This is a genomic window from Paraburkholderia sp. EB58 (genome assembly GCF_050436665.1).
Lineage (GTDB): Bacteria > Pseudomonadota > Gammaproteobacteria > Burkholderiales > Burkholderiaceae > Paraburkholderia.
In genome coordinates, this window is the sequence record NZ_JBNDMQ010000015.1 from 57,672 (window position 1) to 173,014 (window position 115,343).

Consider the following 115,343-nt stretch of genomic DNA (forward strand, 5'->3'; position numbering starts at 1 on the left):
AACGGCTGGATGTTGCTGACATTCTGGATGACTCTCCGAGCCTGCGCGCCGAGATTGACGAGCTCGGCACGGCGCAGGTGATATGGGCCGACGCTCTCGCTCATGCGGCAACCGGACCAAGACTAGCTTGGCTGCCATCGGAATGTCCATGGCCAATCGACGAGGTTCTTTCTGAGGGCTGGTTGCCAGCCAACACCTCGAAGCTTCGCCAAGTGGACCTGAGGTTCATGGCGTTCAACATGGACGCTACATATATGCGCGTTGGCGGAAAAAGTGGTTCCCGCATCCGCTACCACCGCATTAATGTTGGGCGACCCAACAAAGGCCTCAACGATAAAGCAGGGGCGATAATTTCGCGTATGGCACTGATGATTTGCATGCTCGCGCCCGATGTGGTGGACACGATTCTCACCATGCCATCTGGGCCGCTCGGCCGTTTGGTCAAAGCGAAAGTTGGTCGCGCACGAACACCGAAACACACTCGAGGATTGGTCAAACGTCGTCCAGCAAGTACTGTCTTTCGTATCCGGGACAATCAGCGCTGACGGACCAATCCGCTTCAATGCCGGATATCAACTCATCGTGAAACGTGCGATATCAACGAAGGAGGCGAAGTGACCCAAGTCTTTGCATGGGGCTATGTGGGGTGGATGACGCAGCGGGCCTCGGGCTATTCGCTGTCAGGGTACATCGACGGCCGGGAATTTGACGTTGTCACGGACCTGCCGCAAGAGGCTGAGAGGGCATTCGCTCGCGCAGCACGTTCGGCGTGGTTGCGCCGCAAAGTTCGGGTCCTTCAGGATCTACCCGCTCGGGGATCTCCGCCCATTAATTCGCTGGATACCTACCATGAAGTCTCTCTCAGAATGATCTTCATGGCTGTCGTGACCGCGTTATGGAGCCGTGTATTCCGGTGACCGAATAAACAGCATGTTGGTTGGAAGTGGTAGGTGTCTCTACGCTGTAGTCAATATGCGCGATTCACTACCGCATCTCGATACATGCGAGCTACGCCGGTCCCTAATCTTTCGACAGTGATTCCTCGCTGCCCCTGCGTAAGACGATATAGACCGTTGAGCGCTTCTTCGCCGCAGCGGTACCCGTCGCGCTCCGCGTATTCGACTTGCTTTTGTAGCCCCTTTTGAGAAAGTATCTTCGAAATCAAGAGGAATGCTGCATCCGCGTTCGTCGGACGCTCGGATTCGGGTAATGCCAGTAACATCTCAGCGTTGGCCTCGTCGAAAGCGTTCATGAATATGGTTTCCTCGAGTTCCTTCAAGACGGTGTTCGGGCGCTTTCCAGACTGGTCAAGAATCTGTCGCCAGCTAGGAAACCTGCGCGATACGCCATCGGCGACAGTCTCAATTTTGAGGTCCCGCCAGAACCTCGGGTGGCGTCGATAAGCGTATTCGATGGCGAGGAAAAGATTGCTTGCGTTCAAATGCGATTCGTCGAACTTGCAATCGACGACGTAACTGAAAATGCCGGCAGCTGCTTGTGCGTAGAGCTCAACGGCAGCTTCGTCGTTATTGATGTTAGATTCGCTCATGTATCGGGTTGCTCGTAAAGATTAGGATAGGGCTGTTGCAGCCTGTCGACGCGGGCGTATAGGCGCGCCGAGTGCGCATGAAGCGGTTCAAAGGAAGAGTTGGGGCCGGGTGTCTAAATTGCAGGGCTACCGTCACACCGCAGTGTTCGGTCTGCATTCCAATTAATGAAAACGTGCGCGATCGTCGATCGCGCACGTTGAGCTTACAGTTCGTCCCTTCGTCCCAGCATGTCATCGAAAGTGATGTCACCGTGATGCAGCACAAACATCGTTACATCCAACTCGCACGATGCATTTCCATCAGTGACCTCGAGCAACGCTACTGCCATATTGTCGAACGTACTGCACGGAAATCCCAACAGACCATGTTCAGGTTCAAGTTCCTCGAACGCAGGCTTGTCCGGACCAGTGATGATGTCGACGAGCAGATTGCGAGGCCGTTCGGATTCGCTCATATTCCGCCGTGCGAGAGTCGTTCCAGTTTTCACAGTCTCTGCCAAAGCATGCAGCCAATCGTCTAGCATCGAGCTACAGAACGCTTTTGCATGGTCTTCGGCGAACTCGGAAGTAAAGTGCAGATTACCGGGTTCCGAGAAGTGGACGACTTTTTCGTAATACTCCCAGAACTCCTTCTCCAGTGAGGCGCGGTTGTATCCTGCACAACCGAGTCGTCGACGGAGAGTATCGGCCGTTATCGAGTAAACGTACTCCGTGTCTACTAGCCCAGCGTCTAGCTTGTCGATGGGCTTGCCATGTATGAGCGGATTCCGCTGGTCTCTTCGCCGACACCTGATGATCCTTTCCTCTGGTCTGAAGCGCCACCGGTTGTAGCGGTTGACGGTACTGATAATCGGATACTCGCCGATAGTTGTATGTACGATGCATTCCATGTGATTTCCTTTATGCAATTATCGAAAGATCTTCGACTGGCTGACGCATGTCACTGATTTTTCACGGCCCGTAAGCTAGCGCGTGCGGTCGAAGCATTGAAGCGTTGCCCAGGCGCTTGACGGTTCTGGGTGCCATGCGAACTGAAGGCCTGAGCGGTGCTAAATGTCTTCCGGCTCGTAACAGCGCGTCTTTCGAAGCCTCATATCATTGAATGTCGTATCGCCCTCGTATTGAACAAAATCAGACACCTCTTGCTCGCACACAGCGTTGCCAAGTGTCACCTCCAACAACGCGACCGCCATGTTATCGAGCGAACTGCACGGGAAGCCGAAAAGGCAATGATGGGCCATCAGGTCCAACGTGGGCGGCTGGTCGGGACCAGTGATGATGTCCACTAAAATGTTCTTGGGCTCTTGTACCTCTCGAGCACCGCGGCGAATGCGACTCACACCAGACTTGACGGTCTCCGCAAGAGCTTCAAGCCAATCATCAAGCGTGGCAGCGCGGAATGCTTCGGCGCGAGCGCCGGCCGTTTCTGGGTTGTGATCGATGAACACGCTCCCGGAAGACTGGCAGGCGGCGTCGTAGTACCTCTGGTATTCTTGCTCCAACGTCGTACGGGTAAAGCTTGCACGCCCGAGCCGCCGGCGAAGGATGTCGGCAGTCGTGGAGTAAGCGAAATCTATCTCCGGCTGCTGGGCCTCTATTTCAGTCCTTGGCATGCCTTGGATGTGGGGATTGCGCTGGTCCTTTCTTCGTGACCGGATGATTCTGTCCTCCAGTGTGAAGTGCTGCCATACGCTGTAGGAGCGCCTCATTACGGTCAACGGATAGCCGCCGATAGTGATGGTTGAGCTGCAAGTCATGTAAGTGACCTCTTCGAATATTGAGTTTGTCTTTGTCTGAGAACGATCCGGCGGATCGACCCCACTGCCTACGGGTGCAGGACCCCTCCGTATAGAAAGACGGGGGCGGGATGAAGCGAGCGGAATTGGGACTTTTTATCGAAGCGTTTCGGAGACGCGCGAAATCTGGCTTATGCGATTGGCCTTTTTTAAGCAAAATAATTTCAATGCAAAAATGCCACGCATTGCGTGGCGTGCCTCAGTCGGTGCAGGTGCGACGCTAACGTGGCCACTTCCGGCCGCCACTCGACCGAAAATGAGGCCGAAACGTAAGTTCTTTGTGAGCGCAATGGCCCGGCAAAAAAGTTCTTTCGAGGCGTCCGTCGGCACGGAGCCAACGACAAAATTGCGCGGATGCTAACAAACTCGCCATGCCTCCGGACCTGATACGCGGGCATGCTGTTTTGCAGGCGTCGGAAGGCTATCTCCCGGGGTGCATGGGGCGGAGAGTTCGGCGCGGCGCCCTCGACAGAGTTCGCCCGCTGTCCGCGAAAGCCCCGCAGCACATTGGCCGGCCAGAGGTCGCCGGGTCGCCGACGGTTTCGAGCGTGCTATCTACCTTGTGGGCCCAGCGCGATCCTCACTGAGTTTTGCAAATACGCTCGGGTTGCATGCCTTAAAAAACGAAGGCCCAGAATTGTGATCAACTGACCCTTAATTTTCGGACAGATGCGGAACGGGGCGCGATCGACCACGGCGTGATGGTCGTATCTCGACTCCACCGAAATCCGACAGTTGAGGATCATTTCCCGGATGCCCGGCGATCGGGAAGGGTGACGGCTTCAGAACCGCGACGAGGAATAGGCAATGAATGCGTATTCCGGCTGAGCGTGACCAGTGATTCCGGATTATCGTGACCGGTGATTCCGGCATCGTGACCGGCATTTCCGGCTGATCGTGACCGGTCTTTCCGGCGATCGTGACCGGCCCGCTGACGAGTCATGCGCCGCCGATTTCGCGGTGTCTGCCTCGCGGTGATCGGCGTGGAGATGTTGCGTATTGTTCAACCCCGGTTGTGGATAACCTTTCCCGTTTTTACACGGAGAAGCAATGCCCACACCCCCAATGACGATACGCATGATCAAAGACGTGTTACGACTCAAGCACGAGTCCCAGTTCTCCCACGCCCGCATCGCGGCGGCGCTGCAAATTTCCAAAGGGGTTGTCTCCAAGTATGTGTCGCTCGCGGCAAACGCCGGGCTGACATGGGACGAGCTACGTGAACTGGACGAAGTGGCCATTGCAGCGCGTCTGCTGCCGGGCTCGCGCAGCAGCGCCTACGTGTCGCCGGACTATGCACGCATACACCAGGAACTGCGTCGCAAGGGCGTCACGCTGACTTTGCTGTGGCAGGAATATGTCGACGCCCACCCCGCCGGCAAGACCTACCGCCACACGCAGTTCTGCGAGCACTACCACACCTGGGCGAAGAGTCTGAAGCGCTCGATGCGCCAGGTCCACAAGGCCGGCGAGAAGCTGTTTGTCGACTATGCTGGCCCGACCATCGCGGTGGCCGATGGCACGCGCGCCCATGTGTTCGTCGCCGCATTGGGCGCATCGAGCTACACCTTCGCCTGCGCTACGCCGCGCGAGACGATGGTTGACTGGATCGGCTCAATGGTGCGCGCACTGAGTTTCATTGGCGGTGTCCCCGAACTGGTCATCCCAGATAATCCGCGGGCCCTGATTGCCAACGCCGACCGTTATGAGCCGCGCGCCAACGACACTGTGCTCGACTTCGCGCGTCACTACGGTACCTCGGTGCTCCCGGCCCGGGCGCGGCGGCCGCAGGACAAAGCCAAGGTCGAAGTTGCGGTCCAGGTCGTTGAACGCTGGATCATGGCGCGACTGCGCCATCAGCGTTTCGAGACGGTGCACGCGGTCGATCGCGCGATTGCCGCGCTGTTGCCCACACTGAATGACCGACCCTTCCAGAAGCTGCCGGGCAGCCGCACCAGCGCCTTCACTGCACTGGACGCCCCGGCGCTGCGTCCGTTGCCGGCGATTCCCTATGAGATCGCCCAGTTCCGCACCGTCAAGGTTCATGTTGACCACCACGTCGAGATCAACAAGCATCGCTATAGCGTGCCGCACGCGCTGGTCGGCCAGACGCTGGACGCCCGCATCACCGCGCACACCGTCGAGCTGCTGCATCGCGGCCAACGCGTTGCGGCCCATCTGCGCGCGAGTGCCGGCGGCTTCACTACCGTGGCCGAGCACATGCCCGCCGCTCACCGCGCTCACCTCGAGTGGTCGCCGCAGCGGCTCGTCCACTGGGGCCAGCAGATCGGCAGCGCCACCGGTGCCGTCGTGCGCCGCCTGCTCGAACAGTACAAGCATCCCGAGCACGGCTATCGATCCTGTTTAGGTTTGCTGAGTTTAGCAAAGCGTTATGGCAACGATCGTCTCGAAGCCGCCTGCGCACTCGCTCTGGAACTGGGCGCGTATCAGTATCGCCACGTCCGCAGCGTACTTGAAACCGACCGCGACCGGCTCGCCGCTGCGGCCCCCACCGAGTGGACCAGTCCGGATCACGCACATCTCCGCGGTCCTGGCTACTACCAGTGATGCCGCCGCTCACCGGGCTGCGCATAGTCTGACCAGCGACTGACCTTCTGGTCACCGTCAACGGTGTGCTACGCCGGGCTGCACCCACCCTTGACTCCGCCTTCCCGCCCGGCGCCAATGATCAGGAACTCAACCCCATGATGACCCATACCACGCTCGCCCAACTGCGCTCGCTCAAGCTCGATGGCTTCGCCGCGGCCCTCGAAGAACAGCTCGCCCAGCCCGCCGCCAGCGCGCTCGCCTTTGAGGAGCGCCTGGCCTTGCTGATCGACCGTGAGCTGCACTGGCGCAACGACCGCAAGCTTGCCCGCCTGTTGCAGCGTGCCCGCCTCAAGTATCCCCAGGCTGCCGTCGAAGACCTCGATACCCGACCGGGTCGTGGCATCGATCGCAAACAGATCACCAGCCTGGTGCTGTCCGACTGGATCGCTACCGGCCACACCGTGCTCGTGGGTGGCCCGACTGGTGTCGGCAAGACCTGGCTTGCCTGCGCACTGGCCCAATACGCCTGCCGCCGCGGTCATTCCGTCGCCTACCTGCGCGTGCCCCGGCTCGCCGAGGAACTGCGCATCCTGCATGGCAGCGGCGGCTTCGGCAAATGGCTCCTGCAGATGGCCAAAACCGATCTGATCGTGCTGGACGACTGGGCCGTCGCTCCGCTGGATGCCAGCACACGTAATGATTTGCTTGAGCTCATCGACGACCGCGGCAGCACTCGTGGCATCCTCATCACCGCCCAACTACCCGTCGAGCATTGGCACGCCTGGATCGGGGACCCCACCATCGCCGATGCCATTCTTGATCGGCTGATGCACCGCATTCACCGCATCACGCTGGCCGGCGAGTCATTAAGAAAGACTGCTCAAAAAGCAGGCATCACGTCCAAAGCCGGCGACGCCGTGTAGCCCATCAGGATAGAATTCGTTCCACGCAACACCTCCCGCCGACCGCCGGTCACGATCGCCGGAATTGCCGGTCACGATCAACCGGAAACCGCGGTCACGAAAAAACGGAATCGCCGGTCACGATGCCGGAAATGCCGGTCACGATCGCCGGAATACGCACAATGAACAAGCAGGACCTGGTGGATGCGGTCGCTGACCGCCATGCATTCCACCTTTAGCGGACAGGATAGTCCCGCCCCAAGGTCTCGGCGAGAAACGCCGCCACCTTTTGCATCCGGGGGACGCGCAGAAGGTATCGATGCACGCTGAGGTAGACATCTCGACGTACGTCGACCTGCCCTTCGAGAACCTGCACAAGTCCGAACCGTTGAGCTCTGGAGAACGCCGGCAGCATGACAAGACCGGCGCCGGAGGCTGCCGCGAACAACTGGGCCAGCATACTGCTTGAGTAAAACCCAATCGGTGGATCGACGATCACATCGTCGAGCCATCGGACAGCTTCTAGCTCTATCAGATCGCGGATATAACCGACGAAGCGGTGACGCTGCAAATCCGCTACCGACTCCGGCACACCATATTCGCGCAGATAGTCGGGGTGGGCGTAGAGGTGCAGCGGAAATTGGCCGATCCGCCTTATTTCGAGGTTGAGTCCACTCGGCTCGAAGAACCCCAGAAACAGGTCCGCTTCCCGATGAGAGATTTGAACGTCGTGCGGCGACGTGACGAGCTCTATCGCAATCGACGGATGCCGGCGCTTCAGTTCGACGAACTGCTCGCTGAGATACAGCGACGCGATCCCTTCCATGGTCGCAATCCGCACATGGCCGCTCAGGCCCGGGGGATCGGCGTTTAGCGTGTCGCCCAACGCCAGCACGTTAGCTTCGATCGCTTCGACGTACGCAAGTATGTCACGGCCTTGCGCGTTCAACCGGTAGCCCGCTCGGTCTCGCTCGAAAACGGGCGTCTTCAGCGCGTATTCCAGCGCTGAAATGCGTCGCCCGACGGTCGCGTGGTCGATTCCGAGGGTCCGGCCTGCTTTTGAAAGGTTTCCGGTACGGGCAACGGCAAGAAAAACGCGTAAATCACTCCAACTAAGTTGGCTCAAATTCATTTCGGGACTTCCGGAGAGTAGGGCACCTTGAGGGTGTGCATTTTTGCACAGGGCGTTGAATATTTTCGAATTCCACCGGAACGGCGGCGCTTTTACACTCGGCCCCACGCTTTACCCTGCGCCTACCGCGCGTCACGCTGCGCCCATACTCGACGGGAAGAAATCGATGAACGACGTTGGTATCGACTGGGATTCCATATTCAGAAGCGAGCCGTTCCGGCGACTGGCACGAAAGCGGCGCAGGACGGTTATCGCGCTTGGATTGCTGGCGGCAATCTACTACTTTTCCATCCCCGCGCTGATGTCGTGGATGCCTGAATTCTTCAAGTTCAGGCTGGCAGCCGGTATCAATGTGGGAACCCTGTTCGCGATTTCACAATATCCGTTCGGTGGCTTTATCGTGTACGCGTTTCTACGGCGCAGCGCTACGCTCGATTACGCAGCAGCGACGTTGTTGCGCTCTCAGCCGGCCATCGCGCGGCAGGAGAAAGCCGGTGCATTCTAAATTTAGATTTGGCGCCGCCAGCGCGGTCATTTTTGCCGCAACTTCCGCCAGCGCTGAGCCGGTTGCCAATGTTGCTATCACTCACCATGGGCTGACCTTTCTCGTTTTTAGCCTTGTCATCGGCTCGACGTTGCTGATCACGTGGTTCGCTTCCCGCCGCAACCAGACGGCTGGCGATTTTTATACGGCGGGCGGGGCAATCAGTCCCGTGAAGAACGGACTCGCGATTGCAGGCGACTATCTATCGGCGGCGGCGTTCCTCGGCGCATCCGGCTTGATCGCGCTGTACGGCTTCGACGGCGTCATCTATCTGATCGGGTTCTTCGCGTCCTTTATCCCTGTGCTGCTGTTCATCGCCGAGCCGTGTCGTAACCTCGGGCGCTACACGATTGGTGACGTGCTCGCGATGCGCAATGGCTTCCGTTCGACGAAAGCGGTGTCCGCGGTATCAAACGTTGTGGTGGTGCTGGCCTACATGATCCCGCAGATTGTCGGCGGAGCGGACATCGTTCGTGCGCTAGTCGGAATCGACTACACCGTTTCAGTGATTGGCGTCGGCGCCTTGATGCTCATCTATGTCGCTTGCGGCGGTATGCGCGCGACAACCTGGGTTCAGGTGATCAAGGCGGTTCTGTTGATTGGCGCGTCGTTCATTCTTGTCGTGCTTGCGTGGCTGCCGTTCGGGTTCCGGGTGCCGGCCTTCATGAACGCGGTGGTGCAGAGTCCTTTCGTGCAAGCGCATGTGGCAACCATGGCCCAGGGTGCGTCATTGCACGGCGACGAACTCGGGTGGCGGTTTCTTGAACCCGGGCTGTACCTGAAAAAGCCACTGGAACTGCTCTCGCTCGGCCTCGCGCTGGTACTCGGGACGGCTGCGATGCCGCACATCCTGATGCGTTTCTTCACGGTCAACGATGCGCGGGCTGCACGCCACTCGGTTATGTGGGCGATGCTGGGTATCGCCGCCTGTCACCTGTGCATCGTCGTCATAGGTTTTTCCGCCGCCTATTTTGTGGGCGCTCCGCTGATCTTGTCGGTAGAAAAGGGCGGCAATCTCGCGGCGCCCCTCCTGGCCCAGGCATTGACGGGCGGACCGCACAGCGTCGGTGGAGACCTTATGCTGGCCTTTATCGCAGCAGTGGCCTTCGCCACGATCGTTGCGGTGGTTGCCGGTCTCACGCTCGCAGCGGCTTCGTCGCTCGCTCACGACCTGTATGTTGGAGCGGTCCGAGGCGGTCAGGCCACCGAGCGTCAGCAGGTGTCCGCCGCGCGGACCGCGACGCTCTTTGTCGGTGTGGTTGCTATTTCGGTGAGTATCCTCGCTCGCGGCCAGAACGTGGCACAACTGGTGGGACTTGGTTACGCGGTGGCCGCTTCGGCCAACCTGCCGGCGCTGGTCCTGACGCTGTACTGGAAACGATGTACGACGCAAGGCGTGCTCGTTGGCATCATCGGCGGAACGCTGGCCGCGATCTTTCTTGTCCTCGTTTCGCCCAACATGACGTACCCGGCCATCGTCCGGCAGGCGGCCATTGATCGCATGGCGGCGATCGATACGCGCCTGTCCAGAACGCAGGATTTCTCCGAGCGCCAGACACTCATCGCCGAACGAGTGGTTGATTTTGCGACTGCGCGCGCTATCGCGCCCGAGGCAACCAGCATCGTAGGTCTTCGCGCTCCGCTGATCAGTCTGCGCAATCCGGGGATTATATCGATCCCCATTGGATTCCTGCTGGTTTTCCTTGTATCCCTGTTTACCCGCGACCCGACGGCTTCGTCGCGTTGGACTGAACTCGTCGTGCGCAGGGAGACCGGTTACGGCGCCACCGCGGCTATCGATCATTAAACGTACTGGAAAGCACAACCATGTCTTACCTTCCCATTGTCAAAGTGGCCGCAGCGCACGTAGCGCCGGTGTTTCTGAACAAGCGTGCCACGGTGGCCAAAGCGATCTCGTTGATCCGCGAAGCGAGTCGTCATGGCGCACAACTTGTCGCGTTTCCCGAATCTTTCATCCCTGCCTTTCCGGTGTGGGCATCGCTATGGGCACCGATCGACAACCATGACCTGTTCGAGAAGCTGGTGCAAGAAAGCATCTTTGCGGACGGCCCCGAGATCGCGGAAATCGCGGCTGAGGCGGCCCGCAGTGGTGTGTTTGTTTCGCTCGGTTTCAGCGAACGCTCGCATGCGAGCGTAGGGTGTCTGTGGAATTCGACCGTGCTGATTGACGACCGCGGCACCATCGTCAATCACCATCGAAAGCTCGTGCCCACGTTTTACGAAAAGCTCGTTTGGGCCGCTGGCGACGGCGCGGGACTGCGCGTCGTAGAGACGCCGATTGGTCGCATCGGCGGTCTTATCTGCGGTGAGAATACGAATCCGCTTGCGCGCTATTCGCTGATCGCGCAAGGTGAGCAGATCCACATTTCCAGCTGGCCGGCGCTTTGGCCGACTCGCCGGCCGTCCACGGGGGGCAACTTCGACAACGTGGCAGCCAACCGCCTGCGCGCCGGCGCCCATTCATTCGAGGCGAAGGCATTCGGCATCATTTCCGCCGGCTACATGGACGCCGGAATGCGTGATTATCTCGCCGCTCGTGATCCGGCTGCCGCAGCCGTCCTTGATGACTCGCCGCGGGCAGCGTCCATGTTCGTCGATCCTACCGGTGCGCCAATCGGCGACACGGTGAGAGACGAAGAAGGCATCGCTTATGCCGAGTTCGATCTCAACCGGTGTGTTGAGCCGAAGCAGTTCCATGATGTCGTCGGCTATTACAACAGGTACGACGTGTTTGCGTTGACCGTGAACCGCGAGCGTCAGGAGCCAGTGACCTTTCGCGATGCACGTTCGCACTCAACCATCACCGCGCAAGGAGAAATCACCGGGGCCGGTGCCCGGCAACATGAAGTGCGGCCTGGCGATCGAGAAGTGAACTGACCAGCCAGAAGTACCTTCTGTGCCTGCTGCGAATTTGCGTGCACTGACGTGCCCCATCGATGAGACCGGTATAAATGAAGCAATTGACGTTGAATCAGAAGCTGTGGAGCATTCTGGCTCTAATTTGGTTCGGCCTTGGTGCGCTTGTCGTCGCGAGTGCCTGGATGAGCCGATCCGATATGCTCGAGCAGCGCAAGAACATGCTATCGCAGCAGGTAGATACCGCACTGGGCGTGATTTCCTATTACCAGAACAAGGTTGCCGACAAGACTCTTTCGATTGCCGACGCGAAGCATCAGGCGCTCGAAACTGTGCGTGGGCTGCGCTACGGTGTGGACCGTAGCGGCTACTTCGGCATATACGACTCGAATGTCATAGCCCTCCTTAATCCGGCTAAACCAGAAATTGAATCCAAGTCGAAGGTGGACCTGGTTGATTCGAATGGCACGCATCTCGCGGTCGACATTGTCAAAAGCTCGTCACCGGGCGGCAACCACTTCAGCGAATATGTGTGGCCGAAGTTCTCTGGCGCCCCGCCAGTACGCAAGATAGCATTCAGTGGCTATCTCCCTGACTGGGATTGGCACGTGTTCACAGGCGTATATGTGGATGACATCGACCATGTGTTCTACGCGACGTTGCTGCGCGATTTGTCGCTGACTGCGATCGTTCTCAGTGCGCTTTCAGGCGGGATGCTATTGCTGATTCGCAGTATCCGCTCGAGTCTCGGCGGCGAGCCGGACTACGCGGCGCATTTGTGCGAGCGGATTGCCTCCGGTGAGCTCAGCGTGAAGGTCGACCTTCGGGGTGGTGACACGACCAGCCTGATGGCATCACTGAAGGCCATGCGCGACAGCCTCTTGCGGATCGTGTCCGAAGTGCGCGAAACCGCAGAGGGGGTGGCGACCGCAAGTTCTCAAATTGCGCAAGGCAACCTGGATCTGTCAGGCCGCACGGAAGAGCAGGCAGCATCTCTGGAAGAAACAGCCTCGAGCATGGAAGAGTTGACCGCAGCGGTCAGTCATAACGCGGACAACGCGAAACACGCGATGACGATGGCGAGCACGGCATCAACCATCGCGCGGCGCGGCGGCGAAGTGGTCGGCCGCGTCGTAGAAACGATGCACGGAATCTCCGACAGCTCGGCCAAGGTTGCTGAGATTATCCGCGTGATCGAGAGCATCGCGTTTCAGACCAACATCCTTGCTCTGAACGCAGCAGTTGAAGCTGCGCGGGCCGGTGAGCAAGGGCGTGGATTCGCGGTCGTGGCAAGCGAGGTGCGCACGCTTGCCCAGCGCAGTGCGACGGCGGCCAAAGAAATCAAAGCCTTAATCGACGAATCGGTGAACCGGGTGGAGGCCGGCTCGAGGTTGGTTGAGGAAGCCGGCAGTACAATTGACGAAGTCGTCCTGTCGGTGCAGCGCGTGACGGACATCATGAGCGAAATCTCGTCGGCTTCGGAAGAGCAGCGTACCGGTATCGAGCAGGTCGATACGGCCGTCAGCCAGATGGACCAGATGACCCAGCGGAACGCCGCACTCGTCGAACAGGCCTCTGCGGCGGCGCAGTCAATGGCCCAGCAAGCAAACGGTTTGCGCGAAGCGGTGGCCTTCTTTAAGCTTGATGCGCGGGAGCCCTTGGCGTCATGAGTGATTACGCAGCTTGGCGAGCCGCCTCGGCTAGCACCGAAGGTCCGCACGTCATATTCACCTGCGTTGACGACGCCTGAGAGGGCGCTTCTGACTAGCCCAAACCATAAGCCCGTTCGCGCGACCAAGGTCTTCACGGGCAGTCTCAGGCCGAAAAGCGGCAGACGACATCTCGTGCGCGACCGTCGACCGATAACGGTCGGCCATCGCCTTGGCGCGACATTCATGCGCAGCTGTGGTCTAACTATGATGAATGGAGCCGTTTTGAAGTGGAATCCGGTCCACAACCAGCCGTTGGGTCTGACGACCTGTCGAACAGCCTTCCAGTCCAATATTCATTCTGCTCAAGCCATATGAACACAAGGTGACCATCTTGATGACGCGTGGGCCAATCGGCCTTGATGCGGCGCCACTGAAGCGAGACAAACTCTATCAGCAAGCTGCTTGCCCCTCTAAGTTCTCCCTTGATCATCCTACGCGGCGAACCAGCCCATGCCGAATCCAAGGGGTTGCCAGCTACGTCCACTTCCGAGCGCGCTTCGCCGATCACAAGCCTTGGGGTGCATACGCCAAACCGATGAGATAGTAGCCGCCGCAGAAGCGGCGTCGGACAGGCACGCTGGAATCGTCGACAATCCTGCGTTGAGGCTTGAGCTTCGGTGCGTCACCGTATTCATTATTGAGCCTTCCTGTCAGAGGTAGTCGTGAGCAGCGTTCCAATTGAGGCCGTCGCACCGGGCGATGCCGACGTGTTTGTGGCACGTCAACCAGTCATGGATCGGGCTGGTCGAGTTGTCGCATATGAACTTCTTTTCAGGGACGGCCCTGCCGGGGGAGCACATATAACGGACGAACTGCGCAGTACGACGGCGGTGATAGAACGCGCGCTGGGCTCGATCGGTCTCGAACGGCTTTCCGGGAGCAAGGCCTGCTTCCTGAACTGCTCACATGATTTTCTGTTTTCGGACTACCCGTACGTGCTACCAGCGTCACGCTTCGTTCTGGAAATTCTGGAGTCGGCCGAACTGACATTGAGCCTCTCGCGACGGTGCAGCGAGTTGCGAGGAGCTGGCTTCCAGATAGCGCTGGACGACGTCAGGAGCATGACTGACGAGATCCGATCGTTTCTTCCTTCCGTCGACATCGTCAAGATCGACTGGCCGTTTGTGGAACCTTCGGAGTTACCGGAGCTGGTCAGCCAGTTCAAGCGTGCAGGAAAGGTCGTGCTCGCCGAGAAAATCGAGAGTGCGGAGGATTCGGAGCTTGCCCGGCAAATGGGTTGTGATCTGCTGCAGGGCTATTATTTCGCCAAACCGCAGATTCTTTCAGGCAAGCGCGCGATGCCACCAGTCAACGCGATTCTTCATGTTGTCGAGCTGGTCGGCAGCGACGCCCCGTTGGGTGGTATCGCGCGGGCGCTGAGAGAGACGCCACTGCTGGTTGCGCAACTGTTGCGACTTGCAAACAGCAGCGAGCAATCCAACGGCAAAGCGGAGCGCATTTCATCATTGATGCAAGCACTCTCGATAGCCGGTAGTCGCGGACTTTTGCATTGGTGCAGACTTCTGCTTTACGTTAACCGGGATGGACTTCCGGTTGAGGATGATCCGCTTGTGCTACTTGCGCAACGACGGGCACATTTTATGGAAGAGGCGATCGACGCCATGCCGGACGGATCGCGCGCGCTTGCGGCCGCAGCCTATCTGACGGGCATGCTGTCGCTACTGCATCTCGCGTATCACATGGAACTGTGCAGCTTTGTCGAGGAGCTACCCGTTTCGGATTTCATCCGGGTGGCCATCCTTGACGGCGGCGGCGTACTTGGCGAATTGTTGTCGGTTGCGGAATTACTTGAACGGGGGTACGTGGACGCGGCGACGGTTGGACTTCAGCGGCTGGCGGTTTCTCCCGCAGGGGTTCTGAAGGTCGTTGGCTGCTACTGACACGGTTTCCAGTATCACGGGCGGTGCAGCGGCCAACTGCGGGCCCATAAAAATCCTACGTTCGGGTTTGCCCGCTGAAGGTTCTGGCCCGAGGTGGCTGCTCACATCCACAAGCATCGCTACTATTCGCTAGCAGCCGAGCCTCTCGCACTTAAACGTCCTCCGCGACGGTACCGTTCAAGTGCTTACGCCCAGAGTAAAGGAACGCAGAGACTTCTGCCAGGCGCCTTGAGTCATCGTGCGTTCGAGACGACCTTGAGTGAAGGCATCCAGCACGAGCGCAGTCTGTTCCAGGCTAGCTTCGCAGCGGAAGGGTAGAACGACGGTATGCACGTCTTCCTGGCAAAAAGGGTTCCAGTGTTTCGGAACCGTTGAGGTTCGACAACGGGAACTCCGGACGGAAAGCGGATAGCTCGCTTTAGACGACGTTTGATCTCGTCCGGCCGGCTTTCGGGAAGCGGGCATGCGTTCTGTTGTCAGGGAACCGTGTTTCCCGACATGCGACGCGGCAATTCGCAAGCGGACCCCGCTGTCCTGAGTTGGGGGAGCATCGTATCAACTCAATTCACACCGAACCTATACTCGTGCGCTTGATCGCGATAAGGCGAAAGGCCTGCCTTACCTCGAACCCAAGGCGCTCATACAAGCCGATCGCAGCCTGATTGTTACTTCGAACATGCAAGAAAGGCGTGTCCCCGCGGGCTTCGATATCTCTGCGCAGGACATTCACGAGGCGACCAGCAAGACCCTGACCTCGATACTCGTCACGCACACAGACAGCGCTAATTTCGACGTATCCGTCGATGTGCATCCGCTCACCTGCCATCGCGATGAGCTGGCCCCGGTCCCGGATTCCGATGTAGTTACCCATCTGGTATGTGCGCCTTGCGAAAGGGCCAGGTTTGGCCTCTGTCGCAAGTTCGAGCATCTCTTCGGCATCGAGGTGGTTCAGGCGCAGCACCGCCGCATCATGCACGCTGTCGGACGCACGAATCGTGGCCACCATTTGATGGAGTACGGCAACCTGCTCCGCCTGCAATCCCCGAATCGGTTCTATGGGATTGAGTGCTATCAACCTTGCCTGCTCGCCGGGTTGCAGAAGCTGGTGAAACTCCTGCCAGGCAGCCGTAGTGTCCGACACAACCGCCGCGAACGGCGACATTTCTGGACAATACCGACGAGCAAGCGAACCGCCTTGTCGGAAGTTCCCGTGTCGGGTAGCCAATGCCGACCAGATGGGGGTGTCCAGGATGTGTTGGAAGGGGTGATCCATATCGATTCCTTGTGATTGCGCTACGTCTTTCGGGCTGTCGTTAAGTCGCGTTCATCAGCGTGCTGAGCGGGTGGTCAGACTCGATCAGCAGCGACTCAAACGTCTGCAGATTGCCAGGCAATTTACCCTGAGTTCGCTTACCAACGACGTGCCTTCGTTCGTCAAACGGGTGTTGTCGACGAGTAATGTACGTGGTGCGTCCCTGCTGTACCATTGCGATAAATGTCAACTTTGATAGCGTTTGCGCCATGAAGGTGAGTGTCCTCGCCCTCGATAACGTGTTCGATACCGGCCTTACTGCGGTTCTGAATGCCTTCAACACCGCGAACGAGTTGGCGGCGCTGCAGGATCCGGACGCGCGGCCTTTCGATCTTTGTGTGGTGGGGATGAAGCGCCAGGTGCGTACGGCGCTCGGAATGCGGATGTCGGTCCAGGCGACGAGCGCAGCTGACCGGTCAGATTGGGTCATTGTGCCAGGGCTGAGCACGAAGATGCCCGAACAGTTGCTGCTGGCCCTTGGGCGACGCGACGTCACCGATGCGATGGCCCGTTTAAATGCTTGGCATGCCGGCGGTTCGAGAATTGCCGCGTCCTGCATCGGCACGTTCGTGCTGGCGGAATCGGGGCTGCTGCGGGGCGGCGATGCCACAACGTCGTGGTGGCTTAGTCCACTGTTCCGCCAGCGTTATCCAGACGTGCGTCTCGACGAATCGAGAATGTTGGTGCCCTCAGGCGATTTCGTTACAGCGGGAGCGGCAATGGGGCATCTCGACCTCGCGCTGTGGTTGATACGGCAATCGAGCCCTGAGCTTTCGACTCTTGTCGCGCGTTATATGCTTATAGACAGACGGCCGTCGCAGGCGCCGTATATGATCCCGGAGCATCTGGCGCACGCTGATCCACTTGTCGAACGGTTTGAGCGCTGGGCGCGTACGCGGCTCGCGCAAGGCTTTTCGCTAGACGCGGCGGCCGACGCTCTGGCGACGAGCAAGCGAACCCTGCAACGTCGCATCGAGGCGGTGCTTGGCAAATCGCCCCTGTCATACTTCCAAGATTTGCGCGTCGAGCGTGCGGTTCACTTGATACAGACGAGCCACCTCGATATCGAGGCGATCGCTGCAGAGGTTGGGTACGCCGATGGCGTGACGCTGCGTACGTTGCTTCGCAGACGCCTCGGACGTGGCGTGCGGGAATTACGCGGCAATGCACGCTGATCGCAAGTACGGAGGGCACGGTCTCTACGTTGTACGAGCACGCCAGTTCAGTGGAAACCGTTGCAACCGCGCCCCATGACAACCTCTCAATTGTCCGGACGAACCTTTGAGTCACCGAGTTCGGCTACTCTTGATGGGTCTGCTTGCCATCCAGAAATCCACCCGCGAAGACGTTGCGAAGGTAGTCGACAAATGCGGAGACTGCGCGCGGAACCCGCGCCGAATAGGGGCGGATAATATGCAGCTTCGGGGCGAAAGCCCCGACGGATTTCCAGTCGGGTAATAGCCGCACAAGCTTGCCCTGCCGAAGTGACTCCTGCGCGCTGAAATCTGGTAGAAGTGCGATGCCGAGGCCGTCGATTGCCGCATCTCTTAGCGACTCGCTGTTGTTCGTGGCGAACGGCCCCGACACCGGAACGGTGAGCCGTGCGACGTTAGCCTGGTGCGATTTGATTCGCTCGAAGCTCCACGCTGGCAACTCCACGCCGCGCGGATAGTAAAGACAGCGATGCTTGGACAAGTCGTCGGGTGTTTGCGGCATGCCGAATCGCGATATGTACGACACGCTTGCCACAATCAGTGAATGTGTTTCACACAGAGTCCACTCGACGTGGGTATCTGGGATGATGGCGCTGTGCCGGATGCCCAAGTCGAAGCCCTCGCTCGAGAGCGAAACCAGTCTATCCGATACCTCGAGCTGCACCCGCACATCCGGATTGGCATTGAGGAACGCTGGTATTTGTGGCACCAACTGTTGGCGGGAAAAAGCAACCGGCGCCGTCACACGAACGAGTCCTCTGGGAGCACTCGCTGAATCCTGGACGCCACCAAAGCTCTCGACGATCTGTTGGAACGGCCCGCGGAGTTCATTCACCAGCTTTTGACCCACTTCGGTAAGCCGAACGCTTCTTGTCGTACGAACAACTAACGGGACGCCAGCAATGCGCTCAATCTCAGCTATCCGTTGACTGATCGATGCCTTGCTCACGTCGAGCCTGGCGGCAGCCTTTGTGAAGCTACCCTGGTCCGCCAGTACCGTTAGCACGTGAAGATGCGACCACAGCCCCTCGATTTTCTGTCGTTCCATGGCTCAATTGTTCACAGCGCTAAACAGTGAAATCGATTGTAGCGCTTTTTCTAATTGACGGTGGCGTCTACGCTGGAGTCATCGGTTGGCGCGATACACGAACAAGGCGCCCGGCCGTTCTCAGGCCCCTCATCAATCGGAGAAGTAAATGCCTTTCCTCAAATTTGACATCGTTGAAGGTCGCACTGACAAGCAAATCAAGGCAATGCTTGATGCAGCTCACCGCGCGGTGCTGAAATCGCTCGGCGTGCCGGAGCGCGACCGCTATCAGCTTGTCAATGAACACAAAGCCTCGCGCATGGTTGTCGAGGACACAGGTCTTGGTATAACGCGTACGAAGAACGTCGTGATTGTATCGGTTACCTCGCGGCCGCGTTCCCAGGAAGCGAAGCAGCTCTTCTACAAAGAACTTTGCCGCGAACTCCAGGCGAGTTGCGACATCGAACCGAGCGATGTGATGGTGTCATTCGTGATCAACTCGGACGTCGATTGGAGCTTCGGCAACGGCGTTGCACAATTCATGACCGGCGAACTATAGACTTTGGTTTTTTACACTGCAGTGAACTGACCAGGCGTTTGGCCCTTCTCAAACAACCATTCAATCGTCCTGTGGTCTGTCTTTTCGTGCGAACTTTAAGCAGGGCTAAGTGTGAAAGGATGCGTTATGAAGGTTGACAGAAATCTAAGTGATCTCCCGATTTCAATCGGGGCGCAAGAGCTTGAACCAGCTCGGATGGACCTTATCAGGCATTGCGATGCAAGGCGTCACAGAACGCTACAGGCCGATAAAGCTTTCCGAAGTAGCGAGTCATGAAGGGGCCGAACACAAATGTTAGACGAACAGAGAAAAGGAGCGTTTAAATGACATACTCGACCACCAATCCCTACACGGGAGAAACACTCAAGGTCTTTCCCAACGCCACCGATGCCGAGGTGGATCAGGCGCTGGCACAAGGCCATGCCGCTTACCAGCTATGGAAGGACGTGGCTGTCGCTGACCGCGTGGCGGTGCTGCAGAAGGCCGCAGATCTATTGCGCGAGAGGCACACGCAATACGCCAGCCTGCTGACCCTCGAGATGGGAAAACTGCTGACCGAGGCGGAGGCCGAGGTTGAGCTTTCCGCGTGCATCTTCGAATACTATGTCGAGAACGCCGAACGGCAATTGGCTGCGGAGAAGCTGCCGTCCAAGGACCCCGCGGTGAAAGATGCGATGCTGGTACACGAGCCGCTCGGCATCATCTTGGCTATCGAGCCATGGAACTTTCCCTATTACCAGATCGCGCGGATCATTGCCCCACAGTTGTCCGCCGGCAACGTTGTCGTACTCAAGCATGCATCGAACGTGCCGCAGTGTGCTGATGCGTTCGAGCGACTGATGCTCGAAGCCGGCCTGCTCGCGGGTGGTTTCAAGAACCTGTACGCTACCCGCGCGCAGATCAAGACCATCATCGACGACCCGCGCGTACACGGCGTGGCGCTCACCGGCTCGGAAGAGGCCGGGGCCATCGTCGCGGCTCAGGCCGGCGCGGCACTCAAGAAATCGACCATGGAGCTTGGTGGAGCTGACGCGTTTATCGTGCTGGAAGACGCCAACCTCGACAAGGCTGCCAAGTGGGCCGTGTTCGGTCGTCACTGGAACGCTGGCCAGGTGTGCTGCTCGTCCAAACGCATCATCGTGGTTGAGGCTGTCTATGAAGCTTTCATGGAGCGGTACGTCGCTGGCGTGACTGCACTGGAGGCCGGCGATCCGATGGATCGGTCCACGACGCTTGCGCCGCTGTCGTCGCAGGGCGCCGCTGACGACGTGCGCAAGCACGTCGAGGAGGCGGTCGCCCATGGAGCGACCGCCACCGTCATCGGTGCCGAGGTGTCGGATCGGGGCGCGTTGGTACGTCCGGTCATGCTCACCGGTCTGACCAAAGACAACCCGGCCTACTACTGGGAGTTTTTTGGTCCCGTGTCGCTGATCTTCAAGGCCAAAGACGAAGCCGAAGCGATTTCCATTGCCAATGACTCACCGTTCGGTCTTGGCGGCTCGGTGTTCACCCAAGATCTCGCCCATGGCGTTGACGTGGCCCGGAAGATCTCGAGCGGCATGGTCTACATCAATCACCCGACTGCCGTGAAAGCCGATTTGCCGTTCGGCGGCATCCGCCGCTCAGGCTACGGCCGCGAGTTGATCGGACTGGGTCTGAAGGAATTCGTCAACCAAAAGCTGATCGGCGTGACCGACATCGACGGCACTTTCTAAGTGCCCGCCGGAACGTGCGCGTCAATTTCGCCCGATTCGACCCGGTGCAGTTGCTCCAGGTCAGGGTGGTCAATGGCGGTCTAGCCAAGCCTTGCATCGTCGACTAAAAGCGAGATCAAGCAGCTAGTCATCTTATTCAACGTTTCGCGACATTCTCTCCTATTTATTACGTATTCAAATGTATTCGTAGATGAGATGAAATACGACGAGACTTAAAGGTTTTGCAAAAGTAGAAAACTGAGGGATCAGATTATCGATCTTGTGTCAAAGATGAATGAATATTGGAAGAAGTTCGTGGGTGAAGGTTCGTCCACAAAGGCGTACCCCGGTACAACATGCCGGGATCTCATAGTCCAAACGCTTAGGTGCCAAGACGGTCAGTCAAAACTCAAGCGTTTCATGTTTTTCAAAGGAAACTCATCATGCCGACTTACGTCTGTTCTATCCCTCCTAACACGCTGACAGACGAACAGAAGACGCAGATCGCCGTTGCAATCGGCAAGCGTCATAGTGAAGCGACTGGTGCTCACCCGTTTTTTGTCCAAGTCGAGATTGACGAGAACCCTGGGAAGACTCGCTATCTCGGTGGTTCCCCGGCCAATGCACACATCTGGATTCGCGGTGACATCCGCGCCGGGCGTTCCGACGAAGCTCGGCAGCAGCTTATGCTGAACGTCATGCGAGATGTCGCCAGCATCACCGGTCTTAAGGAACGGGAGATTTGGATCTATTTGTGTAATCTCGCACCCATCGATATGGTTGAATATGGCCATGTGCTGCCCCCGCCCGGTGGAGAAAAATCATGGTTCGAAAATCTGCCTAACGAACTGAAGACTTATCTCATGGGTCTAGGCGTACAACAACAGAATTTTCGTTTGTAAAGGAGCAGTCAACTTGCTGATAAAGAGGCAGCGACCTCGAAGATCCCGCCGCTCTGGAGCCGGTCCTGTTGCGTCAGGTTCGCTCGTTTCGCGTATCCCCCGAGTTGGCCGATGATCGCGCAGAAACTATCCACATTCAGCTTGTACAGCGCCCGGCCAAACAGGTGATACGCCTTGCCAGGCGTGAGCCATCACGCTAGGCGGGAGGGCGAGCGAGGCCTTCCTGTCGAGCTTCAGTCCGATGCAAAAGCACTTCGTACTGGAGCGACATCTAGTGGGCACGTCGCTTTACCGCAAACAACACCGTGAACGCTTTGCCGAATGGCATCGTTTCACTGACCTTACCCGAATCCGTGCGGTCTTTAGGAGAGGTGCGCCTTCAGGCCAAAAACTGCTCTGCAAATTCGGGGGAAGCAAGCTGGTCAAGCATCTCTCTGAACTCCTTGGCGTTGGTGCTGCCTACAAGGGAGTCGAACCGCTTTTGCGCCTGCTTCCAGAGCACTTCCGCCTCGTGTAGCTTTGCCTCTCCAGCTTCAGTCAGGGCGATGCGGCGCCTGCGGGCATCTTCATTGTCCTTCCGGTTCGCGACAAGGCCGTCCCGAATAAGTGGCTTCGGCGTGTGACGAAGCGCAGATAGATCCATGACGATACTCCGCGAATCTGTGCGGCGACGAGCGGATAAATCCATCATTCCACTTTGAATGTGTAGCGCCCCTGTGTGCGGTGGCCGTTGCGGCGACCGCACGGGAGACCGAATAGACGCTCGGTGTGCGCAGATTCAACGCGACCGACATGTGTTTCTTTTTCGTCGAGTCGACGACAGACTTTGCGCTCGTCACACTGTCACACCTGTGGTGTCAAACTCGCGGTTACCGGTCGAGTTCGAGACGATGTCGCAAAGAAGAAACGCACGTGCGCGGAGGGGCCCTTGTCTGCACTAGTCGCGCGGTTGATGGAAAGCCGCGCCTAGATGCCGAATTGACCGTAACGTTTCATTCAGAGCCCCACTAGCACGGCCAGCGCGACGAGTCGGCGTCAGGGCTCAACATGCAATCGAACTCGATACAGGCTATTGCAACTGGTCGATTCCAGTTGCGCTCTCGGTTAGTGAACGGTCGGCGGGTGCAGGATTACGGGTACACTTTTTGATCCCATGAAGACCGCAAGAAACTTGACTGGTTCGTTCGTGTCGTTGCGCCCACGATGCCAATGCGTTCGCGACTGTAGGAATGCCTGACCAGCGGAAAACTGCTGCCGCTGCCCGTCTTGAAACTCAACGGTCAAGGTTCCCTGCAGCACATAAAGATAGGCGGGAACCGGATGGGTCATCCACTGCGTCGTAGTCTGTGGTGGAATCGTAAGAATTTCCGTGGAAACTACCGGTTGTGCGGTACTTAGGTACTCCAGTCGCTCACCGGCGATCGTTGTATCCAGAGGCGCAAGCGTTTGCATGGTGACTTCCTGGCCGGGTGCCGCGGACGCACTCTGACTTAAAGCGAGACCACTGACGGACAAGAGCGCTGCAGATAACACAGACGCGACTCGCCATTGAAAACCACTTTTCGTCTTTTGCATGATGAAGCTCCTTAATGGTATATGCCACAAAATGTCGAGCAAGCCAACAGAGGTTTGGGCCGCTATGGTGTTGGAGCAACCCGAGGAACAGGGAACACGGGGTCAGTCTTTGCGTTCCACTTACTGGTAGTACCAACGCGGATGATGGCCTTGCCAGCGGTGCCCCGCGCCGAACACGTTTAGTCGATGGATACCCCTGTCACGACGGGTACGGTCGCTTTCGAATGCGCCGGCGTTTCCGCTGGGTCGATGAGAAGCCACGCGATGGCAGCGGCAATGAATCCGACAGCCGAGGCCGCCAACATCAGACTCACATATCCGTGAGCAAGAGTCTGGAGCGCAAGCTGCACCGTTGCCCCATGAGAGGTCAAGGCGACGCCAGCAGAGTCGACGTTTCCGTTAGCAATGAGACGCGTGATCTCAACGCGGGCCGATTCGTCAACGCCGGGAAGCACCTGGTTCAGACTGGAGGCGATCCGCTGAAAGAGAATCGCACCGAGCGCGGCGAACCCGACCACGACCCCGCTGAACCTCATCGCTCCCGAAATGCCAGAGGCCATGCCAGCTCGCTCGACCGGAATCACGGTCATGCCGACCTTGACGACCTGACCGTTCAAGATGCCGGCGCCGATAGACGCTACAAACATGGGAGTGGCGATCGCCAGGTAACTGAACCGCGGGATGCACATCGCCGTGAACAGAAGACCGACCGCCACAAGCAGCAGACCCAGTACCAGCATTCCACGCCCAGAGAGACGATGCTCGAGATGGGACGAAATGATTCGCGGCACCACAAAAAGCGGTACCACGAGCGGGAGCATCAATATCCCTGCGTGAAACGGCGAATATCCGAGCGCACTCTGGAAAAAGAAGGGCAGATAGGTCAGCATGGTCAGGAACGTGACCGCGAATGACACCGCCGCCGTGTTCGCACCCAGGTACGTCCGCTTGAAGAACATGCCAAGATCGACCATTGGTCGCGATTGCCTTGCTTCAACGACAAGAAATGCGATCAGGAACGCAGCCGAGCCTGACAATTGGATTCGTATTTCGGCACTGCTCCAGCCGATGCGATTGCCGAGAATCAACGCCCAGGTCAGGAGACCGAGAAAGCCGCTAAAAGTCAGAACACCGGCAACGTCCACCCGGTTCGCGTAAGGGTCGTTGGATTCCTCGACTGTCGTCATCGTTATGCCAATCATGACGAGGCCAATGGGAAGATTGACGTAAAAGGCCCATTGCCAGCCGAGCACCTGGGTAATGAGTCCGCCAGCGATTGGCCCGAGCATGATGGCGACGCCAATGACCGATCCCCAAAATGCGAACGCCTTTGCCCTTTCCCTGCCCTGAAAGCCGTGTGACAAGACAGCAAGCGCGGCGCTCAACTGCAGCGCAGCACCAACCCCCTGAACTGCTCGCGCGACATTGAGGACTGCGCTTGACGAGGCAGCGCCGCAAAAGAACGAAGCGATGGTGAATACCAACAGACCAATGATTAGGACCCGCTTACGGCCGAACCTATCTGCGAGAGCGCCCGCTGGCATGACGAGGGTGGCGAAGGCCAGCGTGTAGGCCGAAATCACCCACTCGATCGCGGCGAAATCGGCGTGTAGAGACTTCGCGATTGACGAAAGCGAGACCGCGACAATGTTGGCATCAAGATTGATCATGAATGATGGAACCGACACGCAGAGCAACAACATCAACTTCCGTGACACGCTTTCACTCCAATTCGGGTCTTGCGCCGGACCGGGGACGGCTGCGCGCTCCAATGCGAGCAAAAAATAGCGGCATATACCACGTTTTAGGATCCAGGTGAGCAGAAACGCACCGCCTCGCCGGTGCCCACGAAAATATCGCCGCGAACACACTACTGAACCAGCCTTCGTCATGCGCTGCATCGACTCGGAGATAGAGCCTTCAGCCAGCCTTGAGGCCAGATCAAAATCCAGCCTGACATCCCGCCACCCCATGTGAGGTTTGCAATAAAAATGGTATATGCCAGTATCGTACTCGATGTTTGACGATTGAAACGGCTTGTCTCGTGAAAAGAGTTTTTCCGTCCGGTGAACTATCCGGGGCCAGCGAATTTGTCAGGCAAACATTGGAGATCGAGTGTGTCGTTAACCAACGCGCGCGTCTCTACGACAGAAATGAACGGTCGCGCGAGGCGGTAGTCGAACTCGTCAAGACACAGGGTGGCGGAAAACGGGCTCCTAAACTCTCTATGATCTCACCCATGGCATTGAAATCAGCGCATCCAAGTACCAGAAACATAGAACCGAAGATCCCGTCACCTAAGTCAGCGTGCGATCCGAAGGTATCGACGTGGGTGGAACAGAGGACAGCTTTCGCCTGATCCAGTTCGGTGAATTCGCCGCCGCGTGCTGCTGCGCTGACCGGGACATCGGACGCAGAGGTACTGCACGCAAGAAGCCATATGGGTTCGGCGTGAGGGTGTCACTCACGATGATTTCCAATAAGGGGCTCATGGTTAGGGCTCGCCCGATGTCGGATACGCCGTACGCACGGCGTGCGGCGTGAAGTCATCGAGACAAGGCAACACGTTCATTGAACGCGATCAGAGTTTCGTGAGAACTGCAGGTTGTCTGGCAGCACCAAGGCGGCTCATAGCGCCTATACCGGGCCCGATGACGTCCTCGATCCAGATTCGCGCCCACGGCCTGCTTCTCCGCCAGACTGGCTACTCCCGGCGACCCGCCGACCTTGCACGCCGTCAGCGCACCCGCACCACCAACAAAAAACCGCCACCAAAATGCCGTCAGTATGCCCCTGTCTTTCGCCAAATCAGGCAGGCTCTCGCGAGCTGCATGATATGCGATGGCTACTCTCCGGGTACCGCACACTTCGGTCGGTCGGGGCAGGCCTTGGAATTCCTGTCGACGAACGCCGCTAGATCTGGTGCAGAGAACCTAGGCGCATCTGGTAGGGAAGGGTCGTCGTATTTCCATCGCGTGCGCAACGCAGAACCTCGATATACTACAATGATGTAGGTACAACTGTTGCATTGAGATGATGATGCCGCATCTAGGACGCCGTGTCCGCAACATCAACCCGGAAACCCTTTATGTTCACCGACTGCTATTGCACACAGTTCCGTCGCTCAGCCAACGCACTGACCAGCGTATATGACGACGCTCTTCGGCCTGTCGGGCTCAAAATTACCCAGTTCTCTTTGTTGAGGGCGCTTGAGCGTCTCGGCGCTGCGACCTTCACCGAGATCGCCGCAGAGCTCGCACTCGACAAAACAACGATCTCGCGAAATCTGAACCTTCTTGTGAGTGCCGGTTGGGTAGATGTGGCCCCGGAAGAAGATGCTCGGTATAAAGTTGCTACCCTTAGCGCAGAGGGATTGAGGGTGCTGCGCCTGGCCGAACCGTTCTGGCGCACTGCGCAAAAGCGGGTCGAGCGCCAGGTGCGGCAATTCATGAGGGACCCAGCGAACCAGCTCTTGGAAGCGCTTGAATCCCTGCAGCAGGCGGGAAGGGGCTAGGGGAAGCCCATATGCATGGAGACGGGCGCCAATCAAGGGTAAACACTGCTGGAAAAGAAGCGGAGCGATTACTAAGATGTACCTACAACTGCTTTCGGGCAGTTTTCAATGCTCATACAGTTGTAGCTACAACTGAGGTTCCAGTGACGAACGTTTGGTGTCGCGGTCGTCGGTGCAGGCGTGCTTTTTTTACGCATGTAGTTGCATATACATCTACATGTAATTTTGATTTCGAAGGAGGAATCAAATGCCAACGTATATCGTGTCGGCCGTATCCGGCAGATTCAGCGAAAAGATTAAGCAGCAGATCGCGGAGGGGATCACAGATTCTCATAGCAACGCCACCGGCGCGCAGGGTTTTTTCGCGCAGGTAATCTTCAGTGAGATTCCCGACGGCAGCCACTTCATGGGAGGAAGTCCTTTGAAGTCAGACCAGATTTTCGTTCACGGCCACATCCGCGCCGGACGAACTGCTCAGCAAAAGGACCAGTTACTTGAAGACATTGTGAAGGTGATCGCTAGCGCGGCGTCGACGGAACGGCGCCACGTTTGGGCATACGTGTCCGAACTGCCGCCTTCGCAAATGGTGGAATACGGAAAAGTTCTCCCCGAACCCGGAACTGAGGAGGATTGGCTCAGCTCGATGTCTCATGCTGACCGTGAGCATCTTCTTAGCATTGGCAAATCGAAACCAGACTAATTGCGCTGAGTGGAACACCGGGATAGACCATGAGTACTTCAGCATACGCGCTACCGCAGCCACATAGAAGAATGACTCGAGAAGAACGCAAGATCGTGTTCGCGTCTTCTCTTGGCGCGGTCTTCGAGTGGTATGACTTTTACCTGTATGGTTCGCTGGCCGCGATCGTTGGCAAGCAGTTTTTCTCAGGCGTAAACGAAACGGCCTCATTCATCTTTGCACTACTTGCGTTCGCAGCAGGATTCGCGGTTCGTCCCTTCGGAGCTCTTGTTTTTGGCCGACTTGGTGATCTCGTTGGCAGAAAATATACGTTCCTGATTACCATCCTGCTGATGGGCTCGTCGACTTTCCTGGTTGGTATCCTTCCTTCATACACTTCAATTGGTATCACCGCGCCGATCTTGCTGGTAACGCTTCGTCTGGTTCAGGGTCTCGCACTTGGTGGCGAATATGGCGGAGCCGCGACGTATGTCGCTGAGCACGCACCTCCGGGCAAGCGCGGCGCGTTTACGGCGTGGATCCAAACGACGGCAACGCTCGGTTTCTTTCTGTCACTGCTGGTTGTTCTCGGCGCCCGATTTTTCGTCGGAGAAGCGAAGTTCGCGGTATGGGGGTGGCGTATCCCTTTCGTTTTCTCCATCATCCTCGTGTCCATGTCAGTATGGATCCGTCTTTCATTACACGAGTCTCCTGTCTTCCTGAAAATGAAGGCCGACAACGCGACGTCCAAAGCGCCGATCAAGGAAGCATTTGGCCAATGGCGCAACGTTCGGTTGGTGCTCGTCGCTTTATTCGGTCTCGTGGCAGGACAATCGGTTATCTGGTATGCAGGCCAGTTTTATGCGCTGTTCTTTCTCACACAAACGCTGAAGGTCGAATCGGTCACGGCGAACCTTTTGGTCGCTGCGGCGCTCGCGATCGGAACGCCGATGATTGTGTTCTTTGGATCGTTATCCGACCGCATCGGGCGCAAACCAATCATGTTGGCCGGTTTTCTACTTGCCGTTGTTGGTTATTTCCCCATTTTTCATGGTCTCACGAAATACGCGAATCCTGCTTTGTATGAGGCGCAGGAGCGCGCTCCCGTGACAGTTGTCGCGGATTCAAAAACATGTTCATTCCAGTTCAATCCTGTAGGAACTTCGCAGTTCGTCAATTCTTGCGATATTGCAAAGTCCTTCCTTGCCAAGGCTTCAGTCAACTATTCGAATATTGACGCGCCTGCTGGCACAGTTGCAACGGTACGTGTTGGTGACCAGGTAGTGTCGAGCTTTGAGGGCGCGCGGCTCACGCCAGGCGAACGACAGCAAAAGCTGCGGGAATTCAACGCGGCGCTTGGCAAGCAGATCAGTTCGGTGGGATACCCGTCGGTTGCAGACCCGACGCGTATTAACTATTTGATGGTCATGCTAATGCTCATCGCGCTCGTCCTGCTGGTAGCAATGGTCTACGGACCGATTGCGGCTGCGCTCGTTGAGTTGTTCCCGACGCGGATCCGATACACCGCAATGTCGTTGCCATATCACATCGGCAACGGTTGGTTTGGTGGGTTCCTCCCGACTACTGCATTTGCACTAGTGGCTGCTACAGGAAACATCTATTCCGGCGTGTGGTATCCGGTAAGCATCGCTGCAATTTCGTTCGTTGTTGGACTCCTGTTCCTTCCCGAAACACGGAACCGCACCATCGACGCGTGATCCACTTTAACTCCGTGGCGAGTGTCGTGCCGATTCCGGTCTGAGTGGTTTGGCACGGACTCTGTGGGTGGGAAAAAAGTCTCTTTGGCGACATGTATGCATAAGGCGAGGGAGCTGTCTTTATACGGAGCAAAAGTCGGTCATGCAGCGTTGGTCAAGAACTCCCGGGTTAGAACCACGCTGGCATCGCAGAGCGTCCCAGTCCGGGCGTTTTGGAATGCAAACCTGGTGAGGAAGTCCTTGATCACGTCCGCCACGAGATTTCGCACCACGGCTCTTATGTGGAATTTGTCAGCGCTACGTAACCGGTGCGGAAGCCTGGGAATGTCAGTTGCGCCGAGGCAGGAAGGCTTCCACTTGCGAGGTTGGTTGTGCATCGTGCGATGTCTTGAGTGTTGGGAATTCGACGAGGCGAGACCGTCGTTATACACAGCGTTGTCGGCGGCAGAGGGTGGAAAGCGCCATCTCCGATCATTTACTGAACACTAGGCAACGTAGTCTATGCACCCACGTTCTGAAAATCGAAGAGTAGGGACCACAACTACTCCGCACATACCATATAAAAAAACGAGATAGCCCCTATCGATTCAATTCAATCTCTCAGATTAATGATTGCGCGTATTCTCCCCTTATCAATTGAAACAAAGGACGGTCGTGGAAAGTCTGACAGCACCTCACAACCCAAGAAACCCCGAGGCGCAAACCGTCAACGGTTGGTGGGCGACCGCGGCTGCCTTTTGCGCAAGCCTTGTCGGTATCGGGCTGGCCCGGTTTGCTTATACTCCTCTACTGCCCGCTATCATTGGCGCGCATTGGTTCGATGCGTCGATGGCAGCATATTTGGGCGCGTCCAATCTTGCAGGTTATCTTGCAGGCGCTCTCGCCGGCAATCAGATTGCCGCACGATCGACGGTAGCGGTGACGCTGAGAGCGATGATGATTCTAGCGTCTGTCGCTTTCTTCGCATGCGCATATCCGGTTTCATTCTCGTGGTTTTTCTTTTGGCGATTTATGTCGGGCCTATCGGGAGGGGCTCTGATGGTACTTGCGGCCCCTACGGTGTTGCCTTTGCTTCGCCCCTCCCGTCGGGGATTAGCTGGAGGCATTATCTTCATGGGTGTCGGTGCCGGTGTTGTGGCGTCGGGCACGCTCGTTCCACTACTGCTTCAAAGGGGATTACACGATACGTGGGTTGGCCTGGGGGTGCTTTCACTGGTCCTGACGGCGATCGCCTGGAAGGGGTGGCCAAGTGAAACTGGCAGGTCGGTGGCACAGTCACATAACCATCCTGCACCTAGGTTAGGCACATTGCGAGCGCTGTACTTGGAGTACGCTTTGAATGCTGCTGGTTGGGTACCACACATGATCTTCTTGGTCGATTTCGTGGCACGGGGTCTTGGTAAGGGCTTACAAGTCGGAGCCGAGTATTGGGTTTTGTTCGGAGTCGGCGCGACAGTCGGCCCTATTCTCGCTGGCGTCCTAGCTGACCGGATAGGCTTCGGACGGGCGCTACGTTTCGCGTTTGTATTGGAAATCGGTGGAATTGCAATTCCAGCTCTAGGTGTGGGGCCGCTCTGGTTGATCGTCTCTAGTGTGGTGGTTGGGGCTTTCGTCACCGGCACAGTTCCACTTGTGTTGGGTCGCGTGCACGAACTTCTTGCACATCATCCTGCGCAGCAAAAACCGGCATGGAGAACGGCGACGGTGGCGTTTGCTCTCTTCCAGGCCGTGGCTGCGTATGGACTGTCCTTTATATTCGCCCGTAGCGGAGGCAACTACAAATTGCTATTCGTCATCGGCGCTGTGACGATGGTGATCGCCCTGGTGATCGACCTGCTAGCAGCCGACAATCGCGCTACTAGCTGAGGATGCCCGCATCCGGTTGCTTCGTAAAACCCGGTCCCCCGAAGGCCATCGCAAAACGCCTCGGCTGCGTTTTCACATTAAGCCCGCGCGTGGATATGATTGGTAGCGCAAGCCTAGGGGTTGGCTTGCGCGTTCAGGAAATTCGTGAACGGCGTGGCTCAGATGGCGCAAAACGGCATACAAGAAGATAAATAGCGCCGCCAGCAGAGTGACTGCTCTAAACAGATTGTGTGCTAGGGCATTCAAGGCGAACTTACGTTTGAACCCCAGCAGCCCACGGCGCCGAAAGCGCTTAAACCCCGGCAGAGAGTGCAAGCTACGGCAGCACACGGGTGACACTTCCCCAAGCCCACACATTTTTTCCCAATAGAACTTTGGCGAGGAGTCCCAACTCAGGACGGACCAGCCTGCTTATAGTTATGTAGCTTGCAATAAGCACGCAAAAAACGTTCTTAGGTAGAGCGGCGACTTGCCTCCTGCTAAAGACAGGGTAGTCGAAAGATCTGGCACATGTACGTAAATTGGCAACTATTTACCGGACACCTGCGTCGGATTGGGTCTGTATCGTTAGGATTGGAAATTCTAGCTTGTGCGGACAACGCAAGCTGTTGTGGAACTCGTATTTACACGCGTGGAAATAGCTTTCTTCGTGCAAGTGATGTATAGTGGTTGTAGATACAACTGTAGGCAACGAAAAATGACGAGAAGTTCCTTTGCAGGTGTGGATTGCGGGGTAGCCCAGGCAGTCGATCAACTGGGCGATAAGTGGACACTTGTGATCCTCCGTAGTGCCTTCGCCGGCATCATGCGGTTCGACGAATTTACCGAGCATCTGGGAATCGCGGCGAACATCTTGGCGGATCGACTTAGCAAGCTGGTAGAAGTCGACGTTCTTCGCAAGCAGAAGGTCGAAGGGGATGGTCGTGCAGTGGCGTATCTATTGACGGCAAAGGGTCTTGATACATACCCGTTGATCATTTTCCTCAATCAGTGGTCGGAGCGCTGGATGGGAAGTTCGAAAGGACGTCGCATCCAGATTCTCGAAAGAAAGACGGATCGGCCAATCCGGGAGGTTCAGGTTCTTGCAGAAGGTGGCAAGGCTTTGACGGCACATGAAACCTATATGTGTAGCGATGCCAGCGGAAGTGATGTTTTAAATCGCTCCCAGACGATCGTCGCGCGGCGTCGCGGCAACGACCTCCGCTAGCTGCATCGCAGGCCACATTCATTTTGAACGACGGCCGCAAATGAGGCGGCCGTTATCAGCAGATCGCGATATCTGCGGGCGGAGCGGGCAACCAGTCTCTGGATTTTTGTCGACAATGGTGGATCGGAAGAACATGGATACAATTCGATGCATGAGGAATTTCGTTGGGGTCGCGGAGTCTGGAAGCTTCACGGCGGCTGCTCTTCAACTGAATACAACAACGGGTTATGTGTCCCGCTCGATCTCTGAACTTGAGTCTCATTTGCGGACCCGCCTGCTGAACCGTACTACGCGACGCGTTGCACTGACTGAGGCGGGTGAGCAGTATCTAGAAAGGTGCTACGCGATCATCGCTTCGATTGCTCATGCGGAGGCCGAGGCGTCCAATGCGCATGCGATTCCCGTCGGGACGCTGCGAGTTCACGCCATGTCGAGCTTAGGGCAAAACTACGTGGTACCTGCGATTGCAGCATACCAGGCGCGTTATCCTTCGGTAACCGTAGAATTGACACTTTCGCAAAACGTGCCAGATTTGATCGCGGATGGATACGACGTTGCTTTGCGGGCATCCCCGACTTCGCTGCCTGACTCCGCCTATATCGCGCATCGGTTGGGGACTTTGAGCAGCGTTCTATGCGCCTCACAGGCGTATCTCGACGCAAACGGTGTGCCAGAGACGGTCGAAGATCTATCCGGGCACATGTGCTTGCAGGTTGCCATACCTTTGTTCCCGTCTGACAAGTGGATTTTGGGCAGTGAGGCCGGCCAGAGTGAATTCAAATTGCCCGCGGGGCGATTCAAGGTTAACGATGCGGATGCGATGGCTGTCGCCTTGCAAGAGAGTATGGGAATTGGTTCTCTGCCGACACTTACTATCAGATCCCTGTTTCGCTCCGGTACGTTGGTCAGGGTACTGCCTCAATATCACCTTCAACCTCTAAATCTGTACGTCCTTCATGCGTCCAGGCAGTTTCTGGATGCGAAGATCAAGACGTGGATTGACTTCTTGCGCGACTGGATAGGAGAGGCGCTGACGAGTGACGCCGCGGCGATAAGTGGCATACCGAGGCCGCGCGAGGTGAGGCCGATGGAGGCGTTACCTCAAAGCGTTTGAATAATTGGAGTGCAAACTTGCACCCGTTCTCGCTTCGTGACGTGTGGGGACGCCCATCTACTACGACCCTTTACTGACGAGCAGCGCTGCGCAAGGCGTCGCCACGCGATTTCCGTTTCATTGTTGTCCAGCGGAGGGCGGGCCGCAGCTGCGGCCGGCGGCACAGAAATCCAAGCCGATGATGCCGAGCCTTCCGTCAATTTGTGTCAATGAGGACTGCGTGACTGCGGGTGAAGCCTGCACCCTCCATCCGTCGATGGTCGATCACGTGCTGACTTGGTCAAGCGGGGGGCGCACGCGTCAGTTGCGCGCGGAACAGTCGCACTACCGAGGACGCGGCTGTACGCCTCCCGACGTTAAAGATCTACGGTTGTAGTGTTAGATTAGTCGCCAAGGAAGAAAACCCTTCAATGGTGCAGTATCGTTTCGCTAGGTCGTCGTGACCGGTATAAACTCACGTGCAGAGCAGGTGGCAAGCGGAAAATAAAAAATCAAATCCAGCGATCTACGCACGCCTGCCGGCCATCGGCCAACGCCCCCCGGCAGTGGCGGCAGAAGGCAGGCAAATAAAGGCGGAGGAGTGGTGGATAGAATTCAGGTCATGCGAGTTTTCGCGAAGGTGGTTGAGACAGGTAGTTTCACGGCTGCCGCTGATTTTTACGGATTCAATTCCGCGGCAATCTCGCGAGGCGTGGCCGAACTCGAAAGGCAGCTGTGTATCCGACTGATTAATCGCAGTACGAGGAAAATGGCGCTGACCGAAGCCGGCGAACGATATCTGGCGAGATGCCTGGAAATCCTCCGGCTATATGACGAGGCCGAAGTGGAAGCACGGGGCGCCAATGTACGCCCCGCTGGCTTGCTTCGCGTCCATTCTTGGGGGGCTTTTGGCCAGCACTACGTCATTCCTTGCCTCGCGAGCTATGAGGAAAAGTACCCTGATGTTTCCGTGGAACTTACGTTACTGCAGCGAGCGCCAGACTTGTTAGAAGAGGGATTTGACGTTTCAATCGTACTTGCGGAGCAGTTGGAAGACTCTGCTCTGATCGCTCAGCAAATCGGCGAGACGGCCAGCATACTTTGTGCGTCCCCGTCATTCCTTCAGCGTTATCCTTCGGTGGAGCGCCCCGAGGACTTAGCCCAGCTGCCATGTATTGAGCTTTCCTTGCCTCAATTTACGCGCAACTGCTGGACGCTCTATCGTGGCGAAGAGCGGGTTTCCATCTCAATTACGGGGCGACTTCGCGTGAATGTCCCGGAGTCCGTCTCCGCCGCAATGGAACATGACATGGGAATTGGCGCGTTGCCAGCGTATTCGGCCATGAGAGGACTACGCGATGGAACGCTGGTGCGCGTACTCCCCAATTACATACTGCGGCCTCTTCGGATCTTTGCGCTATACGCGTCAAACCGCTATCTCGACGCAAAGATCAAGGCATGGATTGATCATCTGAAACAGACGTTGCCGCGGCAACGGGCGGCCGAGATCGCGTTGCTAGCGGGGTCGGCGCCGAGATCGACTGAATCCGGGCTATCCGCCTAATCTCTTTACCTGCATTGAATGCCTCATCGAATTGGGGTGCGCCCCAAAGACGGGGCGGTGCTGTCCCGCCATTGTATAAACGCCTGCGCGTGGCACGGCTGTTGATTAATCCGCCTGCCGAGTGCCGCCCCAGAGCCGGCGCTCGGCGCCTACGCCCACTGCTAGAGCCGACGCTCTGGTCCTTTCGCTTTCCAGAATTTCGATAGCGATTGAATCGCATTGCCAATTCGCAATCGTCATTCGCGAGCTCAGGCAGCAAGGCTCGTCACGCTACGTCGCATTCCGCCTCTACTTTTCCCCGGTATCTTCTGATCGCTGCAACCCTCTGCGGGAAACAAGACTGAATGCCGAGCAATCAGTGACCGGTCCATGCGGATTACACAGGTCTACGACATTCCCGGTGCTCCACGGCACCCGGGGTTCAGGAACTTGATTCGCACATCCTGAAGCCCTTTAGTCGCTCATCCCCTTTCGACGCTTTCAAAGGACGACAGTAATGCATAGTTTCGTGTTCCCCCACATCCGGATAACGAAACATTTTTTCCAATCTCATTCATGACGATTTCGTAGAACACTTATGTGTTCAAGCTACTGTTGGGTCGACCTGCACGGGAATAGGATAGGCCCGCGACATAGATAAGAGATTGGCACCTGGCAGAAGCGTCGTGGCAGCCACCGCTCCGTCGAGGCATAAGGCTCAGTCGCGTGCAACGTTCGTAACGGCCAAAAAGAAGATGTTTTCGGAGACAAGCATGTGGCGTTCTCCCTTGATGTCTACCAGCCGTTCAGAACACCTTAACCATATGTTTGACAGAAGGAGACTTTCATGTCGGATTTTCTTGTAACCGACGTACTGGTGGTGGGCGAAGGCTGTGCAGGTCAAACCGCGGCCCTTACTGCGAGCGAATCAGGTTGTGACGTCATCATGCTTGGCGATGGCCGGGCGCCGAGTACCGCCGTTTCCACCGGCTTTCTTACCTATGCCGCGCACGAGGGCTTCGATCGTGTCCAACTCTACGAAGCGATGTCGCAGACCACAGGCAAGGGCTTGTGTGATCCCGCGCTCCTCAGGCGTCTCGTCGATGAAGCTCCGAAAGAAATGGCGGAGTTGATTGAGGAATATAAGGTTCCCGTCGACAAGTCGGAGCGCGGGGTGAGGGCGCGCCGGGCAACGGGTAAGAGCGGGAAGGAGCTTCTCGCCGGATTGGACGCCGATTACGGAACACGGGGTTCCCTCGAGGACACGACGGGCCTGATGATGGAGTTCTCGTCGACACACGGAACCGCGCTCTACGCCCAGTTGCGTAAAGCTGTCAACACTTCGCCCAAGATTCGGCGCGTGAGAGGAAGCGCTCTGGAGCTCGACCCGGGTTCCACTACGGTCGGTGCCCTTATCGATGGCAAGCCGGTGACAATCGCTGCTCGATCGATCGTCTTGGCGACCGGTGGGATTCAGGGCCTTTACGACGTCACGGATAACCCCCGGACGCTGACTGGCGATGGTCACGGCATGGCGATGGACGCCGGTGCTGAGCTGATCGATATGGAATTCATGCAGTTCTACCCGCTCTCAGTGAGTGAGGAGGGTGCGCCAACAATTTTCCTTTATCCGGATTTTCCGAGGCGCGCCAAGCTCATTAACGACAAGGGCGAAAACATCTTGGTGAAGCATCTTGGCGAGGGCTCGGAATACCTTTCGGAGCTCCACAACTGGGATCACCTAGCTGCGGTGGTTCAGACGGAGATTGTCGACGGCAAGAAGGTCTTTGTCGATTTCCGCGAAACGAAATCAGAGGATTGGGCGCCCGACTCACTCACAGGCACCTTCTTGGGCAAGTGCGTCCCGAACTTCCGCACCTCGCCGGTACAGGTTGCACCCTCGTCGCACTACACAATCGGCGGCCTGAAGGTCGATGTGGACGGTCGGACCAGCCTTCCCAAAGTCTATGCTGCCGGAGAGTTGGCCGGTGGCGTGCATGGCGCCAACCGTCACGGTGGCACTGCGCTCGTCGAGGCCATGACGTACGGCCGGATTGCCGGGCGGCACGCGGCAGGCAGTCTTAACGGCGCTGCTGCGTCGAGAGGTGCATCACTTCTGCGGCCTGCAACCAAATCCGGAAAGGCAAGTCGGATCGACGGGGTAATGGGAGAGCTGCGTCGCACAAACCAGCTTGCTCTTGGGCCGATTCGTGACGGTGCACGGCTCGAACGTGTTGGGGAACGGTTTGCTGAACTCCTGAACGAGGTCCGCTCGTTTCGCTGGAACAGCTATGGCGAGATGCAAGAAATCCTGCGCCTCGAGCGCGCTATCAAGCTGTCCGACGGTATGCGCCAGGCCATGTCGCGCCGTACGGAGACGCGCGGAGTCCACTATAGGTCGGATTTCCCAAACTCCAGCGACGCATGGCTGAGGAAGCAGGTATTTGAACTGCGCAATGGGGCATTTCATTTCAAAGATGTCGCCCTCTAATCGCAGTTGCGCGAGAGCGATATCACATTAACTATTCACGCCACGGGGTTGTCTCTTGTGGTTGAACGCCTGGACGTGAGCGTGGATGGTGAAGATCGTCCGCCCCGAGCAAAGGGCAGTGTGTCTCGTTTTTTGTCATCGATGGCGAACTCATCATGAGTTCGTCATCGAAAAAGCAACACAACCAACGGAGTGAAGCTCGCCGACGGTTCTTGAATTGAGTTCGTGGCGACCGTGTCGTTGCGGGCAAGATAATTATTTAGGAGATTAATCATGGCAATGGCACAAGTAATTCATAAAAAAGGTGGGCCTGACAACTTCGTATGGGAGGAGGTTGAGGTTGGGAAGCCTGGTCCAGGTCAGGTGCGACTGCGAAATACGGCCGTCGGGGTGAACTTCCTGGATACTTACCACCGAGCTGGCATTCCTCACCCGCTGGTCGTCGGCGAGCCGCCGATTGTGGTCGGCTTTGAAGCTGCAGGTGTGATCGAGGAGGTCGGTCCCGGTGTCACCGACTTCGCCGTCGGCGAGCGGGTCTGCACTTGCCTTCCTCCTCTCGGCGCCTACAGTCAGGAGCGCCTCTACCCAGCCGAAAAGTTGATCAAGGTTCCAAAGGACCTGGTGCTCGACGATGTCCATCTCGCTGGGTTGATTCTGAAGGGGATGACAGCGCAATACCTGCTGCATCGGACGCACAAGGTGCGGCCAGGAGACTATGTGTTGATTCACGCGGCTGCCGGCGGCATGGGTCACATCATGGTTCCCTGGGCGCGCCACCTTGGCGCTACTGTAATCGGGACTGTCAGCACCGAAGAAAAGGCTGAGACTGCTCGCAAGCTTGGTTGCCACCACACCATCAATTACTCGACCGAAGATTTCGTCGCAGCGGTTCGTGAATTCACGGGTGGCAAGGGTGTACACGTGGTCTACGATTCGATCGGCAAAGACACGCTACAGAAGTCGCTCGATTGCCTGCGGCCACTCGGTATGTGTGCAGCTTACGGGCACGCGTCGGGAGTGGCGGATCCGATCAGGGTCGTCGAGGACCTTGGCGTACGCGGGTCGCTTTTCATCACTCGGCCTGCGCTCTGGCATTACATGTCGACGCGTAGTGAAATCGGCGAAGGATCGAAGTGCCTGTTCGATGCAGTCAAGGCGGGGGTACTCGACAGCAATGTTGCGAAGACCTTCCCGTTGCGGGAAGCAGCGGCGGCGCACAAGTACATCGGCGGCCGCCAGACGATCGGGTCGATTGTCTTGCTTCCGCAAGAGTAGGCGGCCGTAATAGACCGACACTCCCGGAATCTTCCGGGGATATCGAAGACAACGCCTCGATCGCCTATCAGCCGATAGCGTCGGTCGGCGATCACATCTTTACCCGCGGTTGGTCGTTCGCTGCGGGTTTCTGCATCGCCTGACCAATAGTCCCGAAACGGTAGCCCCGCAGAACGGCGAACCGGCATTCCACGCGCTGGTGCGAAGGAGGCGCTGGCGCGCGGTCAGGCCAAAGTACCGCTCGGGACTGCGATTTTCACTCGAGCATTTGCGAACGACCGGTAGGCCAGTCTTGGTGCTGGCCCAGTTCTGGCAAGCAAACGGAATACCTTCGCCCATACCCCTTCCACAGATTCTCAAGCAAGGTCCGGAACCTCTTGCTGAGGCGCGTATCCTAGACGTCGCACGCGGCACCTCGCATTCTGACTACGTTTCCCTGTCTCGATCCATCCGGCTCGCCGACTCATCTGTCCGTGATGCCTGATTCGGTTTTCGCCATAACATATACATAGGAATGCTACGTTATACGGGTTAACAGACTGGCATCGAAAAGAACTGGTAATCACGAGTACATTTGGACGCTTACGGTTTAAAGCGAGGATGCGCCGGAACAATAATTGGCTTTGAAGAAGACAGGTCAGCCGTCGTTAGTAAACGGACTTTTTACAAAACGATTGTTGTTCGGGGCTGTTTCTTGGGATAACTTCCCTCCATTCACATTGCCGGTTAGCAATCTTCGAGCTTTATTGTGAAAAGGTTTTGACTGATGTTAGCTGGCTGACGCTCGGTATCGCCAAAACGTTCTTCGCGCGGCCCACCTCACTGTATGTTGTGCACCCCTAGGTGTATGGAGAAATGTATGAAACGTTATGCAATTGCGCTTGGTTTTAGTGCATGTGTCGCTATTAATCCCGTCTACGCTGTCGAATCCGTGCCTCTCTCTTCGACGAATGCAATATCGGCGCAGGCCGTTACCGTGCCCACGACCCGCGCCGTGTCCGATGGAGAGAAGGCAGGACAATCGGAACAAAAAGGAGTAGCCGGGGTGTCAAAAGCCCGGGTTCAGGTTTATCAGGAGCTTGTGGTGTCCGAGCACGATGGCTCGCTGAAGAGGCTCGACAAGACAGTGTATCGCGGGAACTAACCCGAAGATTGGGATGGTTTGAGTGCAGCCTCAATAAAACGAGAGTTGTGACTCCCGCGGAACGAACTTTCGAACTGGTGGTGTTAGCCCTTCGCCGGGTAGACAGCTAGGAATATCACGGCTATTCAGTCGCACATTGCTTCCTTAGCAATTTGTAGAGCGCAATCGGCGTCAATGTCTTCTACTGGCAAGGTAGAGCCTTTTGGTCGAAGGCGGCGGGGTCCGCTGCGAAGCAGCTCGGACTAGGGAGTGGTTTTCGTCGGCCGAAACTTATTCAATGGCGGTCACTCGGGAATTGTCTGCGCGCGCTGTCCTGCTCTGCAGAGCTTCTGCGGTCATATTCATCGAATAGAAGTCGATGCAGAGCGTCGCGTTTTTTATGGATGCGAGATCTGCGATTCTGGGATTTTTCATGATTGGTATTATTCGCATTGCTCTCAAGAGGCCATATACATTCGTTGTTTTGGCCATCTTCATTTTCATTGTCGGCCCCCTCGCTGCGTTTCGCATGCCAACGGACATTTTTCCCGACATCAAGATCCCGGTTATCAGTGTCGTATGGCAATACACCGGGCTGCCACCTGACCAGATGGCCGGCCGCATCATGTCGCCGTTCGAGAGAGTCTTGACTACAACGGTCAATGACGTCGAACACATCGAAGGCCAGTCCATTGCCGGATATGGCGTCGTTAAGATCTTCTTCCAGCCGACCGTCGACATCCGGACTGCGAATGCGCAGGTGACATCAATCGCACAGGTCATCCTGAAACAGCTCCCCCCCGGAGCAACGCCGCCGCTTATCCTCAACTACAACGCGTCGACCGTTCCCATCATCCAACTCGCGCTGTCCGGGAAGGGGCTCTCGGAGCAGAACCTCGGGGACCTTGGTCTGAATCAGCTGCGCCCGATTTTGACGACCGTGGCAGGGGCGGCATTGCCGTATCCGTACGGTGGTAAGACACGACAGATACAGATCAACGTCAACCCTTCGCGGCTGGAGGCCCGGGGTCTATCCGCGCAGGACGTCGGCGAGGCATTGGCTGCACAGAATCTGATTACACCGGTTGGAACCGAAAAAATTGGAAACTACGAGTACACACTGCAACTGAATAATGCTCCGTCAAAAATCGACGCGATTGCTGCCATGCCGATCAAATCGGCAAACGGAACGACAGTTTATATGCGTGATGTTGCCGATGTGACGGACGGCAGCCCTCCGCAAACGAACATCGTGCACGTCGATGGCAAACGTTCAGTGCTAATGACGGTGCTAAAGAATGGCTCCGCCTCCACTCTGGCAATTATCGCCGGAATCAAGGAGCGGGTTGCCGATGCGAAGGCTTCTCTGCCGGACAATCTTCAGATTGACGCTATCGGAGACCAATCGATATTCGTCCGGTCGGCAATTTCCGGTGTCGCACGCGAGGGTTTGATTGCCGCGGTTCTCACGAGTCTCATGATCCTGCTGTTTCTGGGAAGTTGGCGCTCGACGGTCATCATCGCGACCTCCATTCCGCTCGCTATTCTCGGGTCCATTTCCGTTCTCTCGATGCTCGGCGAGACCCTGAACATCATGACCCTTGGCGGACTCGCGCTGGCCGTGGGGATTCTTGTCGACGATGCCACGGTGACGATCGAGAACATCAACTGGCACCTGGAGCAAGGCAAGCTCGTCGACAACGCCATTCTCGACGGCGCTGCACAGATTGTCACGCCAGCGTTCGTCTCGCTGCTTTGCATCTGCATCGTGTTTGTTCCGATGTTCTTCCTTGACGGCGTGGCGCGATTCCTGTTTGTGCCGATGGCAGAAGCAGTGATCTTTGCGATGGTCTCATCGTTTATTCTGTCTCGGACCCTCGTGCCGACGATGGCCAAGTACCTGCTAAAACCCCACGTCCATAACGACGACCATGAGCCGCTCGACACCACGAATCCGCTAAAGCGGTTTCAACGTGGATTCGAGGCACGTTTTGAGCGTGTCCGTTCGAGCTACAGCGCGATACTTGAGCTGATATTGGTAAAGCGGCGCGGGTTCGTTGTTGGGTTTTTCGCGTTCGTCCTGGTGTCATTTTCATTGGTACCACTTCTTGGGCGTAACTTCTTCCCCGACGTCGATGCCGGGCAGATCCTATTGCACGTACGCGCACCTGTTGGCGTACGTGTTGAGAGAACGGCACAGATCTTCGCAGACGTGGAGAAACGGATCCGGTCGACGATTCCACCATCTGAGCTTGGTACCGTTGTCGACAATATGGGACTTTCCATCAGTGGGCTCAACACCGCTTATAGCAACACAGGGACGATCGGCTCGCAGGATGGGGACATCCAGATATCACTAAAGGAGGGTCATCGACCCACCGCCGAATACGTCCGAAAGTTGCGGGAAGAGCTTCCGCATGCCTTTCCGGGTGTCACGTTTTCGTTCCCGCCGGCGGACATCATCAGCCAGATTCTGAACTTTGGTTCACCAGCGCCAATTGACCTCCAGATTCGTGGGAACAATTTGCCAGGAGACTTCGCATACGCGAACCAGCTGCTGCGCCAGATCAAGCATATTCCAGGCGTTGTTGACGCCCGCATTCAGCAATCTCAGGCTAATCCTCAGTTCGATATCAATGTCGACCGGACCCATGCACAGCTTCAGGGCCTCACCGAACGTGACGTGACAAATAGCCTTGTTGTTCACCTCGCGGGCTCAAGCCAAGTTGCCCCTACGTACTGGCTCAATCCGGCAAATGGCGTTGAATATCCGATTGTGTTGCAGACGCCGCAATATGGTCTCGATACGCTGCCGTCGCTGCAGAACCTACCGCTCACCGGCGGCACACCATCGAACGACGGACAGATCCTGGGTGGGGTGGCCACCATCCACCGTACTGCCGGTGATGAAGTCGTCAGCCAGTACAACATACAGCCGATGGTAGAGATCTTCGCGACGACCCAAGGTCGAGACTTGGGTGCGGTTGCTACCGACATTGGGCACGTCGTTTCCGCCAATGCAAAAGATGTACCGAGGGGTGCGAAGGTTGTGCTTCTCGGCCAGGTGCAGACCATGAACAACACCTTCAGCGGCATGCTCTTCGGGTTGCTGGGAGCGGTGGTACTTATTTATTTGTTGATCGTAGTCAATTTCCAATCGTGGGCCGATCCGGTGGTGATTGTCTCTGCTTTGCCGGGGGCGCTGGCCGGCATCGTGTGGATGCTGTTCGCGACGGACACCACCCTGTCGGTTCCCGCCCTGACGGGCGCCATCATGTGCATGGGTGTTGCAACAGCCAATTCCATTCTGGTGGTGAGTTTTTGTCGCGAACGTTTGGCTGAACACGGCGACGCGTTCAAGGCGGCGCTCGAGGCCGGCAGCACGCGGTTTCGTCCCGTCCTGATGACAGCGCTCTCGATGATTATCGGCATGGCGCCAATGGCGCTTGCTCTCGGCGAGGGCGGCGAGCAGAACGCGCCGCTGGGCCGCGCGGTGATTGGCGGACTGCTGTTCGCGACGATCGCCACGCTGTTCCTCGTGCCGGCCGTCTTTTGCATGTTCCATTCGGGTCGGGGTCGCACTTCGACCGCGCCGATTTCTGGAGATTCAATCCATGTCGTTTGAACCTACACCGCGTGCGGCGCAGCCGCAACGCCAGCTTTCGTTTGCAGGGATCGTCGGTGGTGCGCTCGCCGTCATCATCGTTGTTGGTGGCGTCACACTTCGGCTGAAACATGAGCATCAGCTCAAAGTCTGGACGGAAGCTCAAGCGATACCGTCGGTGAATGTCGTTGTGCCGGCCAAGGAGGCGCCGGGCGGCTCGCTGGACCTCCCTGGCCGGCTCGAGGCCTTCGAGAGCGCGCCCATCTATGCGCGTGTTAGCGGGTACCTGAAATCCTGGCGTGTCGATATCGGCAGCCAGGTGAAGGCGGGCGAAGAGCTCGCCGACATCGAGACGCCCGAACTCGACCAGCAGTTGAATCAGGCGAAGGCTGACCTTGCAAGCGCGAAAGCCGATGCAGCCCTGGCAAAGACGACTGCCGATCGCTGGCAGGGACTTCTGGACTCCGATTCCGTGTCCCGTCAGGAGGTCGATGACCGTACACAAGACTATGTGGCGAAGCAGGCCCGCGTGGTGGCGGCGCAGGCAAACGTCGACAGGCTGGTCGCGACCAAGAGTTTCGGGAGGATTGTCGCACCGTTTGACGGCGTGATTACCGCGCGCGATACCGACGTCGGTGCGTTGATCAATGCCGGCGGTGGTACCGGGCCGCAGCTCTTTTCGGTATCGAGCGTGGATAAGCTGCGTCTGTACGTGCATGTGCCGCAAGAATATGCACCGATGATCAAACCCGGTGGGACCGGCAGCTTTACCGTCCCGGAGTATTCCGGCAAGAGCTTTACGGCCACGGTTGTGGGTCTGGCCGACTCCGTCAACGCCGCATCGGGAACGACGCTGGTCCAGTTGCTGGTCGACAATCCTGGTCATCTGCTGCTGCCGGGCGGCTTCGTGAACCTGCACTTCGCGCTGCCGGCACGTGCCGGCGCGTTGCGCGTGCCGGCCAGCGCGTTGATATTCGACAACCGTGGGCTCCGGCTCGCGACCGTCGATGGTCATGACACGGTCCGGTTCAAGTCCGTTGCAATCCAGCAGGACCTCGGAAATGCCGTAGACATCGGCTCTGGACTCACCGAAAGTGACCGCGTGATCGACACGCCGCCCGATGGTCTTGTCGAGGGTGACCATGTTGAGGTGATCAAGCCGGGGGCCAAGGGTGCAAGCCATGGCTAAGTATCGGACATTGACCTCACTTGTGGGTGCCATGGCGCTTGCCGGATGCTCACTCGCACCGCACTACCAGATTCCGGATGTACCCGTCGCGGCACAGTACCAGTCTCAGGGACCCTGGACTGCGGCCAGTCCGGCTGACCAGCTCGACCGCGCGGGATGGTGGAAACTCTATCGGGAGCCGAAACTTGATCATCTCGAGCAACGCCTGATTGCGAATAACCCCGACCTGCGCGCCGCGTTATTTCACTATGAGCAAGCTGAGTCGTACATCAAGCAGGTCAGCTCGGAGCTATATCCTCAGGTAGCCGCTGGCGGCAATATACAGCGTGACCGCGAGTCAGACACGAGACCGTTGCGCAGCTCCACAGGGCCGACCGACTACAACTCGGCCACGCTGGGCGTCGAAGCTGACTACGAAGTCGACCTTTGGGGACGCGTGCGCGATTCAGTTGCTGCAAGCAAGGACGAGGGTCTGGCGTCAAAAGCTGATCTGGCGTCGACGCAGTTGAGCCTAGAAATCGAGCTGGCGCGAAGCTACATCGACCTGCGCGGTCTTGATCAGCAAATCCAGCTTATCGAGGGTACTGACGAGGCGTATCAAAAGGCGCTCGATCTGACCCGCAAGCGGCATGGCGGTGGAATCGTGTCTGGTCTCGATGTGGCGCAGGCAAGCAACCAGTTGTCGTCGGCTGAGTCCGACCTCACGCAGGTCAGGGCCAAGCGAGCATTACTGGAACACGCAATTGCCGTGTTGGTTGGCGCGTCGCCATCGGACTTCCGGATTGAGCCAAGTACCCAGCCCATCCCATTGCCCGCCATCCCGGTTGGTGTGCCATCGACATTGCTGCAAAGGCGGCCAGATGTCGCCGCAGCCGAGCGCCGCGTAGCGGAGGCCAATGCACGGATTGGCGTTGCCCGTGCCGCGTACTTCCCGTCACTGACGCTGAGTGCGGGGAGCGGCGTGCAAAGCTCGGTGCTCGCGGATCTGCTCGGCGCTCCCAGTTCCTTCTGGACCATCGGGCCAACGCTGGGTTTGTACCTGCTGGATGGCGGTAAGCGGCGCGCGCAGCTGAACTCCGCGAAGGAGGCAACATCAGAGGCCGGCGCCCGCTACCGAAGCGTGGTGCTTGCCTCATTCAGGCAGGTGGAAGACGATCTCTCGTTGCTCGCCGATCTGGGCACCGCAACGAATCAGCAGCAAGATGCCGCAAATGCAGCTGACACGTCGGTCAACCTTTCGCTCGCGCGCTATCGGCGCGGTGCGGTCAGCTATCTGGACGTGGTCGAGGCACAATCCGCTGCCCTTCAATCGGAGCGCAGTGTAATCGCGCTTCGAACGCAGCAGATGGATGCGAATGTAGACCTCATTCGCGCGCTCGGCGGTGGCTGGAGCAAGGATGACCTGAAGCCGATCGAAGCGTCGGATCGATAAGATAAGGAATCCTAATACAGTTCGCATGCCTGAATCAGCTAAACCGTCAATCCAAGTGGGCCCATGATCTGGCGTTATAACGTTGACGTGCTGGCGCCGCATTGAGGCGGACGGAGTGCCTAAGGACCGTTTCAAAAGGACTGTTCCGTACGTCTGAAGGTGTTCCAGCAGGCAAGGGAGCAACCCGATTTGAGGAATGCTTCGTGAACGTCGGCGCGACGCTCAAAGTGAAGGCGAAGACGACGAAAGTTGTGGAGCCATGGGTGGGTATGCTCGACCACCCAAGGAAATAATTTTAATTCACCCGGGATAAATCAGTTAAAACCCTAGGTTAAGGGCTTCGACTAAATAAAAGTTAATCCCTTTGACCTTTTGCTACTTGAAAAATGAAAAAGCTGCTAGCAGCGGCTATTCTGGGCTCAATGTTTGGCATCGCGCATGCGGACGACGGGAACAGCGTAGCTCTCTATGGTGTTGTGGACGTCGCCGTGGGGGTTGTTGAGCATAGTCCGAATGGCAGCGCGCTGTTTGCGGCGACGGTCAATCCGGTCAGCAAAGTGAGTACCAAGTTCAACCAGCCGGTATGGGGCATGTTTAACGGAGGCATCTCAGACTCGCGCTGGGGCATTCGTGGAAATGAGAACTTGAGAGGCGACCTTCATGCATTCTTTGGTCTCGAATCGGGATTCAACGTCCCTTCCGGTAACCTGAACAATGCGGCGGGCTCGATCGCCGGATCGAATAATACAATCGGTGTTGCTTCGGCTTTGAATGGTCAATTGTTTAACCGGGGCGCTTTTATCGGCTTTCGTCAGGACGAGTACGGGTCGGTCGCATTCGGGAGAACCACGACTCTGGGCTTTGATACGATTGTCAACTACGATCCGGTGTTTGCGGCTCAGCTGTTCTCACCGCTTGGGTTCTCTGGCTCATACTCGGCCGGTGGCATCACCGAGGGCTCGCGCACCGATAACAACATCAAATATACCAACCACGTCGGGCCCATCAATTTTGGAGTCTCTTACAGTTTCGGGGGAGACGCAGGAAAATTCGGAGACGGTTCGACGGTCGGCGCCAACGTCGGATATGAGGCACATAACTTTGGCATTCAGGCCACGTTTTACAGCGCTCGAGATGCAGTGCATTCAGGCGCGCTGGTCGGCGTCAATCCGGTTAATGGGACAGAAATCGGCACAAGTGTGGGGGCGCTTACGCTTGACAATGACGAAGATTTCATGATCGCGGCCAAATACTCGTTTGGAGCGGCGACCCTCAAGGCGGGCTACGAGCATTACGAACTTAAGGCGCCTTCGGATCCTGTAGCGGCTGGGACTACCGTCAGCTATTACGGATACAATGGATCGTTGGCAAATACGATCAATCCAACCAAGTCCAACGTGTACTTCGCAGGTGGTGACTACAAGGTAACCCGGTCTTTTGACATCGCAGCTGGCTTTTACGACACGCAGACTGTTCAGTCTACAGGCGTAGCCGGCGGCAATCAGCTTCAGTACTCGTTGCTCGCAGATTATCGCTTGAGCTCCCGCACAGACGTATATGCGGGATATATGTTCTCGAAGTTCAATGGATCGGCTTTCAACGGGTTCGAGTCCGATAACTATATTGTCGCGACGGGCGTGCGAGCTGCGTTCTAACGTCCCGGCAAAAGCGGCTAGGGTACACGTGGCTGCGGAGTTGGATGAATCGTTATGTCAATTTCGAAGTGTTGACCGAAGATGTGTTGCAGAATTCTCTGCAGGCATCTTCGGCTCGACCCAACTGAACCAATATCAAGCGCCCTTTGCGATGCATACCTGCGGCTTGTACCGTTTGAAGAAGCGCCCGGAGCGCTACGGCAGCTTAGAGGCCGTGGATTGAAGTTTCCAATCTTGTCGAACGTCTCGTCGCGCGCAATTTGCGCCGTTGTGAGTGATGCCGGGCTGCAGGTAGAATTCGATCATCTATTGAGCGCTGATGCGGTGGAGGCCCACAAGACAGAAGATCGCGTGTAAAAAATTGCGGAACGCTCGGTGGGGCTCTATCGGTTGGCGATCCTCTTTGTCTCGTCGAATGCTCTTACCGGGCATCTCGACTATCAGGTAGTCAGGTAGTCAGGTAGTCAGGTAGTGAATGACGAAACGAACTTATATTGTCTTCGGCGTCAGGTGCTGACTACTACAATTTATGGAGGTCGACGTCTCGCTTAGTATGGTCCGTTCTTTTTCTCGACCCAGTGAACGATGTTCCGCACGGTATCGCCATAGAACGTTCGATACAACCCCTCTGTTACATACGCAATGTGTGGGGTTGCGAGTACGTTGGGTAGTTCGCGCAACGGATGCGGATTTCCCAAGGGTTCGACATCGTAGACATCCACCGCGGCGCCCGCTATCTGACCGCTCGTCAAGGACTTGAGGAGTGCGGCCTGGTCGACGATCGGGCCGCGCGACGTATTGATCAGTCGGCTCGTAGGTTTCATCTGAGCCAATTCCGCTTGACCAACGAGATGGTGCGTTCGCGGACTCAGACGTACATGGATTGACAGGAAGTCCGCGGTATTAAATAACACCTCCTTGCTGACCAGTTGCACGCCGCTCGCTAGCGCGCGTTCCGGGGTGAGATTCTGACTCCACGCAACAACGTTCATTCCGAACGCCTGACCAATGATGCCCACAGCTGAACCGACACGGCCGAGCCCGAGCAGACCAAGCGTCTTACCAGCGAGTTCTTCGCCGACGGAAACCTGCCAGCCACCTTGCCGCAGCGAATAATTTTCGAGGCCGATGTTGCGGGCCATGGCAAGGATCAGTGTCCACGTAAATTCAATCGTGGGTGTGGAACTATAGCCTGTGTGAACGACCTCAATACCATACGTGGCCGCCGCATCGAGATCGATCGACGCGTTTTCCAAACCGGTCGAAGCGATCATTTTGAGGTTCGGTAGTCTTTCGATGATTTCACGCGTGAGCGGCGCACGCTCGCGCATTACACACACAACATCGAATGGCATCAGGCGTTCAATCAGTTCTTCAGCATCGCTGAGATGGTCATTGAATACCGTGATATCTACTCGACCGTCTAGCACTGACCAGTCTGCCATCTTTAGTGCGACGTTCTGGTAATCGTCGAGGATTACCGCCTTGAGGCTCATGTTTCGTTCTCCGCTCTTTTACGGGTAGGCAGTCGAGACCACGGGCACGGCACTATGTTGCGGCTGCCAGTGCGTCGTCGTGGGCTATGGTGCAATTGTATTTTGGTGGGGCCGTTGCCGAATACCGAAGATCCGTGAAAAGATCGTTTACCAATCGGTTGGCAATTGGTGTGATATTCCATGCAAGAATTCGTATATGCAATTTTTCCGAGCAGGTTATCGGATGGACGTACTCCAGAAAATGAAGATGTTTGTAAAGCTCGTGGAATTGGGGAGCTTTACGGAAACGGCAGGGCATTTCGGTACGACTACAGCAAGCGTATCGCGGGCAATATCGGATCTCGAGTTGCATCTTTCGGCGAAGCTGTTACAGCGGACGACGAGGAGGATGGGGTTGACTGACGTTGGACGTCGCTATTTCGAGCGCTGTAAGGATATCCTTACCTCTGTAAGTGAGGCGGAGATAGAGATTGGAGGAATAGAATCGGATCCTTAGAAAAGCGAATCTTTTCAGATGACACTGCGATACATACGGGTTACCGTCCCAGTCATCGTCAATAATTCCACTCACAAGTGTTGAGTCATTACTCCGGTGCATCGCTGAGCGGAAGACACGTCGCCAGGTATATTCATGGATCGCTTGAGGTTCTAAGCCACTACTTTAGGACCCGTTTCGGTGCTCAGCCGTCCGTGCGCCTTTGTTAGAAAGTGGGTGGCGCGTATCCGGTGTCTGAACTTACCGGATACATGCGCAACGGTACTTCTGCGGATGGTCATTGCATCAGACATCCTGTCGTGCCGACTCCGCACGGGTTCCAGTATGTGTTCGTGCTCCCATCGTTGGATACGGCGACAGTCGCTGGGCAAACATCGCTGCTTGAGATGGCAGTGCGGGCATGCAGGTGGCCGTTACACACGTGGATTCATGTCATGCTCAACTGTCGTGGGCCGATGAATTGCGCTAACCGGCAGAGCATCGATACTCGTCGCCCCTTTCGACCTAGACGAAGTCGCGCTCGCTAAAGAGTCCCTTCTTACTTGGCGTCGAGGTGAGCGATTTCGGTACATACGCTTTGAGCGCCAGTTCGCACGATTGGATTTCCGATGGGCTGAAGTAGCCCCCGGTCAACCAGTACCTTCGGCTCGGGCTTGCCCAACGCATTCTTCGGCGACAAAGCGATCCTGCTGAGTTGCGCACAATTGCTTCCGACGGTGGTGACCTCGCGTTCGACGTACAGATGATGCTTCGCATCCACGACGGTCTGAACGTTGTAGCCGACCTTTTCCGTTCTTTCTGCCACGGTTGGCGGTCCTGAGGCATCTGTCTCTCCGTTGTACTGTTCTTTTCACCAGCCCACATCGACATCCTTGCGCGGTCCATTTTCCCGCTGTTCAGTCGGTGCGAGGCGCGTCCTCCGCGGAATCCACACGCGGCGGAATTGCTCGACTTCATTTTCTTCGGCGAACACTGACCTCGATGGCTTGACCAGGTCGTGCCGCGATACGATGCCGAGCAGGCGATAGGTCTTCTCGTCTTCGACCACGGGAACACGGTCGATTCCGGCTATCGCGAGACGGGCGGCCACGCTTCTACAAGTCTCTTGCGGCAGCGCGATTTCGGGGCGCGCCTGTGCGAAGAACGTGCCAAGGGAAGCACCGCTTTTTTCCGCGGGGATCTCATTGAACAGCGTCCGGTCTACCATGCCCACCAGAATTCCGGAGTCGACAACCGGGTAGGCACGATACTTCTGCCGTGCCCCGAAATAGTCTCGAAGTACCTCGGCGGCGGTCGCTTTCGCGTCGATCGTCTCGACGGCGCGGGTCATGACATCGTCGACATGATGTCTTTCGAGTGGATCGATGCTGTACTCGCGGTAGATGTGATAGCCGCGACGGGCGATCTTCTCGGTCAGAATCGATCGACGCATGAAAAAGACCGTGAAACCATAGGCGACGGCGGCGGCCGCCAGCAGGGGAAGCAAAGCGTTGGCGTCGCCCGTCAGCTCGAATGCAAACACGGCTGCCATCACAGGCGCGCGCATCATGCCGCCGAGCGCGGCGGCCATAAAGATGAGCGGCCAGACTGCAGGCTCGCCGCCTGGCATGTACGGGGCGGCAATCGCGCCCACGCCTGCGCCTATCATCAGCAAGGGGGCGACTACGCCACCGGATGTGCCCGAGGCCAGCGCAATCATCCAAATGATGACCTTGACCAGCACGATTGCGACCACGACCTTCACAGCAAGGTGGTTTTCCAGCAGGGCGCCGATAACGTCGTATCCGACACCGAGCGTGTGCGGTTGAAAATATCCGCCGATTCCGACCGGTATCGCACCCAATGCGGGCCACCACATCCAATGGATCGGCAACTTGCCGAACAGATCCTCTACTTTGTAGAGGGACGTAGACAATCCCCACGACAACGGGCCGGCGATCAATCCCGCGATTCCCGACCCAACGAGACCCATAGGGCCGAGCGGCAACGTATGCAGCGGAAACAAAGGTCCGCTGCCCAACAACAGCGGCCGAGTGAAGCCTGCCACGGCACACGCGATGGCGACCGGCAGAAGGCTGCGAGGCCGCAGTTCGAACAGCAAAAGCTCGACGGCGAGCAGCACTGCTGCAACCGGCGTGCCGAACACGGTGGTCATGCCGGCGACTGCGCCCGCTACCAGGAGCGCCTTCCGCTCGCCACTCGATAGGTGGAAATATTGAGCAATGAGCGAACCGATTGCTCCGCCTGTCATGATGATCGGGCCTTCCGCTCCAAAAGGGCCGCCACTGCCGATTGCGATTGCCGAGGCGAGCGGCTTGAGGACTGCAACTTTCAGCGATATCTTGCTCTTTCCGAAAAGGATTGCTTCGATGGCCTCGGGTATGCCGTGGCCGCGGATCTGCTCCGAACCGAACCGCGCAATCATTCCAACCACCAGGCCGCCAATCACGGGAACCGCAACAACGAATAGTCCCAGCGTGTTTTGCGACGGTGAATGGTCTGCTGCGGATATCGTCTGGTAAAAGAACAGGTTCGTGAAGAAGTGGATAAGGTGCAGCAGAAAATCGGCGGCGACTGTGCTCACCGCACCACTGACCGCCGCGATTGCACTGATACGCAGAAGCCGGACATCTGTTGCGAAATCGCCCTTGTACTTGCTCATGATTCACGTTGTTTGGCTGCCGAAGATCTAAACCCGCCCGGAGCCAATTTGCATCCGACCGTCATATAGCGTGTTAAATAGTCACGACTCTGGTTTTCTTCCCATCACTTGACCGAGCTGCCAGGACGTCAGGAAGTCTCCGGCGTCAGTGTGCGGTCGTGGGCGTGGTCTTCCAGGTAGTTGTGGAGGAAACTGTCTGTTCGCATGGTCAACCGCTGCGCTCGGCCGATCGCGACGACGGACACCGCGAACCATTTATGCGAGCCGTAGTGCAAAGACCGCTCAAGCCAGATAACCCGCCAGGCGATGCAGTCTTACGGATGACCGGTGGACCCCCGAAGCGGCCGTCGACGTGGCGTCGCCTCCAACAGTGGATCCGGCTAGACCTCTGTCATTCGACGCCCGTCCCAACACGAAACGCCCTGCGACGTGTCAGACTTCGTTTCCCGCTCGGGCCAGCCGATCGCCTTGATGCGCCTTTTGATATGGATGAGTCGCGATCCGCTCCCGAGGTGGACGAATGGCGGTCTTGTCACCGTCAGTCGAATAGGCGACTTAAACGATGGTGCGATCGTTTCCGCGATAGCGAGACGGCTCAACAAGACAACAGCAGCTGCCGCGACCGCCAATCCAAGAGATCGAAGGTGCAGTGGAATTTGGCGAAGGATACCGTTTGGCACAAAAGCTCCTACCAACAACAAGTACGGGCAGGGGAGCGATGAAGGCCGTAGCAAAGCGATATCTTAGGAAGCACTTTCGCAACTATCCAAATTGAGTCGTCTACACAAGCAGCCAGTTGGCAAGCCTCACATCGCCACCGCCGTGACGGGCCGCGAACCCTGGGACGCGGAAGTTGAATCTATTGTGTGCAACGACGCCATCTGGGTAAATGGCCACAGTCGAATAACAGTTTTGTCTGTCGAGGATCAATTGGTCTATTGCGTTGCGGTTGGCTAACGATCTTTTGATAAATGATGGCTCCTTTTGCGCGCATATTGCCTCTAATATTGACCCCGCCACCTGTTCTGTAATCTCTAACGGCGTCATATGAATATTACGTCTATCCGTAAGGATACCTTTGCGATACCTGGTCAAAGTCATACCTGTACCAAGACGTCATACCGTTTCATCAATTGGAAATACTGGCTAACTCATACGAGACCGATTCCGATGTGCTGTGTGCAATCGTGCCGGAGCCGTCGCATCCTGAAAGGAATCCCGCGCGCGAGGAATTCGTCATCGCTGCCGGCATCCGCCGTACACCGCCCCCGACTGGATCTCCACCCATGTTCAATACTCTCCTCGTTCCGCTAGATGGCTCACCCCAGAGCGTCCACGTCGTCGACCTGGCCAGCCGCGTGGCGATGCCAGGTACGGCAACCGTACATCTTCTATGCGTTGTTGACCCATCTTATGCATTGCATCCGGCCAGCACAGGCGGTGTCGCTTACGATGGCCTCGTCTATCCGTACGCACACGCTCAGACATCTTTCGCACAATCCGTACTGGCGGCAGCAACCGTACAGCTTGCCGACCGGAATCTCACGGTGGAACAGCACTTCTGCGCAGGAGATCCTGCCGATGTCGTCATCGAACAAGCCCGACTGCTGACCGCGGAGGTCATCGTGATGGGACACCGCCGTTTGTCACGGGTGCGCCGTTGGGCCAACCCGTCGACCTGCGTAAAAGTCATCGAAAAGTCGCCTTGTTCGGTATTGGTTGAAAGCAGAGAGGAGGACTGAACTCACCACCTCGGTCAGATAATAGCCAATTCCCGTGGTCGTTTTCGTGCTAAGAGTTTGAGACCGTGATGTCGACCACCAGCGTGCATCTTTGCTGCGCCTGCACTTATGGCACGATAGACATCGCATAAGTTGTACGGTGAAGCGTCCTTCGTTGAGAACGGATAAAAGTTGTCCGAATTCGAACAATAAAGGATCGGGCGACATTTATCTCGAAACACGACGATTTCTTCCTGTTGGCGAGAAACGGGTCAACCATCGATGGTACGTCAAGAGCGAGGAAATCCTCACGTGTCATGAAGCAGGCATCACAGTGGTCGGGCCAAAGTCAGTCACCTCGACTTTCACCGTCGAAGCTCGGGTCGGCAAGGAGGAATTTATCTATGACGTAGCGAAGAACGAGTATTCCCGCCGGACGCGTGAGCGTCTGACCTGGCCGTATGCAACAGGGGAGAGCGGCCTGCGACTTCATCGTTACTGGATTTCGAATTGCCAGCAATTCCCACTAAAAGACAAGTGCAAGCCCAGTGTCCAATGACGACTGAGTCGCAAGTAACATCATGCGGCTCTCGACCAGATGCTCAAGAGCCCTGACCATGCACCGGACATGAGGCTTATCCGATCATACGACCGGTGAGCAAAGGTCGTCGACAATCGGCCGAGAGCGCGAAGCTGTTCGCGTCGCGGCGGGCAACGACTTCAGGGCGCGAAGCGCGTAAAGACAAAGTCTTGATCTTTCGCCAGCGCCTGGTGACAGGCGAAACACGCTTGATGTTTCGCCACGCTGACGGGCTGACCATTGACGAACTGCCCGAACCCCCAGCCACCGGTGGTGGCATATTTCTTCGAGTCCTTGACCATGAAACTTACTGACGTGGCAGCGCCCGGGATCGTCGCGGTCGCGAATCTTGTGGACTGAGTCCGCTTCCATGCCAGTTTGGCCAGAATGGTTCCATCGGGAAAAGGCTGGGTGGCCTTCTGGATTGCCTTGACCGCTGTGGGGTTCCCAAGGATGACGCGAAGCTCGTTTAGCGAACCCGCTTCCTCAGACGGCGCGATCATTTCCCACTGCCGATATCCGTCTGGAACTGTCACGCCATAGATTGGCGACGCATTTTCCGCGGGTTCCTCCGCGTGAGCCGCTGGGAATGCGGTAAGAAAAAGCGACGCGCTCGCGACCGCAAACAGTTTGACGTTAGACCACTTCATAATCAACTCCAATTTGTACGTTCGATCCGCCACGACCATCGCGACAAGCAGACTCAAGATTAAAAGGACAACTCATCCGAAGTTAGATGCTTGCTTCCTCGCATCCCGCTCGGGAATTGCACGACGGGCAGGGCGGCGCAGCCCATATCACGACGCGATGCTAAGTGACCTGAGCACGAGGCAGGGCGCGTTGATCAACGCTCACCGGCTTGTAGCGAAGTTTGGCGGATACTGGGCAATAGAGGCGACAGGATGTCGATTCGCATGTGATACTGACGATGGGTTCGACTGGACCTGTGGGAATGACCTACAGACTTCCGAGATGATGACCTAAACGTAGCTCGCAATCGCCATGCTGGCCAAGCCCGCGCTCAACAAGAGTTTTTAAGCGCGTGCGTGCTCCCGACCATCCAATTGAGGACCGGAACAGATCTTGAGAGGATCGCAAGTCGGCTAGGTCAGGTATGCCTTTTCGATTCAGCGCGCTCTTACTCTCTGCTATTGTTTGCTTATCAAAGGAGGCGATGCGCCGCACAAGATTAAGGACAACCGCGTCAAGCTCAGCATCCGGAATGGCACGATTGACTAAACCATAGCGTTCGGCGGTCGTGGCGTCGAGGTCGTCCGCGCCGACGATAATCTCAAGCGCGCGTGAACGTCCAACGAGTAAAGGCAGACGTTCCAATGCCCCACCGCCCGGCATGATGCCAACACCGATCTCCGGCTGGCCGAAGATCGCACGTTCAATGCTTGCAAAGCGAAGATCGCACGCCATCAAAAACTCATTGCCTATGCCGCGGGCTCTGCCTCGGACAGACGCAATGCTAACGACAGGAGCATAGGCAAGTCGTGTTGCAAAGTCGATCCATGGTGATTCGACTGCACCCCCACCGTCGACTTTCTCGGCGGCTCTCGCCATGTCGTAATGAGCGAGGAAATAGTCGGGATTCGCGCTCTCGAATAGAACGACTTTTAGCTCAGGAGCCGCTTCGATCCGACCGACGAGTTGGCGGAGTTGTACCAAGGTATCGGGGTTGACGAGATTGAGCGGAGGATTCTCAAATACGACGCGCCAGTAGCTGGCTGATTCCTCGTGTAGGATAAACTGTTGGAGACCGCCCATAGAAATTCTCCTTCCTTCAAGCTGAACGCGACCCGGATTGGGCGCTTGATTCGATACTGCACGGGCGCATAAGCAAGGATCGTTCTTAACTTGCCTAAAGCGCCCCCGAGCCTTGGCTATCGTCCTGCAGCGGCCCCGCCATCGACTGGGATAATCGCGCCTGTGGTGAAATTTGAGGCTGTCAAATAGAGCACTGCGTCAACAATCTGATCGACGTCACCTACTTTGCCGAGGGGATTGAGTGTGGACAGAAACGCGTGCTTATCCGGGCTGTGCAATGGGGTGGCAATCACGCCAGGAGCGACCGCATTCACCTTGATGTTGTGCTTCGCAAGTTCGACTGCCAGCGATTTCGTCACTTGATTCAACCCTCCCTTGACCATCACGGGTATCGTCGCGGGGACAGCGGCGCTCGGCTGCATTCCAAGCGCCGCCGTGATATTGACGATGTGCCCATCCTTGTTTTCGATCATGTGTGCAGCGGCTGCTTGCGTGGGATAGAAAAATCCTTTCAGATTTGTATTGATAAGACTGTCCAAATCCTCTGTCGTGTAATTGGTGATTGGTTTCGCAACAAAAATACCCGCGTTGTTGACAAGGATATCCACCCGTTTGAACTTCGCGATTGCCTTCTCGAAAATCTTCTTGGAAGTTTCGGGTAACGCAATATCACCCTCAACCAAAAGAAAATTTTCAGGATTACCGAGCTTTTCGGCAGCGGCACGCAGACGTTCAATCGTCCGCGCGTTTCCAACCACATTGTAGCCCCGCTGAAGATATGCCTCTGCTAGCGCAAAGCCCATCCCACTTGACGCACCCGTAATAACAACCGTACGCTTTCCAATAGTCATTTTCCAACCCTCACAAAGGTGAACCAGCTGTATTCGCATAAAAATACCGACACGCCGCTGGACAACGTGCCACGAGTTTAAGACCGAACCTCGGCCTCGGAAACATCGTTGCCGGTAATTGACTTTCCCGTGCTAGTAAAAAAAGATGCATCGACGCAGGGCAGCTGCCTGCTTGCTCGAACGGCTCCCTGGTATAGGAGATTTCTGTCCCGTTAGGAGCTAGGGAGGCCATAGGTGCGTAGGCGGAAGCTACTACCTGATCTAAATGTCGAACTCCTTACGGGGATTGTTAAAAGGCGTTTGAAAATGGGTCGCCTCATGATTTGGAAATTTGCACGCGTCAAGCGTTTGCCACGCCTACCGGTTCAAATGCTGTTGGTCTAGCCATGAGGCGATCGCCAACGCACCCCGAAGCGCAGGTAACCATGGATATGTGTGCAGGTCGACGCGCGAGTGGCGGGGACTTCGCCTGATTGACGCCATTTGAAATACTGGTAGTCGCTCCGATAACGCGAAAAGCCTCGCGCGGAAATCGCTGGACGTGTTCCGAGTGAAGCTGGTGGCTCTGCATATTGCGGTGCGCGTATCTGTTGGGCGTGAGATGAATCGATTAGTCGAGGCAGATTGACGATTGAGCGTCAAAGACTGCGTGTGAGTATGAGCGCGAACCGACGGCTATTACATCGGTGCGGCGAAGGGATGAATAAAATAGCAGTGAACCCACGAGCGTGCTGCACCGACCAAAAAGGCCCGATAGTCTCACCGGCACGCGGGCTTGACTGGCGATTGCGGGACGGAAGTCGCCTAGCAAATATAACGAAGGGCCACGCCAAAATCGAAGCCCCGCTAACGGCTTTGCTGCCCAGAAGCCGTCATCGGCCCGAGGGGTATGACGGCAAGAACCCCGCAGGGCTCAGAGCCCATCGCGTTGCCAAGTGCGAGCTCGCGTCATCGGCTCAGTGAGCGTGCCCGAACGATTAAGGAAGGCATCTTCGGTCCGCTTACGCCAAGACGCCTGGCGACGCCGGCAAGTTGTTCTCATTGACGTCAGTCCCGCGAGGGGGGCAGCATGAGGGAACGGACCGATATGAGAGTGGTGGGACGCGAGTAATGCTTCTGGCTTGAACGCGGCCGTCCGCCCAGACAATGCCCGTCAGAGACCATGTTCCCGCTTTCACGAGTTTGCGGCCTACACTCGATATGCGCAGCGTCCCGCCCCATTGTTTTGCTCAATTGACCTGTATGCGCGGATCGAAATCGAACTCGAGTCTAATGCCGCCAGGCTCGTAGACCATCGTATGGCGCTTGGGCCCTTCACCCAGATTTTCTGGCGCAAATTCAACCAAGACTCCTGGCCATCTGGATACCCGCGAAAAAATTTCGTTCAGCGCATCTTCAGTAGGGACCCGCAACGCGAGGTGATGCAGACCGACGTTCGTTTTGCGGTCGAAAGCAACTGTAGTGTTTTGGTTCTTGACCTCCCACAGCGTCAACGTGATCTGCCCGTCGGAGACAAAGGCTGCAGGGTAGTTCGGTCTTTCACCAATCTGTATCCAGCCGAGACAGTTAATGAAGAAGTCGCGGGAAAGGTTGAGGTCACGAACTGTCAGACCGATGTGATCAACGCCGAGTGTCAAAGATTTACTCGCCATTCTTTAGTCGTCCTCTCAGATGTTTAATACGCGTCGCGTCCCGAAAAAAGGCACACGCGACAGCATAAAAAAACCCCGACCATTGACGATCGGGGCCGAATTCTCTCACTTGTCGATGTGCGTGTAGCTACCGACCCACACAATCTATCAACTTTCGCCGGGCGGGCATAGCCATCTTTTGGCAACAGTCTCATTACCAATAATCGCCATATGAGCATGGCGAGTCCAATGTGCCACGCGGAATCGCCTTGCCGGGCGTCGTACTATTGACGACAACCGCTCAGACCAGTCTCAATCAGCAATTAAAATGGCTGTTGTTGTACCGCTGTATACACGCTGCGAGTGGAGGAATGCTCGGTCGCGCTCGGGTGCTTACTTTCGCTCGCGGAGGTTGTGTTGCACCTGAGGCGACTCCGAGAAAGAGTAGGGGGACGTAATGTGGTGTTCTGTATGCCTGCTGTATTGTGCGGCCTCGGCGCAGCCGATTTTCCGTGTAATTCGAATACGGCCGAAAATATGACGAAGTGAGTAATAGATTGGCGAACAGCGAATCATTAATCTGGTTTCGAGTAGGCGTTACCGTGCCAAAGACGAATTCGCTCGCCAAGCCACTACCTTCCACTCGCCGTCGTTCGACTGGGGGCCACGCGGCCGTGGTAAGCCAGTGACCCTTTTTAGATCGAAAAGTGCGTTGCAAAATCCGGCGCAGCGATCGCATCAAGCAGCTCGCGGAGTTCTTTGCTTACGCCGCGTCCGACGAGACCTTCGAAACGGCTTTGCGCCGGCCTCCAAAGTGCTTCTGCTTCGCGTCGCTTCGCGGCTCCAGCCTTAGTCAACGCAATGCGACGCTTCCGGGCGTCGCCTTCGTCCTTGCGGGTCTCGACCCAGCCGTCGCGAATCAGTGGCTTCAACGTATGGCCGAGAGCCGAGAGGTCCATCACCATATCGACGGCCAATTCGCCCTGGGTGGGCGCATCGAGGCGCGATATCGCGTTGAGCAGAGTGTACTGAGCAGCATTGATCCCTGCTCCTCGCAGAGCTTCATCGTAGAGCTGACCTATACCTCTCGTCGCCCGCCGGAGCGCGCCATAGTTGCATACACTGGGTGTGAGGGGGTTGCTCATGTATTCGTTTCTCTTGGGCGAAGTGCCGGTCCACGCATCCATCGCCAAATTCCGCGATGGGACCATTCTAACCTAGTTTGGTGGCATATGCCTTTATATTCAAGTATGGGAATTTGTGTTCCTTTGCGTTTTAATCATTTACGTTGTGCCCAGAGCCGGAAAACGTGGCACTACATGCACGGCGAGCTCATCGAGCACCGCCTCTGCCGGCCTACTTCCGAATTTGAAGTTAAGCAGGACGTGGTTCGCGCCCGCTTGCTCGAGCGTTTCCAGATGCCGCATCAACGAACTGCGGCCCAAACGGTGGCCGTTGTGGATAGGCGTGGGGGGACGTCCGGGTCAGCGACCAGGTCGATCTTGTAGGGCAACGCAAACGGCTTAAATGTTCCGGGCGCTACGGCATCGACGATGTCGTGCCACTTGCGGATCACTTGCACCTGAATGTCCAAAGGTCGTAGATAGGTAATCCACCCGTCTGTTTTGCTGGCGATCCAGTCGACCGATTGTTGGCTGTTACCCGTGACCATTAACGGCACCCGGGTGGAGATAGGCTTGGGAACGGGGTCAGCCCCGTACAGCGCGCCATAGCGGCTCTCGATCCGAGGATACGAGTGGCCCCAAACGGCATTCAGATATTCGACTTGTTCGCGAAACATCGCGCCGCGTTCTTCGCGGTCGACACCAAATGCCGGAAATTCTACCGGGCGGTCACCCGAGGCGATGCCGAGTACAAGTCGGCCACCGGTAAGCTGATCGATGCTGGCTGCCGCCTTGGCGGTGTGCAACGGATGGCGCAGCGGCAGTACGATGGCGGCGGTGAGCAGCGCGACGGACTCCGTCTGGCCGGCAACATATCCAAGCCACGTCCACGGGTCGTAGATCTGACCAAGGTCGCCAAAGTCTGGATCACGCAGCGGCACGTCGCGCACGCCAAGTGCGGCGAACCCCATCTGCTCCGCCTTGCGAGCTAGTGCGATTTGATTGCGCATGGTTGGCGCATCGCCGGGGTACGACTCGATTGCGAAGGTTACGCCAAGCGTAAGCCGATCGCGCGCGAACATGCGCGAGAAGCCAGGATTGGACTGCGGCGCGCTATCGGGCGAGGGCATCAGCATGGCGGGCTGGTGCAGGTTAGCGTTCATATGGATATCCTGACAATATAGGGAAACGCAATGACGCTTCCAGTTGTGGTCTCTAAGCTGCCCATATTCTGGGCGACGTTCGACCTGAGATTATCGTGGTCCCCCGCAATTCAATTGTTCCTCTGCGTCAACGATACGTCTACGGCAACGTCTGTCATGTGGTGCATTACTGAGGTCGAGAATGAAGCAACTGGTCAGAAGGTAACGATGGTTCAATCTCGGTAGCGGTGGAGTACGGCCATCCAGAAATTCCAATGAATAACGGAGCGCCTGAGGCTCGTCGCACGACAGATGCCCCAGACGGCAGAAGAAATATGCGAGACGGGGGAGTTGTTCAGGCGGGGAGCACGCATCCGGTCTAATGCTGGTCAACCATTGCAAGTCGCCAACGTCGCGCTCAGCACGGAGATCACCAAATTATTGTTTTTGTTGTAGATCATGCTCGACCAGTTCGGGCTCAGCGAGGATGCCGCCGCTACGCGTGCCCCGTAGACGATGACGGTACGTTCAGCCCGAATGAGGTAAGTTGTTGAGCGCTGCGACCGATAACCTGACCGTTGGTTGAACGTCCCCGCGCTGTTTTATTACTAATGGAAAGATGATGCGTGAACTTTATGATGTGATCCAGACCGCCGTGGAACGGCAGGATGTTCCCTTTGCTGTCGCGATGGTCGGTGACCGGGGCGGTGTGCGCTGGAGCGGGAGTGCCGGCGAGGCGCGACCCGGTATGGCCGCAGCAAGCGATACGATCTTCCGCATCTACTCGATGACCAAAGCTGTGGGCAGCACCGCCGCGATGATTTTGATGGACCGCCGCGGCAAGCTCGATCCCGATACGCCTGTGGCGGAAATCCTACCGGAGTTCGTGAACAAGCAAGTACTCGAGGGCTTCGACGCTGAAGGCAAACCGCTGATGCGTCCGCCTCGCAAGCAGGCCACTGTGCGGCATCTCGCGACTCACACCTCTGGACTGACTTACGAGTACTGGAACTTGGAACTTCAACGTTACATGGAGTCCACTGGACAGCCGAGCATTGTATCGGGCTTGCGTGAAGGGCTGGACTACCCACTCATGTTTGATCCGGGCGACCGCTGGGAATATGGTATTGGCATCGATTGGCTCGGTCAGGTGGTCGAAAAAGTGGACGGTCGCGCAATTGACGACTTTTGTCACGATGAGCTTTTCCAGCCTTTAGGCATGCAGGACACTCGCTTCGAGGTGGAGCCCGATATGGCGCCGCGTCTGTCTAGCGTGCGCATGCGCGGCGAGGACGGATTGTTCGCCAACTTCGAGCTTGCACCGCCTTCCAGACCAGCGTTCTACGGCATGGGTCACGCGCTTTACTCAACCGCTCCGGACTACATGCGCTTCCTGCGGATGTACCTCAACAAGGGGCAGCTTGACGGCCATCGTATCCTGAGCGAAGCGGGCCTTTCCCGGTTGCTGACGAATCAGATCGGTGACACTTCGACTGCATTGCTTAAGACCGCCGCCCCGTCGATCACTGCCGACGCCGAGTTCTTCCCCGGTCGAAAAAAGTCGCACAGCATGGGCTTCCAGCGCATCGATGAGGATGTGCCCGGCATGCGCTCGGCCGGCTCGCAGTTCTGGGCAGGTGTGTGCAACACGCACTTCTGGTTCGACCCGAAAAAAGACGTGATCGGAATCATCATGACGCAGACGCTGCCGTTTGTAGAACCGCGCTTTATGGGCCTGTACGAAACGTTCGAACGCGGCGTCTATCGAACGCTGGCAAAGTAATCTGCTGCTCGACTGAAAGGAGGTGAGTGTCCGCACCTACGTGCGAACGGTCGGCAGCGATTGTAAGTCGGCTATCCTACCTGTCTTATCATTCAGCCACTTCGCAAGTAAGCATAGGCCGCAATAAGGATCCCGTTCCTGTACCGTCGGCACCTTCGTCGCTTGCGAGTTGAAACCAGAGCGCGTGTCGGTGATGCCGGCGGGATCCATATCCGCATGTTCGCAGGAAGGCCGACACCTGAGAACCGGCTCGAAGCCCCAGACGCAATATCATCGCATCAGTCATGCCTTCTACCCGAACCGAAGTATTGCCATGCTGAAGCGGAGTGCTGCCAGTTGCAGCAACAAAAATACCGGCACGTCTGGCGCAAAGTCGGATGGTCTATCGGGCTGCACATCGACAACTACAGGCAACATGGTCTCCGTCTTCACGACTTCGACCGGCAGACCTTGGGCGTGCCGTTCGCGCCAGGTCCAAACCTGATTGGCGTTGATGTTACGGTCGCGCGCGACCCGTGCGACCGGCGCTCCGAACCTAAACCGAAGTAGCGCATTCAAGCGCATGGGCAGTTTCCGTGAGGTTGACCCTGCCTGGTCGAAGTGATCACGAGGCCCGCAACTCACGTACTCCCTTTCCGATGCGCCGCCGCAGCAACGTGCGCAATGTGACGCCGTCCGCATACCCGACTTGCCCTGCGATACGATCAATCGTCAGTTTGCTCGTCTTTAGCAGATGGACGGCGCGTTCAATGCGCAGATCCTGAATGTACTCGACGGGCGTTTTACCAAGCACTGCATTCAGACGTCGCGTCAACGTCCGCGGACTGGTCGCCAATGCATCAGCGACGACGTCCATTGCAATTGCGGTGTCGAGGTGCTCACGCACCCACCGGTCGAAGCGCTCGACGAGCGGGTCGGAATGTGAAAGGTGATCGGAGATGGCATAAGCAGACTGCGACAACCGCGCATCGAATACGAGGTACTTGGCCACGAGCGCCGCGAGCTCAGGACTGTTACTGCGGATCAACCACAGTGCAAGGTCAAGGTGGCTCAGGGCCGCCCCGGCGGTTAGCGCACTGCCGCTGGGAACGACAATGCGATGCGCATCCAGGTTCACCTTCGGGTAGCGCTGCCGGAAGAGCGGGGAAAGCCACCAGGTGGTCGTGGCTTCGCCACCATCGAGCAAGCCGCTTTCAGCCAGCACGAACGTGCCCGTGCAAGCGGCTGCAATGCGCGCGCCTCCGTCGCGCCACGAGCGCAAAGCGCCCAGTGCATCGATGACGTCATCCCTCCCGAGCACGGGCACCAGTTCTTCAGCCGTCGTGCGGTTAAGCGCCGGTAAGACGACCCAATCCGGCGCAGGCGCATCGCTCATATCGCGCACTGGTACTTGCATCCCGAGTGCAGTACGCACCTCGGGCCGAACCCCTACCACAGTGATGTCGAAGCCCGCAGCGGCCATCCCCGTTGCACTCGCAAGCTTGTTAGCCATCGTTAAACCGTCGAGTACGGTGGTCAAACCCGTATCGAACACTCCCTCGAGCACGAGGACAAAAATTCGCATGGCTGGATTGATATCAAAGTTGTCGATAGAGACAGTATTCCCCGGGACGCTCTGTTTGTACAGTGTCACTCAACGCATGAATCCCTCAGGCGGATACTGGAGAACAAAGATGATCAAGCACGCGTTTTTTGTCCGACTCGAAGCCAAACCGGGAAAGGAGCAGGCGGTAGCAGACTTCCTTACCACCGGGCTTGAAATGACCAATCGCGAAGCGACCACGCCGATCTGGTTCGCCCTCAAGCTGTCGCCGACGACGTTTGGCGTCTTCGACGCCTTTGCAAGTGAAGAGGATCGCCAGGCGCACCTGCACGGCAGTATGGCCAACGCCCTGATGACGCGAGCCGACGAGCTGCTCGCAAGCCCCCCGTCGATCGAGCCGATCGACGTCCTGGCTATGAAGAATCAGCTGGCCTGAGTCCTACGCGCCTCGGCAACGCACAAATCCTGACGCCGGAGGCCTGTCTCCGGCCAACGTGGCGTCCAGACGGCGTCTGGCGTCCCGATTCAACCGCGTTTATGTAGATGGAGTAACTCGTGTCGACTTATTACAAATTAGGTGTTCTATTCGCTGCCGTTGCGTTTTCGAGCGTGTCATTTGCGCAAACGCCCGACGTCAAACCGGAACGAATTCGCGGCGATATCGTGTCGTTCAAAGGCGAAATTCTGACCGTACACCGGAACAGCGGCGACACCGTGTCGGTCGATGTCAAGCCGGACGTCGGGGTGTCGGCTCTCAAGGCCGCCAAGCTTTCCGACGCCAAGGTCGGTTCGTACGTGGGGACGCCAGCGCTCGCGGGCAGCGATGGGAAATTGACGGCCACTTCGATGATTGTTTTTCCTGAAGCGGCACGCGGTACGGCCGAAGGGCATTTCCCCTATGACTTCGGTGCCAACAGCACGATGACGAATGCAAATGTGGTGTCGGTCGTTACCGGCACCAGCGGACGTGAACTGAATCTGTCGTACAAGGGCGGATCCAGCACGGTGACGGTGCCGGAAAGCGTGCCGGTCGTGACGCCGATTCCGGCGAGCAGAGCGGATCTGAGGGCAGGAAAGAGCGTGTTCCTCGTTGTGACACCCGGTGCGAGCGGCGTTTATGACGCGCACGTACTGTTCGTCGAAAAGGACGGCGTGGCGCCGAAGTTTTAACGCATGGTGCCGGACTGTGGCCGCTCGTGGCGGCGACATGCGTCATTGGCCGCAGGCGCTGTCGGCCACAGGGCCGGCCTATATCGTGTTGGCGATGAGAGATGACTACCACGGCGGCTACAAGACGCCCTATGTGGCCCACGCTGCGATCTTCTTTTCCATCCATTCAACAATCCTAATCGCTATTGACGGTTTTCCTGTTTGAATATGACCCGCATCAATCACGAGATCGCTTTGAAGCACGGAACGATTCAACCCGTCTGGGTCCGCATTACACACTGGATAAACGCGCTCGCCGTCGTTCTGATGGTGATGAGCGGCTGGCAGGTCTACGACGCCTCGCCGCTCTTTCCAGTCTTGCGATTTCCTTCCACGGTCACCTTGGGCGGCTGGCTCGGCGGGGCGTTGCAATGGCATTTCGCGGTCATGTGGATGCTGGTCGCGAACTTTCTCGTCTATATTGGGGTGAACTTGGCCTCGGGACGCCTGCGCCGAAAACTGCTGCCGGTCAGTTTCAAGTCACTTGCAAACGATCTCGTCGCCGCGCTGCGCGGCACGCTTGGGCATGAAGACACCTCATGCTACAACGCGGTTCAGAAATTCGCCTATCTGGTCGTCATCGTCGATATCGCGGTCGTCATCCTGTCGGGACTAACGATATGGAAGTCGGTGCAGTTCCCGCTGCTGCGCACGCTGATGGGTGGATACGACAACGCGCGCATCGTGCATTTTTTTGCAATGAACGTGCTGGTTGCATTCTTCGTCGTGCACGTCGTCATGGTCGCGCTTGTGCCGCGCTCGCTGCTTTTGATGATTCGTGGGCTGTAATCATGACCTTTCGAAAGAAGGCTCAAAATCCTGATACGTTTCTTTCGTCTCACGCCGAATCCATCATCAAGGATGCGCGACACGAACTGAAAAATCCCGCGCGCCGATTGCTTGGCAAGCGGATTCTCACGCTCGGCGGCATAGGGATGTTGTCCGGCTGCAATTTGTCCAATGACAAATCCGTGAACACCATGCTGCGCAGAATGTCGTCGTTCAACGACCACGTGCAAGCTCTGCTGTTCAATCCGAACGAGATGGCACCGACCTATCCGGAGTCGATGATCACGCGGCCATTTCCCTTCAACGCGTTTTACGACGTTGACGACGTGCCTGAGGTCGACGCCGCTGTCTACCGGCTCCATGTGGGCGGCCTCACGCATGGCAAAGGGATCTGGACACTCGACGAACTGCACGCCATGCCACAGGAAAGCCAGATCACGCGTCATATCTGCATCGAGGGATGGAGTGCGATCGGCCGCTGGGGCGGCGTGCGCTTCTCCAGGTTCCTGAAGCAGTCGGGCGCGGACATCACAGCCAAGTACGTGTCGCTACAGTGCGCGGACAACTACTGGACCAGTATCGACATGCCCACTGCACTGCATGCACAGACGCTGCTTACGCTGACCTACGACGGCCAGGTGCTACCGCCGAAATACGGCTTCCCAATGAAGCTGCGCATCCCGACCAAGCTCGGCTACAAGAATCCCAAGCATATCGTGGCGATCACTGTGACGAACGAATACCCCGGTGGGTACTGGGAGAATCAGGGCTACAACTGGTTCGGAGGCTCCTGAACGGCTCTCCGCGCACTGTTGGCGGATTCAGTGTGGCGCTGCTCGCGTCGCTCGATCAGTTCACACGGGAGCCGGAGCGCGTGCTGTGCTTCGATTACGGCGGTGATTGGGAATTGCTGTGTGATCTGCTTGATGGGCCGCCCGCTGAATGGCAGGCGCACCACGTAGGCCAACTGCTCGACCCCGGCCACATGGAGGACTATTACCGGAAGCATCGCGGCCGGCATCATGCGCTCGTCGATGCGCGCGCCAACCGCCATTCGGTCGTGGACAGCAGCCCCGCTGCCAGACGCACCGTAGAATAGGGCGCGCGTTCGCGTGGAATGAACCGGTATCGTGTCCTTGCAGTCGCGCGCCTCTGACGACCACTTGTTCCCCCGTCAGCGGGTTAGGTCAACACGCGCGGTTTTCACGGCATGCAGACGCGGCGGACTGTTCGGATCTCCTCCCGGTTCGTGACTTGATTCGCGGGCGTTCTGGCGTCTTCACGAAGCCGCATTTCGACCGTATGTCCAATCGCGCAGCCGTGCAGGCAAGCATGGACTCGTTAATGTCTGGCTCACCGCATGCGCAGGTCCTAGCGGCTGGAGCATGCATGCGCCCACGTCGGATTCGTGAACGGTCGCGCAACCGTGCAAATCCGTTATTTGGAAGCACCGGTTGTCCGTTGTCTGGTGGGTTGACGTGGTTTTCACGTGACGCTGCTCTGCAACCTTGGTATGGACCGTCCGGGACCAACCAGTTGTCTCCGCCATGGAGAGGCTGATGCAGACCGTATTGCACATCTCGATGGCGAACGCAGTCGACAAGTAAGCCCTAACGTGTGCGCACTCGCCCCGTTGAGTTATAGACTCGTCAAGAGCGGCGATCTCCTTCATTCCGTCGCTCGCAGACTTCTGCGCGCGCTATCCCGAGGTTCAGCTGGACGTTGTGGCCGCCGATACCGTGTCAGACCTGATGGAGGACCGATTCGACGCGGCAATCCGCCTCGGCAATCCGCGCGACGCTGATTTCGTTGCGCGGCCGTTGGAACCGTATCGCCTCGTCCTTTGCGCGTCGCCCACGTATTTCGACGCGCATGGGATACCGGCGACGCCGGAGGAGCTTCGCTCTCACCAATGTCTAACTTATGCTTATCCACCGCATTCCGAGTTGCGCGCGGCGGAGCCCGAATGGACGTTATCGGGCCCAGGTGGAAAAGTAAGCGTTCCTGTTGGCGGCCGCCTGAGGGTCGACAGTGCGGAGGCGTTGCGCAGGGCGGTTCTCGCTGGCATGGGAGTCGCGTTGCTACCCGCCGTTCTGGTCGATGCCGACATAGAGGCACGCCGCATGGTTCACGTATTGCCTGATTACACACCGCCCATCCGGCCACTCAATCTGCTCTATTTACGCGATCGCCAGATGTCGTCGAAGCTACGGAGCTTCGTCGAATTCGTCATGGAACGCTTTGGAGCTGCTGCCAGCAGGCACGGCTAAAATCCGCCGAGGCGCATGCGGTCGAGGGCGGCCCGAGCGCGATGGCGGAAAGCGCTCGCGGAATTTGTCGTTCCGGCATCGGGCAGCGTCTGTCGCTCGAGGGCGGGAGGAGTCGGTTCATAAGGCAAAGTCCGGCCACAAGGAGTCCGTCAATGCCGAACGGCAAATGGCTGGTGACCGTTTATAAGCAGCCCTTGACGTATCTGTCGAACCAACGTGCTCCCTTGTCAATCGGCGATGCTATCGGCAAGGGAAAACAGGTCGTGCGAGATCAGTGAGTCTCTTGCCCGAAGAGGTCGTCAACGATTCTGCGTGCCGCACTATAGCCGCCCATGAGCGCGTCGACCTCGGTATCGAATGGGCGGCCCCCAGCCTCACCAAATCTAAGCGGAGAAAAGATCGCAACCGCATTGCCGGCCTGGAAAACCCGGACGACAGCGACGTACCCAGGACGGGCCTTCGGCTGCTTGATTGGTAGAAAGTTGAAGCCTGACTCAACAGCTACCTGAAGAGTGGAGCCGTGATATTCATACGTTCGCATCATGAGCCGTTCCGCTGTTACTTTTCCTGGCGACACTCGCGAACGCCTGTCATCGCGCCAAGCCGTGCACAGATGGCTGCAAACTCGTTTGAAGATGCGCGAGACAGCGCAATCTGGACGTCGTCAAGCTCAGGGTCATCCTCAGACTGTTGAACAATGAACTGTTTGACCCGAATGCTCCCTATGCCCAGCGCGCGATGCAAACTGTCCAGTGAAACGCTTCCCCGTTCCGCCAGCAGTTGTATGTTGCGCTGTTGTTTGACCGAGATAAAGCGCCGCTCAAGCGGCTTAACCCCGGCGAGAATAACGAGAATGATGATCGTGGCACCAAAGGCCGCGGTGTACATCCCTCCGCCAACGGCCAGCCCGATTCCCGCTACTGACCAGAGGCTGGCGGCCGTTGTAAGACCCCGGACAACCTCTCCGCGGAGAAGAATCGACCCGGCGCCAAGAAAACCAATCCCCGACACCACCTGGGCGGCAACGCGCGACGGGTCCAGCACAACGTTTTTCTGGGTCAACGCGTCTGCGAAGCCGAACGCGGACACCATCATCATCAGTGACGCGCCGACACACACCAGCATGTGCGTACGCAAACCAGCGGCCCAGTTCAGTCGCTCGCGCTCAAAGCCAATGACGCTTCCGAGCAGCGCCGCCATGAGAAGACGGGACAAGATTTCGAGATTACCTATCACACTGAAAGTCCAGATAGCGTGCGTTCATACCGTATTACCGTTTTGGCACGAGCGGCTAGACGGTCGTTTGCACGCTAGCCGCAGTTTCAGTGTCAAGGTCGACGGCGGGGAGCACTATTGTGACATTTTTGTGACTAATCAGCAGCCGGACAATTTCTCTGGTCGGCACGCTTGTGACGACGTTAGATACCTGAGATGGGCGAATCCAGCGGCACCGCGAGATCTCATTGCTCGCAGCGGGTGTCAGGTGATGCGGCAGGTCCACCAGGAACACGTGATGCCGCTTCGTCAATCCGCCAAATTCAAACAGAAACATGAAGTCGTCGACACCAAGGGCTGTTTCCTCAGTCAGCTCTCGTCTTGCCGCCTCTATCGGTGACTCGGAGCGCCGGATTGTGCCGCCCGGTAGCGACCAGCGCGACCGTCCGCGAGTCACGAGGAGTATTTTGTCGTGCTGCCTGCACACGATGGTCGCTCTTTCTTTCATCGTCACCCAAACTTCCTTCCGGTGCTATCTTTTAATGGTTGAATCGCGGCTTCCGTTCGATACGGGGTTGGACGGGTACCGCACTCGCTCGATTCGGGAATGAGCTTGCTGATAAAGAACCCTGACACCGCCTTCGCCCGTCAGGAAAACCAGCCGGCCATCTGCCCTCGACGTTATTGTGACGGGGAGAATATTCGATGAAAACCCGCTCGTCATTCGAGATCTGCTTGCCGCTTGTCTTGTGCGTGGCGGCATGCCTGGTGTCCCTGCCGACTCTCATCCTTACCCTCATCTGGCTCACTCTCGGTGCCGCTTCGATAGGCTACCGCTCTCTGGCTGAATTGCCCACCGATGGCATCCCGCGCCAGTGGCTTCGCGGTCCCCGCAGCATATGCCTTTGGTTCTACCACCTGACATGGTGGCCATGGTACATGCGGGCTGAACTACGGGAGATCGCCGCTCGGGTCGGACAAGCTATCGAGTCGGGTTACCACCGACTCGCCCCAAAGGAGAGGCCCAGCAAGTCAAAACGAGGTTCCGACAGCGACGATAAGTAAGGCCGGGCGTCTGGCACGGTCAGGCCGAGATTCAGCGAACGGGTAAACCAATGTCCGGTTTCGAAGGTGGATGAGGCGTTCGACCGCGGCCGCTCTACGGCCGAGTTGGGTCGCGTGCTGCCGATCGCAGCCGCGTGCGATTCGGGCAATCCATGCCGTTTGCATGAGGCAGTGATCGAGCCAGTTTCGGCCGCTCGACCAAAGCTTCTTAATCCGCGACAATCTGGGCGGCCAGCGCTGCTAGAGGCGTAACCGGACCGCTTGAATCCATGGAGACGCAAATTGTCGGAAAACACCTCTGTTTGCTCAGTGTGCGGATTTTCGTTCCCGACTTCCAGTATGGTGCGCGAACATATATTCCCAAAATTCCTTACGGGAAAAACCGCTAAGAATAGCGTTGTCTTAGTGTGTGGCAACTGCAACGCTGTCATGAACATGCGGCCGACCGAGATAGAGTTCACTGCGCTCGTTGTTTATCTGATGGGGAAGACTCCCGGATATACCGATATTGTTCAGGAATCTATATTTGGCCAAGAGGAACGCTATATAGCCGACATCGTTGCCACTCGCGTGCGAAATTTGAAGCGTACGAGGCTCCTAATCGAATGCAAATCTTCACGTTTTGTTTCGTTCGATAGGATCAACGACGTAGTCAACCAGCTTAAAAAATACAAAGAAGCCTACGGCGAATGCCAGCCTGTTTTTGCAATTCCAGCAACACTGAGCGAAAGCGAGGCGCAAGCGTTAAAGGGTGAGGGAGTTGAATTATGGGACCTAGATTTCCTGGCAAAAACTTTCGCGAAGCAGTTGGAAGATGCGCCTATTGGCTACTTCAAAAACATTCTTCTAATGAGGGCGCGACGAGGTTCTGCGACAACGCGCGCAAGTGAGCTGAGCGCTTCATTGAAGGCCTGCCAACCCGGCAAGCAGGACTGGAGCCTCTATCAAAGTCTTGTTGGAAACATCCTCGAATACTTGTTCTGTCCAACCCTCACGAAGCCTCTATCTGAGCACGCCGACGGCACGAAGACGAATAGACGCGATTTCATCATACCCAACTACGCGGAATCAGGTTTTTGGTCATTTTTGCGAAATCGATACATGGCCGACTATCTGGTCGTGGATGCGAAAAATTACAGCCGTAAAATAGGGAAAACCGAAATCCTGCAAGTAGCCAATTACCTTAAGCCGCAGGGAGCTGGTCTTGTTGGAATGATCTTCTCGCGTAACGGTGGCGACGCCGCGGGATGCGCCCATACACTACGAGAACAATGGCTAATTCATGAGAAGATGATCCTCGTGTTTAACGACGTGGAAGTTGAGTCAATGTTGAGCGCCAAGGAGGACGGCAGAGTGCCTGAGGAGATGGTTGAAAAGAAAATTGAACAATTCCGTCTATCAATTTAGCTCTGTCGGAGCGTTCGATACGTCATTGCGAAATCGTTGGGTTGCCCGTCCGAGAACGTCCGCTTTTACACCGGTCAACTGGCTGCTTCGGGTCGACCAGAGTCGACCGCGTCGGGCACAGGTCGGCCATGAAGAGGCATTGAGGGTGACGCTCGATCCGACGTTCGCAGGTCCGTTCCTTCGAAAAAGCGATCGTTCGTACTTTGCCGGTACGTGAGTCCGCATAGACCGATAGAACAAACCTCCAGATTGAACCAACCCCAAGACTCTCTCAATACTGCTATGCCGGCAGAAGACCAGCAACGCGCTAGCTTTCAATTAACCCATCATAGAGAGAAATATCCGGGCGACTCCTGGCGATGAGCTGAGCACCCGCGACGGCGGCGAAGATGGCGCGAGCACGCCGTTCGCTATCCTCGGGGCTGCCCGTGCCTGCGGAGTGCGAAGCCCTTCTGGCTTGACACACGAGAATGCAGGACCGTCCGAGCGTCAAGCACCAGCCGGCGTTCGCCTGAGACCTCAGCCGTGGGCGACCGCCATCGACGATCGAACAATCTTTGGCTACAAATCCGAGACGACTGTCGACTCAATCGATATCGGATGGCCAGACCGCGCGAACGTCTGGCTGCAGATTAGTCCGTCGTAGCGGTGCCGCGTAACGGAGCACGTCCTGCCGATGCTCCTTGATCCATTGACAAGGGCAAGTCCGCCGCCCGTGGAGTAGAACTGCTTCCGGCATGGGCCCAGGTCTTTACATTTGCCCGTGCACATAACTGCACCAAGCTTCGTTGAACATTCCCCGCTTTGCTGCCGATCGCGTATCCTTCAGATCTAAAAACGCGCACGCCTGCGAAGAAAAGACCACTGAAGTAGGGGAAACATGGACAGCCAAATAGTATTGGACCAGAGAGAGGGCGCCGCCGAGGTGGAACCACGCGACGCGCTCCTTCTAGAGATTGAAGCCGACCCGACGTTGGGCTATGCCTCTATCCAGAATTCGGTCCCAGTAGTCCGTGCGCTGCGTGTGACCAGCCGATTCAAGACACCTCTTGAAGATGTGGAAATTCTGGTCAGCTGCAACCCGCGTTTCGCTCAAGGCATGAAGCTTCATTTTTCGAAGCTCGCTCCAGATGAAAGCAGGCGCGTTTCGCCTCTGGACCTGGCCGCCGACCACGGCTACCTGGCAGATCTCCAGGAAGCGGTAACTGCATCGGTCACGGTCGTCGCGCAAGCGGGTGGCAAAGAACTTGCTCGGGTGGTCCATCCCATCGAGGTACTGGCCTATGATCAATGGGCAGGTACGCACGCCATGCTGGAGCTGCTTGCGACCTTCTCGATGCCGAACAACCCCGCCGTCGACATTCTCATTGGCAAAGCGTCGAAATTGCTCCGGGAGCAGTACAGTGACCTGTCGATGAACGGCTACCAGTCGAAGAGCCGGGATGCGGTGTGGAAGCAGGTTTCTGCAATCTACAGCACCTTGGCTGCAGAGAACCTGCAGTATGCCGAGCCTCCAGCGTCCTTCGGCGTAGATGGCCAGAAAATCCGAACGCCGGATCGCATTCTAGAGGGCCGGGTGGCCACCTGCCTGGATCTGGCAATGCTTTTCTCGTCCTGTATGGAGCAGGCTGGATTGCGGCCCGTCGTTTTGATGAAGGATGGTCACGCATGGATAGGCGTATGGCTCCACCAGGCCTGCTTTCCAGATCCACTTACCGATGATGTCCAGGCCGTGCGCAAGCGCGTCGATAGCGGCGAATTTCTGGCATTCGAGACTACGGGAATCGCGCAACATTCGAGCCGTCGCCCCTCTCTACGTATCGCGCTTGAACAGGGCGCAGCCCATCTGCTGGAGGAAGGCAAATTCCGCTACGCAGTAGATATTCATCGGGCCCGTGAACTACAAATCAGGCCATTGCCATCCAGGGTGGCAAGCATCAAGCGCTCTGAAGTCGACGATATCGACTCGCCTGTGGCAATTGAGCCGACCCCGCAGCTTCCACCTCTCGACCCGGAATTTTTGACGCCGCTCGATTCCGGCGCCGATGAGACACCGGAAGGCCGATTGTCAAAATGGAAGTCCCGATTGCTGGACTTGACATTGCGCAATCGATTGCTCAACTTCAAGACGACCAAGTCCACCTTGGCCTTGGTTGCCCCGGACCTGAGCAAGCTCGAGGATGCGATTGCCGAAGGCGGCGAGTTCCGCGTTCGCCCCATGCCGAATTTGATGGAAGGTAACGATCCGAGGATGGCCGAAGTGCACACCGGGCGTAGCGGGCGCGTACCGCTTGACGACATGGCGCTCACTGCACTGGACAATAAGGAACTGATTGCACGCATGCCACAGGAGGCGTTGGATGGCAATCTGCTGACCATCTTTAGCGCTGCGCGGACAGGTCTGGAGGAGGGCGGTGCCAATACGCTTTACCTTGCCTTGGGCATGCTCCGATGGACGGAGACCGAAACCGCGGAGACTGCGCATCAGGCACCCATCATACTTGTACCCGTCTCGCTGCAGCGCCAGTCGGTACGAAGTGGCTTTAGGGTCTGTCGGCACGACGATGAGACGATCATCAATCCAACCTTGCTGCAGATGTTGCGCAATAGCTTTGAGTTGCGCATTCCTGGGTTAGATGTCTTACCCATGGATGAAAAGGGCGTGGACGTGGGGAGGGTGTTGCAGGCATTCCGCCTGGCCGTACGAGAGATCCCCAAGTGGGAAGTACTCGAGCAGGCGCACTTGGGTATTTTCTCGTTTACGAAGTACTTGATGTGGAAGGACCTCCAGGATCGAACCGAGCAACTGAAAGCGAATCGGGTAGTTAAGCACCTCATCGACAATCCCGGTCGGGCATTCGAAAAGGAGGAGACCGACGAGCGCTTCGAACGACTCGATGAGACGCACAAGCCGCAGGACCTCTTCACGCCGATGCTTGCTGATTCATCGCAGTTGAAAGCCATCTGCGTCATCGATTCTGGGCGCGATCTGGTGCTCGAAGGCCCGCCAGGGACCGGTAAAAGTCAAACCATCACGAACCTTATCGCTCACCTGTTGGCCAAGGGCAAGACGGTACTTTTTGTGTCCGAGAAGATGGCTGCCCTGGAAGTTGTGCATCGTCGACTGGAGGCTGTCGGCCTGGGACCGTTTTGTCTTGAGCTTCACTCATCCAAAGCGCGCAAGTCGGAAGTTCTGCAGCAGCTCGGTAAGGCCTTAGACCTCAGCGGCAAACGCACTGGCGAAGACTGGATCCGCGAAGCGGAACGCCTGGGACAGCTTCGCCAAGATCTAAACGGTCTGGTAGATGCGTTGCATCGTGTGCATCCAAACGGGCTATCAGTCTACGATGCTGTCGGCACCTGCATTGCGCATTCAGGTTGGGATGCCTCGCCAATGCCTTGGGCAGACGCGTTGGTGCACGAATATAAAGAGCTCGAAAGCCTGCGCGAAACTGTAAGACGGATGGCGACCCTTTCCGGCTCGCTCGTGGTGCTCCATGGTCACCCGTTAGCGCAGATTGGCAGGACTGATTGGAGTCCTACCTGGCAAGACGAGATGCTCGCGGCGGCCCAATCGCTCGAACGAGCTGTGCAGATATTCAAGGTCAGCGCATCTGCGATAGAGAGCAGCTTGGAGATCGCGACAGCTGGATTGAGTCTGGAAGGTTACGAGAAGGTCGACCGCCTCGCAGACATCTTACTCGGCGCCCCGCAAGTTCCTCAGGGTGTGGCCGCCCAAGCGCATGACGCCAACGTCAGGGCGCAGCTTCAAGTGCTGGCCGGTCACGGCAAAGCCCGTAACGAACACTGGAGCAAGCTGGAGACAGGCTGGACAGACCAGCTCGCGGAACTTAGCGTCAAACCTGTCAAAGACGAGTGGGCCCAAGCCTCAAATACATGGTGGCCAAAATCGATGCTGAACAAGCGGGCCATTCGAGGAAGACTGGCAAGTTACCGCGCCGATGGCAAACGTCCGACCGACGAGGCTGTCACGGCCATGTTGCCCCATCTTGCAAACGTCAATGTCGAGGATGAACAGCTTCAGGCATTAAAGAGCGATGCACAGCGCCTGCTACAGGGCTCTTTCAGTGGCCTACAGACTGACTGGGACCAGGTGCTACGCCACGAGCAGTGGGCCCAACGTTTCTCGGACACTGTGACTTTGATCGCGGATGACACCGCCACGGCCGCACAGTTGCGGGCCCGTTTCCATAGTCTGGTAGTTGACAACCGCGTTTTGCTTCAACCGGGAACCACGTTGAGCAAGTCGTTGCTGGCCTATCGTGACGGTTGGCGCGACCTGCGTGCGAAGCTTGCGGCGCTGGAAGCACTCGCTGACCCAACAACACCTCTGCAAGGCCCCGTTGATGCCGGCGGCGCGCTCGAGCGCATGTTGGGCGCTATTGCCGAATGGCATCGCGCCAAGAGTCAATTTATGTCTTGGTGTTTGTGGCGCCAAGTCCGTGAGCAAGCAATTAATCTCGGGCTGCAGGGATTGGTGACGTCGTTGGAAGACGGACGAGTGCCGCTAGATCGCGTCGAGGAGAACTTCGAATTCAGCTATCAGAGCTGGTGGGTGAAGAAGATTATCGACAAAGACCTTATTCTCCGCACATTCTCCAGCGCTGATCATGAGCGCAAGATTCGTGAATTCCGTCAAGCCGACGAACAGTTCCAACGTCTGACTGCGCAATATGTCGCCGCAATGCTTGCTGGCAAGGTGCCAGAGGCTAAGGGCATGGTCGTTGGCAGTGACAGCGAATTGGGGCTGCTACGCAGGGAACTGCAAAAGAAGACCCGTCATACTCCAGTGCGGCAGCTTATGCACGGCCTGCCGAGCCTCCTGCCCAAGCTGAAGCCTTGCCTCCTGATGTCTCCGCTCTCAGTAGCGCAGTATCTCGACGCGGGCCATGCACAGTTCGATGTTGTGGTCTTTGATGAAGCTTCCCAAATTCCAGTCTGGGATGCAGTGGGCGCAATCGCGCGTGGCAAGCAATTGGTCGTTGTCGGAGACACGAAGCAATTGCCGCCCACGAGTTTCTTCAGCAAGTCGACCGAAGCAGACGACGGTGCCGGCGATGACGCGCAAGTTGAGGACCTTGAGAGCATTCTGGACGAATGTATGGGCGCTGGGATGAATCGTCAGCGACTCCAGTGGCATTACCGCAGCCGGCATGAAAGCCTGATCACCTTCAGCAATGTCACATACTACGACTCGCAGCTTATTACGTTTCCGTCTCCGGTGACTGATGACGTGGCGGTACGACTCGAGCGAGTGGCGGGGGTATATGACCGAGGCGGCAGCCGCACAAACCGGGCGGAGGCTGAGGCGATTGTGCGTGGCATCGAGCAGCACTATTCGGAGACGAACTCGCAGCATCTGACCTTGGGCGTGGTGACCTTCAACCAACCGCAGCAGGCCTTGATCGAGTCGCTGCTGGATGCCCGCCGTCGAAGCAGCGCCCAGCTCGACAAAGCTATCTCGGCGCAATCGCGAGAGCCACTGTTCATAAAGAACCTGGAGAATGTACAAGGGGATGAACGCGATGTCATTTTCTTTTCCATCACGTATGGGCCGGACGCCGCGGCCAAAATAACCATGAATTTTGGCCCGCTTAACAGTGAGGGTGGGCAGCGTCGGCTCAACGTGGCTATCTCGAGAGCGCGCGAAAGGGTTGTCATTTTCAGCACGCTGCAGCCGGAGCAGATCGATCTGTCTCGTGTGAGAGCGGCTGGCGTGCGTGACCTCAAGCATTATCTCGAGTTTGCCGTGAAGGGCCCTCGTGCGTTGCTGGAGCAGTCACTGCCTACAGGAATGGAGCCCGATAGTCCCTTTGAAACGCAGGTCATCAAGGTGCTCCGCAACCATAATTGGGTCGTGCACCCCCAGGTCGGATGCTCGGGCTATCGCATAGATATGGGCATTGTTGATCCTCGGGCCCCAGGGCGGTACCTAGTCGGCATTGAATGCGACGGTCGGGCCTATCACTCCGGGGCGACGGCGCGCGATCGCGACCGCCTGCGGCAGGTGGTGCTTGAAGGTCTCGGATGGCGCCTTCATCGAATTTGGTCGACCGACTGGTGGCTGAACCAAGGAATTGAGGTGCAGAAACTACTCGCGCGCTTGGATAAGGAGTTGGAGACAGATCCAGACGAGCGCTTGTCCGTAGAAGTGCATCCCGCAGAGGTGACGGAATCCGAGGTTGCGACTGAGCCCGCTCCAGACAACGTCGCTGTGCCCGAGGTGCGGCCCGATGACAGTTCGGCTCTGCGTGAATACCAGGCGGTTACTCCGGCAGGAGGCAAACCGGACGACTTTTACGAGCTGGTCCATGGCCGCAAATTGACTGAACAGTTGATCGAGGTGATCGAGGGTGAAGGGCCAATCCACGAAAGCGTCCTGCATCGCAGGATTGCGAGAGCGTGGGGGCTAGAGCGCACCGGCACTCGTATTGTTAACCGACTTCGAATCCTGACGCCTCGTGAGCTAGGCAGAACGACGGAGGGCGATGCGACTTTCTACTGGCCATCGAACTTGAATCCTGCCGAATGGACGGTATTTCGCGAGGCGTCGACTGAAGAGGCTTCTCGCAGGAAGGTCGATGATGTTTGTCTGGAGGAACTGGCGAATGGAGTGCTGCACGTCCTCGGGCAGATGGGCAGTGCGCCGAACACAGACGTTGCCAAGTCTGTGTGCCGACTAATTGGTATGGCACGCACGCCTGCAGATGCAGAAGCAAGGGTTGGGCTTGCGATATCGCGTCTCGTCGAAAACGGGCGCGTCGCAACGAGCGGGAGCCTGCTACGACTTCGCTGATCCTGCACCGGGCAGTCTCCTTGGTCGTGCGCGGCCCGGTCCCAGGAGTGGCTCGACTTAACGCCGATCGCGTCAGTCAGCGTTCGGCAAGGAACGACAAGCGCTCACGTCACCGGGGCATTAGCATATCCATAACGGCACTATAGGGTGGATCTTGAGGAAATTACTGGACTTCAGATGCTCTATCGCTTAATCGCACACGTTGAGACGGAGGCGGCGCCGGCCACCTCTGGTTTCGGATGCGCATCCTTCCGAACGCACGAATCCATCGTCAGCCCAAAGCTAAAAGTATCAGTTCCCCGCTGGGAAATTGCGCACAGAATGCTGTTTAAATGCACAGTATTTAGAGTAGAGTCGCCAGTGTTAATCAGCGTTCACCGTGAGCATGGTGAACGATAGCGAAGCGTCGCCTTCGGGCTGTTCCCATGCACGCCATGACCCAGCTATTGCAGTCGGTTCAGTATTCGCGAGCCGAATGCGCCAACGTAAAAGGCCCGTGCACCCTAGGCATAAATGCAAAAAAGCCCCTCAGACTCTCGTCCCGAGGGGCGCTTCGTTTCCAGCGGCTCGTTTTAGAGAGCTGCGTCCTTCAGCTTCTTCAGCGGACGCACTTTCAAACGCACCGAAGCGGGTTTTGCGGCAAACCATTTTTCCTCACCCGTGAACGGGTCCTTGCCGAAGCGCTTCTTCTTTGCCGGCACGTACTGAGCTACAACCTTCAGCAGACCTAGCAGCGTGAACTCCTTCGCACTTTTTTGTGGACCAACGCGAGCAATGTTTCTTCCAGTGCGGCCATCAATGCCTTCGCAGCTTTCGGCTCGACGCCGGCGCGCTCCGCAAGATGGGTGAAGAGCGAAGCCTTCGTGAACGAATCCTTGATAGGCTCCAGATTCAACTTGCATGGTTACGGGCTAACCACGAAGATGGTCATTGAGGCGCCCACGTGGCATAGTGCGAGCAATTCGACGGGAGAGATAAAAGTGGCAACTCTGGAATCCTTACAATTAAAATTAGAAAGCTTGAACAGCAGGCTGAGGCGCTAATTGCGAAACAGTCGTCAGCCGTCATCGAGAAAATTCGAGAGTTGATGTCAACGCATGGTCTGACGATTGCCGACGTTGATGCGCATGGTGGTGGCAAGCGGCGGGCTAAGAAATCCGCGGGGAAATCGGCCAAGCCGGTTACGTCTGCTGCCAGATATCGCGACCCCAAGACGGGCGCGACGTGGTCCGGACACGGCCGAGCACCCGCCTGGATTGCGAGCGCGAAAAATCGCGATAAATTCTTGGTCGATGGACGTGCGGTGGCCGCGAATGTGGCATCTGCTAGCAAGACGAAGGCTGCGGGCAAATATGTCCGCGGGCCGCAGCCGGCGATGTACCGGCATCCGAAATCAGGCGCAACGTGGAGCGGGCGAGGACGTGCACCGGTCTGGATCGCTGAAGCCAAAGACCGGAATAAGTTCCTGATTTCGGAAGCCGTTGAAGCGAATGTTGCGACGACAGAGCCAGCGAGCAACGCAAAAACTGTCAGCAAGAAGGCGTCGAAGGTTGTCAAAGCAACTACAGCCAAAAGCGAGTCGAAAGGTTTCCTGGCCGCAAAGTATCTTGACCCCAAGACGGGCGCAACATGGAGCGGCCGTGGTCGCGCGCCGGCGTGGATTGCTGGTGCTAAGAATCGCTCGAAGTTTTTGATTGATGCGCCGGCCGCTGTTTTCGCAGCGCCAGCGACGACGAGCGAGCCGAAGATGGCCGACAAGAGATCGGCTACCAAGAAGAACGTTGCAAAGAACGCTGTCGCTGGGAAGGTGACGATCCACGATGCCACGGTAACGAAATGGGCTGTTAGCAGTAAGAAAGCGACGGCGCAGAAAGCACTCGCAGCAGGAAAGAAAGTCGCCGCGAAAAAGTCGGCCACCTTGAGGGTGAAAGAGCCAGTTGTCAGGAAGCTCGCTGCCAAAAAGACGCCAGCGGTCGAGGCGGTTACGACGAGCGCCGAAGCCACAGCGGCGCCGGAAGCAGCGGCGGAATTGAAAGCATAAATGGGACCACAAGGCTGCGCCGTTTTTTTGGAGGCCCGCCAACGCTTCATGGTGCGTTCATGCTCGCGTCGTAGTCCTAGCCGAGTTAAGCCAATAGCCGTTCCAAGGAGAAACGGATGACTGGAGTGGGTCGTGACGTCCCTTACAGATTGATATCCGCTGGTCTCGTCTAAATTTCAGGCGCTTAGCGCCTGTTTGAACGATTGCGCGTCAGCCCGCCGACCAACTGTGGACTCCGTTCGCTGCTCGAGCGACGCCTTGCGCTTTTCTTCAGCGTTCGCGATGAAGTCGGACAGTTCACGCTCCATGGCTGAATCTTTGGCGCCCGGCTTCCACGCCGCGGCTCCGTGCCGCTGGCGCGTGGTCCGAGCAAGTGCTAACGCTGCCATCGCAGCCTTCGCACATTCGTATTCAACCTGGCCATAGAGGTCGATCGGCTCGCCGAATTCTCGGAACGCCTCCACATACTCCCGAGCGGCGTGCACCGTTGCCGGGTACTCGCGTAACTCGGAGATAACTTTGCGGCTCAGGACGTGCCACTGAAGCTTGTCCGGATAGGTACAGGCGGGGATGGAGACGCGCTTGCTCGTTTCGCGGCTCATAGGGCCCGCGGGCTCCGCTGCGGCCCAAGCGGCCTTATGCATCATTGTCCGACAGCTTCGAGCGTAGCTTTCCAGCGATAACGCAAGTTCCAGTGCAGTGTCGCGTCGCTGACGCTTACGCTCCCTGGCATCCCTTGCTGAGATCCACGCGAGCGTTATCACAGAGCCGACTGCCCCTGACGCCAGCGCCAGAATCATCGGAGTGTTCCAGTCAAGTCGCTGGAGATATTCAAGCCATTCCTGCCTCATGCGATGCGCCTCGGATAAAGAGGTGCAGGAAGTATAAGCAATCGTTTGCGGAGTATTCAGAGCAAAAAATGCGGTGTGTGTTTTCGCCACAATCGCTTCGATGGGGCGGTGCGCTTCTTGACAGACCGTGCCGAACCAGGGCCACTCATCGGCCCGGCACCGCGAGCGGGAGTGTCAAAAGTTTCAGCCCGGTTCGCTTCTTAAGCGGATGGGGCCTGCCGGTCGAGGCAAGCACCGTTCGATCGCTAGGGGATCGGCAAGGTTCGGCCATGAAGGGACGGATCGCAGATAGCGTCATTGCAACGGCCGGTCTCCGTCAAAAGGTGACTTCCGCATATTTCATCTACCCCTCTAAATCAACCGCGTTGAGGCAGATCCAGCTCTCGAGTACGACGACTGAGTGGATCCGTCCATCGATCTTCAAACAATACGTTCCGTCACGCGAGTGAGCCGCAATAGGATCCGGGCGACTTTCACGTTCGGCATTGGACGCGATGCATGTAGAATCTGTGCACAGAATATGTCCGATAGACGATACGACGAGCCGTTACTGATGACAAATCTCAGATCTAATGCACTCGGCGATACGACGGCCGAGAATGATAAAAAAATGCTAAGTGAAGCATTCGTGCACACTGCCGACTTTCGCACCCTGATCGAGACCGACGAACGTACCGTTGTCGTTGGAAGGCGAGGCACCGGTAAAAGCGCCCTCTATCTTCAACTGCAGAAATATTGGGAAAACGACAAGAAAATCGTTACCCTTTGTTTCTCACCCGAAGATACCGAAGTCATTGGATTTCGGTCACTTCTAAAGCCATTTTCGAATTCGTTTAATTTGGCGCGCGCATCCACTAGATTGCTCTGGCGATACGCCATGCTTATGGAGATCGCCGCTTATATACGCGGCAATTACAAGCTGTCTCACTTGGTCGAAGATGATGATATTCTTCGCGAACACTTGCAGCGTTGGAGCGGCGTAAAAGGAAGTCTTCTTACCAAGTGTAGGCACATCGCCAAGACCTTTTTGTCAAGTGAGTCGCCCGAAGAGGCAGTTGGCGACTTGCCGGCAAACCTTGATTTAAGTCACATCGAAAGTAAGGTTCTTTCGCTTACAGCCCTTTCTGATCGACGCTTTATAATATTAATGGACCGGTTGGATGAAGGATATGAGCCGGATGACATCGGAATTGGAATTATAACAGGCTTGGTGTACGCTTCGATTGAATTAAACAAGCGCGCTGAAAAGATTCGGCCAATTATCTTTCTACGCGATAACATCTATCGCGCGGTCGCCAAAGAAGACCCGGATTATTCTCGCAATGTTGAGGGTCAGGAAATTCGTTTGCATTGGGATTGGGCTCAGCTATTGTTGCTTGCCGCATCCAGAATGCGCGTTTGCTTTAAACTCGATCAAGAGAAGGACCAACGGATTTGGGATCGCTGCACTGCGGGCGACTTGCAAGGCCGCGATGGATTCAGGCAATGCCTGCAGTTCACGCTATATCGCCCGCGCGACCTTCTTTCATTATTAAATGAGGCTTTCTACTGCGCCTCTCGCAATAATCGGTCGACCGCAATATTTTCGGATTTAGAGTTTGCGGCTAGGTCTATTTCAGTCGCTCGTCTAGAAGATTTGTGGAAGGAATATCAAAAGGTCTTTCCGTCAATACAGGCAATGTCTAACGCATTCGCTGATGGCGAGCCGGAATTCGACGCCCATACCGCAGCTGCTCTTCTATCGAATGCCATAGAAAAACTCGGCGAAAATGAATCTCAGGCTGTAGTCAGGGACGTTAGGCTTCTTGAGCCGAGCGGAGTCCTTCAGGGGTTATATAGCGTTGGGTTCCTCGGTATGCACGAGTCTACGACTGGCGCTTTCACCTTTTGCCACGATGGACGAACTCCCGATGTTGCGTTTGGCGATAAATCGAGACTTCTAATTCACCCATGCTACTGGCTAGGTTTAAATTTAAGCAGAAATGCATTAAAGCCAGAAGAGGCAGAGGAGATAACTGATGAGTATGACATTAAAGTTCAATCAATCACGCCGGAAATACGAAACACAAGAATCGGCCAGACAATTACCCAGTTGGATAAAATCCCACTCGGACAAGAAGGGCAAAGCGATTTTGAGCATTGGTGCCTTGATGCGCTGCGAATTGCTTTCGCAGCGCATCTCACTAATATTCAATCGCACCCTAATGGCGCTGCAGTGCAAAGACGGGACATTGTTGGGCGCAATCGGGAAGAATCTGAGTTTTGGCGTCGAGTAAGAACCGACTATAAAGTACGTCAAGTAATATTTGAGGTGAAGAACTATGCTGAGCCGGGAGCAACCGAATATCGCCAGCTTCAATCATATTTGACGGGGACGTATGGAGCGCTAGGATTCATGATTACACGAGATGTCGACGAGAATTTGCATAGCGGCAAGGATTTAGACTGGATCAAGGAAATGCATCAGTCTCACGGGGTGGTGCTTATGAAGTTGCCTGCTAAATATATTTGTAAATTGTTGCTGAAGCTGCGGAGCCCCGATAAGCACGATGTGGTGGATCATCAAATCAACACGCTCCTTGACGTATATGAGAGAAATTATCTCGGCATAAAAACGACTCGACAGAAAAAGCGGTGATATGGAGCCGCCATTGCGGCCTCGGCGCGCCGGGGATTCAAAAATCACTTGGAAAGGGGCCGTCGAAAGCGAACGACTGGTAAGGCCGACAAGCTTGTCGACGTTTACTCGGGTCGTCAGATCCCCGCCCGACAAGAGCCATTAGACTCCCGGTATTTCGACTGTCGGCTTCGGGTCGACTGCTGCCCGATACGGACCGATCAAAGGAGGCCCACACCGCCCGGGCGATGTCGGACCGGAGTCGGCCACTTTGAGACGTTCGACAGCACCGGATAGATGGTTGACAATCGGCGCGTAGGTGCCCCGATATAACGGGCGCAATAAACAGGACTCTGTCGCATGGACAAGAATGTAGATGAGTTAATCGCTGAGTTGGCCGAGCGAGGTGTACATCTACCGAAAGGTAACGTCGGAATCGGCGGTTTCGGAGATTCAGAGGCGCTTTCAGAATCGCTGATCACCCTCATTCTGACTGGCGTAAAGCGCGGTACTTGCAGCTTGGTTTGGTCTTGGGGTTTCGACGGTGCGACACTTCCTGAGGTCGGGGATATGGAGATCGTGCTTGACTGGCATGGTCGGCCAACGTTTGTTCGACGAGCCACGGAGGTGGAAATCGTGCCGTTTGACGCTGTGACCGCCGATTTCGCAGCTAGCGAAGGCGAAGGTGACCACTCGTTATCGCATTGGCAAACAGAGCACTGGAGATTCTTCACCGACGAGTGCAAGCGAATTGGCCGGACGGTTGATAAATCGATGCCTCTCGTGTGTGAGAGATTCGAGGTCCTTTACACTTTCGCTTGAATACGCGATCCGAACGACCGCTGCCCTCGGTACCAAGCATCAAGCCCGGGACGCGTGCCGCCACTCGAAGCATGTTCCGCGTATGCCTGCAGGGCCATCACCGGCCACGAGCGGACAGTCGACCGCGCCGTCCGGCATGTTGGCAATCCCTAAAACTGCTCGTCCAGTTCTGGCCCAAGTCCCCAGCAATGGTTCTAATCTGACCATTCGCAACAAACTCGCCTTTGCCTGCTAAGCTTGGCATTCCAGATCTGACGCTTCCTATCGGTGACGAGGCATGCGAGAGCCAGAGTTTCATTCCAGCTGGGTTACTGCTTCTGGAACCGAGAGGGGAAGTGGTAATTTAACCGGACGCTTCCCTTTTTGGAGCTTCACGAAGACGATTATTGCCGTCTGCACTCTCAAGCTGTGCGAGGATGGAGTACTCGATCTGGATGGCCGCCTTGATGGTGTCAGCTACACGCTACGGCAGTTGCTGGCCCACACGTCGGGGCTCGCGGATTACGGATCGATCCCTGACTATCATCGAGCCGTTGCTGCCGAGGAAGAGCCTTGGCCGCGCGACATACTGCTTAAAGCGGTGTTGGCGAAAGGTCCGCTCTTTGCGCCCGGGGAGGGGTGGTCTTACTCCAACGTGGGATACATGCTCGCACGTGAACAGATCGAGATGGTTTCGGGGCTAGGTTTTGCCCATCTTGTCGATGACATCATCTGTCGGCCTCTCGGCCTCGCCAGCATTGAATTGGCGACGACACACGATCAGTTTTCACGACTCTACTGGAAAGCTGCTGAACGCTACCACCCAGGATGGGTCTATCACGGATGCTTGACGGGAACCGTAGTTGATGCCGCGAGAGTCTTGCACGGGCTATTTTCCGGAAGACTCCTTTGCGCGGCCATGCTGAAGGAAATGCTTGCCCGTCGTCCACTGGGCGGGAAGATTCCTGGCCGACCATGGACAGATTGCGGTTATGGCCTCGGTCTCATGAACGGCCGCATGGGCAGGAGTGGACGTGCCATCGGGCACTCGGGGGGCGGCCCGTTTAGCGTGAATGCGATCTACCACTTTCCTGATCGTGACGACCCCGTCACTGTGGCGTGCTTTACTGACGGTAAGGATGAGGGGCAGGCTGAGTTTTTCGCTGCTGGATTGGCTCACGTGGCGTGACAGCCCCGAGACGGATGGACCGTGCGACGATCCTGCGCGTTATTTGCGCTGGTCTGTGGCTTTCCCACTGACTTTCCCCGCTTGGGAGCGACATCAAAAGCGACCGGTAACCTTCGCGATGAACTGATTGACCGTTATCTAGAAAGTTGACCGTCCCTTGTGGGTCGACAAGAGGCGGTCATGCCTGCCCGACAGCGGCTGTTCATGATCCTGGCGATGAGCATATCAGGAAGGGATGGCCCCGTTATAGATGCGAATTATGATCGTGCTATTAAGATAAGTATTCTTATCACAACAGCTTCATTGTTATGCCAAACTGGTGCCTATGAAAACGCGCCTGACCCCGACCCCTTCACCCGAACCGCGCCCCGTGGATTTCCCCGACGCCAATGAACTGGCGATGCTGCGCGCCTGGTACGCCGGCATGCCGGTCCGCAAGGCCGTGGAACGCTACCTGTCGGACCGTATTGGGGCAGGGCAGTCGGTCCGCGGCGTCCTCGGCGGAATTCGCCGACGGCTGGCGAAGGTTGCGCGGCAGGTTGGGCAGCCGGATCTCGCCGCCATTCTTGGGCTCCCTGACGGTGAGCGTTTGCGGGAGGCGAAGACGACCGTAGAGGCGATCGAACTCTTCCGGTATGCGCATGCCGACTCGGCAGATCAGTAAAGACCTCGGCACCTGGCTGTCGCCGCGCGCGGTCACCGGCTTGTCTGCGCATAGCATTTCAACACCGAGAGACTGGCCCGTCCAGATTCGGCGCGGGCACTAGCGGTGGAACGCATTCCCGACCTCGAGACAGCCGGTGCACGGCTGTCCTGCAGTACGCTACTGATTCAATGCCCATCCAAAGTCCGAGGAGGACCGCATTCGGTCGTCTCCGGCGAACGCGGTGGTTGAGGCATGTTTCCATCTGGAAGGCGAAGTGAACGTGTCGACGAACGAGTTATCGCTCGACTCGCTCGCGAAGGTAACAGCTAGTGCGTCAGGTTCGGGCTAACGGCTCACTCTTATGGTTCAAAGCAAAGTCTGAATAATGCAACTAACTGTCTGTGTCTGCTCGATGCTTATCAAACCGAAAACCAAGTCTATAAAGACCGGGCTATGCAAGCATGACAGTCACGTCGCCGCGGCCGTTAGAACGACGCGCCGCGGCGCCACGCGAACCGCACCGACTTTCTGGCGCGCGCGTTCATGCATGAGTCGCGGAACGATGACTGCATGGGCTAGGGTAAGGAGTGCGGTTTCTACCGGACGAGTGCCTGCCATCGCCCAGAGTCCGGATCGGACGGCGGGCAAGCGGCGCTCATCGCCGGAAAACAACGCGGCTTCGACGCGTGCTGCATTTGCCGACGCTCGAATAGCTTCGTTGGCGCCCACGCAGTTCCAGCAGAATGATCCCAACGCGTTCGACGAGGACTTGACCAGGTGGATGATCATGCCGGCACCGTCGCCGTCCCGCTGCCGGGCGATCTCCCAGGAGAGCAATCCGTCGAGTGTCGGCAGATTCGGAATCCACGTATTGACCTCGGATTCGACAAAACCCCACAACCGCAGGCCGATGCGCAACGCGGCGCCGTCGGCGCGCACCGGCTGACTGCCGCGACGTGCCGCGATTTCAAGTGCGTTTGAATTGAGATTTCGCATACTGTCGCTCTCCTTGCTGTTCAGTAGATTGATAGTGTGGCGGCCCATGGAGTCAAATCGTGTCCGATAGATCCGCAATGTCTTGCATGCCTGCAAAAAGCGGTCGATCGCCGTCGCGTTTTGAACCTGATCGATCGCTTCTGAGGGACGCGCTGTCACCAAGCGCCTGATGGACGTTTGCTCGCACGGTATTCGGTGGGGGTTACCGCCAGGTGCTTGCGAAAAAGCTTCGCTAGTTGCCCACCGCTGCCTACGCCGCAACGACGGGCAATCTTGTCGACCGGAAGCGTCGTCTCGATAAGGAGTCGGCAACTCCTATCAAGCCGGACATACGCCAGATAATCCGACGGCGTCACGCCCATTTCCGCCTTGAAGCGTCGCAGGAAATTACGCTCGCTCATGGCCGCGAGTTGCGCGGCTTCGTCAATGGCAACCGGCCGGCCGCTGTTTGCCTCGAGCCAGTGCGCGGAGTCCCGGATTCGTTCGCTGACGGATGGCGAGGCCGTTCTACGCAGGGTCGATGTGAAGTGCGTCGTTGCGGGCGGCGCGACGCACTCGGCGGTTTTACGCGCGATCTCCGCGCCGAGATCATCCTGGATGACACTCAACGCGGTCTGAAGTGGGTTCGATACGTCAAGTGACGCTTGCGGCTCGAGGCCTGGGCGACGGCTGCCGTATGGCATGGACCCGTCGTCGCGTCCGCTATTGGATGGATGGGCAAACCCGGCTGCTTCGAGCAGGAACCGCCCCTCCGCGATAGGGAGCACCAATTCGCTGCGGCAATACGCGCGGCGCAGCCACGTCAGCAACCGCTCATCGCCAGTCGCTTTATGTACCCCTTCGCCGCCTGCAATGAACAGCGCATCGAAGTTGTCTGCATGGCGGTGCGCCTCCACACTGTCAGTCCAGACAAACACGAGCGACGAACTGGCGATGCGGCCGCCGGTCGTTGATAACAGCCGTACGTCATAGCGTGTGACACTGTGTGGCACGCTGTCAGCAAGGGTATTCGCCGAATGAAATGCTTCGACGATAGACGCCGCCTCGGGGAGCGCAAAGCCGTTGAACAAGGCAATGCCAATGTGCTTCACTGTGTTTGTATCGAGCAGTTTCGTGTCCTTTCAAAGCGGAGTTATCTTGAACACCGGCGTGGTTCGACGTCGGCACGGCGAGAAGATAGCGGCGCTTTCGGACAACAGCTGTCCCATGCATTTTTTGGCGGCACGCCGTCGTATCGAGACATTGATTGTCCCAATGGCGCGCTAGCATGACGGCCAATGGCACTGGTGTCGCGTTGACCGGAACCTGGGCGCGAATACCGGATGGGACGGTATTCGTCATTCAAAGACTTGGAGGGAACCTCAATGCAGGACGTGCGCGTGCAGCAAGCCGTCGCGTGGCTACGCGACGCAGATGGTCTGCTCGTCACGGCGGGTGCGGGGATGGGCGTCGACTCGGGCTTGCCGGATTTTCGCGGCAATGCGGGATTGTGGCGTGCTTACCCGGCGCTTGCCGAGGCAAAGCGGGATTTTCAGTCCATTGCGAACCCACGCGCCTTCGAAGACGAGCCGGAGCTCGCGTGGGGCTTCTACGGACACCGCCTGCAACTTTATCGCGAGACCGAACCGCATCCAGGCTTTGCGATTCTTAAACGTTGGGGCGAGCGCGCGGAGCGCGGTGCGTTTGTCTTCACGAGCAACGTGGACGGACACTTCCAACGGGCGGCTTTCGCAGAGGGCCGGACCGAGGAGCATCACGGCTCGATTCATTACTTGCAGTGCACCGAACCTTGTTCGTCGCGTATTGATTCGGCGGCGGACTTCGTGTCGCAGGTAGACGAGCGCGCATGCCGCCACACCGGTCCGTTGCCGCGGTGCAAACACTGCGGCGCGGTGTCGAGGCCGAATATCCTGATGTTTTGGGACTCGGCGTGGCTGTCGTCCCGTGCTGACGCGCAGGCGGCGCGCCGTGCCCGGTGGCTTGCGTCGGTCAAGCGCCTCGTTGTTCTGGAGGTGGGCGCGGGCACGGCACTGCCTACGGTTCGGCGCTTCAGCGAGCGGCACGGCCCTCGCGTCATTCGCATCAATGCCCGCGAGCCGCTGATCGATCCTGCAATCGGGATCGGTTTGGAAGGGCGCGCGCTAGACGTATTGACGCTGATAGACGCGGCACTAGGCGTATAGCGATAAGGATCAGCCGCTAGCCGATCGCACAACGCATCGGGACATGCTGTGTTTCGAGGCTCTGCCTAAAGAAGTCACCTCTGACGCCGATATAAGGCTGTCGCGGCGCAATGTAAGGACCGCAAGATCCGCTCGCCATGCGACGTATTTGATCAGAGAGGCACCAACCAGATGAACCAGAAACAATTTCTAGACGACCCTGAGGTCGCTGAATTCGTCACGTGGCTCGCCGGCTTTGCAGGCCGCGTGCCGATCGAGTTGGACATCGGCAGTTCGGCGCGCGTGCCCCAGGGCGTTGTCAAGACCGTGCACGGCTTTGACGGCGTCATCGACACCTATGTCTGGCGCGCTGACTGGACCGATGATAGGGGATCGTCAGTGAAATCGCTGTGTTGGGATAGCACGGCGCGCAGCCTCAAGCGTCTCGCAGAGACATTGAGGGCGGCGCTGGCAAGCGAGTCGGACGAGGCCTCGATGCGAGCGTGCCACGCGATCCTTGAGTGGGGCGGCGAGCGGAATATCAGCGTCGGTGCGCGGCCATTCCTTGAGGCAAAACGCGCGAGCGGACAACTCGTCACCTATCTCAAGGCAGCGCGTGAGGCGTTTCGCCTGAGCAGCGGGCGTCTCGACCAACTTGGTGCGATCGAAGACGTCAACTCGATGCTGACCAAGGTCTATGCATTGGCATCGGATGATGGGCTGCCGATTTACGACTCGCGCGTGGCGGCCGCAATGGCCTCTCTCGTCGAACTATTCCGCATCAAAACTCGGCGTGCATGGCGGCAGGTTCCGGCTCGGCTTCTGTTCCCGACCATGGACGCCTCCGCGCGCCGTAAATTGATCGGCCTGCATACCGGGGCGCTGATTTCCAAAGGTGCCTTGATGCACTACACCCAGCCCGACATGCCGGCCCGTTGGGCATCGGCCAAGCTACGGCTTGGCTGGATCGCGGAAGACCTGCTCAGACAGGCTCCGCAATTGTTGAGCGCACAACCACACTCGCGCCTCCATGCATTTGAAGCGTCGCTATTCATGATCGGCTATGACGTGCGATGCCTCGCCGGCAATCTGAACGGCACGCAAACCATTGACGCCAAATAAGAAATCCAATCTTTGGTGCATCCGCTTAAGATTCGCCGCGCGTCGCCGTTAACCAGGATGTCATGCAGCCTACAACTCATCGAACGTTCTCCCGCATGGATATTCTTGATAGCAAGATCATTAGCGTATTGCCCAATGCCGGGTCGAGCAATCAGTATCTCAGCACGCCGGCGGTCCACAAAAGGCTGGAGATCATCGAGTCTGACGCGCCCGTTATCAAAACGGTGCAACGGCGTCTGGAGAGGCTGCAGCTCGAGGGCATCGTCGACATGGAGAAACGCGGCGCGGCCTGGTACTGGCGCAAAGGCGCCGGCGCGGGCGGCATGGCGGGGAAATCCGGCGCGATCATGACGCGAGAGGAGGCGCTGGCCCTGCATATGCTGCGTAGCTTCACGTCGCGGCAGATCCCGACCCTCGTCGCCGAAGCGCTGGCCGACCTGTTCGAGGTCGCGGACAAGCGTCTCGAAGCGGCGGTGACGGAGGACGAGCGCCGTTACAGACGATGGGCGGACAAAGTCGCGGTGGAGAACAGCGGGTTCGCGCTGCGCTACCCGCAGATCGATGCCGAGATCTTCGCCATCGTTTCCCAGGCACTCTTTCACGAACGCAAGCTGGAAATCGTCTACCGCCCGCGCTCCAATGTGACGAATGACAAGTGCAAGGTCATCTTGCCGCTCGGCCTCGTCGAGGTAGGCGGACTTGTCTACCTGATCGGCGGCACTGAAGGCCGTCCGAATCCAACGATGTACCGGCTGGACCGTCTGGACAGCGCGAAGATGATGCTGGAGTCATTTTCGTACCCCCGCGCCTTTAGGCTGGACGACTATGTGAAGCAGCAGCGGCAGTTCGACTTCATGGTCGAAGGCGAAGTCACGCTCACGTTGCTGTTCCTGAATGGCGCCGGCAATCACCTTCTGGAGACGCCTTTCGCTGCGGATCAGGAGGCCCGGCAGACCGGCGATGGACTCGTCGAAGTGCAAGGCACCGCAGTGCTGAGCCAGCGCCTGCGCTGGTGGTTGCGTTCGTTTGGGCCGCACGTCGAAGTGATCGGGCCGCAGAACCTGCGCGCGGAGTTTGCGCAGGAAGCACGCGCGCTGGCGGAGCTCTACCCGCAGTAAGTCGATCCCGACGCGTCGGCCGATCCGATTTAAATTCGAGTGGGACTCGAAATGTCCCGTCCCGCCGTTATTCTCCGCGACAGATTAAAGAATTTTCAAAAGCAGTCGATATTGCAGCGTGAGTGGCATTTTTAATCTCCTATAAAGGCGGCACAAAATGGCAAACTACCTTGAACTCAAAGCGCAAGCCGAAGCGCTCGCTGCGCAAGCTGAAGAAGCGCGACTCGCGGAATTGCAGGCTGTGCTCGATGAGGTCCGTGCGCGCGTGATTGAATATGGGCTTACCGTCGAGCAGGTGTTTGGCGAACAGGCCTCTTCCGACGTGGAAGAAGAGGCTGCGGTCTCGCAAGAAAGTGCGCGAAATCCAGTGACAATTAAGACAGCGCTGAAACCCTCATCAGCATGGCCCTTTCCGACTGGGAGCCGTCCCTAGTCCAGCCAACTGTGCTTTAGCGCATTGTCGGGCTGGTGCTAGTGATGTTGATGGTGAGAATATGAAAAGATCCGCGCAGGAGAGAGCGCGTACGCCGGGGAAAAGAAAGACCACGTCCTCTACGAAGGATCTGTTCGAGGTGTTAGTCGCGGCGCCAATGAGTGCTGGCAAGTCCTCGTTCATCAACGCATTGATTGGCGATGAGCTATTGCACGTCGCCAATGAAGCTACGACCGCGTGTCTGACGCGGGTTGAGCACAGGAAAGGGGTCAAGTCTTTCAGAGGGGCCTGCTATCTCGACTCGGGTGCCGTATTGGCCACGCAACGCGATGCTTCCGCCGAACTGCTTCGCGACTGGAATTCGGATGGCCGTGTCAAGCGTATCGAGCTCAAGGGCAGCTTTAATGTTGCGCCGCGTCCGGCTTCCGGGCTCGTCGTTTATGACACGCCGGGACCGAATAACAGTCAGAACGAACGGCATGGCCAATTGATGCGGGAGGCCGTGCAGAACATCCCGTTCAAGGCGCTGTGTTATGTGCTGAACGCCGGTCAATTGGGCACCGTCGATGATCGCGCGTGCCTCGAGATGTTGCGTAACGGATTGGCAGACGATCCCGCGCACGAGATCTACTTCGTTTTGAATAAGATCGATTTGCTCGATCCGGAGAAGGGCGAAGATATCGGCGAACACGTCGAGCGCGTCCACCAGTATCTGAGCGACGCCGGTTTCCACGATCCCATTGTCATTCCCACTATCGCCGACGCGGCACTCTACGCGAGGAAAGCGTTGAATCGATTGAGCATGACGCGTCCCCAGCGCTCGAAGCTGCACCAAACACTGGATGAATTCAGCGACCGGAAGCGCGCGCTGATCCATGTCACGACCGCGCCCGCTGCCGTAAAAAAACGGCTGTTAAAAGAACTGGACGAACTGGAGCAACGCAGTGACGCGATTGCATCCAACGAGGCACTCGCAGAAGAGAACGAACTGAAGCAACTGATCACCTACAGCGGGCTCAGGACGGTAGAGCTGCTCATTCAACTTCAACGCCGTTTGGCCGAATAAAAATGAATAAGATCGAAATCATCCACAATCCGTTCATCGTCGATACCCAGTTTCTTGCCAATGGCCAACCTCCTGCGGAAGGTTGCAAGCTGTCGAGCTACAAGGAAATGCGCCTTCAGGTGTGGGTAGAGAAACTGTTCGACGAATTGAGTGTTCTGTTCAACGGCGACAAGCATTTCGACGTCACCTTCACAGGTGTGGAATCGGACTTTCTGGATGTGGTTGCAGCGGCTGACGTGGCCAATGCGGGTGGCATGCAGGTGACTGTGAGCTGGAATGAAATCGACTCCAGCGAGGTTCGTCTTGAAAGAATCCGCCGTCTGATGGACGAAGCCACCGAACACCCGGAGTTCAACCTTTTCATCTCCGAGAACGAAGAGGCGAAGCGATCGTTTGATGAAGCATTCAATAAGGATTTCGACGTCTACGTCGTCGCCACCATGTCGTCGGGGAAATCGACGCTGATCAACGCGATGCTCGGCCGCGATCTGCTCCCCGCTGCCAATGAGGCGACCACGGCGACGATCGCACGAATCACCGACAACGATTCGATGAAGCAGCGCTTCACGGCCCAACGCCTGGGCGCACAAGGGCAGGTGCTGGCGAGTTCCGAGAACGTCACGGCGGAAACGATCAAAGACTGGAATACCTCCGCGGATACCAAGCTCATCGATATTGAAGGCAATATCGAAGGCATCGAAGAGCGCACATACGTGCGGCTTGTGTTGACTGATACACCCGGCCCGAACAACAGCCAGGACGAAGAGCACCAACGCACCACGATGGGCTTTGTGCAGGATTCGCGGCGCAATCCGTTGATTCTGTACGTGCTCAATGCCAGCCAGCTCGGCACCAATGACGACAAGCATCTGCTCGGTCTGGTGGCTGAGACGATGCGCAAAGGCGGCAAGCAGAGCAAGGATCGCTTTATCTTCGTGATCAACAAGATGGATGTGTTCGATCCTGAGAACGGTGAAGACCCGGCATCGGTCCTGACGCGTGTCAGGCAGTATCTCGGTAGCAACGGGATTCAGAACCCGACGATCTACCCGATTTCGGCAAACCTGGCGAGACTGATTCGCAAGCCCAGCGATGGCCATACGCGTAAAGAACGTAACGACTACAAGAGCATGGCGGATCTGTTCAGCGAAGAGCCGCGCATGGACATGTTGCAGTACATGCCGTTTACGTCGCGGGTGAGACGCAATCTGGAAGAGAAGAATCTCTCCAGCCTGCTGCTGGGCAGTGGTTTGCCGGCTGTGGAAGCGATGATCGATGAGTACATCGACAAGTACAACTTTCCGCATCGCGTTAAGCGTGCTTACGATGCGCTGACCAAAGCGATTGAAGTGGGGCTCAACGAAACCGGGTTGATCGAGCAACTGGATCAGGATGAAGCGACGCTTCGCCGGGTCGAGGGGGAGATCGCCGTGTTGAAGGCGCGCCAGGAAAAGGGGTTTGAAACGGATGCCTACAGAGAGAAGGTTCAGGCGGAGGGCATGGAGCTACCCCCCGCTGTGGAGGCTGGCCTTGTTGAAATCGAGGGCAACGTTGCCGGAATGATCCGCGCGATGGAACGCGATTTCCAGCGTACGGCTTTGGTTACAGAAGCAGAAGCGATGGTCGAAAAGGCTGAAGAGACGCTGAGATTCGAGTACAAGAAGCTCATCAACGAATATGAGGCGCTGTTTGTATCCAGCCAGCATCTCATCGGCGAAGAACTTCAGAGGAATTACGAGCGATATATACAGGCACTGTTCGCGGGGACCCAGGACTTGAATTTACCGGTTCTCGAAGGCATCAGGAAAAAAATGGGTGACATTTCGCTGAATCTCACGCTTCAGCGCGACGATATTAAAGAGCGGCGCGTGGTCAAGTGGCAGCGAGAGGAGAGCGACAGTCGCTGGTACAACCCGTTTTCCTGGACAAGAAAGAAGACCGTGAACGTATACGGCGACGAGGAATACGTTGATCTCGGTGAGTTCTGGAAGGAGCGCTTGACCCAGGTTGAGACGGCCTTCACGGGCCTGATACGGGCGGCGCGCACCGAAATCGACAGCGGAAAAAATAAACTGACCAATCGCTTCGTCGAGTATATGAACAACGAGTTCGAACCAAAGTTCAATGAGTTGTTGGACTCGCTGAGAGGGAAGATAGCTGAGCGCAAGGAGCGGGAGCTTGCTCTCGAAGAGGCTAGGGTCCTACATGACTGGATCCGGAGTTTCAAGTCAAAACTTGATCAGACTTTGGCCGTTTGAACTCGGGGAACTCATGAGCACAATAGACACAACTATCGCAAAGGCCCGCCAGGAATTCCTCTTGGCGCTCGACGAAACGCAAGTCAGTGGTGAATTCTTGAGGCAGTTTCTAGCGCAGGCGGAAAACGCTACGCCCAAGCTGCTGGATTCCTATGCGGCGGACGAGATGCTCGCAGAAATCGACCCCGTGCAGTTCAAATGGGACGTCGGTTACTACAGCCGGCAGAAGCGTTGCGCGAAACAAAATTTCTCCAAAGAGCGTCTCGAACACCTGATCGCGGTTCGCGAGTATTTTCGGCAGGAAGGCTATAAAGGCTTCGTTCCGCCGTCTGTTAGCAGTGCGGCCTCTGGTGTGAGCGAGGGCCCTCAAGCAACGCGCTTTGAGGACACGCCTTCGTCCTATCAGCCCTCTAGCAATCTGAAGAAGTTCGTCGATGAAGGAGACTTGTTGACCGTTCAAACAGCGTTGCGACTCGAACTCAACAATAACCGGCTTAGCAGACAGGATCTTCAGAACGCGTCGGCTTGGACGAAAGGACAAGCACCAAACCTATTTGAGCCCTATGCGGAGAAAGCCTTCGCACGCGCGATCGACCCGGACCAGAGTCAGTGGCTACCGGCCTACTACGACAACCAGACCGTCTATCTGAAGACCAACTTTTCAGAGAAGCGTTTCCTCCACCTCGTGGAGGTCCGGGAGCACCTGCGTCAACTCGGCGTGGAAGGCTTCGCTCCCATCGCTACACCGAGCACACCGAGCCCCCAACCAGCCCCACGCCCGCGCGCGGTCTTGCCCACGGCGAATCAGCCACCATCCACGCCGAGCCCCGAATCAAATACGGCGCGCCCGGAACTCAATCCAATCTTCAAAATTGCCCTTCTATTCGGCGGCGCGCTCGCGGCGGTGGTGATCTATCTCTCGCTGGTGAAATAAGCTCAATGACTCTGACATCCGTACGCCAACCTGAGATCGAGATTCCCTCGATCAATCAGGACACCGCGGCCACGCTCGAAGCCGGGCGGTCCCTGATCAACCGCAGCTATCTGGCGGAGCTGGAGCATTATTCCGTTCATGCCTTCGCCGAAAAGGGCGTCCCACTCAACCGCGCCAGCGACGTGCGGATCTTCCGCATCGAGCGGATCGTCCAGGGCAACAAGCAGTCGGTGCTCGAAAGTACCACCGCGGCCTACACGGCATTGGGCGCTGCGGGCTATTCGGTGTTTCTGTTTCTGCGCTCGGATGGTGTCGAAACGGAGGTGTTCATCGGCGCGCGAGGTGAGCCAGGAAGAATGCTTGGGCAAAACGCCGGCGAACTCTTGCGTGAGACCTTCAAAGGTCATTTTTCGGGTAGTTCGCTACTCCCGCTCAATGTCCAGAAGGTCAACGCGTTACTCGAGAGCGTAGCGGCCGAAAAGGACAATACGGCTGCGAGCATCACCGCTGTCACGGGCGTGCCGGCACTGTCGACGGAAAATCGCGAACACTTCATGCAAGGGCTCGAACGCTTTATCGATGCCGCCGAAAGTCGCGTCTATCAAGCGATCATTCTGGCCGAGCCGGTTTCCTCGCAGAATCTCGACCTGATCCGCACCGGGTACGAGCAGGTAGCGACCCAGCTTTCGCCACTGTTGAAGCAGCAGGTGTCGTTTGGTGAGCAGGAAAGCGACAGTGTCGGTCAGAGTATCAGCGAGGGGTTGAGTCAGTCCCTGGGGCAAAGCCTTGGCCTGACGGAAACCAAAGGCACCTCCGAAACGATCGGCACGAGTACAATGGAGACTACCGGCACGTCGAGTTCACTGAGTTCGCAAACTGCGGCAGCCAAGGCCGCGTCGATCGGCGGCTCCGCGGCGAGCCTGGTGATTGGCGCGGCCGCGATCGCTTCGGGGCCTTTCGCACCGTTGGTGATGGTCGCGGGTGGTTTAGTTGCGACGGCGGTTACTACCGCATTCAATGAGCAGCAGACCACCGGCACGAGCCAATCCACGTCGAATGGCCGTAGCGAAAGCCACGGCACGTCGTGGAGCGAAGCGGCCTCCAGAACGACTTCGGACACCAGGACGACGAGTACGACAGACACCCGCTCGCTCAATAAGACCAACGGTTCGAGCCGGCAAATGTCGATCGAGGCGACCGACAAGACAATCGAGCGCCTGTTGTCGAAGATCGACCACCACCTCGAACGTATCGACGAGGCCAAGACATATGGTGGCTGGAATTCCGCAGCGTATTTTATCGGCGACAGCACCGCGTCTTCCGAATCTCTTGCCAGCATTTTTCTCGGGTTGATCCGCGGCAGCAAATCGAGTCACGAGGATTTTGCGCTCACGACCTGGCAATCAGGCCGCAAGAAATCAATCATCGATTGGCTGACCGCGTTGAGCCATCCACAACTACGGCCCAATTTCTCAAAGACGGTGCCGATCAGTTACCTGACGCCGGCCACGCTTGTGTCGGGTAAGGAACTGGCGATTCAATTGAGCCTGCCTCGCCGGTCGACTTCCACGGTCGCAGTGCTGGAAACGCAGGCGTTCGGACGCAAGGTGCAGCGACTCGACGGAACGTTCGCCGAAGCGGGTGCGGGAAAAACGCTCACGCTCGGCAACATTCGCCATCTCTGGGAAAACCTGCCACAAACTATTTCGCTGAATCTGAACCAGCTCTCGAGCCATGTGTTCGTGAGTGGCTCGACTGGCGCCGGGAAAAGCAACACGCTCTATGAAATGCTCAGCCAGATCGAAGCCGCGGGCGTGCCGTTTCTGGTAATCGAGCCGGCGAAGGGCGAGTACAAACACATTTTCGGCCAACGCCCTGACGTCAGCGTGTTCGGCACGCATCCGGCGCACAGCGAACTGCTGCGGATCAATCCTTTCAAGTTCCCCGTGGCCGTTCATGTGCTTGAGCACGTGGATCGGTTGGTGGAGATTTTCAATGTCTGCTGGCCGATGTACGCAGCGATGCCGGCGGTGCTCAAGGACGCCATTCTGCAGGCATACGAAGAGTGCGGATGGGATCTCGAATCGTCGGCAAACCGCCACAGCGATAGCCTCTTTCCGACGTTCGCCGATCTGCTCATTGCGCTTGAAAGCGTGATCACGGCATCTGCCTATTCGCAGGAACTCAAGGGTAACTATATCGGCTCACTGTCGACGCGGATCAAATCGTTGACCAACGGCTTGAACGGCCAGATCTTCGTCGCCGACGAGATCGACAGTGCCACCTTGTTCGACAGCAACGTGATCGTGGACCTGAGCCGCGTTGGTTCATCGGAAACCAAGGCCCTGATTATGGGCATTCTGGTGATGCGCCTGAGCGAATACCGGATGGCTAACGGCGGCATGAACCAGCAGCTCCGCCATGTCACCGTTCTCGAGGAAGCGCACAACATACTCAAGCGTAGCGCAGGCGAGGGGAGTACCGAAGGGTCGAGCGTGATCGGCAAATCCGTTGAGATGCTGACCAACGCGATTGCCGAGATGCGGACGTATGGTGAAGGTTTCATCATTGCGGATCAATCGCCGCACGCAGTGGATATTGCCGCGATCCGCAACACCAATACGAAAATCATCATGCGCCTGCCGGATGAAATGGACCGGCGCCTGATCGGCAAATCAGTTGCGCTGCGCGATGACCAGCTTGAAGAGATCGCGAGACTGCCGAAAGGCGTCGCCATCGTCTACCAGAACGACTGGCTGGAGCCGGTGCTTTGTCAGGTCAAAAAATTCGCGGGCCGTGAGACGCCTTACGCCTACCACCCGGCGGACAAAGCGACTTCAAGCCGAAGCGCGTTCAACGAACAGGTGCTCAAGCTGCTACTGGCGACGCGTATTCGTAGCGCTGACGCTGCCGATCTGAACCTGATCGAAGCGGGCGTGCGCAGCTTGCCTTTGCTTACGCGAAGCAAGATACCCCTCTATCAGGCCCTCAATGAGTCGAAGCGTGAGCAGCCGCTTACGCTGTGGAAACCGGAGCGCTTTGGATTCACCGCGGCGCTGATCGTGGATGTTCTGGGTTGCCGATCTGGCGTCCAACAGGCCATTCAGGCAGCGCCTCACGTCAACGTACTAGGTGGCTTCAACGTACTACGTGACCTGCTGGGCGCGTTGCTGTCCCCGCTCGCCGACGGTCTGACAGGTGAGCTGGCCTTTGCCGCCCAGCAGTGTCTGATGAAGGATTACAGCATGCAGAAAGGAAGCCATCTTGAGATCTATGCCGGTTGGCGAGCTAGTGTTGAAAAAGGGAGTGTCCTGTGAATTTAGAAACCTTCGCGCTTGAGCAGACCGACGCCTCCAACAAGTTGGTGGAGCTGGCTCGCGAGATGCCCGACTTGTGCCTGGATGTCGTCGAGCTCGACAAACCTCTTTTCCTGACCCAGGAAAACCGTCTTGAGCTCCCGTCGCTGAGCGGCGAAACTCGTGAGAAACTGAAGGGGGATGGCTTTCCGGAGAGCGTCCTGGACGTGATTGGCAGTGAGGCCGAAGGCCAGATCTACGACAATGCCAATCTCGAGGCAACGAAAGTCAATGACAAGGATGCATTGATTCGTACGGACATCGACTACGATAAGGTGGACCTCTTCGGCAAGACCAACCTTGAACGGATGAAGGCTGGCCGCGCGCCGCTCGATGCCAATGGCCGGCCGATTGAATTGCACCATATCGGCCAGAAGCAGGACTCGCCCCTTGCCGAACTTACCTGCGCGGAACACCGCGGGAAAGGCAACGATAACGTTCTGCACAACAAGCTGAAGGAGTCGGAAATCAATCGGGAGGATTTCGGCAAGGAGCGGGAAGAGTACTGGAAGGCCAGGGCCGCACAGATCGAGTCACAAAGCTAACTTTGAGTTCATTATGCAAAATGTCAAACAACTGGTTGAACGCCATCAGGCCAATACCCGTCCGGCAGACCCGGCAAGCATCCAGGCGCTAGAGCAGAAGCTGCCATTTTCTTTATCGAGCGAATACAAGTCCTTCCTCTCGGACTTCGGCGTGATTGTATTCGGCGCCTACGAGACCTACGGCCTCGGCGTCCCGGCAGACCACTACCTCAATGTGCTCAATGCGTACAACGACCTGAGCCGCGATGCCAGCTATCCGGCGAATGCGGTGCCGCTGCTGGAGATTGGCGACGGTCAGTACTATCTATACGACGACAAGGCGCAGCGGATCGTACTGTGGGCCACGCCGAATGGTGGTGTCGTCCGTGTGCTGGATGAAGGCCTGGAAGCGTTTCTGTCGCAGAAGATTTTCGGCGAATAGTTCTGATGAAAACGTGTCCGGCCAGCGAGAGGTATGGGCACATTCTGCCGGGACACGATTTGTCTCTTTGCAGGATTAGCATGAGTGCCCCTTCTTTTATGGCCGGTCGCTGCTGATATGCCAACTGTACTCGAACATATAGATGCTATCGCTCGCCAGAAACAGGGAGACGTGCTGTACCTGACGTTCTTCGACGACCCGCAGGGCAAGCGAAGCGTATGGTCTGAGAATGAAACGCGCGCACAGGTTATCCAGTGGCTCGACGCACACGATATCGGGTGGCGCGAATGCGGCGAAATAGCTAATCCGAATGTAATGCGCGGCTATCGCGGGAGCATATATGTGGACGTTTGCTACGACGCCGGCGATCCGGTCTATCAGCAGTTGGCTGCGTTTCTCGAGCTGCCCGACGGCACGGTGCGTTTGCCGAACATGCGTTTCTGGGCGCTTTCGCTGGATGTTGCCAAGACGAACGCGCATCACGACGAACCGGGTTTCTGGGAACGGTGGGCCGAAGACTTCTAACGTTGTGTGCCGGTGGTGTGCGGGTAGGTTGACCCTACCCACGTCCATGCGGACAAGGCAAGCAACGTTTCTCCCGGGTTTTCCGGACATCTGGACGCATCTGGTTCTCCACCAACAAGAAGACGTCTTTAGACGTTTACCCATTTCCTGCCACACATTTGACGGCTCTTCATGACTGAATTCGACAGCAGTGCCGCCGCCATGTCGGCGGCCGGTCTTCCGTATTTCACCGATGCGGACCCCGCCTTGAGCAGGTCGTCCGGCGGCCGCGACCCCTTGGGCTTGCTGCCGGTATGGAGCGCGTTTGGGCGCAGACTCGTTCCAAACCTGGCGTCGCCGGTTGGGCAGGTGAATGGCATCAAAGCGGTGGTTCTGATCCAGTGGCTGATCAATCTGGATGACCTTCAATCGCTGCTCGAGCGCGACGGCGCCCGTCGACGCTTTTTCCGGCTGATGGAAGGGCTCATCGAATACTGGCTGTATCACAACGGCCATGCAGCCTGTTTCGGCTATAACGCGCTCGCCGCTGGCGGAGAGAACTTCAGTGTAACGACGAAGATGGGCAAGACCGTTGCGAACGGGCTTTACCAGTATTATCGCGGCACTTGCCGACGCGCCGGCCTTGTGGATGACAGCTGGATAGTTGCGCCCGGCGTCGCCAGTCAGCTAGCCGAGCGCTGGACGGCGGATGCCACAAAAGTACTCAAAGCCGCCTTGGCTGATCCGCTCAAGGGCGCCGGCAAGTCGTTGTTTCCGGACCAATACCTCGGCGGTGCGTTGGCAACAGCGCTGGCTGGCGTCTTCGATCAGCACACGCTTCGCCAAACGCTCCAGGAGTGCCTGTTCGGCGATACGTATCAGCAAACTCTGGCTCGTGAGTTCCTCGCGCTGCGCAAGCTGGCCGCGACGCAGGAGTTGAATTTCAAAGACCGCGTTGGCAAGCTCGTACTACCGCAGCTGGCTCGTGCGATCGACTGTGTCCAGCGATGCGAGCCGTTCCTTCTCGTGATGCAGGACGCGTTCGACTATCTGCGTGGCGCACCTGGCAAGAAACTCGATCTCGTCGCGCGCGAACTGGACGCAATGTTGCCGACTATGCGCGATCGCGCCGAGCGGTTTGTGACGCTTGCGGGTGAACAGGATTCTGCGCGCATGAAGCATATGCAGGTGTTAGCCGAAATTCTTGCTAGTGCTTCAACCGCGGAGGCTGCCTCGACGGAGGCTGTTCTGATTGCGTTCCTGCACGAGTTGGTCGCCTATCACACACGATGCATGAAAGAGCGCGGACGCGACCCGATGGTGTTGATTGAAGGCGGTGCGGTGTTGCTGCCTGTGATCGGCGACCGAAGCCCGGAAGACGCCAGGAAGCGCCTCGAAAGCGGACAGCCGTGGATGAACGACTACTACCTCAACACCGCATCGAATCTCTACGAGCAGGTATTTTGAGCACCGCTATGACTTCACCGAGATCCGGTGTCGAGCACGTCATGCGCGGCACGCTCGAGTATATCCGTGACCGCTTCTCAACCGATCATCCGCGCCACGTTCTCTTTACGACCTTTAACTTTGCGTCGCGGTTTTTCGAGGCCAACGTCTTGCCGCTGCTCGTCGGCGACACAGTCAGCGATCTGAAAGGCGCATCGGAGACGCGTTATGCGATCAATGAGGACCTGAACACGGTCAAATGCCTCGTGGTATGCGACCGCTCGACCTGCCCCGAGCCCAAGGGCGACATGCGCTACGGGTTGCTGCCGGTCGGTCTCGCACGCGGGCGCTTTCATCCAAAGCTGATGTTGATGGCCGGCACATTGAAAGACACGCAGGAGCAGGGCATGTGGCTGTCAGTCGGCAGTGGCAATCTGACGCTGTCCGGTTGGGCGATCAATCGCGAGGTTGTCGGGATGACGGCCGTGACCTCCCGCCATGCTGAGGAACTGCGTCCACTAATCAAATGGCTGCAAGCCGAGGCCGAGCGCCAACTCGAATTCGCGGGCAACGCAGGGTATCAGGAGGAGGGCGAGGTTCGGAATATTCTGGCGGCATTACATGCTGCACTGGACGAGCCCAAGCAGTTCCCGCCGCATACGCCGGCTACACCGACGCTGCATCTTTCGCTGCCGCAGGGGTACGGAAAAAGCTCGATGCTTCACGCTTTGAAAGGCGAGAGCGACTGGCACACTGCTACGGTCGTGTCGCCCTACTGGAGCGAGGTGCACACGCTGGTTCAAGCGCTCGGCGTCAAGGAGTGCCGCTTTGTGCCATCGCTCACTGCCGACGGCCTGTACCGCTTCCCGTGCGATACGTTAGACCTGACGCGTCATACCTTTGCCGGCTTCAGGGATGATGGCGAACGCTATACACACGCCAAGGCCTTGCTCCTCCATAACGAGAAGCAGCAGGTACTCTGCATCGGTTCGGCGAATTTCACCCAGGCGGCGATGCTCACTGCGCGGGACCAGATATTGACGAATATCGAGGCGATGCTTCGCTATGAACTCCGCGACGCGCCGGACCCGTGGAGAACGCTGTTACAGCCGCTAAAAGAGCCGGCTTTCGCGCAAACCGGCGAGGACGAGGAGGAGGCTGCACCCCCGCTTCCTCCGTTCGACGCAACCGTCCTGTACGACTGGGAGGCGAGCGAATTTCGCGCACGCCTGACCCTCACCAGCGACGTGCCGGTCAACGAGATCGTGCTGTCGATTGGCAGCCACTGCCATTGCTTCGATGCCGCCGTCACCGGTCAGCCGCAAGTCATGACCCTGCGGTATAAGGGCGCGCAACCCGTGCGTTCGTTCTCAGTCGCATACCGCCTTGGCCAGAGCGAGCCCATGACCTTCCGCGGGCTGATCACCCAGGTCAATGCAGACGACGATCAACTCGGCTACCAGCCCCGTCCACGGCTCAACAAGGTCCTCGAATTGCTGCGAGGCCTCAATCCGCAGCCATCCGATCGCAAGGCGAAGGAGCGCGCACTGTCCGACCTCGCCGACGGCGCGGGCGACGGCGAAGAAATCCCTGCCGACCCGACCTTCGATTTCTTTGGCCTGTTTCAGGGCGCGTGGAAGCTGCTCGAGTATTACCAGACGCCCGAAAGTCCGGGGGCGACGCGCGATCCATACGACAAACTGGCGCCGTACGGCGCCGTGACGCTTTATCGGGCGATCACCGCGCAGGCCGCGGTTACGCACGAGGAAAAGATTGGCCGCTATATCCAGCTCTCGGAGATGGGCGACATCGTCGCGCGTCTGGACAGGACGACGAATTCCAAGTTGCGCGAGACGTTGCGAATCGACATCAACGCGGAGATCGCCGCGCTTCATGTGGAGATGGTGGCCCTGCTCGGCAAATCGGAGTCGTTCCGCTCAATGTTCGGCGAGGCCACGCCGAAACGCGTCGAGGGTTTTCTTGCCTGGTTTCGCAAGGAGATTGGCCGGGAAGTAAGCAATCAAACGCGAGCGGTTCATGGACAATAAAACAGACCTCATTCCAATCGATCTGACTGCGCAAGCCGTTCGCTCATACATCGACTTCGATGGTCACGACGCCGTGCGGGCAACCCCGAGTGCGCAGGCCGTTCTTCAGAGCGAAGGGGTGGCTGCTCTTTGGCATTTGCTGCAGAGCAAATCGTTCGCCTATCTCGCCGACGAAGTCGGTATGGGAAAGACGCGGCAGGCAATGGGCATCATCGCGACGCAATTCCTGCGCAAGCCGGATTCGCGCGTGGTGATCGTCTGCTCAAGCGCAACGCTGCAGCGCCAGTGGCAAAGCGAATGGTCGGAGTTTCTGCGAACCTGCTACAGGTTGCTCGACAACCGTTTGCTCAGCACGGCACAGGCGAGCCCGCTGGAGCATCTGCATTTTCACCATGGCCTGCGCGACTTCGTCAAGACGCTAAGCCTCGGCGATGCCCGGATTCATCTGATGCGGTATTCGTCTTTTAGCCGGCCGCTCTCGTTCAAGGGCGAAGATTCGGCTTCGATATTGGAAGAATATCGGGATAAGATTGGCGCGGCCTCGATCGACGATATGGACAAGGATGAATGCGCGATTCCGGCGGCACGCCGGAAGCTGTCCAAAGCCGAGAAGGAAGACCTCACGCATGCACTTGGCGCGGCGTATTGCCGGCGCATTGGCGCATTGATGACGAACGGCTCCCGGCTTGAAAATGGTGAGTCGGTTCCCAACCAACCGCTCGATCTGGTGATCTTCGATGAGGCACAGTATCTTCGTCATACGGGGAATTTCCAGAATAGCCATATCGCTGCGATTTTCCGGCGCAATGTTGAACGCTGGTTGTTCATGAGCGCGACGCCGCTGCATTCGAGCGTGAACGACATTCGCAGTCTCGATACCTATCTTTGCCGAAAGCCTTTGTTCGCAGGTAGCGCCGACGACAAGCGCGAGTTGGAAATTCCGCGCGATTGCGGCAACTGCAACTATCAGGAATCATGCAGCCGTATCACCTGGCAGCTTCACGCGCAACCGGAAGATACGCGCGACGTCGTGCCCCTGCTGCCGAAGTTCATGGTGCGTCGAACCCGCACGTATGCGGATGGCCAGGACACGCGATACGGAAAGATCCAGTACCGCAAATACGAGCGGATTCGTTATACCGGTGCGGACGACCCATTTCTGTCGCTGACGATGTCGCTGGTGCAGAAGCGGCTGGTTGGTGCGCTTGCCGGCAAAGGAAACAAGTTTCGCCTCGGCGAATGCGCGTCGTTTGAATCATTGTCGGCGTCCGTGAGACGTACGCTCGGGTCCTGGAAACAGGGCACATCGGAGCCGATCGCCGAGCGCGAATATGAATCCCTGCGTGATGCAAGACAACACACGCAGGACGATGAACCCGGTATAGCGTTTGACCGTACCGTTATCGACGATTTGAATCGCGACTTCGAGAGCGCGATGAAGGCGCTCGATGGCGCGACACCGGCCGCGCAGCAGGGTTTCGCGCTTCCTCATGCCAAACTGAATCGTGCCGCCGACGCGCTGTTCGAACACAGCCTCAAAGACGCCAGCTGTCAGAAGACGCTCGTCTTCGTGCGGCGTATCGATACGGTGGAGGAAATCCGCGACCTGCTGAATACGAAGTTCCAGCAACAAATGGATCAGCGGATCGAGACATGGCGAACCCAGTTGATGGGATCCGCCTTTGGCATGCAAGGTAAATCGCCGTGGATCAAAGACGAGTTTTGGGAGACAGAACACGCGAGACCAACCGAGAGCGCTGACGAGGAGGTCGTCGCGGCGGAGAGAAAGGCCGACGAGGACGTCGAACGCGAAAGTATCGAGCAACTCGGCGATGAAGGGTCGTCAGCTGACGAACCACGCGGCACCGCCTATAAGGACGCGCTCAAGCTTCCTTATTTCGAAGCGCTGAAACGCGCAAAAAAAGGCGGCGATCACGGGATGCTGGTTTCGTTCGGATCGCGCCTGCTCAGTGCGAAGGATGCGTCGCGCAACCCGCTGCGAGGCTTTCTTCTGAAGCGTCCGCAAGCGTGCGATGAGGTGGTTAGCAATGCGAATGAATCCAACTGGCAGAACAATGCGGCGCGCTGGACCCGCTTTCTGAAGATCGTTCTGGGTGACAGGCGAGCGGAAGAACTCAGCGCCGACCCGGCTCGGCAATGGCTGTTCGGCAACGCGGCCGACAACGCGGTTGATGCGTGGAAGCTCGCCGCGTTGCAGCTATGCGTGCTTCAATCGATAAGGCAAACTGATTTTCTGGTCGATCTGTACATTTTGCATACGCACGTAGCACGCACGCCGACGGACAAAGCCGAACTGCCCGACAAGTTGCTATGGCTGCTGGAGGCCGGACCGCACGACGCTGCAAGCCATGCATTGGCCAATTACATCGGCAACTGGAAGGAAAGATTCCGCCGCTGGATCGAGCATTTTGATCTGATCGTCGACAAATGTATGCGCAGTGGCGCGGCAGTCGACTGGGAGGAGATTTACCGTGAACGCGTGCATCTGGCGTTTCGTCAGATGTCGCCGGTGATCGGTCGTTCGAGCCGCCTGCGAAACCAGAACGCGGTCACGCAGTTCAAGTTTCCGACCTACCCGAACGTGCTGATCTGCACAGACGTGCTGAAAGAAGGCGTCGATATGCACCTGTTCTGCGACAACATCGTGCACTACGGGGTAGCTTGGACTTCGGGTGACCTCGAGCAGCGCATCGGGCGTATCGACCGGTTGGGCAGTCTGATCGGACGACGGATCGAGCGCTTCGCGAGCGCTCAGGGCGACAGGACGCAAGGTCTGCCGCGTCTTGGTGTCGCTTTCCCTTATCTGGACGGCACACTCGACCGCTTTCAGGTCGAGCGCGTGATTCAGGCCAAGATCGTCAGTGATCTTCGAATGGACCTCGGTAAGCGCAAGGACGAAATCGGTGAGTTGAGTCTCGCAACGTTTGACGACGACGAGTCGATTCGGGTTGCGGCGACCAATGATTTGCCGCAATCCGGCGCAGTGTTTTTTCCGGATTCCGCGAGGGCGCTCGTCGCAAAAGACGCCGCGCCGTCAGAGATTGCCTTACTTGACGGTATTCGATGCAAGAGTGGTGACGACGCCGTGCGATCAGTGCAAGCCACTGACGAAAGCGCGCTCACGTCGGCGGAATACTTGCCGGCGCTCAACTGCGTGCGTGTGCGGCGATGCGTTTCTGGCAAGTCGGGAGACGGCCGGTTGGTACAGCGGACGATTGACACGGGAACAGGCGTGCTGCGCCTTTCGCGAACCGGTTCGAAGGATGCGGACATCGTTTGTACGGAGGAAATGCTGGTACCGGGCGCGCATGCCAAAGCACGCTCCTTGAGCGAGGCGCTTGCTGAAGGAGAACCGTCGTCGGTCAAGCATGCCAACGCGGACGGTTTCGCACTCGATCCGTTGGTGAAAACGGCGACCCGCGCAATGGATATGTCGTACGCGTTTGCGTGCCGCGGGCAGGGGAGCGGCAAGGTGATTCTGGAGTCGGTTGGCGGCGAGTTCTGGTTGTTGCGTACCGCTGTCTGCGCGGCGGCGGCGGTGGTCTCGATGGCGGACGGACGCAACTTGCAGCGCTGGCTTGCGACGAAGAACCGTGACCGGCGTTGGGGTTATCTGATGGTGGAGGCCGGCATCGTATGGTTCGCTGTCGTGGTGAGCGATGCCGACGGCGATGAACAGAACCTGCTTACGCGACTTTCGGCTGAGATGGGGAGGATGGCGCTCTACTATCGATCCACGGTGAAGAATCCCGATCAATATGTCGAGAAGGAATATCGTGCACGCGCCGTGTTTCCAGCACTTGCTGCGCTGAGCCAATCGTACGGTGGCGATGCGGATCTGCGCGTATCCCGGCTCCTGAAAACCTTTAGAGAAGGAAATATCTCCAGCATGAAGCACGACGATTTTTTGGCATGCGGTAGCGTGCTTGCGGGCGTCCAGGAATGGTTTAACGACGCATTCAAGGCGGTACTGGATACGCTATGCGAGACAGCAGACGAGAATCCGCAGCGACGTTTAACGGTGACACCGGTTGCGTTTCTCGAAGGGGGGATTTTGCACCTGTGTGCTGAGGGGAAGGAGCACTTTCGCATTCAGGCGTATCTGGATTTGAACGATGCGATGGGCAATAAGAACGTGATATCCGGACCGAAGATGGTCTGGGAGCTCGCCGCCAGTCCGATCGCCAGGGGACCGAAACCGGAGTTGCCGCTCTCTAAATATGACAAGCTTCCGCACGTTTGGCCGGATGCATGGGAAGGAGAAGTCGCCGAGGGCGCTGCGGCATTCACCTGCAAAGGTGACAAGTATCGTTTCGTGACGCTCTATCACCACCCCGGCGCTTGGGATAGAGCGCGCACCGATCTACTCGAAGCGTGGCAGGCGGTACGGACGAAAATGCAGGCGCTCACGAACTTTCAACGCAAAGGATGTCGCGACACGCTCATTCAGGCCGTCAGCCCGACGCAGGCAGTGTGACTGCGGGTAGCTTCGTGTCCTCGGCCGTGCGGGTCAGGCTGCTGAAGCCCGTGCGTCGCGCTTCACCTTGTCGATATATTTACCAAATGCGGTGGTAGCCAATACACCTGCGACGAAGACGATCGCAAATGCGGCGAGGCTTTCAAGCGGGGAGTTGTTCGACACGATATCGGTTCCTTAAAAGTCGGGCGCGGGTTAATGAGGTCACACGCATACGAGTGCGGACATGTGCGCTTGGCGCCGTGGACCGTCAATGCAGTGTGCGCAGTCAAAGAATGACGGAGCATTGCGACAAATGATGTCCGGATTCACTAAAAGAGGCGCAGCCCACATTGCTTGCGCCTCTTTTCATTTGGGCCTTTTCAAGGAGACGCGAAACGTCTTGATGCAATCGGCTGGACGTCTTAGCAAAAAACCGACCCGAGCTCCGGTGAACGTGCTACCGGTTGAGCCTGCATGTGCATTGCGAGCGCGGAAGCTGATGATGCGGCCATGCTGCGCGCCTACTACACCGGCATGTCGGTTCGCAAAGCCGTGGAACGCTACCTGCCGGATCGCATCGGAGCAGGGCAGTCGGCGCGCGGCGACCATTGGCTCAAGGTCGTCGGGAAAGGGCGCAAGGTGGCAAAAGTCGCATTGCCGCCGCTCGCCCGCACGGCGCTCGATCGTCACCTGGTCGAGCGCCGGCTATCCGTGACGCCCAGCCGCTGGCGCCCGGACACGCCGCTGATCGCGAGTCTCGCCGAGGACGGTACCGGGCGCATTACCAGCGTTCGACTCTGGTCAGTGCTGCAGCGATTCTTTGCGAAGGCCGCCGACATTGTCGAAGCTGACAGTCCGCTGGTTGCACAAAAACTGCGACAGGCAAGTCCGCACTGGATGCGCCACTATGTGCCCTTCCTGACTATGTCGGGTAAAACGATTGACCGTCCGCGACGGTCCGAAGATTACTGGTTGCGGCGCCGACGTGCGCAGCCACTCACACGACATAGTTTTCTCTGTTCGACAAAGCCCAAGAGCTGGTTTGCCGGCCGGTAGCGTCCTGGTTTGCAGAATGGGGGAATGCCTCCGCAAGGGCCTGCACATCTATCTCAAGTGTCGATTCAAGGGCGCGAGCGGACTTTCAGTCGGTCGTGAGCCAGCGACATAGATAGGATACCGTACGTAACGATGGGCTCCTTCACCGACTCCGACGGCTGGCGGGAGAAATCAAGACTATCTCTATCCCGCTTCACTCATTCGCCCATAAAATGCGGGCTATTGCGGAGTTGCAAGACATAGTCAGGAAGGGCACATAGTCGCCTTATGTCGTTGGAGACATAGGCGCCATACCCATGCGACCCATGCGCTCGCGCACGGTGCCGAACTGACCATCGTGCGCGACAACCTTCGTCATGCCTCGATCTCGACAACGTCAATCTACCTGCATGGTGATGATGTCAAGCGGGCGCAGCAGATCGCGGGCGCGTTTGGGGACAGATGAATGCCGGGGACGGCAATGGCAGGCGATGAGATCAACTGGGCCGACGGTCGTGTACCCATCCGACTTGATCCGGCCGAAAGCCCACGTCCTTGCGGTGCAGGGGATCTTCCGAGGAAGTCAGGCACGGCGGGCTATATACCGAAAAGAAGCGCCTAAAATTTTTTCTCTCGTAACAGGCTCTTTTTTCGAGCGCATTCCGAGATAGGGAACATGGAATCCAAACGCGCCAAGGTCCTTACCGCAGCCAAATTTCGCCACCTCCTGCGAGTTACTGAGGTGACAAGCCGGTTTCCGGATCGCGACGCGCTGATCCTGCTCCTGGGCGTCACTTGCGGGATGCGAGTCACCGAAATTGCACGCATTGAAATCCGTGATGTACTCACAAAATCGGGTGCGCGACGCGAAGATGTCAGCTTGCGAGGCTCGATCACGAAGGGCTGTCGCCCCCGTTGTATCTACCTAGCACAATCGCCGCGTTCGACCGCTATATCGAATGACGCTACCGGCGCGGCAATGGATCGGCGGGAGTATCGCGGTCTCATGCCCCACACTCGGCTGATCTTCACTCAGAAAGGCAGCGCGTTCGAGTTGAGCGTTAAGCGGCGGGTCAACTTCGATGGTGAGACGGTCGAATTCCTTGCGGCCGACAGCCTCCAAAGCTATGTCACAGGTCTGTACCGTGCCGCTGGCCTCGGTGCTGGTCATAGCAGCCACAGTGGACGAAGGACGTTTGCAAGCCGCCTGGTTGCGCAGGGCCACTCGCTCGACACGGTGAAGTTGCTGCTTGGGCATTCCCATCTGGATCACGTTGGCCTGTATCTAAAGGTGACTCGGCGGGAACGATCGGAAGCTATCGCGACATTCGACGGGGTCTTTGATAAAGATTGATGCGTGGATGCCGTTAACTATCGTTGGATGCAGATTCCACATTCAAAGCAGATTCATTCAATTCGCATAATCAGCCAAATAGACTATCGTGGGACGGAAATGGGTAGGAGCCGACGGCACAGTGGGAGATGGCGGACGCCCTAGACTATGCGTGGAAGGAGTTGCGTGGCATGCCACCGTTTCCAATATCGCACCTCGTGACTGCCTGGATCGCGGCACTGACGTCTGTCGCAACAATGGGTGCCGCCGTCGAGGATGGTGGTACGGAGGGAGCGATTGCGTCAGTGAGACACGAAGTGGCGAAAGCCATCATGTGGCTTGAGCTCGCCGGCAATGACGCCGAGCATACGGTTTTGGATCGTATCCGAGGCGGGTTTCGGGATGCAGGAACCGATTTAAAAGACTGGTAGGAAAAGAACGCGGGGGACAAATTGGCACACGAACTGGTGATACGCACGTCAGAGCAAGGTTGGTTCGCGGCTCTCGCAAAGGCTTATAAAGATCGAATTGCAACGTTAGTCATCGACGATGCGAACGTTGGCTTGGATCTCGAAAAAGACAACCTTTTCGATGTCGGCCGCAAAGCCCGGCTCAGCGCCGGTGAAATCACGGCAACCGGTATAGCGCTGGGAATGTCTTCGGTGGGCATCGGGATATTAATAGCGGCATTCTTCGATCCCGAGCCGACGAGCAAGCTCACGCTCCTCGTCTCAGGAGGAATTGTTCTTGTCGCCACGGGTGGCCTGACAGCAGTCTATATTCTTACCGGGAAGAGGCCCCCGAACGTCAGCGTGACCCAAAAAGGTTTCGAGATATCCTGGCCATCCAACCCTGCATGACCCAACGGAAAAGCGGCTCCAGCCTCATGACAAGGAAAACGGGGAAAGCCGCAATGAGCCAGTTCGTCGTCGATCTGTGGATGACGCTGAGGGCTGTTCCAGCCTCGGTGTACCTCATGGTGCCCGTGGCTTATTGCACATTCTATTTGGATACCATCTGCCATGAAATGGGCCATGCAATCGTTGCATGTGCCGTAGGCGCGCCCCCAACGAAGATCTTGATCAACGGGCGATCATACAGGACAGTTAGGCGTTCACGGTGGTTTGATCCGGTGGGCCAACCGAGTTGGTCTCGTGGGTTAGTGCATCCTAATTCGCGGACGATATGCGATATCAACGACGAGTGCGGACCAGCATGACGTTCATTGGCCTGCGTTTGCCAAAGGACTGGTATTCTAAACAGCTATGGGGCGTCGGGAGGGATGAGCGCGATCAGGGCGGCTCGTCGCGATCCTGACGGCGCGAATCTAGAAGGATAACGGCTAGCGATGCAAAAAATCGAACTCGAAAGCATTTCCGACAAAACGAAAGGTTTGCCTGATTGCTGGCACGTCGATGCCAACGGCAAGTCGTCCCCTGAAGTGTTTCAGAAGCACTTCAAATTGCCCAGAAGCCTTCGCAACGAAAAGAAGCTCGTTGAGCACCTCTTCAACCGGCCCACACGCCTGGGTCGTTTTGTCGTAGCCCTGGTCCACTACCGGCATCTCGGTACCCCGTTCATGCTGACGGGGGACGAGTTTGCGAGCCCTGAGGCTCATGCGATGGCCCGCTTCGACGAAGGCTGGCATCTTCGCAATGAGGAGGACCTCATGGAGTTTGCTCGCCTCGATCGGGAAAGGCAGCGCCTGATGTTGGCCGACTTGTTGGCGCAGCGTGATCAAAAGGAGTTCAAGAACCACCAAATCAAGCTCCAGGCGTTGGCCAACCGGGCGAGCCTGACGGTCGAACGCGCATACGAGATCATGGTCAAGTGCGCAATCGAAAGCTGGCTGCGCGCCCGCAACGAACTTGCGAACTGGGCCCGGCTCGACGAGAGCGAACGATCCTTGCTGGCAGAGGTCATTTTCTGCGGGTTCACATTCTTCGGCAAGCATGCGCTCGAAGAGGCGGCCGCCATCGAACTCGATGTGCTCTCGCATTATCGACAGTTCAGGGGGCTTCCATCTGTTGCGACGACTCCCATCCCCGTCGTCCCGATGACCGAACAGAAGTCGGCGGAAGCACCGGTCGCCATTGCGTGTTTTGATGGCTTAGAGCCGTCAGTGCTTGCGCATGCTGCAACGCCGCAAGACGAAGCGCAATTGGCTGATCAGCAAAAGGATGTCGACGCGGCGCCTATCCAGGCTCTGCAGGGTCATGAATCTCTTACGGCCCCTCAGTCGCTGAAGCAGCTCTACGAGCTGATCGGCAACATCAGCATCGGCGCGCAGTCTTCGGATGATGTCGGCCCGGAGCCGGCACTTCGCATCAAGGATCTCCTGGAGCGGCATCTTCAGAGGCTGACCGATCTGAACGAGCGCATCTCCCCCAAGGAGGTCTCCAAGCTCATTGAGCACTACTGCCATGCTGTGCTCAACATGACGGTCGCCCTGGATTTCGAGAACAGCGAGCAGCGAGATCTTGTTCCCGTTTTGCGTTCCGCATGGAGGGCCACCGTCATTTCCGCGCTCGAGACCGGTCTTCCTCGGACATGGTTCGACATGACCTTGGTTGAACGTCGCCATCTCCCCGAATTTGTCGAGCGTTTTGATGCTGAACAAGGGAAGATCGCGGCAGCGGCTGCGGAGATCGAAGGCATCAAGGCTCAGCTGGTCGAAGCCAAGTACACCGCGAAGACTGCGCTCAAGGCACGCGAGACCAAGAAGCAAAACG

87 protein-coding genes and 5 pseudogenes (2 of these 92 cut by a window edge) are annotated in these 115,343 nt (G+C 57.2%); 63 read left to right on the top strand and 29 right to left on the bottom strand.

Annotated elements, in window-relative coordinates; translation table 11 throughout:
* Nucleotides 1-545, top strand: the 3' portion of a protein-coding gene (locus P3T40_RS22135; RefSeq protein WP_429269868.1) for a DUF29 domain-containing protein. Its footprint begins 235 nt before the window's first position; 545 of the gene's 780 nt are visible here — the last part of the coding sequence; its start codon lies beyond the left edge, outside the window; it ends in the stop codon at nucleotides 543-545.
* A gap of 422 nt (nucleotides 546-967) precedes the next feature.
* Here the strand turns inward: P3T40_RS22135 and P3T40_RS22140 are convergent, their stop codons facing one another.
* The 3 genes from P3T40_RS22140 to P3T40_RS22150 form a co-directional block, all read right to left on the bottom strand.
* On the bottom strand, nucleotides 968-1,549 hold the full coding sequence (locus P3T40_RS22140; RefSeq protein WP_429269869.1) for a hypothetical protein: 582 nt from the start codon (nucleotides 1,547-1,549) through the stop codon (nucleotides 968-970).
* Nucleotides 1,550-1,752: 203 nt separating this feature from the next.
* Nucleotides 1,753-2,439, bottom strand: coding sequence for a HEPN/Toprim-associated domain-containing protein (locus P3T40_RS22145; protein ID WP_429269870.1), 687 nt, complete (start codon nucleotides 2,437-2,439; stop codon nucleotides 1,753-1,755).
* Nucleotides 2,440-2,598: 159 nt separating this feature from the next.
* Nucleotides 2,599-3,306 carry a HEPN/Toprim-associated domain-containing protein gene (locus tag P3T40_RS22150; RefSeq protein WP_429269871.1) on the bottom strand — a complete coding sequence of 236 codons (708 nt, stop codon included), beginning with the start codon at nucleotides 3,304-3,306 and terminating at the stop codon, nucleotides 2,599-2,601.
* A 1,089-nt stretch (nucleotides 3,307-4,395) separates the two neighbouring features.
* Between P3T40_RS22150 and istA the strand changes: the two genes are divergently transcribed.
* Together istA and istB are read left to right on the top strand one after the other, a co-directional pair.
* Nucleotides 4,396-5,913, top strand: coding sequence for an IS21 family transposase (gene istA, locus P3T40_RS22155; RefSeq protein ID WP_429269872.1), 1,518 nt, complete (start codon nucleotides 4,396-4,398; stop codon nucleotides 5,911-5,913).
* 137 nt (nucleotides 5,914-6,050) lie between these two features.
* A complete protein-coding gene (gene istB / locus P3T40_RS22160) occupies nucleotides 6,051-6,818 on the top strand; it encodes an IS21-like element helper ATPase IstB (protein WP_429269873.1) in 768 nt (255 codons plus the stop codon).
* 214 nt (nucleotides 6,819-7,032) lie between these two features.
* Here istB and P3T40_RS22165 read toward each other — a convergent pair whose 3' ends face one another.
* Nucleotides 7,033-8,037 (bottom strand): LysR family transcriptional regulator, encoded by a 1,005-nt coding sequence (locus P3T40_RS22165; protein WP_429269874.1) that lies wholly within the window; start codon nucleotides 8,035-8,037, stop codon nucleotides 7,033-7,035.
* Nucleotides 8,038-8,095: 58 nt separating this feature from the next.
* On the opposite strand from P3T40_RS22165, the gene P3T40_RS22170 reads away from it, so the two are divergent.
* The 5 genes from P3T40_RS22170 to P3T40_RS22190 all read left to right on the top strand — a co-directional run bounded on the left by P3T40_RS22170 (nucleotide 8,096) and on the right by P3T40_RS22190 (nucleotide 14,963).
* Complete coding sequence (locus tag P3T40_RS22170) at nucleotides 8,096-8,434, top strand: DUF485 domain-containing protein (protein WP_429269875.1); 339 nt, start codon at nucleotides 8,096-8,098, stop codon at nucleotides 8,432-8,434.
* A complete protein-coding gene (locus P3T40_RS22175; protein WP_429269876.1) occupies nucleotides 8,424-10,280 on the top strand; it encodes a solute symporter family protein in 1,857 nt (618 codons plus the stop codon). The genes P3T40_RS22170 and P3T40_RS22175 overlap by 11 nt, the downstream gene beginning before the upstream one ends.
* A gap of 20 nt (nucleotides 10,281-10,300) precedes the next feature.
* Nucleotides 10,301-11,371 carry a carbon-nitrogen hydrolase family protein gene (locus P3T40_RS22180; protein WP_429269877.1) on the top strand — a complete coding sequence of 357 codons (1,071 nt, stop codon included), beginning with the start codon at nucleotides 10,301-10,303 and terminating at the stop codon, nucleotides 11,369-11,371.
* Nucleotides 11,372-11,535: 164 nt separating this feature from the next.
* Nucleotides 11,536-13,020 carry a methyl-accepting chemotaxis protein gene (locus P3T40_RS22185; protein WP_429269878.1) on the top strand — a complete coding sequence of 495 codons (1,485 nt, stop codon included), beginning with the start codon at nucleotides 11,536-11,538 and terminating at the stop codon, nucleotides 13,018-13,020.
* A gap of 704 nt (nucleotides 13,021-13,724) precedes the next feature.
* Nucleotides 13,725-14,963, top strand: a complete 1,239-nt coding sequence (locus tag P3T40_RS22190) for an EAL and HDOD domain-containing protein (protein WP_429269879.1) — start codon at nucleotides 13,725-13,727, stop codon at nucleotides 14,961-14,963.
* 565 nt (nucleotides 14,964-15,528) lie between these two features.
* Here the strand turns inward: P3T40_RS22190 and P3T40_RS22195 are convergent.
* Nucleotides 15,529-16,236 (bottom strand): GNAT family N-acetyltransferase, encoded by a 708-nt coding sequence (locus P3T40_RS22195; RefSeq protein ID WP_429269880.1) that lies wholly within the window; start codon nucleotides 16,234-16,236, stop codon nucleotides 15,529-15,531.
* Between the two features lie 248 nt (nucleotides 16,237-16,484).
* Here P3T40_RS22195 and P3T40_RS22200 point away from each other — a divergent pair, with 248 nt between their 5' ends.
* Entirely contained in the window at nucleotides 16,485-17,450 is a 966-nt protein-coding gene (locus P3T40_RS22200; RefSeq protein ID WP_429269881.1) for a GlxA family transcriptional regulator, read from the top strand.
* Between the two features lie 124 nt (nucleotides 17,451-17,574).
* On the opposite strand, the gene P3T40_RS22205 is transcribed toward P3T40_RS22200, so the two are convergent.
* Complete coding sequence (locus tag P3T40_RS22205) at nucleotides 17,575-18,537, bottom strand: LysR family transcriptional regulator (protein ID WP_429269882.1); 963 nt, start codon at nucleotides 18,535-18,537, stop codon at nucleotides 17,575-17,577.
* 148 nt (nucleotides 18,538-18,685) lie between these two features.
* Here P3T40_RS22205 and P3T40_RS22210 point away from each other — a divergent pair, with 148 nt between their 5' ends.
* The 3 genes from P3T40_RS22210 to P3T40_RS22220 all read left to right on the top strand — a co-directional run bounded on the left by P3T40_RS22210 (nucleotide 18,686) and on the right by P3T40_RS22220 (nucleotide 21,671).
* A complete protein-coding gene (locus P3T40_RS22210) occupies nucleotides 18,686-19,075 on the top strand; it encodes a tautomerase family protein (RefSeq protein ID WP_429269883.1) in 390 nt (129 codons plus the stop codon).
* 323 nt (nucleotides 19,076-19,398) lie between these two features.
* Nucleotides 19,399-20,790, top strand: a complete 1,392-nt coding sequence (locus P3T40_RS22215) for an NAD-dependent succinate-semialdehyde dehydrogenase (RefSeq protein ID WP_429269884.1) — start codon at nucleotides 19,399-19,401, stop codon at nucleotides 20,788-20,790.
* Between the two features lie 422 nt (nucleotides 20,791-21,212).
* Complete coding sequence (locus P3T40_RS22220) at nucleotides 21,213-21,671, top strand: tautomerase family protein (RefSeq protein ID WP_429269885.1); 459 nt, start codon at nucleotides 21,213-21,215, stop codon at nucleotides 21,669-21,671.
* Nucleotides 21,672-22,050: 379 nt separating this feature from the next.
* Here P3T40_RS22220 and P3T40_RS22225 read toward each other — a convergent pair whose 3' ends face one another.
* The 3 genes from P3T40_RS22225 to P3T40_RS22235 all read right to left on the bottom strand — a co-directional run bounded on the left by P3T40_RS22225 (nucleotide 22,051) and on the right by P3T40_RS22235 (nucleotide 24,964).
* Complete coding sequence (locus tag P3T40_RS22225; protein WP_429269886.1) at nucleotides 22,051-22,314, bottom strand: hypothetical protein; 264 nt, start codon at nucleotides 22,312-22,314, stop codon at nucleotides 22,051-22,053.
* Nucleotides 22,315-22,775: 461 nt separating this feature from the next.
* On the bottom strand, nucleotides 22,776-23,246 hold the full coding sequence (locus P3T40_RS22230; protein ID WP_429269887.1) for a cupin domain-containing protein: 471 nt from the start codon (nucleotides 23,244-23,246) through the stop codon (nucleotides 22,776-22,778).
* Nucleotides 23,247-23,425: 179 nt separating this feature from the next.
* Nucleotides 23,426-24,964, bottom strand: a complete 1,539-nt coding sequence (locus P3T40_RS22235) for an MFS transporter (RefSeq protein WP_429269888.1) — start codon at nucleotides 24,962-24,964, stop codon at nucleotides 23,426-23,428.
* 1,370 nt (nucleotides 24,965-26,334) lie between these two features.
* Between P3T40_RS22235 and P3T40_RS22240 the strand changes: the two genes are divergently transcribed.
* From P3T40_RS22240 to P3T40_RS22300, 13 genes are all read left to right on the top strand, one after another.
* Nucleotides 26,335-26,760, top strand: coding sequence for a MarR family winged helix-turn-helix transcriptional regulator (locus tag P3T40_RS22240; protein WP_429269889.1), 426 nt, complete (start codon nucleotides 26,335-26,337; stop codon nucleotides 26,758-26,760).
* A 247-nt stretch (nucleotides 26,761-27,007) separates the two neighbouring features.
* Nucleotides 27,008-27,460, top strand: a complete 453-nt coding sequence (locus tag P3T40_RS22245) for a tautomerase family protein (protein WP_429269890.1) — start codon at nucleotides 27,008-27,010, stop codon at nucleotides 27,458-27,460.
* A 29-nt stretch (nucleotides 27,461-27,489) separates the two neighbouring features.
* Nucleotides 27,490-29,157 (top strand): MFS transporter, encoded by a 1,668-nt coding sequence (locus tag P3T40_RS22250; protein WP_429269891.1) that lies wholly within the window; start codon nucleotides 27,490-27,492, stop codon nucleotides 29,155-29,157.
* Between the two features lie 663 nt (nucleotides 29,158-29,820).
* Complete coding sequence (locus P3T40_RS22255) at nucleotides 29,821-31,023, top strand: YbfB/YjiJ family MFS transporter (RefSeq protein ID WP_429269967.1); 1,203 nt, start codon at nucleotides 29,821-29,823, stop codon at nucleotides 31,021-31,023.
* Between the two features lie 697 nt (nucleotides 31,024-31,720).
* On the top strand, nucleotides 31,721-32,230 hold the full coding sequence (locus P3T40_RS22260; protein ID WP_429269892.1) for a winged helix-turn-helix transcriptional regulator: 510 nt from the start codon (nucleotides 31,721-31,723) through the stop codon (nucleotides 32,228-32,230).
* A 133-nt stretch (nucleotides 32,231-32,363) separates the two neighbouring features.
* Complete coding sequence (locus tag P3T40_RS22265) at nucleotides 32,364-33,344, top strand: LysR family transcriptional regulator (RefSeq protein ID WP_429269893.1); 981 nt, start codon at nucleotides 32,364-32,366, stop codon at nucleotides 33,342-33,344.
* Nucleotides 33,345-33,927: 583 nt separating this feature from the next.
* Entirely contained in the window at nucleotides 33,928-34,887 is a 960-nt protein-coding gene (locus P3T40_RS22270; protein ID WP_429269894.1) for a LysR family transcriptional regulator, read from the top strand.
* Nucleotides 34,888-35,713: 826 nt separating this feature from the next.
* Entirely contained in the window at nucleotides 35,714-37,357 is a 1,644-nt protein-coding gene (locus tag P3T40_RS22275; protein WP_429269895.1) for an FAD-dependent oxidoreductase, read from the top strand.
* Nucleotides 37,358-37,630: 273 nt separating this feature from the next.
* On the top strand, nucleotides 37,631-38,632 hold the full coding sequence (locus P3T40_RS22280) for a quinone oxidoreductase family protein (RefSeq protein ID WP_429269896.1): 1,002 nt from the start codon (nucleotides 37,631-37,633) through the stop codon (nucleotides 38,630-38,632).
* A gap of 859 nt (nucleotides 38,633-39,491) precedes the next feature.
* Complete coding sequence (locus tag P3T40_RS22285) at nucleotides 39,492-39,776, top strand: hypothetical protein (RefSeq protein ID WP_429269897.1); 285 nt, start codon at nucleotides 39,492-39,494, stop codon at nucleotides 39,774-39,776.
* 412 nt (nucleotides 39,777-40,188) lie between these two features.
* A complete protein-coding gene (locus tag P3T40_RS22290) occupies nucleotides 40,189-43,380 on the top strand; it encodes an efflux RND transporter permease subunit (protein WP_429269898.1) in 3,192 nt (1,063 codons plus the stop codon).
* Nucleotides 43,370-44,548, top strand: coding sequence for an efflux RND transporter periplasmic adaptor subunit (locus tag P3T40_RS22295; RefSeq protein WP_429269899.1), 1,179 nt, complete (start codon nucleotides 43,370-43,372; stop codon nucleotides 44,546-44,548). The genes P3T40_RS22290 and P3T40_RS22295 overlap by 11 nt, the downstream gene beginning before the upstream one ends.
* The gene (locus tag P3T40_RS22300; RefSeq protein WP_429269900.1) at nucleotides 44,541-45,980 is read left to right on the top strand and encodes an efflux transporter outer membrane subunit; all 1,440 of its coding nucleotides are present in this window, start codon (nucleotides 44,541-44,543) and stop codon (nucleotides 45,978-45,980) included. Before P3T40_RS22295 ends, P3T40_RS22300 begins: the two co-directional genes overlap by 8 nt.
* Before the next feature lie 131 nt (nucleotides 45,981-46,111).
* On the opposite strand, the pseudogene P3T40_RS22305 reads toward P3T40_RS22300, so the two are convergent.
* Nucleotides 46,112-46,270: pseudogene (locus P3T40_RS22305) on the bottom strand (IS5/IS1182 family transposase); the annotation flags it as partial.
* A 96-nt stretch (nucleotides 46,271-46,366) separates the two neighbouring features.
* Between P3T40_RS22305 and P3T40_RS22310 the strand changes: the two are divergent.
* Entirely contained in the window at nucleotides 46,367-47,635 is a 1,269-nt protein-coding gene (locus P3T40_RS22310) for a porin (RefSeq protein ID WP_429269901.1), read from the top strand.
* Nucleotides 47,636-48,183: 548 nt separating this feature from the next.
* Here P3T40_RS22310 and P3T40_RS22315 read toward each other — a convergent pair.
* Nucleotides 48,184-49,131: a D-2-hydroxyacid dehydrogenase family protein gene (locus P3T40_RS22315; RefSeq protein ID WP_429269902.1), complete on the bottom strand. Its 948-nt coding sequence runs from the start codon at nucleotides 49,129-49,131 to the stop codon at nucleotides 48,184-48,186.
* A gap of 247 nt (nucleotides 49,132-49,378) precedes the next feature.
* On the opposite strand from P3T40_RS22315, the gene P3T40_RS22320 reads away from it, so the two are divergent.
* A complete protein-coding gene (locus P3T40_RS22320; protein WP_429269968.1) occupies nucleotides 49,379-49,627 on the top strand; it encodes a LysR family transcriptional regulator in 249 nt (82 codons plus the stop codon).
* 538 nt (nucleotides 49,628-50,165) lie between these two features.
* On the opposite strand, the gene P3T40_RS22325 is transcribed toward P3T40_RS22320, so the two are convergent.
* Both P3T40_RS22325 and P3T40_RS22330 read right to left on the bottom strand, forming a co-directional pair.
* Nucleotides 50,166-50,432: a hypothetical protein gene (locus tag P3T40_RS22325; RefSeq protein WP_429269903.1), complete on the bottom strand. Its 267-nt coding sequence runs from the start codon at nucleotides 50,430-50,432 to the stop codon at nucleotides 50,166-50,168.
* A gap of 45 nt (nucleotides 50,433-50,477) precedes the next feature.
* Nucleotides 50,478-52,289: a chloride channel protein gene (locus P3T40_RS22330; RefSeq protein ID WP_429269904.1), complete on the bottom strand. Its 1,812-nt coding sequence runs from the start codon at nucleotides 52,287-52,289 to the stop codon at nucleotides 50,478-50,480.
* A 1,286-nt stretch (nucleotides 52,290-53,575) separates the two neighbouring features.
* On the opposite strand from P3T40_RS22330, the gene P3T40_RS22335 reads away from it, so the two are divergent.
* Nucleotides 53,576-54,031 (top strand): universal stress protein, encoded by a 456-nt coding sequence (locus tag P3T40_RS22335; protein WP_429269905.1) that lies wholly within the window; start codon nucleotides 53,576-53,578, stop codon nucleotides 54,029-54,031.
* 699 nt (nucleotides 54,032-54,730) lie between these two features.
* Here P3T40_RS22335 and P3T40_RS22340 read toward each other — a convergent pair.
* The 6 genes from P3T40_RS22340 to P3T40_RS22365 all read right to left on the bottom strand — a co-directional run bounded on the left by P3T40_RS22340 (nucleotide 54,731) and on the right by P3T40_RS22365 (nucleotide 61,132).
* Complete coding sequence (locus P3T40_RS22340) at nucleotides 54,731-55,240, bottom strand: cytochrome P460 family protein (RefSeq protein ID WP_429269969.1); 510 nt, start codon at nucleotides 55,238-55,240, stop codon at nucleotides 54,731-54,733.
* 307 nt (nucleotides 55,241-55,547) lie between these two features.
* Nucleotides 55,548-56,363: an enoyl-CoA hydratase/isomerase family protein gene (locus tag P3T40_RS22345; RefSeq protein ID WP_429269906.1), complete on the bottom strand. Its 816-nt coding sequence runs from the start codon at nucleotides 56,361-56,363 to the stop codon at nucleotides 55,548-55,550.
* Between the two features lie 116 nt (nucleotides 56,364-56,479).
* Complete coding sequence (locus tag P3T40_RS22350; protein ID WP_429269907.1) at nucleotides 56,480-57,214, bottom strand: SDR family NAD(P)-dependent oxidoreductase; 735 nt, start codon at nucleotides 57,212-57,214, stop codon at nucleotides 56,480-56,482.
* A gap of 1,229 nt (nucleotides 57,215-58,443) precedes the next feature.
* Complete coding sequence (locus tag P3T40_RS22355; protein WP_429269908.1) at nucleotides 58,444-58,866, bottom strand: VOC family protein; 423 nt, start codon at nucleotides 58,864-58,866, stop codon at nucleotides 58,444-58,446.
* Between the two features lie 674 nt (nucleotides 58,867-59,540).
* Nucleotides 59,541-60,032: a MarR family winged helix-turn-helix transcriptional regulator gene (locus P3T40_RS22360; protein WP_429269909.1), complete on the bottom strand. Its 492-nt coding sequence runs from the start codon at nucleotides 60,030-60,032 to the stop codon at nucleotides 59,541-59,543.
* 239 nt (nucleotides 60,033-60,271) lie between these two features.
* On the bottom strand, nucleotides 60,272-61,132 hold the full coding sequence (locus P3T40_RS22365; RefSeq protein WP_429269910.1) for a TIGR03571 family LLM class oxidoreductase: 861 nt from the start codon (nucleotides 61,130-61,132) through the stop codon (nucleotides 60,272-60,274).
* Nucleotides 61,133-61,730: 598 nt separating this feature from the next.
* On the opposite strand from P3T40_RS22365, the gene P3T40_RS22370 reads away from it, so the two are divergent.
* Nucleotides 61,731-62,894, top strand: a complete 1,164-nt coding sequence (locus tag P3T40_RS22370; protein ID WP_429269911.1) for a serine hydrolase domain-containing protein — start codon at nucleotides 61,731-61,733, stop codon at nucleotides 62,892-62,894.
* A 291-nt stretch (nucleotides 62,895-63,185) separates the two neighbouring features.
* Here P3T40_RS22370 and P3T40_RS22375 read toward each other — a convergent pair whose 3' ends face one another.
* Both P3T40_RS22375 and P3T40_RS22380 read right to left on the bottom strand, forming a co-directional pair.
* Complete coding sequence (locus tag P3T40_RS22375) at nucleotides 63,186-63,458, bottom strand: hypothetical protein (protein ID WP_429269912.1); 273 nt, start codon at nucleotides 63,456-63,458, stop codon at nucleotides 63,186-63,188.
* Between the two features lie 40 nt (nucleotides 63,459-63,498).
* Nucleotides 63,499-64,458, bottom strand: coding sequence for a GlxA family transcriptional regulator (locus tag P3T40_RS22380; protein ID WP_429269913.1), 960 nt, complete (start codon nucleotides 64,456-64,458; stop codon nucleotides 63,499-63,501).
* Between the two features lie 109 nt (nucleotides 64,459-64,567).
* Here P3T40_RS22380 and P3T40_RS22385 point away from each other — a divergent pair, with 109 nt between their 5' ends.
* The 8 genes from P3T40_RS22385 to P3T40_RS22420 all read left to right on the top strand — a co-directional run bounded on the left by P3T40_RS22385 (nucleotide 64,568) and on the right by P3T40_RS22420 (nucleotide 68,983).
* Nucleotides 64,568-64,873, top strand: coding sequence for a putative quinol monooxygenase (locus tag P3T40_RS22385; RefSeq protein ID WP_429269914.1), 306 nt, complete (start codon nucleotides 64,568-64,570; stop codon nucleotides 64,871-64,873).
* 119 nt (nucleotides 64,874-64,992) lie between these two features.
* Entirely contained in the window at nucleotides 64,993-65,607 is a 615-nt protein-coding gene (locus P3T40_RS22390) for a hypothetical protein (RefSeq protein WP_429269915.1), read from the top strand.
* Between the two features lie 16 nt (nucleotides 65,608-65,623).
* Complete coding sequence (locus P3T40_RS22395; RefSeq protein WP_429269916.1) at nucleotides 65,624-65,812, top strand: hypothetical protein; 189 nt, start codon at nucleotides 65,624-65,626, stop codon at nucleotides 65,810-65,812.
* A 2-nt stretch (nucleotides 65,813-65,814) separates the two neighbouring features.
* Nucleotides 65,815-66,435 carry a cytochrome b/b6 domain-containing protein gene (locus tag P3T40_RS22400; protein ID WP_429269917.1) on the top strand — a complete coding sequence of 207 codons (621 nt, stop codon included), beginning with the start codon at nucleotides 65,815-65,817 and terminating at the stop codon, nucleotides 66,433-66,435.
* A gap of 2 nt (nucleotides 66,436-66,437) precedes the next feature.
* Nucleotides 66,438-67,229: a molybdopterin-dependent oxidoreductase gene (locus P3T40_RS22405; RefSeq protein ID WP_429269918.1), complete on the top strand. Its 792-nt coding sequence runs from the start codon at nucleotides 66,438-66,440 to the stop codon at nucleotides 67,227-67,229.
* A gap of 32 nt (nucleotides 67,230-67,261) precedes the next feature.
* Nucleotides 67,262-67,534 carry a hypothetical protein gene (locus P3T40_RS22410; protein WP_429269919.1) on the top strand — a complete coding sequence of 91 codons (273 nt, stop codon included), beginning with the start codon at nucleotides 67,262-67,264 and terminating at the stop codon, nucleotides 67,532-67,534.
* Between the two features lie 571 nt (nucleotides 67,535-68,105).
* Complete coding sequence (locus tag P3T40_RS22415; RefSeq protein ID WP_429269970.1) at nucleotides 68,106-68,705, top strand: LysR substrate-binding domain-containing protein; 600 nt, start codon at nucleotides 68,106-68,108, stop codon at nucleotides 68,703-68,705.
* A gap of 152 nt (nucleotides 68,706-68,857) precedes the next feature.
* Entirely contained in the window at nucleotides 68,858-68,983 is a 126-nt protein-coding gene (locus tag P3T40_RS22420) for a hypothetical protein (protein WP_429269920.1), read from the top strand.
* Nucleotides 68,984-69,263: 280 nt separating this feature from the next.
* Here P3T40_RS22420 and P3T40_RS22425 read toward each other — a convergent pair whose 3' ends face one another.
* Together P3T40_RS22425 and P3T40_RS22430 are read right to left on the bottom strand one after the other, a co-directional pair.
* Nucleotides 69,264-69,941, bottom strand: a complete 678-nt coding sequence (locus P3T40_RS22425) for an MgtC/SapB family protein (RefSeq protein ID WP_429269921.1) — start codon at nucleotides 69,939-69,941, stop codon at nucleotides 69,264-69,266.
* Between the two features lie 55 nt (nucleotides 69,942-69,996).
* Nucleotides 69,997-70,428: an NUDIX hydrolase gene (locus P3T40_RS22430; RefSeq protein ID WP_429269971.1), complete on the bottom strand. Its 432-nt coding sequence runs from the start codon at nucleotides 70,426-70,428 to the stop codon at nucleotides 69,997-69,999.
* An 839-nt stretch (nucleotides 70,429-71,267) separates the two neighbouring features.
* On the opposite strand from P3T40_RS22430, the gene P3T40_RS22435 reads away from it, so the two are divergent.
* Complete coding sequence (locus P3T40_RS22435; RefSeq protein ID WP_429269922.1) at nucleotides 71,268-72,392, top strand: HNH endonuclease; 1,125 nt, start codon at nucleotides 71,268-71,270, stop codon at nucleotides 72,390-72,392.
* A gap of 307 nt (nucleotides 72,393-72,699) precedes the next feature.
* Here the strand turns inward: P3T40_RS22435 and P3T40_RS22440 are convergent.
* A pseudogene (locus P3T40_RS22440) lies at nucleotides 72,700-72,813 on the bottom strand (TetR/AcrR family transcriptional regulator); the annotation flags it as partial.
* A gap of 459 nt (nucleotides 72,814-73,272) precedes the next feature.
* Between P3T40_RS22440 and P3T40_RS22445 the strand changes: the two are divergent.
* Nucleotides 73,273-79,209: a DUF3320 domain-containing protein gene (locus P3T40_RS22445; protein ID WP_429269923.1), complete on the top strand. Its 5,937-nt coding sequence runs from the start codon at nucleotides 73,273-73,275 to the stop codon at nucleotides 79,207-79,209.
* A gap of 572 nt (nucleotides 79,210-79,781) precedes the next feature.
* Here P3T40_RS22445 and P3T40_RS22450 read toward each other — a convergent pair.
* Nucleotides 79,782-80,092 (bottom strand): annotated as a pseudogene (locus tag P3T40_RS22450) (HU family DNA-binding protein); the annotation flags it as partial.
* 204 nt (nucleotides 80,093-80,296) lie between these two features.
* Between P3T40_RS22450 and P3T40_RS22455 the strand changes: the two are divergent.
* Nucleotides 80,297-81,250, top strand: a complete 954-nt coding sequence (locus P3T40_RS22455; RefSeq protein WP_429269924.1) for an H-NS family nucleoid-associated regulatory protein — start codon at nucleotides 80,297-80,299, stop codon at nucleotides 81,248-81,250.
* 176 nt (nucleotides 81,251-81,426) lie between these two features.
* On the opposite strand, the gene P3T40_RS22460 is transcribed toward P3T40_RS22455, so the two are convergent.
* Nucleotides 81,427-81,852, bottom strand: a complete 426-nt coding sequence (locus tag P3T40_RS22460) for a hypothetical protein (protein WP_429269925.1) — start codon at nucleotides 81,850-81,852, stop codon at nucleotides 81,427-81,429.
* Nucleotides 81,853-82,654: 802 nt separating this feature from the next.
* On the opposite strand from P3T40_RS22460, the gene P3T40_RS22465 reads away from it, so the two are divergent.
* The 4 genes from P3T40_RS22465 (at nucleotide 82,655) to P3T40_RS22480 (ending at nucleotide 87,372) form a co-directional block, all read left to right on the top strand.
* The gene (locus P3T40_RS22465; protein ID WP_429269926.1) at nucleotides 82,655-84,739 is read left to right on the top strand and encodes a P-loop ATPase, Sll1717 family; all 2,085 of its coding nucleotides are present in this window, start codon (nucleotides 82,655-82,657) and stop codon (nucleotides 84,737-84,739) included.
* 339 nt (nucleotides 84,740-85,078) lie between these two features.
* Nucleotides 85,079-85,540, top strand: a complete 462-nt coding sequence (locus tag P3T40_RS22470) for an ASCH domain-containing protein (RefSeq protein WP_089162710.1) — start codon at nucleotides 85,079-85,081, stop codon at nucleotides 85,538-85,540.
* A 277-nt stretch (nucleotides 85,541-85,817) separates the two neighbouring features.
* Nucleotides 85,818-86,708 carry a serine hydrolase domain-containing protein gene (locus tag P3T40_RS22475; protein ID WP_429269927.1) on the top strand — a complete coding sequence of 297 codons (891 nt, stop codon included), beginning with the start codon at nucleotides 85,818-85,820 and terminating at the stop codon, nucleotides 86,706-86,708.
* 370 nt (nucleotides 86,709-87,078) lie between these two features.
* Nucleotides 87,079-87,372 carry a hypothetical protein gene (locus P3T40_RS22480; protein ID WP_429269928.1) on the top strand — a complete coding sequence of 98 codons (294 nt, stop codon included), beginning with the start codon at nucleotides 87,079-87,081 and terminating at the stop codon, nucleotides 87,370-87,372.
* A gap of 450 nt (nucleotides 87,373-87,822) precedes the next feature.
* On the opposite strand, the gene P3T40_RS22485 is transcribed toward P3T40_RS22480, so the two are convergent.
* Together P3T40_RS22485 and P3T40_RS22490 are read right to left on the bottom strand one after the other, a co-directional pair.
* Nucleotides 87,823-88,350 (bottom strand): hypothetical protein, encoded by a 528-nt coding sequence (locus P3T40_RS22485; RefSeq protein WP_429269929.1) that lies wholly within the window; start codon nucleotides 88,348-88,350, stop codon nucleotides 87,823-87,825.
* 155 nt (nucleotides 88,351-88,505) lie between these two features.
* Nucleotides 88,506-89,441, bottom strand: a complete 936-nt coding sequence (locus P3T40_RS22490; RefSeq protein ID WP_429269930.1) for a GlxA family transcriptional regulator — start codon at nucleotides 89,439-89,441, stop codon at nucleotides 88,506-88,508.
* A gap of 273 nt (nucleotides 89,442-89,714) precedes the next feature.
* Between P3T40_RS22490 and P3T40_RS22495 the strand changes: the two genes are divergently transcribed.
* From P3T40_RS22495 to P3T40_RS22560, 14 genes are all read left to right on the top strand, one after another.
* Nucleotides 89,715-90,533 carry an SIR2 family NAD-dependent protein deacylase gene (locus tag P3T40_RS22495; RefSeq protein ID WP_429269931.1) on the top strand — a complete coding sequence of 273 codons (819 nt, stop codon included), beginning with the start codon at nucleotides 89,715-89,717 and terminating at the stop codon, nucleotides 90,531-90,533.
* Between the two features lie 171 nt (nucleotides 90,534-90,704).
* On the top strand, nucleotides 90,705-91,634 hold the full coding sequence (locus tag P3T40_RS22500; protein ID WP_429269932.1) for a hypothetical protein: 930 nt from the start codon (nucleotides 90,705-90,707) through the stop codon (nucleotides 91,632-91,634).
* 95 nt (nucleotides 91,635-91,729) lie between these two features.
* The gene (locus tag P3T40_RS22505) at nucleotides 91,730-92,752 is read left to right on the top strand and encodes a helix-turn-helix transcriptional regulator (RefSeq protein ID WP_429269933.1); all 1,023 of its coding nucleotides are present in this window, start codon (nucleotides 91,730-91,732) and stop codon (nucleotides 92,750-92,752) included.
* 157 nt (nucleotides 92,753-92,909) lie between these two features.
* The gene (locus P3T40_RS22510; RefSeq protein WP_429269934.1) at nucleotides 92,910-93,185 is read left to right on the top strand and encodes an H-NS histone family protein; all 276 of its coding nucleotides are present in this window, start codon (nucleotides 92,910-92,912) and stop codon (nucleotides 93,183-93,185) included.
* A gap of 157 nt (nucleotides 93,186-93,342) precedes the next feature.
* Entirely contained in the window at nucleotides 93,343-94,251 is a 909-nt protein-coding gene (locus P3T40_RS22515) for a dynamin family protein (RefSeq protein WP_093644076.1), read from the top strand.
* A 2-nt stretch (nucleotides 94,252-94,253) separates the two neighbouring features.
* Nucleotides 94,254-96,509: a dynamin family protein gene (locus P3T40_RS22520; protein ID WP_429269935.1), complete on the top strand. Its 2,256-nt coding sequence runs from the start codon at nucleotides 94,254-94,256 to the stop codon at nucleotides 96,507-96,509.
* 13 nt (nucleotides 96,510-96,522) lie between these two features.
* Nucleotides 96,523-97,443 (top strand): hypothetical protein, encoded by a 921-nt coding sequence (locus P3T40_RS22525; RefSeq protein ID WP_201086680.1) that lies wholly within the window; start codon nucleotides 96,523-96,525, stop codon nucleotides 97,441-97,443.
* A gap of 5 nt (nucleotides 97,444-97,448) precedes the next feature.
* Nucleotides 97,449-100,760: a helicase HerA domain-containing protein gene (locus P3T40_RS22530; RefSeq protein ID WP_429269936.1), complete on the top strand. Its 3,312-nt coding sequence runs from the start codon at nucleotides 97,449-97,451 to the stop codon at nucleotides 100,758-100,760.
* The gene (locus P3T40_RS22535; RefSeq protein WP_429269937.1) at nucleotides 100,757-101,344 is read left to right on the top strand and encodes an HNH/ENDO VII family nuclease; all 588 of its coding nucleotides are present in this window, start codon (nucleotides 100,757-100,759) and stop codon (nucleotides 101,342-101,344) included. The genes P3T40_RS22530 and P3T40_RS22535 overlap by 4 nt, the downstream gene beginning before the upstream one ends.
* Nucleotides 101,345-101,357: 13 nt before the next feature.
* Nucleotides 101,358-101,765, top strand: a complete 408-nt coding sequence (locus tag P3T40_RS22540) for an SMI1/KNR4 family protein (protein ID WP_201086682.1) — start codon at nucleotides 101,358-101,360, stop codon at nucleotides 101,763-101,765.
* Nucleotides 101,766-101,849: 84 nt separating this feature from the next.
* On the top strand, nucleotides 101,850-102,290 hold the full coding sequence (locus tag P3T40_RS22545) for a hypothetical protein (protein WP_429269938.1): 441 nt from the start codon (nucleotides 101,850-101,852) through the stop codon (nucleotides 102,288-102,290).
* Nucleotides 102,291-102,461: 171 nt separating this feature from the next.
* Entirely contained in the window at nucleotides 102,462-103,736 is a 1,275-nt protein-coding gene (locus P3T40_RS22550) for a hypothetical protein (RefSeq protein ID WP_429269939.1), read from the top strand.
* A gap of 8 nt (nucleotides 103,737-103,744) precedes the next feature.
* Nucleotides 103,745-105,763, top strand: coding sequence for a hypothetical protein (locus tag P3T40_RS22555; protein ID WP_429269940.1), 2,019 nt, complete (start codon nucleotides 103,745-103,747; stop codon nucleotides 105,761-105,763).
* Nucleotides 105,753-110,261, top strand: a complete 4,509-nt coding sequence (locus P3T40_RS22560) for a helicase-related protein (RefSeq protein ID WP_429269941.1) — start codon at nucleotides 105,753-105,755, stop codon at nucleotides 110,259-110,261. Before P3T40_RS22555 ends, P3T40_RS22560 begins: the two co-directional genes overlap by 11 nt.
* A gap of 33 nt (nucleotides 110,262-110,294) precedes the next feature.
* On the opposite strand, the gene P3T40_RS22565 is transcribed toward P3T40_RS22560, so the two are convergent.
* Nucleotides 110,295-110,426 carry a hypothetical protein gene (locus P3T40_RS22565; protein ID WP_429269942.1) on the bottom strand — a complete coding sequence of 44 codons (132 nt, stop codon included), beginning with the start codon at nucleotides 110,424-110,426 and terminating at the stop codon, nucleotides 110,295-110,297.
* A gap of 411 nt (nucleotides 110,427-110,837) precedes the next feature.
* Between P3T40_RS22565 and P3T40_RS22570 the strand changes: the two are divergent.
* The 5 genes and pseudogenes from P3T40_RS22570 to P3T40_RS22590 form a co-directional block, all read left to right on the top strand.
* Nucleotides 110,838-111,149 (top strand): annotated as a pseudogene (locus P3T40_RS22570) (integrase); the annotation flags it as partial.
* A 436-nt stretch (nucleotides 111,150-111,585) separates the two neighbouring features.
* A pseudogene (locus P3T40_RS22575) lies at nucleotides 111,586-111,744 on the top strand (tyrosine-type recombinase/integrase); the annotation flags it as partial.
* 210 nt (nucleotides 111,745-111,954) lie between these two features.
* Nucleotides 111,955-112,632, top strand: coding sequence for a tyrosine-type recombinase/integrase (locus P3T40_RS22580; protein WP_429269943.1), 678 nt, complete (start codon nucleotides 111,955-111,957; stop codon nucleotides 112,630-112,632).
* A gap of 431 nt (nucleotides 112,633-113,063) precedes the next feature.
* Nucleotides 113,064-113,471 (top strand): hypothetical protein, encoded by a 408-nt coding sequence (locus P3T40_RS22585; protein ID WP_429269944.1) that lies wholly within the window; start codon nucleotides 113,064-113,066, stop codon nucleotides 113,469-113,471.
* 488 nt (nucleotides 113,472-113,959) lie between these two features.
* Nucleotides 113,960-115,343: the beginning of a hypothetical protein gene (locus P3T40_RS22590; RefSeq protein WP_429269945.1), read on the top strand. It continues 5,330 nt past the right edge of the window; the window shows 1,384 of its 6,714 coding nt (coding positions 1-1,384); it begins with the start codon at nucleotides 113,960-113,962; the stop codon falls past the right edge of the window.

Coding starts and splice junctions, on each gene's coding strand:
- P3T40_RS22140 (WP_429269869.1), bottom strand. CDS start 1,549: ATGAGCGAATCTAACATCAATAACGACGAAGCTGCCGTTGAGCTCTAC.
- P3T40_RS22145 (WP_429269870.1), bottom strand. CDS start 2,439: ATGGAATGCATCGTACATACAACTATCGGCGAGTATCCGATTATCAGT.
- P3T40_RS22150 (WP_429269871.1), bottom strand. CDS start 3,306: ATGACTTGCAGCTCAACCATCACTATCGGCGGCTATCCGTTGACCGTA.
- istA (WP_429269872.1), top strand. CDS start 4,396: ATGCCCACACCCCCAATGACGATACGCATGATCAAAGACGTGTTACGA.
- istB (WP_429269873.1), top strand. CDS start 6,051: ATGATGACCCATACCACGCTCGCCCAACTGCGCTCGCTCAAGCTCGAT.
- P3T40_RS22170 (WP_429269875.1), top strand. CDS start 8,096: ATGAACGACGTTGGTATCGACTGGGATTCCATATTCAGAAGCGAGCCG.
- P3T40_RS22180 (WP_429269877.1), top strand. CDS start 10,301: ATGTCTTACCTTCCCATTGTCAAAGTGGCCGCAGCGCACGTAGCGCCG.
- P3T40_RS22185 (WP_429269878.1), top strand. CDS start 11,536: ATGAGCCGATCCGATATGCTCGAGCAGCGCAAGAACATGCTATCGCAG.
- P3T40_RS22195 (WP_429269880.1), bottom strand. CDS start 16,236: ATGGATCACCCCTTCCAACACATCCTGGACACCCCCATCTGGTCGGCA.
- P3T40_RS22200 (WP_429269881.1), top strand. CDS start 16,485: ATGAAGGTGAGTGTCCTCGCCCTCGATAACGTGTTCGATACCGGCCTT.
- P3T40_RS22205 (WP_429269882.1), bottom strand. CDS start 18,537: ATGGAACGACAGAAAATCGAGGGGCTGTGGTCGCATCTTCACGTGCTA.
- P3T40_RS22210 (WP_429269883.1), top strand. CDS start 18,686: ATGCCTTTCCTCAAATTTGACATCGTTGAAGGTCGCACTGACAAGCAA.
- P3T40_RS22215 (WP_429269884.1), top strand. CDS start 19,399: ATGACATACTCGACCACCAATCCCTACACGGGAGAAACACTCAAGGTC.
- P3T40_RS22220 (WP_429269885.1), top strand. CDS start 21,213: ATGCCGACTTACGTCTGTTCTATCCCTCCTAACACGCTGACAGACGAA.
- P3T40_RS22225 (WP_429269886.1), bottom strand. CDS start 22,314: ATGGATCTATCTGCGCTTCGTCACACGCCGAAGCCACTTATTCGGGAC.
- P3T40_RS22230 (WP_429269887.1), bottom strand. CDS start 23,246: ATGCAAAAGACGAAAAGTGGTTTTCAATGGCGAGTCGCGTCTGTGTTA.
- P3T40_RS22240 (WP_429269889.1), top strand. CDS start 26,335: ATGTTCACCGACTGCTATTGCACACAGTTCCGTCGCTCAGCCAACGCA.
- P3T40_RS22245 (WP_429269890.1), top strand. CDS start 27,008: ATGCCAACGTATATCGTGTCGGCCGTATCCGGCAGATTCAGCGAAAAG.
- P3T40_RS22250 (WP_429269891.1), top strand. CDS start 27,490: ATGAGTACTTCAGCATACGCGCTACCGCAGCCACATAGAAGAATGACT.
- P3T40_RS22260 (WP_429269892.1), top strand. CDS start 31,721: ATGACGAGAAGTTCCTTTGCAGGTGTGGATTGCGGGGTAGCCCAGGCA.
- P3T40_RS22265 (WP_429269893.1), top strand. CDS start 32,364: ATGGATACAATTCGATGCATGAGGAATTTCGTTGGGGTCGCGGAGTCT.
- P3T40_RS22275 (WP_429269895.1), top strand. CDS start 35,714: ATGTCGGATTTTCTTGTAACCGACGTACTGGTGGTGGGCGAAGGCTGT.
- P3T40_RS22280 (WP_429269896.1), top strand. CDS start 37,631: ATGGCAATGGCACAAGTAATTCATAAAAAAGGTGGGCCTGACAACTTC.
- P3T40_RS22285 (WP_429269897.1), top strand. CDS start 39,492: ATGAAACGTTATGCAATTGCGCTTGGTTTTAGTGCATGTGTCGCTATT.
- P3T40_RS22290 (WP_429269898.1), top strand. CDS start 40,189: ATGATTGGTATTATTCGCATTGCTCTCAAGAGGCCATATACATTCGTT.
- P3T40_RS22295 (WP_429269899.1), top strand. CDS start 43,370: ATGTCGTTTGAACCTACACCGCGTGCGGCGCAGCCGCAACGCCAGCTT.
- P3T40_RS22300 (WP_429269900.1), top strand. CDS start 44,541: ATGGCTAAGTATCGGACATTGACCTCACTTGTGGGTGCCATGGCGCTT.
- P3T40_RS22310 (WP_429269901.1), top strand. CDS start 46,367: ATGAAAAAGCTGCTAGCAGCGGCTATTCTGGGCTCAATGTTTGGCATC.
- P3T40_RS22315 (WP_429269902.1), bottom strand. CDS start 49,131: ATGAGCCTCAAGGCGGTAATCCTCGACGATTACCAGAACGTCGCACTA.
- P3T40_RS22320 (WP_429269968.1), top strand. CDS start 49,379: ATGTTTGTAAAGCTCGTGGAATTGGGGAGCTTTACGGAAACGGCAGGG.
- P3T40_RS22330 (WP_429269904.1), bottom strand. CDS start 52,289: ATGAGCAAGTACAAGGGCGATTTCGCAACAGATGTCCGGCTTCTGCGT.
- P3T40_RS22335 (WP_429269905.1), top strand. CDS start 53,576: ATGTTCAATACTCTCCTCGTTCCGCTAGATGGCTCACCCCAGAGCGTC.
- P3T40_RS22340 (WP_429269969.1), bottom strand. CDS start 55,240: ATGAAGTGGTCTAACGTCAAACTGTTTGCGGTCGCGAGCGCGTCGCTT.
- P3T40_RS22345 (WP_429269906.1), bottom strand. CDS start 56,363: ATGGGCGGTCTCCAACAGTTTATCCTACACGAGGAATCAGCCAGCTAC.
- P3T40_RS22350 (WP_429269907.1), bottom strand. CDS start 57,214: ATGACTATTGGAAAGCGTACGGTTGTTATTACGGGTGCGTCAAGTGGG.
- P3T40_RS22355 (WP_429269908.1), bottom strand. CDS start 58,866: ATGGCGAGTAAATCTTTGACACTCGGCGTTGATCACATCGGTCTGACA.
- P3T40_RS22360 (WP_429269909.1), bottom strand. CDS start 60,032: ATGGATGCGTGGACCGGCACTTCGCCCAAGAGAAACGAATACATGAGC.
- P3T40_RS22365 (WP_429269910.1), bottom strand. CDS start 61,132: ATGAACGCTAACCTGCACCAGCCCGCCATGCTGATGCCCTCGCCCGAT.
- P3T40_RS22370 (WP_429269911.1), top strand. CDS start 61,731: ATGATGCGTGAACTTTATGATGTGATCCAGACCGCCGTGGAACGGCAG.
- P3T40_RS22375 (WP_429269912.1), bottom strand. CDS start 63,458: ATGCGCTTGAATGCGCTACTTCGGTTTAGGTTCGGAGCGCCGGTCGCA.
- P3T40_RS22380 (WP_429269913.1), bottom strand. CDS start 64,458: ATGCGAATTTTTGTCCTCGTGCTCGAGGGAGTGTTCGATACGGGTTTG.
- P3T40_RS22385 (WP_429269914.1), top strand. CDS start 64,568: ATGATCAAGCACGCGTTTTTTGTCCGACTCGAAGCCAAACCGGGAAAG.
- P3T40_RS22400 (WP_429269917.1), top strand. CDS start 65,815: ATGACCCGCATCAATCACGAGATCGCTTTGAAGCACGGAACGATTCAA.
- P3T40_RS22405 (WP_429269918.1), top strand. CDS start 66,438: ATGACCTTTCGAAAGAAGGCTCAAAATCCTGATACGTTTCTTTCGTCT.
- P3T40_RS22420 (WP_429269920.1), top strand. CDS start 68,858: ATGCCGAACGGCAAATGGCTGGTGACCGTTTATAAGCAGCCCTTGACG.
- P3T40_RS22430 (WP_429269971.1), bottom strand. CDS start 70,428: ATGAAAGAAAGAGCGACCATCGTGTGCAGGCAGCACGACAAAATACTC.
- P3T40_RS22445 (WP_429269923.1), top strand. CDS start 73,273: ATGGACAGCCAAATAGTATTGGACCAGAGAGAGGGCGCCGCCGAGGTG.
- P3T40_RS22455 (WP_429269924.1), top strand. CDS start 80,297: ATGTCAACGCATGGTCTGACGATTGCCGACGTTGATGCGCATGGTGGT.
- P3T40_RS22460 (WP_429269925.1), bottom strand. CDS start 81,852: ATGAGCCGCGAAACGAGCAAGCGCGTCTCCATCCCCGCCTGTACCTAT.
- P3T40_RS22465 (WP_429269926.1), top strand. CDS start 82,655: ATGACAAATCTCAGATCTAATGCACTCGGCGATACGACGGCCGAGAAT.
- P3T40_RS22470 (WP_089162710.1), top strand. CDS start 85,079: ATGGACAAGAATGTAGATGAGTTAATCGCTGAGTTGGCCGAGCGAGGT.
- P3T40_RS22475 (WP_429269927.1), top strand. CDS start 85,818: ATGCGAGAGCCAGAGTTTCATTCCAGCTGGGTTACTGCTTCTGGAACC.
- P3T40_RS22485 (WP_429269929.1), bottom strand. CDS start 88,350: ATGCGAAATCTCAATTCAAACGCACTTGAAATCGCGGCACGTCGCGGC.
- P3T40_RS22495 (WP_429269931.1), top strand. CDS start 89,715: ATGCAGGACGTGCGCGTGCAGCAAGCCGTCGCGTGGCTACGCGACGCA.
- P3T40_RS22500 (WP_429269932.1), top strand. CDS start 90,705: ATGAACCAGAAACAATTTCTAGACGACCCTGAGGTCGCTGAATTCGTC.
- P3T40_RS22505 (WP_429269933.1), top strand. CDS start 91,730: ATGGATATTCTTGATAGCAAGATCATTAGCGTATTGCCCAATGCCGGG.
- P3T40_RS22510 (WP_429269934.1), top strand. CDS start 92,910: ATGGCAAACTACCTTGAACTCAAAGCGCAAGCCGAAGCGCTCGCTGCG.
- P3T40_RS22515 (WP_093644076.1), top strand. CDS start 93,343: ATGAGTGCTGGCAAGTCCTCGTTCATCAACGCATTGATTGGCGATGAG.
- P3T40_RS22520 (WP_429269935.1), top strand. CDS start 94,254: ATGAATAAGATCGAAATCATCCACAATCCGTTCATCGTCGATACCCAG.
- P3T40_RS22525 (WP_201086680.1), top strand. CDS start 96,523: ATGAGCACAATAGACACAACTATCGCAAAGGCCCGCCAGGAATTCCTC.
- P3T40_RS22530 (WP_429269936.1), top strand. CDS start 97,449: ATGACTCTGACATCCGTACGCCAACCTGAGATCGAGATTCCCTCGATC.
- P3T40_RS22540 (WP_201086682.1), top strand. CDS start 101,358: ATGCAAAATGTCAAACAACTGGTTGAACGCCATCAGGCCAATACCCGT.
- P3T40_RS22550 (WP_429269939.1), top strand. CDS start 102,462: ATGACTGAATTCGACAGCAGTGCCGCCGCCATGTCGGCGGCCGGTCTT.
- P3T40_RS22555 (WP_429269940.1), top strand. CDS start 103,745: ATGACTTCACCGAGATCCGGTGTCGAGCACGTCATGCGCGGCACGCTC.
- P3T40_RS22560 (WP_429269941.1), top strand. CDS start 105,753: ATGGACAATAAAACAGACCTCATTCCAATCGATCTGACTGCGCAAGCC.
- P3T40_RS22580 (WP_429269943.1), top strand. CDS start 111,955: ATGGAATCCAAACGCGCCAAGGTCCTTACCGCAGCCAAATTTCGCCAC.